This window comes from Metabacillus indicus (assembly GCF_046603695.1).
Taxonomy (GTDB): Bacteria; Bacillota; Bacilli; order Bacillales; family Bacillaceae; genus Bacillus_P; species Bacillus_P indicus.
In genome coordinates, this window is record NZ_CP176757.1 from 227108 (window position 1) to 342450 (window position 115343).

97 protein-coding genes, 14 tRNA genes, 9 rRNA genes, 1 pseudogene and 3 riboswitches (2 of these 124 running past the window's edge) are annotated in these 115343 nt (G+C 45.6%); of the genes and pseudogenes, 100 read left to right on the plus strand and 21 right to left on the minus strand.

Going from position 1 to position 115343, the window contains the following annotated elements; all coding sequences use genetic code 11:
• The 6 genes from ACK1LH_RS01305 to ACK1LH_RS01330 form a co-directional block, all read left to right on the plus strand.
• Positions 1-896, plus strand: the 3' portion of a protein-coding gene (locus ACK1LH_RS01305) for a PP2C family protein-serine/threonine phosphatase (protein ID WP_203289363.1). 112 nt of this gene lie to the left of the window's left edge; the window shows 896 of its 1008 coding nt (coding positions 113-1008); the start codon falls outside the window, past its left edge; it ends in the stop codon at positions 894-896.
• A 63-nt stretch (positions 897-959) separates the two neighbouring features.
• Positions 960-1289 carry an anti-sigma factor antagonist gene (locus ACK1LH_RS01310; RefSeq protein ID WP_029286366.1) on the plus strand — a complete coding sequence of 110 codons (330 nt, stop codon included), beginning with the start codon at positions 960-962 and terminating at the stop codon, positions 1287-1289.
• Entirely contained in the window at positions 1286-1768 is a 483-nt protein-coding gene (gene rsbW, locus ACK1LH_RS01315; RefSeq protein ID WP_029286364.1) for an anti-sigma B factor RsbW, read from the plus strand. The genes ACK1LH_RS01310 and rsbW overlap by 4 nt, the downstream gene beginning before the upstream one ends.
• The gene (sigB, locus tag ACK1LH_RS01320) at positions 1734-2522 is read left to right on the plus strand and encodes an RNA polymerase sigma factor SigB (protein ID WP_029286362.1); all 789 of its coding nucleotides are present in this window, start codon (positions 1734-1736) and stop codon (positions 2520-2522) included. The genes rsbW and sigB overlap by 35 nt, the downstream gene beginning before the upstream one ends.
• Entirely contained in the window at positions 2522-3121 is a 600-nt protein-coding gene (locus tag ACK1LH_RS01325; protein ID WP_029566340.1) for a PP2C family serine/threonine-protein phosphatase, read from the plus strand. The genes sigB and ACK1LH_RS01325 overlap by 1 nt, the downstream gene beginning before the upstream one ends.
• 144 nt (positions 3122-3265) lie before the next feature.
• Positions 3266-5428, plus strand: a complete 2163-nt coding sequence (locus ACK1LH_RS01330) for a Tex family protein (protein ID WP_029566341.1) — start codon at positions 3266-3268, stop codon at positions 5426-5428.
• Between the two features lie 13 nt (positions 5429-5441).
• On the opposite strand, the gene cmpA is transcribed toward ACK1LH_RS01330, so the two are convergent.
• Positions 5442-5555, minus strand: a complete 114-nt coding sequence (gene cmpA, locus ACK1LH_RS01335) for a cortex morphogenetic protein CmpA (protein ID WP_087946367.1) — start codon at positions 5553-5555, stop codon at positions 5442-5444.
• Between the two features lie 104 nt (positions 5556-5659).
• Between cmpA and ACK1LH_RS01340 the strand changes: the two genes are divergently transcribed.
• From ACK1LH_RS01340 to tsaD, 23 genes are all read left to right on the plus strand, one after another.
• Positions 5660-6106 (plus strand): SprT family protein, encoded by a 447-nt coding sequence (locus ACK1LH_RS01340; RefSeq protein WP_029566342.1) that lies wholly within the window; start codon positions 5660-5662, stop codon positions 6104-6106.
• 147 nt (positions 6107-6253) lie between these two features.
• Positions 6254-6328, plus strand: a tRNA-Asn gene (locus tag ACK1LH_RS01345).
• Between the two features lie 6 nt (positions 6329-6334).
• Positions 6335-6425 (plus strand) — tRNA-Ser (locus ACK1LH_RS01350).
• Positions 6426-6443: 18 nt separating this feature from the next.
• Positions 6444-6515: transfer RNA gene (locus ACK1LH_RS01355), tRNA-Glu, on the plus strand.
• A 20-nt stretch (positions 6516-6535) separates the two neighbouring features.
• Positions 6536-6611, plus strand: a tRNA-Val gene (locus ACK1LH_RS01360).
• Positions 6612-6614: 3 nt separating this feature from the next.
• A tRNA-Asp gene (locus ACK1LH_RS01365) sits at positions 6615-6690 on the plus strand.
• Positions 6691-6697: 7 nt separating this feature from the next.
• Positions 6698-6772 (plus strand) — tRNA-Gln (locus ACK1LH_RS01370).
• 27 nt (positions 6773-6799) lie between these two features.
• Positions 6800-6875, plus strand: a tRNA-Lys gene (locus ACK1LH_RS01375).
• 10 nt (positions 6876-6885) lie between these two features.
• Positions 6886-6969 (plus strand) — tRNA-Leu (locus ACK1LH_RS01380).
• Positions 6970-6984: 15 nt separating this feature from the next.
• Positions 6985-7070 (plus strand) — tRNA-Leu (locus ACK1LH_RS01385).
• Positions 7071-7157: 87 nt separating this feature from the next.
• Positions 7158-7234: transfer RNA gene (locus ACK1LH_RS01390), tRNA-Arg, on the plus strand.
• A gap of 5 nt (positions 7235-7239) precedes the next feature.
• Positions 7240-7316 (plus strand) — tRNA-Pro (locus ACK1LH_RS01395).
• A 22-nt stretch (positions 7317-7338) separates the two neighbouring features.
• Positions 7339-7412: transfer RNA gene (locus ACK1LH_RS01400), tRNA-Gly, on the plus strand.
• A 95-nt stretch (positions 7413-7507) separates the two neighbouring features.
• Positions 7508-9045 (plus strand): 16S ribosomal RNA (locus tag ACK1LH_RS01405).
• A 203-nt stretch (positions 9046-9248) separates the two neighbouring features.
• A 23S ribosomal RNA gene (locus ACK1LH_RS01410) occupies positions 9249-12179 on the plus strand.
• 90 nt (positions 12180-12269) lie between these two features.
• Positions 12270-12385: ribosomal RNA gene (rrf, locus tag ACK1LH_RS01415) — 5S ribosomal RNA — on the plus strand.
• Together the 16S, 23S and 5S rRNA genes with 14 tRNA genes alongside form the textbook arrangement of a ribosomal RNA operon.
• A 39-nt stretch (positions 12386-12424) precedes the next feature.
• A tRNA-Met gene (locus tag ACK1LH_RS01420) sits at positions 12425-12501 on the plus strand.
• 4 nt (positions 12502-12505) lie between these two features.
• Positions 12506-12581: transfer RNA gene (locus tag ACK1LH_RS01425), tRNA-Asp, on the plus strand.
• Positions 12582-12765: 184 nt separating this feature from the next.
• Positions 12766-13746 (plus strand): thiamine-phosphate kinase, encoded by a 981-nt coding sequence (gene thiL, locus ACK1LH_RS01430; RefSeq protein WP_411334296.1) that lies wholly within the window; start codon positions 12766-12768, stop codon positions 13744-13746.
• Positions 13747-13755: 9 nt separating this feature from the next.
• Positions 13756-14217 (plus strand): tRNA (adenosine(37)-N6)-threonylcarbamoyltransferase complex ATPase subunit type 1 TsaE, encoded by a 462-nt coding sequence (gene tsaE, locus ACK1LH_RS01435; protein WP_029286220.1) that lies wholly within the window; start codon positions 13756-13758, stop codon positions 14215-14217.
• Entirely contained in the window at positions 14214-14903 is a 690-nt protein-coding gene (tsaB, locus tag ACK1LH_RS01440; RefSeq protein ID WP_203289367.1) for a tRNA (adenosine(37)-N6)-threonylcarbamoyltransferase complex dimerization subunit type 1 TsaB, read from the plus strand. Before tsaE ends, tsaB begins: the two co-directional genes overlap by 4 nt.
• 13 nt (positions 14904-14916) lie before the next feature.
• Positions 14917-15372, plus strand: a complete 456-nt coding sequence (gene rimI, locus ACK1LH_RS01445) for a ribosomal protein S18-alanine N-acetyltransferase (protein ID WP_234703432.1) — start codon at positions 14917-14919, stop codon at positions 15370-15372.
• Positions 15369-16388, plus strand: a complete 1020-nt coding sequence (gene tsaD / locus ACK1LH_RS01450) for a tRNA (adenosine(37)-N6)-threonylcarbamoyltransferase complex transferase subunit TsaD (protein ID WP_029566289.1) — start codon at positions 15369-15371, stop codon at positions 16386-16388. Before rimI ends, tsaD begins: the two co-directional genes overlap by 4 nt.
• Positions 16389-16617: 229 nt before the next feature.
• Here the strand turns inward: tsaD and ACK1LH_RS01455 are convergent, their stop codons facing one another.
• Complete coding sequence (locus ACK1LH_RS01455; RefSeq protein WP_282035161.1) at positions 16618-18534, minus strand: ABC-F family ATP-binding cassette domain-containing protein; 1917 nt, start codon at positions 18532-18534, stop codon at positions 16618-16620.
• 153 nt (positions 18535-18687) lie between these two features.
• On the opposite strand from ACK1LH_RS01455, the gene moaC reads away from it, so the two are divergent.
• From moaC to tatC (ACK1LH_RS01475), 4 genes are read left to right on the plus strand one after another with little or no spacing between them, the layout of a single operon-like run.
• Positions 18688-19203, plus strand: a complete 516-nt coding sequence (gene moaC / locus ACK1LH_RS01460; protein WP_029286210.1) for a cyclic pyranopterin monophosphate synthase MoaC — start codon at positions 18688-18690, stop codon at positions 19201-19203.
• Positions 19200-19841: a redox-sensing transcriptional repressor Rex gene (locus ACK1LH_RS01465; RefSeq protein WP_282035160.1), complete on the plus strand. Its 642-nt coding sequence runs from the start codon at positions 19200-19202 to the stop codon at positions 19839-19841. Before moaC ends, ACK1LH_RS01465 begins: the two co-directional genes overlap by 4 nt.
• A gap of 17 nt (positions 19842-19858) precedes the next feature.
• A complete protein-coding gene (locus ACK1LH_RS01470) occupies positions 19859-20038 on the plus strand; it encodes a twin-arginine translocase TatA/TatE family subunit (RefSeq protein WP_029286206.1) in 180 nt (59 codons plus the stop codon).
• An 18-nt stretch (positions 20039-20056) separates the two neighbouring features.
• Positions 20057-20806 (plus strand): twin-arginine translocase subunit TatC, encoded by a 750-nt coding sequence (tatC, locus tag ACK1LH_RS01475; protein ID WP_029286204.1) that lies wholly within the window; start codon positions 20057-20059, stop codon positions 20804-20806.
• A gap of 12 nt (positions 20807-20818) precedes the next feature.
• Here the strand turns inward: tatC (ACK1LH_RS01475) and ACK1LH_RS01480 are convergent, their stop codons facing one another.
• Both ACK1LH_RS01480 and ACK1LH_RS01485 read right to left on the minus strand, forming a co-directional pair.
• Complete coding sequence (locus ACK1LH_RS01480; protein ID WP_029286202.1) at positions 20819-21019, minus strand: YdiK family protein; 201 nt, start codon at positions 21017-21019, stop codon at positions 20819-20821.
• Between the two features lie 2 nt (positions 21020-21021).
• Positions 21022-21756, minus strand: coding sequence for a CPBP family intramembrane glutamic endopeptidase (locus ACK1LH_RS01485; protein ID WP_029286200.1), 735 nt, complete (start codon positions 21754-21756; stop codon positions 21022-21024).
• A 279-nt stretch (positions 21757-22035) separates the two neighbouring features.
• Between ACK1LH_RS01485 and groES the strand changes: the two genes are divergently transcribed.
• The 3 genes from groES to ACK1LH_RS01500 all read left to right on the plus strand — a co-directional run bounded on the left by groES (position 22036) and on the right by ACK1LH_RS01500 (position 26272).
• The gene (gene groES / locus ACK1LH_RS01490) at positions 22036-22320 is read left to right on the plus strand and encodes a co-chaperone GroES (protein ID WP_029286198.1); all 285 of its coding nucleotides are present in this window, start codon (positions 22036-22038) and stop codon (positions 22318-22320) included.
• 42 nt (positions 22321-22362) lie between these two features.
• Positions 22363-23991: a chaperonin GroEL gene (groL, locus tag ACK1LH_RS01495; protein WP_029286195.1), complete on the plus strand. Its 1629-nt coding sequence runs from the start codon at positions 22363-22365 to the stop codon at positions 23989-23991.
• A 784-nt stretch (positions 23992-24775) separates the two neighbouring features.
• Positions 24776-26272: a competence protein CoiA gene (locus tag ACK1LH_RS01500; RefSeq protein ID WP_411334297.1), complete on the plus strand. Its 1497-nt coding sequence runs from the start codon at positions 24776-24778 to the stop codon at positions 26270-26272.
• Between the two features lie 121 nt (positions 26273-26393).
• On the opposite strand, the pseudogene ACK1LH_RS01505 reads toward ACK1LH_RS01500, so the two are convergent.
• Both ACK1LH_RS01505 and ACK1LH_RS01510 read right to left on the minus strand, forming a co-directional pair.
• Positions 26394-26711: pseudogene (locus ACK1LH_RS01505) on the minus strand (recombinase family protein); the annotation flags it as partial.
• A gap of 144 nt (positions 26712-26855) precedes the next feature.
• Complete coding sequence (locus ACK1LH_RS01510) at positions 26856-26999, minus strand: hypothetical protein (RefSeq protein ID WP_411334298.1); 144 nt, start codon at positions 26997-26999, stop codon at positions 26856-26858.
• A gap of 582 nt (positions 27000-27581) precedes the next feature.
• Here ACK1LH_RS01510 and ACK1LH_RS01515 point away from each other — a divergent pair.
• The 3 genes from ACK1LH_RS01515 to ACK1LH_RS01525 are packed head-to-tail and all read left to right on the plus strand — an operon-like array spanning position 27582 to position 29517.
• Entirely contained in the window at positions 27582-28190 is a 609-nt protein-coding gene (locus tag ACK1LH_RS01515; protein ID WP_411334299.1) for an SLATT domain-containing protein, read from the plus strand.
• Positions 28187-28669, plus strand: a complete 483-nt coding sequence (locus ACK1LH_RS01520) for a reverse transcriptase domain-containing protein (protein WP_411334300.1) — start codon at positions 28187-28189, stop codon at positions 28667-28669. Before ACK1LH_RS01515 ends, ACK1LH_RS01520 begins: the two co-directional genes overlap by 4 nt.
• Before the next feature lie 20 nt (positions 28670-28689).
• Positions 28690-29517 carry an RNA-directed DNA polymerase gene (locus tag ACK1LH_RS01525; protein ID WP_411335053.1) on the plus strand — a complete coding sequence of 276 codons (828 nt, stop codon included), beginning with the start codon at positions 28690-28692 and terminating at the stop codon, positions 29515-29517.
• 906 nt (positions 29518-30423) lie between these two features.
• On the opposite strand, the gene ACK1LH_RS01530 is transcribed toward ACK1LH_RS01525, so the two are convergent.
• Complete coding sequence (locus ACK1LH_RS01530; protein WP_411334301.1) at positions 30424-31020, minus strand: hypothetical protein; 597 nt, start codon at positions 31018-31020, stop codon at positions 30424-30426.
• 719 nt (positions 31021-31739) lie between these two features.
• Between ACK1LH_RS01530 and ACK1LH_RS01535 the strand changes: the two genes are divergently transcribed.
• The 9 genes from ACK1LH_RS01535 (at position 31740) to ACK1LH_RS01575 (ending at position 39195) form a co-directional block, all read left to right on the plus strand.
• Positions 31740-32780: an NAD(P)-dependent alcohol dehydrogenase gene (locus ACK1LH_RS01535; protein WP_411334302.1), complete on the plus strand. Its 1041-nt coding sequence runs from the start codon at positions 31740-31742 to the stop codon at positions 32778-32780.
• A 261-nt stretch (positions 32781-33041) separates the two neighbouring features.
• Positions 33042-34928 (plus strand): alkaline phosphatase D family protein, encoded by a 1887-nt coding sequence (locus ACK1LH_RS01540; protein WP_411334303.1) that lies wholly within the window; start codon positions 33042-33044, stop codon positions 34926-34928.
• 19 nt (positions 34929-34947) lie between these two features.
• On the plus strand, positions 34948-35154 hold the full coding sequence (locus ACK1LH_RS01545; protein ID WP_029566281.1) for a twin-arginine translocase TatA/TatE family subunit: 207 nt from the start codon (positions 34948-34950) through the stop codon (positions 35152-35154).
• A gap of 68 nt (positions 35155-35222) precedes the next feature.
• Positions 35223-35948 (plus strand): twin-arginine translocase subunit TatC, encoded by a 726-nt coding sequence (tatC, locus tag ACK1LH_RS01550; RefSeq protein WP_411334304.1) that lies wholly within the window; start codon positions 35223-35225, stop codon positions 35946-35948.
• 248 nt (positions 35949-36196) lie between these two features.
• A complete protein-coding gene (locus tag ACK1LH_RS01555; RefSeq protein ID WP_411335054.1) occupies positions 36197-36517 on the plus strand; it encodes a PadR family transcriptional regulator in 321 nt (106 codons plus the stop codon).
• A 39-nt stretch (positions 36518-36556) separates the two neighbouring features.
• Positions 36557-36904 (plus strand): DUF1048 domain-containing protein, encoded by a 348-nt coding sequence (locus ACK1LH_RS01560; protein ID WP_029566278.1) that lies wholly within the window; start codon positions 36557-36559, stop codon positions 36902-36904.
• A 138-nt stretch (positions 36905-37042) separates the two neighbouring features.
• Positions 37043-37798: an ABC transporter ATP-binding protein gene (locus ACK1LH_RS01565; RefSeq protein WP_411334305.1), complete on the plus strand. Its 756-nt coding sequence runs from the start codon at positions 37043-37045 to the stop codon at positions 37796-37798.
• Complete coding sequence (locus tag ACK1LH_RS01570; protein WP_411334306.1) at positions 37799-38548, plus strand: ABC transporter permease; 750 nt, start codon at positions 37799-37801, stop codon at positions 38546-38548.
• A gap of 320 nt (positions 38549-38868) precedes the next feature.
• Complete coding sequence (locus ACK1LH_RS01575; protein WP_411334307.1) at positions 38869-39195, plus strand: hypothetical protein; 327 nt, start codon at positions 38869-38871, stop codon at positions 39193-39195.
• Positions 39196-39325: 130 nt separating this feature from the next.
• Here ACK1LH_RS01575 and ACK1LH_RS01580 read toward each other — a convergent pair whose 3' ends face one another.
• On the minus strand, positions 39326-39811 hold the full coding sequence (locus ACK1LH_RS01580) for a hypothetical protein (protein WP_411334308.1): 486 nt from the start codon (positions 39809-39811) through the stop codon (positions 39326-39328).
• Between the two features lie 201 nt (positions 39812-40012).
• Between ACK1LH_RS01580 and ACK1LH_RS01585 the strand changes: the two genes are divergently transcribed.
• From ACK1LH_RS01585 to ACK1LH_RS01615, 7 genes are all read left to right on the plus strand, one after another.
• Positions 40013-40726, plus strand: coding sequence for a GntR family transcriptional regulator (locus tag ACK1LH_RS01585; protein ID WP_411334309.1), 714 nt, complete (start codon positions 40013-40015; stop codon positions 40724-40726).
• A gap of 135 nt (positions 40727-40861) precedes the next feature.
• On the plus strand, positions 40862-41203 hold the full coding sequence (locus ACK1LH_RS01590; protein ID WP_029286157.1) for a PTS lactose/cellobiose transporter subunit IIA: 342 nt from the start codon (positions 40862-40864) through the stop codon (positions 41201-41203).
• Between the two features lies 1 nt (position 41204).
• Positions 41205-41513 carry a PTS sugar transporter subunit IIB gene (locus tag ACK1LH_RS01595; RefSeq protein WP_203289403.1) on the plus strand — a complete coding sequence of 103 codons (309 nt, stop codon included), beginning with the start codon at positions 41205-41207 and terminating at the stop codon, positions 41511-41513.
• Positions 41514-41527: 14 nt separating this feature from the next.
• Positions 41528-42934: a GH1 family beta-glucosidase gene (locus tag ACK1LH_RS01600; protein WP_029286153.1), complete on the plus strand. Its 1407-nt coding sequence runs from the start codon at positions 41528-41530 to the stop codon at positions 42932-42934.
• A gap of 12 nt (positions 42935-42946) precedes the next feature.
• The gene (locus ACK1LH_RS01605; RefSeq protein WP_411334310.1) at positions 42947-44275 is read left to right on the plus strand and encodes a PTS sugar transporter subunit IIC; all 1329 of its coding nucleotides are present in this window, start codon (positions 42947-42949) and stop codon (positions 44273-44275) included.
• Positions 44276-44374: 99 nt separating this feature from the next.
• Positions 44375-45259: an ROK family protein gene (locus tag ACK1LH_RS01610; protein ID WP_411334311.1), complete on the plus strand. Its 885-nt coding sequence runs from the start codon at positions 44375-44377 to the stop codon at positions 45257-45259.
• Between the two features lie 218 nt (positions 45260-45477).
• Positions 45478-46185 (plus strand): hypothetical protein, encoded by a 708-nt coding sequence (locus tag ACK1LH_RS01615; protein ID WP_029286148.1) that lies wholly within the window; start codon positions 45478-45480, stop codon positions 46183-46185.
• Positions 46186-46357: 172 nt separating this feature from the next.
• Here ACK1LH_RS01615 and ACK1LH_RS01620 read toward each other — a convergent pair whose 3' ends face one another.
• The 5 genes from ACK1LH_RS01620 to ACK1LH_RS01640 form a co-directional block, all read right to left on the minus strand.
• Entirely contained in the window at positions 46358-47473 is a 1116-nt protein-coding gene (locus ACK1LH_RS01620; protein WP_411334312.1) for a mandelate racemase/muconate lactonizing enzyme family protein, read from the minus strand.
• A gap of 32 nt (positions 47474-47505) precedes the next feature.
• Entirely contained in the window at positions 47506-48366 is an 861-nt protein-coding gene (locus ACK1LH_RS01625; protein WP_029286144.1) for a helix-turn-helix domain-containing protein, read from the minus strand.
• The gene (locus ACK1LH_RS01630) at positions 48363-49151 is read right to left on the minus strand and encodes a phytanoyl-CoA dioxygenase family protein (protein WP_029286142.1); all 789 of its coding nucleotides are present in this window, start codon (positions 49149-49151) and stop codon (positions 48363-48365) included. Before ACK1LH_RS01630 ends, ACK1LH_RS01625 begins: the two co-directional genes overlap by 4 nt.
• A 123-nt stretch (positions 49152-49274) precedes the next feature.
• Positions 49275-50849 (minus strand): glycoside hydrolase family 32 protein, encoded by a 1575-nt coding sequence (locus ACK1LH_RS01635; RefSeq protein ID WP_411334313.1) that lies wholly within the window; start codon positions 50847-50849, stop codon positions 49275-49277.
• 71 nt (positions 50850-50920) lie between these two features.
• Positions 50921-52387, minus strand: coding sequence for a glycoside hydrolase family 68 protein (locus tag ACK1LH_RS01640; RefSeq protein WP_411334314.1), 1467 nt, complete (start codon positions 52385-52387; stop codon positions 50921-50923).
• A 171-nt stretch (positions 52388-52558) separates the two neighbouring features.
• Between ACK1LH_RS01640 and ACK1LH_RS01645 the strand changes: the two genes are divergently transcribed.
• Entirely contained in the window at positions 52559-53119 is a 561-nt protein-coding gene (locus ACK1LH_RS01645; protein WP_203289408.1) for a GNAT family N-acetyltransferase, read from the plus strand.
• A 44-nt stretch (positions 53120-53163) separates the two neighbouring features.
• Here ACK1LH_RS01645 and ACK1LH_RS01650 read toward each other — a convergent pair whose 3' ends face one another.
• From ACK1LH_RS01650 to ACK1LH_RS01660, 3 genes are read right to left on the minus strand one after another with little or no spacing between them, the layout of a single operon-like run.
• Entirely contained in the window at positions 53164-54426 is a 1263-nt protein-coding gene (locus ACK1LH_RS01650) for an ABC transporter substrate-binding protein (protein WP_203289409.1), read from the minus strand.
• Positions 54423-55568 carry a response regulator gene (locus ACK1LH_RS01655; RefSeq protein ID WP_411334315.1) on the minus strand — a complete coding sequence of 382 codons (1146 nt, stop codon included), beginning with the start codon at positions 55566-55568 and terminating at the stop codon, positions 54423-54425. The genes ACK1LH_RS01650 and ACK1LH_RS01655 overlap by 4 nt, the downstream gene beginning before the upstream one ends.
• A gap of 5 nt (positions 55569-55573) precedes the next feature.
• Positions 55574-57328, minus strand: a complete 1755-nt coding sequence (locus ACK1LH_RS01660) for a sensor histidine kinase (RefSeq protein ID WP_203289411.1) — start codon at positions 57326-57328, stop codon at positions 55574-55576.
• 328 nt (positions 57329-57656) lie between these two features.
• Between ACK1LH_RS01660 and ACK1LH_RS01665 the strand changes: the two genes are divergently transcribed.
• Entirely contained in the window at positions 57657-58706 is a 1050-nt protein-coding gene (locus ACK1LH_RS01665) for an NAD(P)/FAD-dependent oxidoreductase (protein WP_411334316.1), read from the plus strand.
• A 139-nt stretch (positions 58707-58845) separates the two neighbouring features.
• Here the strand turns inward: ACK1LH_RS01665 and ACK1LH_RS01670 are convergent, their stop codons facing one another.
• The gene (locus ACK1LH_RS01670; RefSeq protein WP_029286139.1) at positions 58846-59424 is read right to left on the minus strand and encodes a LysE family translocator; all 579 of its coding nucleotides are present in this window, start codon (positions 59422-59424) and stop codon (positions 58846-58848) included.
• A 132-nt stretch (positions 59425-59556) separates the two neighbouring features.
• On the opposite strand from ACK1LH_RS01670, the gene ACK1LH_RS01675 reads away from it, so the two are divergent.
• The 28 genes from ACK1LH_RS01675 (at position 59557) to purD (ending at position 94036) form a co-directional block, all read left to right on the plus strand.
• The gene (locus tag ACK1LH_RS01675) at positions 59557-60477 is read left to right on the plus strand and encodes a LysR family transcriptional regulator (protein WP_203289413.1); all 921 of its coding nucleotides are present in this window, start codon (positions 59557-59559) and stop codon (positions 60475-60477) included.
• Between the two features lie 39 nt (positions 60478-60516).
• Complete coding sequence (locus tag ACK1LH_RS01680; RefSeq protein WP_203290410.1) at positions 60517-60678, plus strand: hypothetical protein; 162 nt, start codon at positions 60517-60519, stop codon at positions 60676-60678.
• A gap of 234 nt (positions 60679-60912) precedes the next feature.
• Positions 60913-61875, plus strand: coding sequence for an AAA family ATPase (locus tag ACK1LH_RS01685; RefSeq protein WP_411334317.1), 963 nt, complete (start codon positions 60913-60915; stop codon positions 61873-61875).
• Entirely contained in the window at positions 61875-63095 is a 1221-nt protein-coding gene (locus ACK1LH_RS01690; protein WP_411334318.1) for a DUF58 domain-containing protein, read from the plus strand. The genes ACK1LH_RS01685 and ACK1LH_RS01690 overlap by 1 nt, the downstream gene beginning before the upstream one ends.
• Complete coding sequence (locus tag ACK1LH_RS01695) at positions 63092-65275, plus strand: DUF3488 and DUF4129 domain-containing transglutaminase family protein (protein ID WP_411334319.1); 2184 nt, start codon at positions 63092-63094, stop codon at positions 65273-65275. The genes ACK1LH_RS01690 and ACK1LH_RS01695 overlap by 4 nt, the downstream gene beginning before the upstream one ends.
• Positions 65276-65305: 30 nt before the next feature.
• Positions 65306-65407: riboswitch (purine riboswitch) on the plus strand.
• A gap of 140 nt (positions 65408-65547) precedes the next feature.
• Positions 65548-67068, plus strand: coding sequence for a glutamine-hydrolyzing GMP synthase (gene guaA, locus ACK1LH_RS01700; protein ID WP_411335055.1), 1521 nt, complete (start codon positions 65548-65550; stop codon positions 67066-67068).
• An 81-nt stretch (positions 67069-67149) separates the two neighbouring features.
• A riboswitch (purine riboswitch) is annotated at positions 67150-67251 on the plus strand.
• 146 nt (positions 67252-67397) lie between these two features.
• Positions 67398-68723 (plus strand): NCS2 family permease, encoded by a 1326-nt coding sequence (locus tag ACK1LH_RS01705; RefSeq protein WP_029286127.1) that lies wholly within the window; start codon positions 67398-67400, stop codon positions 68721-68723.
• A 348-nt stretch (positions 68724-69071) separates the two neighbouring features.
• Positions 69072-70609, plus strand: a 16S ribosomal RNA gene (locus ACK1LH_RS01710).
• Between the two features lie 203 nt (positions 70610-70812).
• A 23S ribosomal RNA gene (locus ACK1LH_RS01715) occupies positions 70813-73743 on the plus strand.
• 91 nt (positions 73744-73834) lie between these two features.
• A 5S ribosomal RNA gene (gene rrf, locus ACK1LH_RS01720) occupies positions 73835-73950 on the plus strand.
• Between the two features lie 219 nt (positions 73951-74169).
• A 16S ribosomal RNA gene (locus tag ACK1LH_RS01725) occupies positions 74170-75707 on the plus strand.
• 203 nt (positions 75708-75910) lie between these two features.
• Positions 75911-78841 (plus strand): 23S ribosomal RNA (locus tag ACK1LH_RS01730).
• A 91-nt stretch (positions 78842-78932) separates the two neighbouring features.
• Positions 78933-79048 (plus strand): 5S ribosomal RNA (gene rrf, locus ACK1LH_RS01735).
• Between the two features lie 293 nt (positions 79049-79341).
• Positions 79342-79464, plus strand: coding sequence for a hypothetical protein (locus tag ACK1LH_RS01740; protein WP_277987845.1), 123 nt, complete (start codon positions 79342-79344; stop codon positions 79462-79464).
• Positions 79465-79996: 532 nt separating this feature from the next.
• Positions 79997-80539, plus strand: coding sequence for a DUF2179 domain-containing protein (locus tag ACK1LH_RS01745; protein ID WP_029285459.1), 543 nt, complete (start codon positions 79997-79999; stop codon positions 80537-80539).
• A complete protein-coding gene (locus ACK1LH_RS01750; protein WP_029566477.1) occupies positions 80536-80736 on the plus strand; it encodes an NETI motif-containing protein in 201 nt (66 codons plus the stop codon). Before ACK1LH_RS01745 ends, ACK1LH_RS01750 begins: the two co-directional genes overlap by 4 nt.
• A gap of 85 nt (positions 80737-80821) precedes the next feature.
• Positions 80822-80923, plus strand: a riboswitch (purine riboswitch).
• Positions 80924-81068: 145 nt separating this feature from the next.
• Entirely contained in the window at positions 81069-81557 is a 489-nt protein-coding gene (purE, locus tag ACK1LH_RS01755) for a 5-(carboxyamino)imidazole ribonucleotide mutase (RefSeq protein ID WP_029566476.1), read from the plus strand.
• Positions 81550-82674, plus strand: coding sequence for a 5-(carboxyamino)imidazole ribonucleotide synthase (gene purK / locus ACK1LH_RS01760; protein ID WP_029566475.1), 1125 nt, complete (start codon positions 81550-81552; stop codon positions 82672-82674). The genes purE and purK overlap by 8 nt, the downstream gene beginning before the upstream one ends.
• 16 nt (positions 82675-82690) lie before the next feature.
• Positions 82691-83983, plus strand: a complete 1293-nt coding sequence (gene purB / locus ACK1LH_RS01765) for an adenylosuccinate lyase (protein WP_411334320.1) — start codon at positions 82691-82693, stop codon at positions 83981-83983.
• Positions 83984-84268: 285 nt separating this feature from the next.
• Positions 84269-85000, plus strand: a complete 732-nt coding sequence (gene purC, locus ACK1LH_RS01770) for a phosphoribosylaminoimidazolesuccinocarboxamide synthase (RefSeq protein ID WP_029285468.1) — start codon at positions 84269-84271, stop codon at positions 84998-85000.
• Positions 84988-85242 carry a phosphoribosylformylglycinamidine synthase subunit PurS gene (purS, locus tag ACK1LH_RS01775; protein ID WP_029285470.1) on the plus strand — a complete coding sequence of 85 codons (255 nt, stop codon included), beginning with the start codon at positions 84988-84990 and terminating at the stop codon, positions 85240-85242. The genes purC and purS overlap by 13 nt, the downstream gene beginning before the upstream one ends.
• Entirely contained in the window at positions 85239-85922 is a 684-nt protein-coding gene (gene purQ, locus ACK1LH_RS01780; protein WP_029285473.1) for a phosphoribosylformylglycinamidine synthase subunit PurQ, read from the plus strand. The genes purS and purQ overlap by 4 nt, the downstream gene beginning before the upstream one ends.
• A complete protein-coding gene (purL, locus tag ACK1LH_RS01785) occupies positions 85906-88134 on the plus strand; it encodes a phosphoribosylformylglycinamidine synthase subunit PurL (RefSeq protein ID WP_411334321.1) in 2229 nt (742 codons plus the stop codon). The genes purQ and purL overlap by 17 nt, the downstream gene beginning before the upstream one ends.
• On the plus strand, positions 88110-89537 hold the full coding sequence (gene purF / locus ACK1LH_RS01790; RefSeq protein ID WP_029285477.1) for an amidophosphoribosyltransferase: 1428 nt from the start codon (positions 88110-88112) through the stop codon (positions 89535-89537). Before purL ends, purF begins: the two co-directional genes overlap by 25 nt.
• Before the next feature lie 18 nt (positions 89538-89555).
• The gene (gene purM / locus ACK1LH_RS01795) at positions 89556-90596 is read left to right on the plus strand and encodes a phosphoribosylformylglycinamidine cyclo-ligase (RefSeq protein WP_029285479.1); all 1041 of its coding nucleotides are present in this window, start codon (positions 89556-89558) and stop codon (positions 90594-90596) included.
• Positions 90593-91174: a phosphoribosylglycinamide formyltransferase gene (gene purN / locus ACK1LH_RS01800; RefSeq protein ID WP_029285482.1), complete on the plus strand. Its 582-nt coding sequence runs from the start codon at positions 90593-90595 to the stop codon at positions 91172-91174. The genes purM and purN overlap by 4 nt, the downstream gene beginning before the upstream one ends.
• A gap of 2 nt (positions 91175-91176) precedes the next feature.
• Positions 91177-92715: a bifunctional phosphoribosylaminoimidazolecarboxamide formyltransferase/IMP cyclohydrolase gene (gene purH / locus ACK1LH_RS01805; RefSeq protein WP_411334322.1), complete on the plus strand. Its 1539-nt coding sequence runs from the start codon at positions 91177-91179 to the stop codon at positions 92713-92715.
• Positions 92716-92767: 52 nt separating this feature from the next.
• Positions 92768-94036 carry a phosphoribosylamine--glycine ligase gene (gene purD / locus ACK1LH_RS01810; protein ID WP_411334324.1) on the plus strand — a complete coding sequence of 423 codons (1269 nt, stop codon included), beginning with the start codon at positions 92768-92770 and terminating at the stop codon, positions 94034-94036.
• On the opposite strand, the gene ACK1LH_RS01815 is transcribed toward purD, so the two are convergent.
• Both ACK1LH_RS01815 and ACK1LH_RS01820 read right to left on the minus strand, forming a co-directional pair.
• Entirely contained in the window at positions 94017-94118 is a 102-nt protein-coding gene (locus ACK1LH_RS01815) for an EYxxD motif small membrane protein (RefSeq protein WP_342825766.1), read from the minus strand. The genes purD and ACK1LH_RS01815 overlap by 20 nt on opposite strands.
• Before the next feature lie 71 nt (positions 94119-94189).
• Positions 94190-94432 (minus strand): DUF2892 domain-containing protein, encoded by a 243-nt coding sequence (locus tag ACK1LH_RS01820; protein ID WP_029285488.1) that lies wholly within the window; start codon positions 94430-94432, stop codon positions 94190-94192.
• Between the two features lie 91 nt (positions 94433-94523).
• Here ACK1LH_RS01820 and ACK1LH_RS01825 point away from each other — a divergent pair, with 91 nt between their 5' ends.
• From ACK1LH_RS01825 to ACK1LH_RS01835, 3 genes are read left to right on the plus strand one after another with little or no spacing between them, the layout of a single operon-like run.
• Positions 94524-96257, plus strand: coding sequence for an adenine deaminase C-terminal domain-containing protein (locus tag ACK1LH_RS01825; protein ID WP_411334325.1), 1734 nt, complete (start codon positions 94524-94526; stop codon positions 96255-96257).
• Positions 96258-96290: 33 nt separating this feature from the next.
• Positions 96291-97316 carry a DUF3048 domain-containing protein gene (locus tag ACK1LH_RS01830; protein ID WP_411334326.1) on the plus strand — a complete coding sequence of 342 codons (1026 nt, stop codon included), beginning with the start codon at positions 96291-96293 and terminating at the stop codon, positions 97314-97316.
• A gap of 23 nt (positions 97317-97339) precedes the next feature.
• Entirely contained in the window at positions 97340-97648 is a 309-nt protein-coding gene (locus ACK1LH_RS01835; protein ID WP_029285494.1) for a YerC/YecD family TrpR-related protein, read from the plus strand.
• A 65-nt stretch (positions 97649-97713) separates the two neighbouring features.
• Here the strand turns inward: ACK1LH_RS01835 and ACK1LH_RS01840 are convergent, their stop codons facing one another.
• On the minus strand, positions 97714-98688 hold the full coding sequence (locus ACK1LH_RS01840) for a DUF3231 family protein (RefSeq protein WP_411334327.1): 975 nt from the start codon (positions 98686-98688) through the stop codon (positions 97714-97716).
• Between the two features lie 167 nt (positions 98689-98855).
• Between ACK1LH_RS01840 and ACK1LH_RS01845 the strand changes: the two genes are divergently transcribed.
• The 5 genes from ACK1LH_RS01845 (at position 98856) to ACK1LH_RS01865 (ending at position 105384) form a co-directional block, all read left to right on the plus strand.
• Positions 98856-99542 carry a heptaprenylglyceryl phosphate synthase gene (locus tag ACK1LH_RS01845; protein WP_411334328.1) on the plus strand — a complete coding sequence of 229 codons (687 nt, stop codon included), beginning with the start codon at positions 98856-98858 and terminating at the stop codon, positions 99540-99542.
• Positions 99543-99650: 108 nt separating this feature from the next.
• Entirely contained in the window at positions 99651-101822 is a 2172-nt protein-coding gene (gene pcrA / locus ACK1LH_RS01850; protein ID WP_411335056.1) for a DNA helicase PcrA, read from the plus strand.
• Between the two features lie 20 nt (positions 101823-101842).
• Complete coding sequence (ligA, locus tag ACK1LH_RS01855) at positions 101843-103852, plus strand: NAD-dependent DNA ligase LigA (RefSeq protein WP_029566462.1); 2010 nt, start codon at positions 101843-101845, stop codon at positions 103850-103852.
• Between the two features lie 52 nt (positions 103853-103904).
• Positions 103905-105068, plus strand: coding sequence for a CamS family sex pheromone protein (locus ACK1LH_RS01860; RefSeq protein ID WP_234703394.1), 1164 nt, complete (start codon positions 103905-103907; stop codon positions 105066-105068).
• Positions 105069-105198: 130 nt separating this feature from the next.
• Positions 105199-105384 (plus strand): hypothetical protein, encoded by a 186-nt coding sequence (locus tag ACK1LH_RS01865; protein ID WP_411334329.1) that lies wholly within the window; start codon positions 105199-105201, stop codon positions 105382-105384.
• Positions 105385-105411: 27 nt separating this feature from the next.
• On the opposite strand, the gene putP is transcribed toward ACK1LH_RS01865, so the two are convergent.
• Positions 105412-106893, minus strand: coding sequence for a sodium/proline symporter PutP (gene putP, locus ACK1LH_RS01870; RefSeq protein ID WP_411334330.1), 1482 nt, complete (start codon positions 106891-106893; stop codon positions 105412-105414).
• Between the two features lie 350 nt (positions 106894-107243).
• On the opposite strand from putP, the gene ACK1LH_RS01875 reads away from it, so the two are divergent.
• From ACK1LH_RS01875 to ACK1LH_RS01905, 7 genes are all read left to right on the plus strand, one after another.
• Entirely contained in the window at positions 107244-107618 is a 375-nt protein-coding gene (locus ACK1LH_RS01875; RefSeq protein WP_411334331.1) for an Hsp20/alpha crystallin family protein, read from the plus strand.
• 258 nt (positions 107619-107876) lie between these two features.
• Positions 107877-109148 (plus strand): ABC transporter substrate-binding protein, encoded by a 1272-nt coding sequence (locus tag ACK1LH_RS01880; RefSeq protein WP_411334332.1) that lies wholly within the window; start codon positions 107877-107879, stop codon positions 109146-109148.
• A 71-nt stretch (positions 109149-109219) separates the two neighbouring features.
• On the plus strand, positions 109220-110071 hold the full coding sequence (locus tag ACK1LH_RS01885) for a carbohydrate ABC transporter permease (RefSeq protein ID WP_029285514.1): 852 nt from the start codon (positions 109220-109222) through the stop codon (positions 110069-110071).
• A gap of 89 nt (positions 110072-110160) precedes the next feature.
• Positions 110161-110952, plus strand: a complete 792-nt coding sequence (locus tag ACK1LH_RS01890) for a carbohydrate ABC transporter permease (RefSeq protein ID WP_029285516.1) — start codon at positions 110161-110163, stop codon at positions 110950-110952.
• 12 nt (positions 110953-110964) lie between these two features.
• Positions 110965-112686 carry a beta-galactosidase gene (locus ACK1LH_RS01895; protein WP_411334333.1) on the plus strand — a complete coding sequence of 574 codons (1722 nt, stop codon included), beginning with the start codon at positions 110965-110967 and terminating at the stop codon, positions 112684-112686.
• 14 nt (positions 112687-112700) lie between these two features.
• The gene (locus tag ACK1LH_RS01900; RefSeq protein WP_411334334.1) at positions 112701-114926 is read left to right on the plus strand and encodes an alpha-galactosidase; all 2226 of its coding nucleotides are present in this window, start codon (positions 112701-112703) and stop codon (positions 114924-114926) included.
• Positions 114927-114929: 3 nt separating this feature from the next.
• Positions 114930-115343, plus strand: the 5' end (the start) of a protein-coding gene (locus ACK1LH_RS01905; protein WP_029566458.1) for a beta-galactosidase. 1539 nt of this gene lie beyond the right edge of the window; the window shows 414 of its 1953 coding nt (coding positions 1-414); the start codon lies at positions 114930-114932; its stop codon lies beyond the right edge, outside the window.

The window sequence follows — 115343 nt, forward strand, 5'->3', positions numbered from 1 at the left end:
TTGCTGAGCAAATCCCCCCTGAGGAGATTATCAGTCTTCACCGGAAGGTTCTTCAGGATCTTTTTCCTGATGTTGACCAGGAGGTGCTGAACTCGCTTGATTTTCTGCTTGAGGTCATGATGGGATACGGTCTTGCCTATCAGGAGCATCAAAGCCTCAGGGACAAGCAGCAGGAGATCAAGTCAGAAATTCAGGTCGCTGTAAACGTGCAGCAGATGCTTCTTGAAACATCTGTGCCGAGTGTTCCAGGTCTTGATATAGGCGCAATAAGCGTTCCGGCAAAGCATATGAACGGAGATTACTATCACTTTGTCTATGACGAGGAAACGGTCAGCATCGCAATAGCAGATGTTATTGGCAAAGGAATTCCGGCTGCGCTTTGCATGTCGATGATCAAATATGCGATGGACAGTCTGCCTGAATCGCGGAAATCCCCAAGCCGGGTGCTTGAAAATTTAAACAGGGTTGTCGAGCATAACGTGGACCCAAGCATGTTCATCACGATGTTTTACGGAATGTTTGATACAAAAACGAACGAATTTGTCTACGGTTCTGCAGGTCATGAGCCTGGATTTTACTACAGTGCATCAGAAGATTCTTTTTCAGACATGCAGACTAAAGGGCTTGTCCTTGGAATTGATTCATCCGTTAAATATAAGGAGTACAGGAAAGTGATCGAAAAGGGCGACATGGTTGTGCTTCTTTCCGACGGAGTGACTGAATCAAAATCAGGGGATGAATTTGTAGAACGCTGCTTTATTACAGATCTTATAAAAAAATACAGTCATTTAAAGGCTCAGGAGATTGTGGATCATATCTACAGAGATTTTCTTCAGATGCAGGATTTTGAGCTGCACGATGATTTTACTCTCCTCATTTTAAAGCGTGAGGTTTAATCCTTTTTTACAAAGGGTAAATAACTCATTAGGACAAAAGGAATAATATTAGGGGGACTACACATGAACCTTTCAATAAATGCAAATCAAACAGATGAACTTGTTCAAATAGATCTGGCTGGAGAAATTGATGCCTATACTGCACCTAAACTGAGAGAGCAGCTTATGCCGCTTGCTGAAGAAGGGAAATCGATGACGGTCAGCCTGAAGGATGTTTCCTACATGGACAGTACCGGACTCGGTGCATTTGTCGGCCTGCTGAAGGCTGTCAGAAAAAACGGCGGAGATATGAAGCTTGTGAATTTATCTTCACGTCTTGAAAGACTTTTTAATATCACTGGTCTGAGTGAAATTATTGACATTTCTTCTAAATCAGAAGGTGGGGTTCGATGAGACAGTTAGTGGATTACATCGAAGTGAAGATTCCTGCAAAGCCGGAATATGTGGGAATCGTCCGTTTGACTCTTTCCGGGATAGCGAGCAGAATGGGCTATTCGTATGATGAAATTGAAGATCTGAAAATAGCTGTCAGCGAAGCATGCACGAATGCCGTGCAGCATGCGTACGAAAGCGCGGAAGGCGGAGAGGTAAACTTAGGGTTTGGCCTTTATGACGACCGCCTTGAAGTGATGGTTTCAGACAGCGGCCAGAGCTTTAACTTTGAACAAAAGAAAAATGAGCTGGGGCCATATTCTGCCGCAAACCCTGTAGACCAGCTTCCTGAGGGAGGGTTGGGGCTCTACTTGATGGAAACGCTCATGGATGAAGTTCGTGTGCAAATCGATTCCGGCGTTACCGTCTTCATGACAAAGTATTTAAACGGGGAGCGAGTAGAACATGACACAACCATCCAAAACTACGAAGCGAACTAAAGAAGAAATAAACGAACTGATTTTTGATTTTCAGCACAATCAAAATGAAGATGCCCAGCTTTTTCTAGTTGAGTACTACAGCGGACTTGTTGAAACGCTCGCCAAGAAATATTCAAGAGGCAAAAGCTTTCATGAAGACCTTAAACAGGTCGGCATGATCGGCCTGCTCGGTGCCATCCGCCGCTATGATCCTGAATTCGGCAAAACGTTTGAAGCCTTTGCCATTCCGACAATCATCGGTGAAATAAAGAGATTTCTCCGCGACAAAACATGGAGCGTCCATGTTCCGCGAAGAATTAAAGAGCTTGGCCCGAAGATTAAGATGGCCGTTGATGAACTGACGAATTCTCTTCAGCGTTCACCTCAGGTCCATGAAATCGCTGATTATCTGGAGGTTTCAGAGGAGGAAGTGCTCGAAACGATGGAGATGGGAAAAAGCTATCAGGCTCTTTCTGTTGATCATTCCATCGAAGCGGACTCCGACGGCAGCACAGTGACCATATTAGATATTGTCGGTTCAAAAGAAGAAGGATATGAGCAGGTTAACCAGAAGCTCATGCTTGAAAGTGTTCTCCACGTTTTGTCTGACCGTGAAAAAGAGATTATCCACCACACATATATTCTGAATAAAAGCCAGAAGGAAGCGGGAGAGATCCTCGGCATTTCTCAAATGCACGTCTCAAGGCTTCAGAGAAGAGCTATTACAAAGCTCAAAGAAGCACTTTCTGCTGATATGTCACTGGGGATGCAGTAATGTATCAAACGGAACAAAACAGCCATGTCTACGCATACGCCTACCAGATTCAAAAGGAAGGGAAAACTCTATGCGGGGACAGTTTTTTAATAAAAGCAACTGAGGAATATTTCATTTGCGCCGTCGCCGATGGTCTCGGGAGCGGCGAGCGTGCGTATGAATCCTCATCTGCCATTAAGGAAGTCATTGAGGAATATCATGCAGAGGATGTTGAACTGCTGATTGCCAAATCAAATGAGGTGCTGAAAAACAAGCGCGGAGCAACCGTCGCTATTTTCAAGGCGTACTTTGGACAGAATACGTTCACATTCAGTTCGGTAGGGAATATCCGGTTCGTCCTTTATTCTCCTTCAGGGAAGTATATCTATCCTCTGCCTGTTCTTGGCTATATGTCAGGCAAGCCTCAGAAGTTCAGCGTTCATACGTACTCTTATGAGCCAGGAGCAAAATTCATTTTGCATTCAGACGGACTCAACATTCCGGCAGTAAAATCTCTTTTGAAGGACCATCAGACAATTGAAGATATCTCAAATCATCTGGAGCCTTACACGAAATCGCGTCAGGATGATTTAACCTACGTAGTCGGTCAGCTGTTTTAGCTGGCGGGCTTTTTTGTTTGGCTGAAAAAGTGATTGAAAACGGATCAGGAACACGATTTTTCCTATAAAGAGCCATTCGTCATTTTTGAAATAGCCCGGCTTTTGGTAAACTGTTTCTAAGTCGATGTAAGGGGAGGCAACAGAATGGCAGACAAAACAGAACGCATCATGCAGACAATCAGCAAAGAGCTGTCTATTACATATAAGCAAATACAGAACGTGATTGAATTGCTCGAAGGCGGAAATACCGTTCCTTTCATAGCGAGGTACCGGAAAGAACAGACAGGTGCCCTTGATGAAGTGCAGATCCGCGACATCTCAGAAAAATGGCAGTACATCCAAAATCTTGAGGCCAGAAAAGAAGAGGTTATCCGCCTGATTGAGGAACAGGGCAAACTCACTCCTGAACTGAAAAAAGAAATTAGTGAAGCCCTCAAACTGCAGAAAGTGGAGGATCTCTACCGGCCTTACAAACAAAAACGCAGAACGAAGGCGACAGTCGCGAAGGAAAAAGGTCTTGAACCTCTTGCAGCCTGGATGAAAGAACAGCCTTCGAATGGCACGCTTGAAGAAAAAGCGGCCGCGTTTATAAATGAAGAAAAAGAAGTGCTGACAGCCCAGGATGCCATTGACGGAGCGAAAGACATTCTTGCCGAATGGATTTCAGACGAGCCGTCCCATCGCCAGTGGATCCGCGATCTTACGTTCAGAAAAGGAAAAATCGCGGCATCAGCCAAGGATGAAGAGAAAGACGAAAAGAACGTGTATGAAATGTATTACACGTACGAGGAGCCTATCCTGAAAATTGTGCCCCACCGTGTTCTTGCTCTGAACCGCGGGGAAAAGGAAGGGGTTTTGAGAGTAACGGTTGAAGCGCCGGCGGAAGAAATTCTGATGCAGCTTCAAAAACGGGAACTTAAAAACCCGCGCACAGCTGTAAAAGATACGTATATAGAAGCGATAGAAGATGCTTATAAGAGATTGATTGAGCCTTCCATCGAGAGGGAGATCCGGAAAGAACTGTCTGAAAAGGCAGATGACCGGGCCATCCATATTTTCTCTGAAAATTTGAGGAATCTTCTGCTTCAGCCGCCTCTTAAGGGGAGAATCGTCCTTGGAGTCGATCCTGCCTACCGGACAGGCTGCAAGCTTGCTGCAGTAGATGAAACAGGGAAGGTCCTTGAAATCGGGGTGATCTATCCCCACCCGCCTGTAAATAAATCAAGAGAAGCAAAACAAAAGCTTTCGGATATCATCAAACGATTTAAAGTTGAATTAATTGCCATTGGAAACGGAACGGCATCAAGGGAAACCGAACAATTCGTGGCAGACTTGATTGAAGAACTGAAGGCAGACCTCTCGTACATTATTGTAAACGAAGCGGGTGCAAGTGTTTACTCTGCATCTGATCTGGCACGGGAAGAGTTTCCTGACTTTCAGGTTGAAGAACGGAGTGCCGTCTCCATAGCGAGAAGGCTTCAGGATCCGCTCGCCGAACTGGTTAAAATCGACCCTAAGTCGGTTGGAGTCGGGCAGTATCAGCATGACGTTGCACAAAAAAAATTGAATGAATCTCTGACATTTGTTGTTGAAACCGTGGTAAACCAAGTTGGAGTTAACGTGAACACAGCTTCATCTTCTTTGCTTCAGTACGTGGCGGGTCTAAGCAAGTCCGTGGCGCAGAACATTGTCAAACAGCGTGATGAAATCGGGAAGTTTGATGACCGGAAGCAATTGAAAAAGATCCCTCGTCTTGGAGCTAAAACATATGAGCAGTGCATAGGGTTCTTGAGAATTTCCGGGGGCAAACATCCTCTTGATTCTACCGGAATCCATCCTGAAAGCTACAAAGAAACAGAAGAGCTGCTCCGTATGCTTGGCTTGAGCCTGAAAGACCTTGGGTCAGACAAGCTTAGAGAAGGGATAAGCAGTCTCAACCTAAAGGAAGCTGCAGAGAAAATCGGCATGGGAGAACTGACCTTAAAAGATATTTGCGATTCTCTTGTGCGCCCGGGGCGCGATCCGCGGGATGAAGTGGCTAAACCGCTGCTTAAAAAAGGCGTTCTGAAACTGGAAGACCTTGAAACAGGCATGGAGCTTCAGGGAACGGTCCGAAACGTAGTAGACTTCGGAGCGTTCGTTGATATAGGAGTGAAACAGGATGGGCTTGTCCATATCTCCAAGCTGAAAAATTCTTACGTTAAGCATCCGCTTGATGTTGTCTCAGTCGGAGATGTTGTAACTGTATGGGTAGACTCAGTCGACAGGCAAAAAGGCCGGGTTGCACTCACGATGGTTGGAAACTGATGAAAAACACTGCTTACGAGCAGTGTTTTTTTCTATAAAAATACCAGCACTGGTTCAGCATTTTGATTTGATAACGGTCCTTTTCATAAAACGCACGCTGCATTTGGTTTTTTAACCATGATGGCATTGCTCGTTCCTCCTTATTGTTTATAATGGAGTATGTGTATGACTTACTTTATGCGGGCTCGGGATGTCCTGTTCGGAGAAACAAACTATGCGGGGTGCTTTGGAATGAATGAACGCAAACTTCAGGAACTGACAGAATCGCTTTCTGCAGAATACTTCAGAAAACCATTCAAACATAAAGCGGTTTTCAACAGCAGGCTGCGGACGACGGGAGGAAGGTATCTGCTAAAAAGCCACAATATCGAAGTGAACCCAAAATATCTTTCTCAGGGACTCGATGAAGTGATCGGGATTATCAAGCATGAGCTGTGCCATTACCACCTTCATATAGAAGGGAGAGGGTATAAGCACCGTGATCCTGAATTCAGGGCGCTGCTTTCACAAGTAGGTGCACCAAGGTTCTGCACGCCGATCGAGCCTCCTGCAAGAACAAGGAAAATCGTTCAGTATCAATGTACAGAGTGCCGGTTTATCTACAATCGCCGCAGGAAGATGGATACATCAAAATACGTGTGCGGCAAATGCGGAGGGAAAATCAAACTTGTTTCATAGAATTTTATAAAAAGGGTTGACGCTCTGCGTGGAGCTGTGTTAAATTATAAAAGCCGTCGTAAGAGACGCAAAACAAGACTAAAAAGAAGGCTTGACAGTTTGTCCAAACCTTCATATAATTAAGAAAGTCTGTCAGCAATATCTTATTCCGCAGTAGCTCAGTGGTAGAGCTATCGGCTGTTAACCGATCGGTCGTAGGTTCGAGTCCTACCTGCGGAGCCATAATATGGGGAAGTACTCAAGTGGCTGAAGAGGCGCCCCTGCTAAGGGTGTAGGTCGCGTAAGCGGCGCGAGGGTTCAAATCCCTCCTTCTCCGCCATTATTTTTTATTGTCTCTGGCCCGTTGGTCAAGCGGTTAAGACACCGCCCTTTCACGGCGGTAACACGGGTTCGAATCCCGTACGGGTCATCATTTTCACAAATGAATACGGAGGATTAGCTCAGCTGGGAGAGCATCTGCCTTACAAGCAGAGGGTCGGCGGTTCGAGCCCGTCATCCTCCACCATCTGGTCCCGTGGTGTAGCGGTTAACATGCCTGCCTGTCACGCAGGAGATCGCCGGTTCGATCCCGGTCGGGACCGCCATTTTTATTGGGCTATAGCCAAGCGGTAAGGCAACGGACTTTGACTCCGTCATGCGCTGGTTCGAATCCAGCTAGCCCAGCCATTTTCATTTTGAAAAATGAATATATTTGTGCCATTAGCTCAGTCGGTAGAGCATCTGACTTTTAATCAGAGGGTCGAAGGTTCGAGTCCTTCATGGCACACCATCTAATGTATGCGGGTGTGGCGGAATTGGCAGACGCGCTAGACTTAGGATCTAGTGTCTTTGACGTGGGGGTTCGAGTCCCTTCACCCGCACCATACATTATTCTTTTCGCGGTCGTGGCGGAATGGCAGACGCGCTAGGTTGAGGGCCTAGTGGGGGTAACCCCGTGGAAGTTCGACTCTTCTCGGCCGCACCAAAAGAGCTTTAAAAAAACTTAAAAAAGTTGTTGACATAAACATCACATCTTGGTATTATATTTAAGTCGCTTCACAAATTATCATGTGCGCCCGTAGCTCAATTGGATAGAGCGTTTGACTACGGATCAAAAGGTTATGGGTTCGACTCCTGTCGGGCGCGCCATATTACGGGAAGTAGCTCAGCTTGGTAGAGCACTTGGTTTGGGACCAAGGGGTCGCAGGTTCGAATCCTGTCTTCCCGACCAGGTAATTTTCATAACTTTATATGCGGGTGTAGTTTAATGGTAAAACTCTAGCCTTCCAAGCTAATGTCGTGGGTTCGATTCCCATCACCCGCTCCAATCTTTAAAAAATGATCTTTGAAAACTAAACAAAACCAAAAGCGTACCAAACGTTTTAAATTTTTAAGTCAGCAACATTTATGAGTCACAAATTTTCTTCGGAGAGTTTGATCCTGGCTCAGGACGAACGCTGGCGGCGTGCCTAATACATGCAAGTCGAGCGGACCTCTTCGGAGGTCAGCGGCGGACGGGTGAGTAACACGTGGGCAACCTGCCTGTAAGACTGGGATAACTCCGGGAAACCGGAGCTAATACCGGATACTATGTCAAACCGCATGGTTTGACATTCAAAGACGGTTTCGGCTGTCACTTACAGATGGGCCCGCGGCGCATTAGCTAGTTGGTGAGGTAATGGCTCACCAAGGCGACGATGCGTAGCCGACCTGAGAGGGTGATCGGCCACACTGGGACTGAGACACGGCCCAGACTCCTACGGGAGGCAGCAGTAGGGAATCTTCCGCAATGGACGAAAGTCTGACGGAGCAACGCCGCGTGAGTGATGAAGGTTTTCGGATCGTAAAACTCTGTTGTCAGGGAAGAACAAGTGCCGGAGTAACTGCCGGCACCTTGACGGTACCTGACCAGAAAGCCACGGCTAACTACGTGCCAGCAGCCGCGGTAATACGTAGGTGGCAAGCGTTGTCCGGAATTATTGGGCGTAAAGCGCGCGCAGGCGGTTTCTTAAGTCTGATGTGAAAGCCCCCGGCTCAACCGGGGAGGGTCATTGGAAACTGGGAAACTTGAGTGCAGAAGAGGAGAGTGGAATTCCACGTGTAGCGGTGAAATGCGTAGAGATGTGGAGGAACACCAGTGGCGAAGGCGACTCTCTGGTCTGTAACTGACGCTGAGGCGCGAAAGCGTGGGGAGCGAACAGGATTAGATACCCTGGTAGTCCACGCCGTAAACGATGAGTGCTAAGTGTTAGAGGGTTTCCGCCCTTTAGTGCTGCAGCTAACGCATTAAGCACTCCGCCTGGGGAGTACGGTCGCAAGACTGAAACTCAAAGGAATTGACGGGGGCCCGCACAAGCGGTGGAGCATGTGGTTTAATTCGAAGCAACGCGAAGAACCTTACCAGGTCTTGACATCCTTTGCCACTTCTAGAGATAGAAGGTTCCCCTTCGGGGGACAAAGTGACAGGTGGTGCATGGTTGTCGTCAGCTCGTGTCGTGAGATGTTGGGTTAAGTCCCGCAACGAGCGCAACCCTTGATCTTAGTTGCCAGCATTCAGTTGGGCACTCTAAGGTGACTGCCGGTGACAAACCGGAGGAAGGTGGGGATGACGTCAAATCATCATGCCCCTTATGACCTGGGCTACACACGTGCTACAATGGATGGTACAAAGGGCTGCGAGACCGCGAGGTTTAGCCAATCCCATAAAACCATTCTCAGTTCGGATTGCAGGCTGCAACTCGCCTGCATGAAGCTGGAATCGCTAGTAATCGCGGATCAGCATGCCGCGGTGAATACGTTCCCGGGCCTTGTACACACCGCCCGTCACACCACGAGAGTTTGCAACACCCGAAGTCGGTGGGGTAACCGCAAGGAGCCAGCCGCCTAAGGTGGGGTAGATGATTGGGGTGAAGTCGTAACAAGGTAGCCGTATCGGAAGGTGCGGCTGGATCACCTCCTTTCTAAGGATATGAGGTCGCTTTTGGTTTTTGTTTAGTTTTGAGAGATCATTCTCTCTATATGAAAGAAGGCGGTCATTTCTGATTTGCCGGTTGTTCTTTGAAAACTGGATAACGTAATTGATAACAAGTAATTCACTGAGATTTACGCTTACCATAGTGATTTTCTTAGACTTTACAGTCTAAACAAACGATTGACCAATTTTGGTTAAGTTATGAAGGGCGCACGGTGGATGCCTTGGCACTAGGAGCCGATGAAGGACGGGACTAACACCGATATGCTTTGGGGAGCTGTAAGTAAGCTTTGATCCAGAGATTTCCGAATGGGGAAACCCACTGTTCGTAATGGAACAGTATCTTTACCTGAATACATAGGGTACTGAAGGCAGACCCGGGGAACTGAAACATCTAAGTACCCGGAGGAAGAGAAAGCAAATGCGATTTCCCAAGTAGCGGCGAGCGAAACGGAATCAGCCCAAACCAAGAGGCTTGCCTCTTGGGGTTGTAGGACACTCTATACGGAGTTACAAAGGAACGGGGTAGATGAAGCGGCCTGGAAAGGCCTGTCATAGAAGGTAAAAACCCTGTAGTCGAAACTTCGTTCCCTCCAGAGTGGATCCTGAGTACGGCGGGACACGTGAAATCCCGTCGGAATCCGGGAGGACCATCTCCCAAGGCTAAATACTACCTAGTGACCGATAGTGAACCAGTACCGTGAGGGAAAGGTGAAAAGCACCCCGGAAGGGGAGTGAAAAGATCCTGAAACCGTGTGCTTACAAGTAGTCAGAGCCCGTTAACGGGTGATGGCGTGCCTTTTGTAGAATGAACCGGCGAGTTACGATCCCGTGCAAGGTTAAGTTGATGAGACGGAGCCGCAGCGAAAGCGAGTCTGAATAGGGCGAATTAGTACGTGGTCGTAGACCCGAAACCAGGTGATCTACCCATGTCCAGGGTGAAGTTCAGGTAACACTGAATGGAGGCCCGAACCCACGCACGTTGAAAAGTGCGGGGATGAGGTGTGGGTAGCGGAGAAATTCCAATCGAACTTGGAGATAGCTGGTTCTCTCCGAAATAGCTTTAGGGCTAGCCTCGAGTATGAGAGTCTTGGAGGTAGAGCACTGATTGGACTAGGGGCCCTCATCGGGTTACCGAATTCAGTCAAACTCCGAATGCCAAAGACTTGCTCCTCGGGAGTCAGACTGCGAGTGATAAGATCCGTAGTCAAGAGGGAAACAGCCCAGACCGCCAGCTAAGGTCCCAAAGTATACGTTAAGTGGAAAAGGATGTGGAGTTGCTTAGACAACCAGGATGTTGGCTTAGAAGCAGCCACCATTTAAAGAGTGCGTAATAGCTCACTGGTCGAGTGACTCTGCGCCGAAAATGTACCGGGGCTAAACGTATCACCGAAGCTGCGGACTGTTCTTACGAACAGTGGTAGGAGAGCGTTCTAAGGGCGTCGAAGCCAGACCGGAAGGACTGGTGGAGCGCTTAGAAGTGAGAATGCCGGTATGAGTAGCGAAAGAGGGGTGAGAATCCCCTCCACCGAATGCCTAAGGTTTCCTGAGGAAGGCTCGTCCGCTCAGGGTTAGTCGGGACCTAAGCCGAGGCCGAAAGGCGTAGGCGATGGACAACAGGTTGATATTCCTGTACCACCTCCTCACCATTTGAGCAATGGGGGGACGCAGGAGGATAGGGCAAGCGCGCTGTTGGATATGCGCGTCCAAGCAGTTAGGCCGGGAAGTAGGCAAATCCGCTTCCCATATAAGGCTGAGCTGTGATGGCGAGGGAAATTTAGTACCGAAGTTCCTGATTCCACACTGCCAAGAAAAGCCTCTAGCGAGGTGAGAGGTGCCCGTACCGCAAACCGACACAGGTAGGCGAGGAGAGAATCCTAAGGTGAGCGAGAGAACTCTCGTTAAGGAACTCGGCAAAATGACCCCGTAACTTCGGGAGAAGGGGTGCTTTTTAGGGTGAATAGCCCTGAAAAGCCGCAGTGAATAGGCCCAGGCGACTGTTTAGCAAAAACACAGGTCTCTGCGAAGCCGCAAGGCGAAGTATAGGGGCTGACGCCTGCCCGGTGCTGGAAGGTTAAGGGGAGAGGTTAGCGCAAGCGAAGCTTTGAACCGAAGCCCCAGTAAACGGCGGCCGTAACTATAACGGTCCTAAGGTAGCGAAATTCCTTGTCGGGTAAGTTCCGACCCGCACGAAAGGCGTAACGATCTGGGCACTGTCTCAACGAGAGACTCGGTGAAATTATAGTACCTGTGAAGATGCAGGTTACCCGCGACAGGACGGAAAGACCCCGTGGAGCTTTACTGCAGCCTGATATTGAATTTTGGTACAGCTTGTACAGGATAGGTAGGAGCCTTGGAAGCCGGAGCGCAAGCTTCGGTGGAGGCATTGGTGGGATACTACCCTTGCTGTATTGAAATTCTAACCCGCAGCCCTTACCGGGCTGGGAGACAGTGTCAGGCGGGCAGTTTGACTGGGGCGGTCGCCTCCTAAAATGTAACGGAGGCGCCCAAAGGTTCCCTCAGAATGGTTGGAAATCATTCGCAGAGTGTAAAGGCACAAGGGAGCTTGACTGCGAGACCTACAAGTCGAGCAGGGACGAAAGTCGGGCTTAGTGATCCGGTGGTTCCGCATGGAAGGGCCATCGCTCAACGGATAAAAGCTACCCCGGGGATAACAGGCTTATCTCCCCCAAGAGTCCACATCGACGGGGAGGTTTGGCACCTCGATGTCGGCTCATCGCATCCTGGGGCTGTAGTCGGTCCCAAGGGTTGGGCTGTTCGCCCATTAAAGCGGTACGCGAGCTGGGTTCAGAACGTCGTGAGACAGTTCGGTCCCTATCCGTCGTGGGCGCAGGAAATTTGAGAGGAGCTGTCCTTAGTACGAGAGGACCGGGATGGACGCACCGCTGGTGTACCAGTTGTCTTGCCAAAGGCATCGCTGGGTAGCTATGTGCGGAAGGGATAAGTGCTGAAAGCATCTAAGCATGAAGCCCCCCTCAAGATGAGATTTCCCATCACATTTGTGAGTAAGAACCCTGAAAGATGATCAGGTTGATAGGTCTGAGGTGGAAGCGCGGTGACGTGTGGAGCTGACAGATACTAATCGTTCGAGGACTTAACCACAGTCTAACTAAGCGTAAGTTGCACGTGAATCTTGTTATCAAACGTTACTCAGTTTTGAAAGAATAACTTCTTTCAACCAATTGCATATTGTCTGGTGATGATGGCAAAGAGGTCACACCCGTTCCCATGCCGAACACGGAAGTTAAGCTCTTTAGCGCCGATGGTAGTTGGGGGTTTCCCCCTGTGAGAGTAGGACGTTGCCAGGCAATGCAATTATACATAATGAATGCATTACTTATTATTGTCGCGGGGTGGAGCAGTCTGGTAGCTCGTCGGGCTCATAACCCGAAGGTCGCAGGTTCAAATCCTGTCCCCGCAACCAAAATGGTCCCGTGGTGTAGCGGTTAACATGCCTGCCTGTCACGCAGGAGATCGCCGGTTCGATCCCGGTCGGGACCGCCATTTATGTAAACAACAACGAAACGATTAGGTTTCGTTTTTTTTATGCTTTTTTTGAGGTAGACACTTGGTGAAACTTGGACAAACTAGATAGATAAGATACACTGAATATCAGGGAACTTTCCTTAGAACTGCTGAGTTCTAAGGTTTTTTAGAATAGATTGAAGATGAGAGGCTGGTCTTTGCAATGACGATAAAGGACGAATTTCAGTTTATCAGCCGAATCCGTCAAGATGAGGTCCGACAGTCCGGTTTAGTCGAAGGGATTGGCGATGATGCTGCCCTTTATGGAACGAAATCCGATTATCTTGAGGTTGTCTGTACGGATACAATGGTTGAAGGGGTTCATTTTTTAAAAGAATTATCTTCTCCTAAGGATATAGGCTATAAGGAGCTTGCCGTAAATGTAAGCGATGTGGCTGCTATGGGCGGCGTGCCCAAATATTATCTTGTGGCCATTGCGGTACCAAGAACATGGTCTGAACAGGAGCTTGCCGAATTGTATGCAGGAATGGACGAGCTGGCGAAACCGCTTCGCATCGATTTGATTGGAGGAGACACGGTTTCAACCTCGGATAAGCTCGTTCTAACCGTGACGGTGATCGGTGAGGTGAAAAAGGGCAAGCAAAGGCTGCGGAAGGATGCACGTCCGGGAGATGTTGTATTTGTAACAGGTACGATCGGCGATTCGGCTGCAGGGCTTCAAGCTTTGCTTGGAAATCTTCAGCCAGACCGGGATGCAGCGTCTTTTCTGATCAACAGGCATAAACGCCCTGTCCCTCAGGTGAAAGCAGGGCAGATTATGGGCTCTGTCGACCGCGTATCGCTGAATGATATCAGTGACGGACTGGCGAGCGAACTAAATGAAATAAGCGAGTCCAGCTGTGTTAAAATAGTGATAGATAAAACAAGGCTTCCAATGAGTGACTCAATGAAGTCACTGAACCATGAGGATGCAGAAAAATGGATGCTGTTTGGTGGAGAAGACTTTGAATTAACGGGTACTGCTTCACGGGCTGAATTCACTGATCTGCAAAAGAGATGCCTGGCAGAAGGAATCCTTCTTACGGAAATTGGACGTGTTGAAGAAGGGCCGGCAGGTGTATTTTTTACTGAGGACGGAAAGCAGACGAAGCTTGAGAAGTCCGGATATAATCATTTTAAGTAAGGTGAAGTTATGATAAAGCATGTAGTGAAATCAACTCATACAGACGAAACGACGCGTCTTGCCATAAGACTCGGAGAGCTTTTGAAGCCGGGGGCTGTCATTACACTTGAAGGTGATCTTGGGGCCGGAAAGACGACATTTACTAAGGGACTGGCAAAAGGTCTTGGCATTCGCAAAAATGTCAACAGTCCTACGTTTACGATTATGAAAGAATACCGGGATGGCCGGATTCCTTTGTATCATATGGATGTGTACCGCATGGAAGACAGCGGAGAGGATCTCGGATTTGATGAATATTTTGAAGGCGATGGCGTGACCGTCGTTGAGTGGGCAAGCATGATCGAAGAACAGCTTCCAAAGGAGCGGCTGGACATCAGAATTCACCGCTCAGGAGACGATGAGCGTGAAATCATTCTCATCCCTCTCGGTGAGGACTATATTGGTTTATGTGAGGAGCTTGTAACCGGATGAAAGCATTAGCAATTGATACATCAAACCTGACACTTGGAGTGGCCCTTGTGGGGGAAGAAACGGTGATGGGTGAGTATGTCTCGCACGTCAAACAGAATCATTCGGTACGTGCGATGCCTGCTGTCGAGTGGGTGCTGCAGGAGTGCGGCGTGAAGCCTGCCGAGCTTGACCGTGTAATCGTAGCAGAGGGCCCGGGTTCCTACACCGGGCTTAGAATCGGCGTCAGCATCGCAAAGACACTTGCGTGGACCCTGAACATTCCGCTTGTCAGTGTTTCAAGTCTTGAAGTGCTTGCAGCAGGAGGCACTTACTTTGACGGAATGATCTGCCCGCTGTTTGATGCCCGCAGGGGACAAGTGTATACAGGACTTTATGAATATGAAGACGGCGTACTTTTAAATAGAAGAAAAGATTGCAATCTTCTTCTTGCAGACTGGCTTGAAGAGCTGAAGACAGAAGATAAGCAGATTTTGTTTATTGGCAATGACGTCAGTCTTCACAGGGAACTTATCACACAGATTCTTGGCGAACAGGCCATGTTTGCAGAAATGACAGAGAACAATCCCAGACCATCCATGCTAGGGAAAATCGGGCTTAAAAAAGACCCTGTTGATCTCCATTCATTTGTCCCGAACTACATTCGCATGGCTGAAGCAGAAGTCAAGTGGCTGGAACAACAGAAATAAGCAGGTGAAAGAGATGAAGCAGGATACAATGGTCATCCGGCCAATGAATGTAACGGATATAGATGCTGTCTATGAAATTGAAACACAGTCCTTTGCCACTCCATGGCTGAAGGAGTCTTTTCATAATGAACTGACGCAGAACCATTTTGCTAAATACTTGGTTGTGGAATTTGACCGGCAGATTATCGGCTATTGCGGACTTTGGATTATTATGGATGAGGCGCAGGTAACGAATATTGCCGTTCTTCCTGCTTTTCGGGGCAATAAAATCGGCGAAACACTGCTTCGTCAGGCGATTGGCGTTGCAAAGGAGTATGGGGCCGGAAAAATCTCGCTTGAGGTAAGGGTGTCAAACCATGTGGCACAGTCCCTGTACAAAAAACTCGGGTTTCAGCCGGGCGGAATCAGAAAGCGGTATTATACCGATAACGGAGAAGATGCTTTAGTAATGTGGGTGGGTTTAAAATGACGAAAAAAGATCTGTACGTACTTGGTATTGAGACAAGCTGTGATGAGACAGCTGTATCAATCGTAAAAAATGGACGGGAAATCATCTCAAATGTAGTGGCTTCTCAAATTGAAAGCCATAAACGTTTCGGCGGAGTTGTTCCCGAAATAGCTTCAAGGCATCATGTGGAGCAGCTGACGATTGTTCTGGAAGAAGCGCTGAAGCAGGCGGACATGGGCTTTAAAGATCTCGATGCGATTGCTGTAACAGAGGGGCCGGGACTGGTCGGAGCCCTTTTGATTGGTGTCAATGCGGCAAAGGCTCTTGCATTTGCCCATGGGCTGCCGCTTGTTGGCGTTCACCATATTGCGGGGCATATATATGCCAACCAGCTTATTTCTGAGCTGAAATTTCCGCTGCTGTCGCTTGTCGTTTCAGGCGGACATACGGAACTTGTCTATATGAAGGAACACGCATCTTTTGAGGTCATTGGAGAGACGCTGGATGATGCTGCCGGAGAAGCATATGACAAAGTGGCAAGAACGTTAAAGCTTCCATATCCCGGTGGCCCTCACATCGACCGTTTGGCTGCAGAAGGAACGCCATCCATTGATCTGCCGCGGGCATGGCTTGAGCCGGATTCCTTTAACTTCAGCTTCAGCGGCCTGAAATCAGCGGTTATCAACACTCTCCACAATGCTGAACAGCGCGGAGAAGTGATTGAGCCCAAAGACCTTGCCGCAAGCTTCCAGGCAAGCGTCATTGATGTACTTGTCACAAAGACCGCTGCAGCTGCCGAAAAGTATGGAGTGAATCAAGTTCTTCTTGCCGGCGGTGTTGCTGCAAACAGGGGATTGCGTGCAGCCCTTACAGAAACGTTCAGCGGGCTTCAGGATGTTGAGCTTATTATCCCGCCGCTGTCTCTCTGCACGGACAACGCAGCAATGATTGCAGCAGCAGGAAGCGTCTTTTATGAAAAAGGATATAGAGGGTCGATGAGAATGAACGCAAATCCAGGCCTTGAGCTTCCGAATTAAAGGTTATCAACAAGTTATTCACACTCCATTCAATAACTCATGCAAGAATTTATGAAAGCTTGTGGAATATGGACGGGGATAACCTGTGGGTAATGTGGATAAAAAACGGTTAGAATGTGGATAATGTGTATAATTCACATGAAACCTTGTAAAACTTGAACTTTAGATTGTGGATAACAAAAAACTCAGCACCGGTTATGGCGCTGAGTTTTTTTATCCACAATTTTTTTTAATCTTCCTGCAGCTGCTCCCAGTCATTCATCAGCTGTTCAAGCTCTTCCTGCAGGACTTCGTTTTCCTGATTAATCTCCTGAACCCTTGTGTGGTCCTGATAAATCTCAGGATCGCAGAGGAGCTGTTCATTTTCTTCTACTTTTTCCTCAATAGCTGAAATGCGCTCTTCCACTTCCTGAAGCTTGCGCTGCTTTTGCCGCACTTGTTTTTTCAGTTCTTTTTCCTGTTCATAGGAGAGCTTATTTCCGTTTTCTTTCTCTTTCACTTCAGGGGCAGCATCCAAAGCAGCAAGCTCGAGCTGCTCTGCTTTTTTATGTTGATAGTAATCGTAATCTCCGAGGTATTCAGTTACACCGCCCGGCGAAAGCTCGTATACCTTTGTCGCGATTCTGTTGATGAAATACCGGTCATGGGAAACAAACAGAATCGTCCCCGGGTAATCAATCAGTGCATTTTCAAGCACTTCCTTGCTGTCCAGATCAAGATGGTTTGTCGGCTCATCCAGAATGAGCAGATTGGCTTTTTGCAGCATCAGCTTTGCAAGGGCAAGCCGTGCCTTTTGTCCGCCGCTTAAGGTTGATACATTTTTCAGGACATCGTCACCGGAAAAAAGGAAGTTTCCGAGTACAGTGCGGATTTCCTTTTCGGTAAGCATCGGGTAGTCATCCCATAATTCATCAAGCACCCGTTTATTGGACGTCAAATTCGCCTGCTCCTGATCGTAATAGCCAATCTTGACGCCGGACCCAAGCTGAAATGAACCCTTTAGTGGAGAGAGTCTTTCAATGATCGTTTTCAAAAGTGTCGACTTCCCGACTCCGTTCGGTCCGACGAGCGCGATGCTGTCACCTCGTGAAACGGAAAAAGAGACATTTGAAATAATCGGATTCGTTCCATCATAGGAAACGGCGATATCATTCGCTTTTAAAACATCATTTCCGCTCTGACGCTCGATATCAAATTTAAAGTGGGCAGACTTCTCATCCCCAAGGGGCCTGTCCATCAGATCCATGCGCTGCAGTTTTTTCTGACGGCTTTGCGCGCGCTTGGTGGTTGACGCTCTAGCCATGTTCCGCTGGATAAAATCCTTCAGCTTCGCCACTTCATCCTGCTGTTTTTCAAATAATTTCAGCTCGCGTTCATAGTTTTCAGCGGCCTGCTCGAGGTAGCGGCTGTAGTTGCCGATGTACTTTCTGCTTGCGTGTCTTGAAATCTCGTACACCTGGTTAACTACCTTATCAAGGAAATACCGGTCATGGGAGACGATCAAAAGAGCACCGCTGTATCCCTGCAGGTATTGCTCAAGCCAGGAAAGTGTAGCGATATCCAGGTGGTTTGTCGGTTCATCCAGCACGAGCAGATCAGGACTTGTCAAAAGAAGCTTACCGAGGGCAAGCCGTGTTTTCTGGCCTCCGCTCAAACGCTGAATCGGTGTTGAGATGTCAAAGTCAGCGAACCCGAGTCCGTGAAGAACAGAACGGATGTCTGCTTCATACTGATAGCCGCCTTTTTCTTTAAATTCAACCTGCAGACGGTCGTATTCATTCAGCAGCTGCTGAAATTCCCGTTCTGAAGGGTCTGTTTCGGCCATTTTCATCTCCAGGCTGCGCATCGTTTTTTCCATGTCCTTCAGCGACTGGAAAACGGAGTTCATTTCATCCCAGATGGAAAGCTCGGATTCGAGGCCGGTGTCCTGTGCAAGGTAGCCGATCCTCATATCTTTCGGCTTGATGATCTCTCCTGATTCATAGGAAAGCTGTCCTGCGATAATCTTCAGGAGCGTTGATTTTCCGGCACCGTTTCGGCCCACGAGTGCAATCTTGTCCCGCGTTTGTACTTCAAGTTTAATGTTCGATAATATAAGATCAGCAGCAAAATATTTTGTCAGCTGGTTAATTTGCAGCAAAATCATGTCTTTTCACCTCAGGCTATGATAGTTTAAGTGTAGCTTATCCGAGGGGCACCCGCAATGATTGGGACTTCTGGAAGCGTGTATTTGTCACAATAAGTAAAAAGACAGATTTATAAAAATAGTGTATAGTCTAGGTATGAGGGGCGTAAAAAGATGTCAAATTTTACTCATTTTAACCAGCAGGGCAGAGCCAGGATGGTTGATATATCAGAAAAAAATGATTCAGTCCGCACAGCCGAAGCCATTTCAAGCGTCATCATGAGCCCGGACGTGCATGATAAAATCGTGCATCAGCAGCTTGAAAAAGGCGACGTTCTTGCTGTTGCGCAGGTAGCAGGCATCATGGCTGCCAAAAACACATGGAACATCATTCCGATGTGCCACCCGATTCCGCTTAAAGGGATTGATATCTCATTTGACTGGGAAAAAGACGATGGACAAGTCCGCCTGGTCATACACGCTGCAGTCAAAACAAAAGGAAGTACAGGTGTTGAAATGGAAGCGCTAACTTCCGCTTCCGTCTGTGCACTGACGGTTTATGATATGTGCAAGGCTTTAGACAAGGGCCTTGTTATTGGTCCAACGTACTTATCTCAAAAGACCGGCGGGAAAAATGGGGATTACAAGAGAGATAAATCTGCATCTTTGAATGTGGGGGTTAGAACGTGAACAACATCGAGCAATCAAAAATTCCGCAGGCGACTGCTAAACGCCTGCCTTTATACTACCGTTTTTTAAAAAACCTGCATGCTTCAGGGAAGCAGCGGGTGTCATCGGCTGAGCTGAGCGATGCCGTGAAGGTCGATTCCGCAACAATCCGCAGAGACTTCTCCTACTTTGGGGCTCTCGGGAAAAAAGGATACGGCTATAACGTCAATTACCTGCTGTCCTTTTTCAGGAAGACGCTTGACCAGGACGAGGTCACAAAGGTTACGCTGATTGGAGTGGGAAACCTCGGTACAGCTTTCCTTCATTATAACTTCACGAAAAACAACAATACGCTGATCTCACTTGCATTTGATGTGGATGAGAACAAAATCGGCACCGAAATCGGCGATGTGCCGATCTATCATCTTGATAACATGGAAGAGCACCTGCCTGAGGATGTGACCGTTGCGATTCTGACCGTCCCTGCCCAGGCTGCCCAGGCGATTACAGACAGACTGATTGCAAAGGGCATTAAAGGTATCTTGAACTTCACGCCGGCAAGGCTGAATGTGCCGGAGGAAATCAGAATCCACCATATCGATCTTGCTGTCGAGCTGCAGTCGCTCGTCTACTTTTTGAAACATTACCCGAACGCATAAAGAAAGAGGTGAAAACTATGCCAAACCTTGGATTTGGAAGTCTGCTGCTGATCGTTTTTGCTGCTTTATTGATCTTCGGCCCAAAAAAGCTCCCTGAACTCGGAAAAGCGGTAGGAAATTCTCTGCGCGAGTTCAAGTCAGCCACAAAAGGCCTTGCTGATGACGATGATGAAGATAAAAAGAAGGAAGAGAAGTAAGATAGGATGAAAGCAGTTATGAAACAAAACGACATGTCGGTCGTCGATCACATTGCAGAGCTCAGAAAACGGATCATCATCACCGTCTTTTTCCTGTTTCTCGCTGTGATTGCCGGCTTCTTACTCGCAAAGCCGATTATTATATATCTGCAGCATACGACAGAAGCAGAGAATCTGACGCTAAATTCATTCCGCATGACAGACCCGATCATGGTCTATATGCAGTTTACCTTTATCATTGCCTTTATCCTGACGTCGCCGGTCATTCTCTATCAGCTTTGGGCCTTTGTCAGCCCGGGGCTCTATGAAAAAGAACGCCGCGTTACGCTCAGCTATATCCCGATCAGCATCGGGCTGTTTTTGGCCGGACTGAGCTTCTCGTATTTCCTGCTGTTTCCGTTCGTAGTGGATTTTATGGAGCGGCTCTCAAATGACCTTGATATTAACCAGGTCATCGGGATCAATGAATATTTTCAGTTTCTCATACAGCTGACCATTCCGTTTGGGCTGCTGTTTCAGCTGCCGGTTGTCATCATGTTTTTGACAAGGCTCGGGATTGTCACGCCGATGTTCCTGTCAAAGGTGAGGAAATACGCATACTTTGTTCTGCTTGTGATCGCAGCGCTCATCACACCTCCGGAGATTGTCTCGCATCTCATGGTGTCTGTGCCGCTTTTCATTTTGTATGAAGTCAGTATTTTCGTCTCAAGATTTGCCTACCGGAAAGCACAAAAAACACAGTTTGAGGAAGAAAATAAAGAAGGGTAATCCGCTGCCGGATTACCCTTTTTTCTTCGTTTTCACTTTATACGAAAGAGTGAACATTCGGAATGCCACTCCAAGGTCAAACGTTGCAATCAGCATCAGCAGGATGGTCGGAAAAGACCAGAGCCCGTTTTCCGAGCTGTTCACCGCAAGATAGGTAAACAGGATGCCCATTGCCAAGTAGAAAATTCCCATCGATACCGGGCTTGTTCTCATTCTTACATGCCTCCAAAGATAAATTGCATTTGTTCCGCCTTTTTCATCATTTCTTCAAGCTGTTCGCGGTTCGACTGCAGCAGCACGACCAGTGTATTCATCGCGACATGCGCAAAAATCGGAACGAGCAGGCGCTTTGTCCGGATATACAGGAAGGCAAACACAAAACCCATCGATCCGTACAGCAGCAGATGCTGCGGCTCACCGTGCACAAGCGCAAAAACGATTGAACTGATCAAAGCCGACAGAAAGAAATTCATGCGCTGATAGAGAGCGCCAAACAGAATCTTTCTGAAAATGATTTCCTCAAGGATCGGTCCAATAATGGATGTCACTAGTATTAGAAGAGGCGTAACCTTTAATACTTCCATGATAATCTGTGTATTTTCTGATTCTCCCTGAATTCCGAGCACTCTTGTTTCAATGCTCGCTGCGAGAACCTGCACAGTCAGCGCCAAGAATACCCCGGCCACTGCCCAGAGGATGGACACACTTACCGGAGCCGCGTCACCTCTTAATTCCTTGTTGTCTCTGAAGTGGGTGCGCATGAAAAACAGGACGAGGACAAATGCAGCCGCAAAGCTGAAAACGGTCCAGTATCCGGATGCCATAATCTGAGCCATTCTCATGGATTCGCCTTCGCCTACACCAAGCTTAAGGAGCAGCGGGATGCCAAGAATGCCTGAAAACTGCATGACGATGTATGTCAAAATGATTAGCCAGTATTCTTTCTTCAATCGAATGACTCCTTTTTTCGCCGATTATCGGTCATATGTTTATGTGTCAACTAGGCATTATTGTACCATAAACAGGGCAGCATGTAGGAGGATAACGCCTTTATGGTATGCCTCAGAGCGGTGAAACATGTAATTGATGACGATTTCAATTTTTTTTGACTTATCACTTGAATTTGAGTGAGAGATTCTATAATATAATACTTGTGTTAGCACTCAAGACATCTGAGTGCTAATAAATAAGAAAATTTAAATCAATGAAATTTGAGGAGGTTGTTTCACTTGTTAAAGCCATTAGGTGATCGTGTCGTAATTGAGCTTGTACAATCTGAAGAAAAGACTGCCAGCGGAATCGTATTGCCGGACAGCGCGAAAGAAAAGCCGCAAGAGGGCAAAGTTGTAGCAGTAGGTACTGGTCGTGTGCTTGACAACGGTGAGCGTGTTGCTCTTGAAGTTGCAGAAGGCGATCGTATTATCTTCTCAAAATACTCTGGTACTGAAGTGAAGTATGAGGGTGCTGAATACTTAATCTTACGCGAAAGCGACATTTTAGCAGTTATCGGCTAATTTTATAAATATCATAAAAAACTTTTCAGGAGGTAAGAAATTATGGCTAAAGACATTAAATTCAGTGAAGACGCTCGCCGTGCAATGCTGCGCGGAGTTGACGCACTTGCAAATGCTGTAAAAGTAACACTTGGACCAAAAGGACGCAACGTGGTTCTTGAGAAAAAATTCGGATCTCCGCTAATCACAAATGACGGTGTAACCATCGCAAAAGAAATCGAGCTTGAAGATGCATTCGAAAACATGGGTGCAAAGCTTGTTGCTGAAGTTGCAAGCAAAACAAACGACGTAGCAGGAGACGGTACAACAACTGCAACGGTTCTTGCTCAGGCAATGATCCGCGAAGGTCTTAAAAACGTAACTGCAGGCGCTAACCCAATGGGTATCCGCAAAGGAATTGAAAAAGCGGTTGTTGTTGCAACAGAAGAGCTTAAAGCGATCTCTAAACCAATCGAAAGCAAAGAATCCATTGCTCAAGTAGCTGCGATTTCTGCTGCTGACGACGAAGTAGGACAATTGATTGCTGAAGCAATGGAGCGCGTTGGCAACGACGGCGTTATCACAATCGAAGAATCAAAAGGCTTCACAACGGAGCTTGAAGTGGTTGAAGGTATGCAGTTCGACCGCGGATATGCATCTCCATACATGGTTACTGATTCAGACAAAATGGAAGCTGTCCTAGACAACCCATACATCTTAATCACTGACAAAAAAATCACAAACATTCAGGAGATCCTTCCTGTACTTGAGCAGGTTGTACAGCAAGGCAAGCCTCTACTATTGATTGCTGAGGATGTTGAAGGTGAAGCTCTTGCTACTCTAGTAGTAAACAAACTTCGCGGAACATTCAATGCAGTAGCTGTTAAAGCTCCTGGATTCGGCGACCGCCGCAAAGCAATGCTTGAGGACATCTCTGTTCTTACAGGCGGAGAAGTGATCACTGAAGACTTAGGCCTTGACCTTAAATCAGCGAACATTTCCCAGCTTGGACGCGCTTCTAAAGTTGTTGTGACAAAAGAAAACACAACAATCGTTGAAGGCGCCGGCGAGTCTGACAAAATTGCAGGCCGCGTAAAACAAATCCGTGCTCAATTAGAAGAAACAACTTCTGAGTTCGACAAAGAAAAATTACAAGAACGCCTTGCTAAACTTGCTGGCGGTGTAGCAGTCATCAAAGTTGGTGCTGCAACTGAAACAGAACTTAAAGAGCGCAAACTTCGCATTGAAGATGCCCTTAACTCTACTCGCGCTGCAGTAGAAGAAGGTATCGTATCAGGCGGTGGTACTGCCCTTGTGAATGTATACAACAAAGTAGCATCTGTTGAAGGAGAAGGCGACTTCGCTACAGGCGTAAACATCGTTCTTCGCGCACTTGAAGAGCCAGTACGCCAAATCGCTCACAACGCAGGCCTTGAAGGCTCCGTTATCGTTGAGCGCCTGAAGCATGCTGAAGTAGGCACTGGATTCAACGCTGCAACTGGCGCATGGGTAAACATGATCGAAGCCGGTATCGTTGACCCGACAAAAGTAACTCGTTCAGCGCTTCAAAACGCTGCATCTGTAGCGGCTATGTTCTTAACTACTGAAGCAGTAGTTGCTGACAAGCCAGAAGAAAACGCTCCTGCAATGCCTGATATGGGCGGCATGGGTGGAATGGGCGGAATGATGTAATAGTTCATAGAATCTCTTGTGTTATAGGGGTTTTGCGAGCTAAATACTCAACTAACATTTGAAATGAATTATTAATTATGAAGGTCTTCCATTGGTTTATTTAACTGATGGGAGGCCTTTTTTCCACGTTGTCAGTCATATGAGCATAAACATTCATAGCTGTTTGAATATCCGTATAATCTAATCGTTGTTGAACTATTTCCTTCAGTTCAACTCTGTCTTCAATTAATAACAAGTGTGTGTACCTTAATGAAGCAGCGTATTCTATTATAGACTTGAGATAGCTTCTTATAGAAAAAGTGGTAAGCTTTTTTAACTAGATACTTTAGAAACTTGGACATTGTCCGAGTTTCTTTTTTTTAGTTAAGTAGAGTAGAATTTGGAAAAAGATCAATAATAAATTTGTGTTCAATATATTCAAAAATCGAGCAGGTATGTTAATATTTGATATAAATGTATAATAATTGAATTATTAATGGGTTACATTAGAAATCTGCTGTTCTATGTACAACCTCAAATAGAGGTTACAAAGCCAGGGAAAAGTTATCTGAGCCTTTCGGTAAAGTACATTGACAGAAATTCAAAAAATACTAGAAAAGTCAGAAATGATAAATAAGAGAATCAATCTACAATACAAATTAGTCAGTGATTCTTAACACGAACGGTGAAAGCCTACCTCGTAAAGTAACTGGAAGTAGGCTTTTTATTTTAAATTCTTAACTTATTTTTTATCTTATAGTTTAAAATTAATTAACAAAAATTTCTAATAAGGAAGGTGATTAACTTGCTAAGATGCATTACATCCGATGAGCAAACCTTAATATCATCAAATTGTAACGTTGCTACTACTAGAAAACTCTCTACTAAAAAGGAACTACTTTGCCCGAATTGTAAAACCACTGTAATTTTTAAGGCAGGAAAGGTCAAAAGACCACATTTTGCTCATCATAATTCTGAATGTGTTGCAGCATATCATGAGCCAGAAACTGACTCTCATGTAAAAGGTAAGGAAATTCTGTTTAATTGGCTAAAAAATAAATACCCTACATCTGAAATTCAATATGAAGTATATATACCTGAAACAAAACAAATAGCAGATGTTTTTGTAAAACATACAGAAGAAGGAATGGAAGGTTTACGATGGGCGTTTGAGTTCCAACACAGTCCTCTTTCATCCACGGAATGGAATAAGAGACATGAACTTTATCAATCTGAGGATATTCAAGATTTTTGGATTTTGGATAAAGCTAAATACATGAAATTTTCAACTGCTAAAGATGTTACGAATGCTCGTCTAAGAAAAGATTTAGAAACAACAATTTTTAGTGAAACAGGTCTTTGTTATTTTTTAGATTTGGGAACAACTGAGTTGACCATTGACTTCCATTTCTATACGTCCTACGAAAAAAGAATTATTAAAAGAATGGAAATAAAGACTCCTTATACTTATCACAGGCCTATTCACCATTCTTGCCACATAGATCAAGTTAGAATAAGAATGAACGATAAATTTAAATATGGTGTATTTGTATACGAAGAAATTGAAAGTCAGATGGAGCCAAGATTATCTTTGATCATAAATAGGTTTATAAGAAATCAGAAGTTACAATTAGAACAAGAATTCAAGGAACAAGCTATAAAAAAGAAGACATTTGCAAAAAGCAAATACGGAGAAGACGCAGCTAATGTAATAGTGCAATTTATAGAAAAAAATAAAGAAGAACTAGATATACGAATTATACAAGAAGTTGATATCAGAGATAGTTTAATTCAACTAATTGAAGATGTACGAATTATGCAAGAACATGATTTTTTTGAGAAATATAATGAACTAATTGAGAAACTTCTGCTTAATTTACAGGAATTTAAAAAAGTAAAAGATAGTAATGATTTAATAAAAAAATTAATGTGGAAAATAAATTATTCAACTGACATATATAAATTGTCTTTCTTAATTGATCAAGACACTCAGTCTCTACAAGATTATTTAATTAGTAAAGACCAAGATAAGATTTCTTTAGTAGAATATGTATATACAGAATATAAAGAAGTTTTAGAAAAACTAGCTTCAATGAACCCTAAATATATATATAAAGAGCTAGGAAAAATAAAATCTTCCTTAACTGTATGGGGAGATAACCCAACTGCTTTAGATTATGCTATAGAATATCATTGGCTTAAATCTAAAGATGAAATAGACGAATACATCGAACAAATTAAAGAGAAGATAATTAAGCATAAACCTTTTAATAAATTCATAGAGGAAAATGAATGGAACTGAATTTAAGAGCATGTTTCTGAAATCTGAAATTCGCGCTTTATTTTAAGTGTTATATTTCACATCCAACATTTAAAAACCCAGCTACCTTCACGTGAAGATTACCTGGGTTTCTTCATTTTTACTATTTTTCTAAATAGCGATATATCGTCGTTCGAGACACGATCCATTTTTCCGTAACATCGACGTACCACTTTTAATGAGCGCTTTCATCATCTCAAGTATCTTTCGGTCCAAATTTCTCAGGAAGACCACCAAGACGATCACGCGCTCTTGTAGCTGCTCGTCCAGCAGTCGAACGTTCCTCGATCAGATTCCGTTCAAATTCTGCAAAGGCTGCGAACACGTAGAACATCAATTGTCCCGTTGCATTGCTTTTGTCCATGGTCAGGTTTTCTTGTAAACTGTGAAAGCCCACGCCTCGTTCGTTCAAAGTATTTACAGGTGGTTTAGAAGTCGTTACAGGGAAGTGTTGGGATGCCAAAGACTTAGATATTCAAGTACCTGGTGATGAAAGAGGATTGAAAATCATGAATTCAATGGGATATAGCCTAATTGATTTGGATGAGCATGAGTTTTTTTAAAATCAGTTCTCTAATTCCTCCAAATAATCAACAAGGCAGTCAAGGCCCTCGATAGTATGAGATACACTGAAACTCTTGCGGTGTGGCTTTCCTTCTTCTAAAATGCTTTCGCCTTTTGATGAATCCAGACCCACGACTGGATTCATTTTAACATCTCCTCCTCTGAACTTAATTGCCGGCAACCCCTAAGTCTCCTTGCAGTGTTATATCATCGCTTGTTATACGAGAACATTGTCTCAATCAGCCTCAATCAAATTTCTACAAGTAGGGGCGAACAGTTTTGCGGACGGGATCAAGTCTCACGGGGGCTTCTATTCTATCACGGCTACCGTAATCCATATATCGATATAAAAAATGGTCAACCAGAAAGATCTTGCTGACCTTATAATACAATCGGGGACTTTAATTGAACGTAGACTTGATTGATAATTATTATTCGAATGGGCATTTGGATGTGCAATTTGCAGGTGCTTTTATTTCAATAATGGTATCTACAAGATAAAATATAGAAGACTCTTAAATGGGTAAATCCAGAAAAATAATTCAAATGTTTACATAAAGTAACAAAAGTGGTAATTTTGTATTGAGACCCCTATTCTGGTTTCTTTAACAGAAGGTTCCTAATTGGAATGTGGCTAATTAACGAGGATGTACATATCCTTTAAAAGTTTTTGTGTACTTTGGTCTTTTTTAAAGATGATAATGTAAATGAGTTAGGGGTCTCAATTATGCTAGTTATGGAAGTGAACATTGTGAATGAAAAAATGATTGAAAATTTATCTAACAAAGTATGGATAACTCGAAAATGCAGAATTAATTCGTCTGAGAGACTTATTGTGACAAATCTATTATCTCAAATTTTAATAAATTATTTTACTTTAGTAATTTTAAGTATTTCAATATGGACATTATTTTCTAGTAATGAAAGTGATTACTTTTCTTTTATAACAATAATTGCATCTTTGTTTTTATTTGCGGGAACAATTGGGGTTAATTCATTAAATTATAAAGAACGAATTTCAAATTTGAAATCTTGTTACATAGAATTAGACGAATTATTAGGTGACTTGGAAATTCTGAAAAATGATATATTAACTTTAGAAAAAGAAAATGCTAGAACTAGATTTGATAATATAAGAACTAGCTATAAAAAAATTCTTGATGATGTTGAAAATCATAACTCGTATGATTATCTTAAATTCCAGGTTAATACCAAAGAATACAGACATTGGACTCATTTTGTGAAATATTATTTATTTAATATAGGTTTTATTTTAGTAATTCTGTCTTTGGTTTTAATACCATTAATACCCTTTATTGGGGTAGTAACAAAATGAGTGCATTTAAAGTATTTAATCAATTATATAAACTAAAAAATATTAAGGCTTATTATGAAGAGAAAAATAAACTAAAGCCGTCTACAGGAATTGATGGTGTGAATGACGCATCCTTTAAAAAAAATATAGATTTGTATTCTGATATCATACATAGAAAAGTGAATAATAACACATACAGTTTTATCCCTTATAAGGAGAAGTTAATAAATAAAGGAAAAGATAAATATCCAAGAATAATTTCAATACCAACGCTAAGAGATAAATTAACAATGTCCATTCTTCATTCTTTGTTATCAGAAGTTTACAGTCAAGAAATTAAGAATGAAATTGTACAAACAGTTATTGCTAATATTAAAGCTTCATTAAATAATACGAATTATAACTATTTTATTAAAATAGATATTGAGAAATTTTATGATAATATTTCGCATGAATTACTACTGAAAAAACTCAGAAAAAAATCAGAAAAAAAGAAATAATTAATCTTGTTACCAAAGCTATCCAAACACCCACTATTAGTTCGAATACAAAAAAACCTTACGATCAGAATTTTCTTGGTGTCCCACAAGGTTTGTCTGTATCTAACATTTTAGCGAATATATATATGAACCAATTAGATTATGAATATTCACAGCAAAAAAAATGTGGATATTTTAGGTATGTGGATGACATTTTAATTATTTGTAATGTCAAAGACAAAGAAGAAATAGAGAAGAAGTTAATATTTGAGATACAAGAATTACAATTAAATATTAATACTGAGAAAAATATTTACGGTTATTTAACTGATGAATTTTCTTTTTTGGGATATAGATTTAATAACAAAAAAATAGGTGTAAGAAAAGAGAATATTTATAAGTTAGAGAAATCCTTAATTGAAGTATTTACAAAATATAAATACTCCGACTTCACAAGATCGAGTGAGTTTGTCTGGAGCTTAAACTTAAAGATAACAGGTGGAATAATAGACGGTAAGAAGTATGGATGGGTTTTTTTCTATTCTCAAATTGATGATATAGAAGTTTTATATAAATTAGACAGATTTATTGAAAAACAATTTAAACGGTTTAATATAAATCATATTAGTCCCAAAACAATTAAAAAATTTGTAAAGGCTTATCATGAAATAATTTATAAAAGATCAACAAGTAAATATATACCAAATTTTGATGAATATACAATTAATCAAAAAAAAGAGTTTTTGTTTAATGTAGTAAATATAAAAAACATAAGTAAATTAGATGATGAAGCGATTGAAAAAAAATTCAAGGGTTATATCTTTAAAACAATAAAAAAATTAGACAAGGATATACAACATATTTCATAAATTATATAGTTTGTTAAAACGTTCTTTCATGTATGAGAACGTTTTTTTGTGGATTCTTGTCAATGAAACTTCATGTTAGTAGTAAGTATTTACGGTTTAGTAAATTTTTTTAAAAGGTATATCAATTAATTCTATAAGATCTCTAATTTTCCCGTTTGATTTATATCATAAAGTGATATTCCACTAAAAGTTGTTGGGAAATTATATGATTATTTTAGGCGATATCCTTCTCTCGGGTTTAAAACAACGTTAATCATGCAGCTTTAGTTAAAGCGTTAATTAAGAACATGATGAAGTTGTAAATGTAAAGATATTACCTATAGTCAAGTACGGTAACAACTTCTTGAATGCCAAAATCGACGGGTACAAAAGAATGGTTCCTCGAACCCCTAAATATTAGATAGCCCAAATACGAATTTATAATGTATAACCTGTCATTAACAAACATCATATTCCCTATACCTTAAACATCTTCAATAGCATACTTCAGAAAAAAGATCAAATGGCTCTTCAAAATCGCTAAATTGCCCCTTTGTGGTCGCTGAATTAGTCCCGAGTGTCACCTTTGCGGTTCAATCTATAGAATCGTAGAAAGACTGTTCGGAACGATGATGTTATATGTAATATCTGCCTACTCTTATTGAATTTATAGGCTATAGAGTGAGAAAGAGCATAAGGAAAAACTAATTAAAGAAAAAAATTAAAAGAGAAAAACAACTAGAGATATAATGATCGCAAGGACTGGTGGAACTATTGGTAAAACATATATCGTAGATTCATTAGAGGATAGAGCAGTCTGCGCTTCATATTTAATAAGAGTTGTTCCAGCGCAACATTATTTAATAAAATTTTTGGGGTTGTATTTGATTTGAAAGTATTCTTTATAAACTAATCTAAATATTTCTATTAGCAAAGTAAAAAATCTGCTTTTACTTCATTATCTGTTTTACCAGTATTTTTTATAATAAATTGACATAACTCCTCGGTATCTGATTTTGATATTAAATTTCTGAATTTTTTTACAATAATGTCGAAACCTTCGAAGTATTCGCTTTTATAATCAGGATTGTTATAAATTAATAAATACTCTTGATAGTCTTTAGACTTTATTTTATCAATAATTTGGATGAGTATTTTATTCCAATTGCTTGATCTCTTTGAATGAACAATTTTTTTAGCTTTAAACTCTTCTTGTTCTTCTTTATAGATTTGCTGAATAAACTGCTCAATTTCAAGTTTTGCATTCACAAGTTCTTTCCGTTTCATGTTGTTTAATTTTGGCAATATGTCTACTTTGTATTTTACGTATTGCTTCTTCCGGTGATGTAATTTAATCTCTCTCTTGTCAGATTTCCCCTTGCTGTTGTTAAATTTATTTATTTCATTTAGTACAGAAGGTACACCTATAGCTGCTTCTTTCCAGTTGTTTTTAACAAAATTTGCTACTGGTGGTGCTGCTTTTTTTAGGAAATCTAAAGCCGGCTTTACTGGAATTATTGCCATTTCATTTCCTCCTATACTTTTATGTATTCTAATTATACTGTACATTACTAACATTTAACATATACTCTACTAATTTATCGGAATTTTTAAAATATTTATAGGCGGATAAATATAGAGTGCATAGCAATATAGGCTATTGAATAGAGCAACTGATTAGTGTTAGTAGACTGTATAGGGGGAAATTTCTACTCATAAACAGGCCGTTCTATATTATTCTTTGTATCCAAAGGAAATTATCTTTCAACGATTATGTATGAAAAGTACAGGAGCTATTAATCGTTAGAATTTAAATTAGGTTAAATTTAAAAAACTTATAAAAGGACTTAAAATCATAAAATCCTAAGATTATAATACTTAAGGTTATTGGTTGAAAGAGAGCTTGCCAAAGCCTCCACTCCGCCTTTCAGAAGAATATTATCCATTGTTGCCGCATGATTTTTCCATGAGTAACTGTATAAATCTATCCTAAATGTATCTCGACATATAATATACTTACAGGTCTAGGAAAACACCTCAATATTCATGCTTTGAAGGCTATTAATATTAGCACGGATGCATAGCAACCTATTAATTAAATAAACCCCTCCACTTGACCTACAGCCAACTCTAACAGTTACCATGGTTTCACAAGAGCAAAAAGAGGTATAGAAACATAGAGAGTATTGTGTTCTATACTTTGCTTTCTCTTAATCTGAAACTATCATTCTGGAGGTTTTTCTATGATTACTGCTAAAGCAAGAGCTGTTGACGGGCCGGACAAGCCTTTTAAAGAGGCTGAAATTACGCGGCGCGATCTGGATTCAAAGGATGTATTAATTGAAATTAAATTTGCGGGGATCTGCCATTCTGACATTCATACAGCGCACGGGGAATGGGGCGAGGTGAATTATCCGCTTGTACCTGGGCACGAGATTGCAGGAATAGTTACGGATGTAGGGCCCGAGGTTACGAAATATAAGGTCGGTGACCGGGTAGGGGTTGGCTGTATGGTAGACTCCTGCGGTGATTGTGAGAACTGCCAGCAAGGGGAGGAACAATACTGCCTGAAAGGAAATGTTCCTACCTATGCCGGTGTCGATAAATACGGCGAGCCGACGCAGGGCGGTTATTCTACTCATATTGTTGTGGTTGAGGACTTTGTGCTGAGCATTCCGGATGAGATTGAGCTTGATCAGGCTGCGCCGCTTCTTTGTGCGGGCATTACGACCTTTTCTCCGCTGCATCACTGGAAGGCAGGTCCGGGCAAAAAGGTAGCGGTTGTCGGTCTCGGTGGTCTTGGCCATATGGCTGTTAAGATTGCACACGCTATGGGAGCGGAAGTGACGGTGCTTTCCCAATCCCTTAAGAAAAAAGAAGACGGCATGCGGTTTGGAGCCGCTGATTACTATGCCACAAGTGATCCGGAGACGTTTGAAAAGCTTGCCGGTACGTTTGATCTGATTATTAACACGGTAAGTGCCAAACTGAAGCTGGATGATTATCTTTCCCTTCTTGCACTTGACGGCAGCCTGGTAAACGTAGGTGCACCGGCAGAACCGCTCTCGTTAAACGTGTTCTCTCTGATTGGTCATCGCCGTTCGTTTGCTGGATCATTAATTGGCGGGATTCGTGAGACGCAGGAGATGCTGAATTTCTGCGCTGAACATAAGATTGGTCCTGAGATTGAAGTCATCTCAGCCGATCAAATTGACGAAGCATACGAACGTGTATTGAATTCAGATGTAAAGTACCGTTTTGTCATTGATATTAGTACAATGTGATGGAAATCAATAACGTTTAAGTTTCAGGGTCACCAAACAGGTGGCCTTTTTTATGTGCAATTTATGTTTGATTTCCAAAGACAAGGTATCAATCACCTTCTTATTCCCACTACTACCTCTCTTTTCCAACCCACCCAATTCCTTCACCGCTTTTTACCTCTCCTTTACATTCTTATAAACGCCTTGTAATAAGTCCTTATTACTGCCTTTAAATTGAGCCGGTAGAATCATGGGTGAAGACATCTTGAAGGAGGAATTACCTTGGACAAGAATCATGATCAGCATCAATCAGGCAGCAATTACGATAAATCACGCAGGACGTTCCTGAAGTATTTTCTGGCAGGATCTGCGGTTATGGCTTTGGAGACGTCCGGAATTTCCCGCTTGACGTCGATGGTTTCCCGGGCGGAAGCGGCAACGGCCGTTCAGCCATATGCTGCATCACAAGCTATTGGGAAAGGCTTCCCGCAGTCTGTTGCGTCAGGTGATCCGACGCCGACGGGTGCGATGCTTTGGACAAGGGTTGATCCTTCTTTGGAGACTGGTTTAACGAATAAGGAGTTCTCCAGTGAAGTTATTTACTGGCTTGAAAATGAAGCTGCAAACGATGCTTCTTTAGAAGATGGCATTAATCAAGGTAAATTCATTATGTTTGAGATAAGTAAAAAAGAAGATTTTTCTGAAGTTGAAATGAGAGGCTTTTCTCCGATCTGGAAGGACCATGACCATGTTGTGCGTGTCGACTTGGATGGTGAGCTTGCTTCCAGTCAGACGTATTATTACCGGTTCATTACGAAAAGCGGACTTGTCAGTAAGACGGCCCGTTTCAAGACACTGCCGGCAGAAGGAGCGGATGTTCAGTCAGCATCCATCGGGTATGTGTCGTGCCAGGATTACACTAATGGCTACTTTAATGCGCTAGGCTACATGGCGGATGAGGAAATGGACTTTTTCCTGCATCTCGGAGACTACATTTATGAGTCGGTCGGCGACGCTGCCTACCAGGGGAATATTGACGGCCGTCAAATTAAACTGCCGAGCGGACAGAGCAAGGCGTTCACGATTAGGGACTACCGCAAGCTGTACCAGACGTACCGTTCGGACAAGGACTTGCAAAAGCTGCATGAAAAGCATGCCATGATTGGCATCTGGGATGATCATGAGTTTGCAAACGACACGCACTATCCGGCCGTCGCACCGGATGATAATCCGGACTCCGACCCGGCCCGCCGCCTCGTTGCGAATCAGGTCTGGTTTGAATACATTCCGGCCCGTGTCCCTTACAATCCAAATGGAACGTTTGAGGATTCCGTTAAAATCTACCGCACCATTACGTTCGGAAATCTTGCATCGATTATCATGACGGATGAGCGGCTATACAGAAGTGCACACCCTTGCGGACAAGGCACGCTGGACCGCTACCTGGCAGGCGGGTGCGAGGATATTAACCTTTCCAGCCGTACGATGCTCGGGAAAACCCAGAAAGAGTGGTTCTTAAATGAGCTGAAAAATGCCAAGGGAACGTGGAAGATCTGGGGCAATGAAGTGCAGGTAACACAATTGAAAGCGCTGGGGAGATATCTGAACCTTGATGCATGGGATGGCTATGCATATGAAAGACAGCAGATCGCTCAAACGGTGCTGGACAATGGAATCAAAAACTTCCTTGCGCTGACCGGTGATTTTCACACGTTTGAAGCATCTTACATGCAAAATGAGTACAAGCGCGGCGGTGAAAAGTACGGGGTGGAGCTGATGGTTGGTTCGGTCACATCCAGTAACTTGAGAGAATCCCTTCGCAACTCCATGAACTCAATACCTGATGTTTCAAGTCCCATTCCAATGGACGCAGCTGATGAGCTGGTGAAACAGTTAAAAGGGAAATTCAGCAGCGTTACAACTTTTACGGCTGAGCTGCTTTTTAAAGAGCTTCAAAATATCGTGAAAATCGAAAATCCATGGATTGATTTATTCGACAGCACAACTCACGGATATGCCGTGCTGCAGCTCAGCAAGACAAAAGCAACATGGACTGCTTACTCGGTCGATAATATTGAAAAGCCGGAAGCGACTAAAAAGCTGCTGTGGCAATGTGAAGTTCCAAACGGCGAAGTGAAAATAAACGTTTTAAAAGGAAGCATACTTTAAAAAAACAGGAGGCGTTACTATGCTGCAAAATATCGGAGTTCCAGGGCTGATCTTAATTGTCATCATTGCATTGATTGTATTCGGGCCTTCAAAACTGCCGGAAATCGGACGTTCTTTTGGGGTAACCCTGCGTGAGTTCAAGAAAGGCACAAAAGACCTGATGTCAGAAGAAGAGCCGAAGAAAGCGAAGACAGAAGAAACCGCTGCTGTTCAAAGAGAATCTTAAGAGCAGAAAAGGAAGGGACTTGGCTGGTCGAACGGCAGGTCCCTTTTTTCTAAGATGGAGGGGTGAAGATGACACAACAGGAATTTATCCAGAATCATTTGATGGAGTTGCGGAAGCGTATTATCACAGTGGCTTTGTCTTATGCGGTTCTATTGATAGCCGGTTTTTTAAGTGTAGAGCACATTTACCGCTGGATTCTTAATGACGCAGAACTTGAGCTGACGGTGCTTGGACCTTCTGATATTCTTTGGATTTATTTTACGCTCGCAAGTATTTGTGCGTTTGCATGCTGCATTCCGCTGATCACTTATCAGGTGTGGGCTTTCATCAAACCCGCATTAAAACCGGTGGAACGGACGGCAACTTTGATGTTCATTCCATTGTTGTTCTTTTTATTTGTAAGCGGGGTTGCGTTTGGCTACTTTTTAGTTTTTCCGATGGTGTTTGAGTTTATTGTGTCCCTATCGGACGGGATGTTTGAAACGATGTTCACGGCTGAGAAATACTTCCGGTTTTTATTCCAGATCATCCTGCCGCTGGGGCTGCTCTTTGAATTGCCGGCTGTCGTTTTATTCCTGACGGAGCTTGGGCTGTTAACTCCTGATTTTATGAGAAAATACCGGAAATACGTCTATTTTGGACTCGTTGTCCTGTCGGCTCTCATTACGCCGCCAGATTTCGTATCCCAGCTGTTCGTGCTCATTCCGATGTTCTTGCTGTATGAAATCAGCATTTTGCTGTGTGCTTGGCGCTCGCAGAAGAAGAATGTGACTGCTTTATCGCATAATGTGTGAATCTGGAACTTTGGACCGTGTCAATGCTATTCGGAGTTTAGGCACCTTTTCTGGACAGAAGAGACAGGAGGCTTCCCATGAGTTGATGAGACTTGTGAGAGGCTTCTTTTTTTTGCTCTCCGATACTATCCAAGAGAAAATGTTAAAAATTAGTTGACACCTTTACTACTAAGTAATACTATATATAAGTAATAAGCAATACTGAATAGTGTTTAAATACGTCACATAAACTAAAGGAGGTTCTCAACATAGAAAACTTAACAGAAATGCTTAAAGGATCGCTTGAGGGATGCGTGCTGGAAATCATCAGCCGGAATGAAACGTATGGCTATGAGATTACCCGGCGCCTGAATGAACTTGGGTTTACAGAAGTAGTGGAAGGGACAGTCTACACCATTCTTGTTCGTTTAGAAAAAAAACAGCTGGTGAACATTGAAAAAAAACCGTCGGATATGGGCCCCCCTCGCAAATTTTATACACTAAATGAAGCAGGCAGAAAGGAACTTGATCTTTTTTGGAGAAAGTGGGAATTTGTATCTGCGAAAATTAACGTTTTGAAGTCCAATTAGCAGGCTGAATTCTCACCAATAAAAAGGAGGAAAAACACCATGATGGAATGGTTTAGAAAAATGATTGGCGATAAAAAAGAGTACAGAACGATGATGGCTAGGGTGGAAGCCCTGCCTGAGGATTATCAGTTTGTCTTTAAGAAAATTCAGCATTATATGTGGGGGTTCTCTTCAGGCAGCGGAATGGATATGCTGCATATCCAGTATGAGCTGATCGAACTGTTCGAAAGCGGAGCAGCGGAGGGCCGACGAATACTTGAAATCACAGGGGAAGACGTGGCGGCTTTTGCAGATGAACTGATAGCTTCAGCGAGAACGTATACTGCTAAACACCGTGAAGATTTGAATCAGAGTATTATGAAACGATTAGGAAAAAGTGATAAATAATCTTGACTGAATAGCCGGCTGTGTCAGCCACCTTCGCTGTTCAGTTATTTTTTCACACGGTAATAAGTGATACTTGTTACCTGTGGTACTGATTAGTCAGCTGTATTATTCACCAAATTACAAATGGGAGGAATTGGAATGAACGTGATATCAGTAAAAGGATTAAAAAAATCCTTTGCAGATAAGGAAGTGTTAAAAGGAGTGGACTTCGAAGTTCAACGCGGAGAAATTTTTGCTTTGCTCGGTTCAAATGGTGCGGGTAAGACAACGATTGTCAACATTCTGTCTACATTGATAAAGGCCGATGGCGGTAAAGCAGCGATTTGCGGGTATGATGTCAGGCGGCAGACAGATCATGTCCGGCAGCACATCAGTTTGACGGGGCAGTTCGCAGCTTTAGATGGAATGCTGACCGGACGTGAGAACCTCAGGATGATTGCCAGGCTGCGGGGAGTTTCCAGTCCCGCACGTGCGGCAGACAATCTTCTGGAAACATTCAGTCTGACAGATGCAGCTGACCGGCGTGCGGATACCTATTCAGGGGGAATGAAGCGCCGGCTCGACATTGCCATGAGCCTGATCGGGAATCCGTCCGTTATTTTTCTCGATGAACCCACAACGGGACTGGACCCTGAAGCGCGAATGGAAGTGTGGAATACCGTAAGAGAGCTCGCCCGCAGAGGCACGACAATTCTGCTGACAACACAGTATCTGGAGGAAGCGGAACAGCTGGCTGATCGTATCGCCATTTTGCATGGAGGAAAAATGATTACGACCGGTACCCTTGCCGAACTTAAAAAAATGTTCCCCCAGGCGAAAGTAGAATATATCGAAAAGCAGCCGACTTTGGAAGAAATATTCCTCGCAATTATCGACAAAAAGGAGGAGATGTAAATGAGAAGCCATACTGGAGTATTACTGGGGAGATTAATGCTCAATATTATGCGGAGCCCGGATACGATTATTACGGTGGCTGTTACGCCGGTCATGATGCTGCTCCTGTTCGTCTATGTATTCGGAGGGGCCATAAACTCGGGAACAGAACCCTATGTCAATTACCTATTGCCGGGAATTCTGCTGATCACTGTTGCATCCGGCGTCGCCTATACTTCTTTGCGGCTGTACAACGATGTAAAGAGCGGTTTGCTTTCACGTTTCATGACTATGCCCATTAAGCGATCATCTGTATTGTGGGCACACGTTCTCACTTCGCTTGTTTCGAACGCACTGACAATTGCTGTTGTCATCCTTGTCGCTGTCCTGATGGGCTTCCGTTCTGAGGCAGGGCTCCTGGATGTTCTTGCTGCAGCCGGAATACTCGGTCTGTTTACACTGGCGCTCACATGGCTTTCTGTCATTCCCGGCTTAAAAGCATCATCTATGGAAGGGGCGACTGCCTATTCGTATCCGCTGATCTTCCTTCCATTCATCAGTTCAGCTTTTGTACCAACGGAGACAATGCCTAAAATCATCCGGATTTTCGCTGAAAACCAGCCTGTCACAGCAATCGTAAATACTCTTCGCGCTCTCTTGAATGAAGGCTCCGCTGGAGGAGACATCTGGACCGCACTAGCCTGGTGCCTCTGCATCATGGTCGTCGCTTACTATTTTGCAGGTAAAGAATTTAAACGCAAGCTGGGGTAAGGCTCGTCATATAGAGGGCTGCTCAAATGAATGAGCAGTCTTTTTGTTTGTAAAAATTCGGTAAATGTTCCGTCTATATATTGACTGAAACCGAGGAAAGTGTGATGATTGAAAAAGGAAAATGAGTCTTTTATCCTATAAAATCCATCTGTTCACCTGCGGGAAATTCCTCACTCTTTTATCATCTGCGTATTCTATTCCAGCGTTGATCCCAAAAAACCAACTCCATTTAAAGGAGGTGAATCTATTTGTAAACAAATGTTTATAATTCTTCAGGAATCGTATTCTTATCACTATTTAATCTTAAAGGAGGACAATTAATGGGTCACGATATTTGCGGTTATAATCAGGCAGGAGAAGAGATGGCCTACCTTCGTTTCAGCATGGGCAATGGACACGCGTCCATCGTTTATGGTGTACTGGATGCTGACGAATATAACGGAGGAGTCAGCGGAACAGGCAGCAGCTCGTCCTTTTCCATGCAGCAGATGGAGAAAGCTTTGAATGAATATCAGAAGTTCTGGAGAATGAATAAAATACCGGAGAGCGAATTCGTTAAGTGGGAGATCAAACAAATACAGGACTTTTTATCTATTTGTATGTCAGCAGCACAAAAAGAAGGAAATGTAAGGGTTAGTTTTAGTTAGGCCTCATGCTATCCTCACTCAGAAATCCTCTTAACACCCCTGACTAAAATTCTGCCTCAAACATCCCTGATAAAGAATCAAAAAAGCTCATTCTCTGCTGAAGCAAAGAATGGGCCTTTTTCCATTGAAATCAGCAAAGCACAATCACCCTGTAAGGCACAGTCTGGGCAGGAATGCTTTTCGTGGAAGCCCCGTAAATCACAGCAAGATCCCGGTTAGCGGGGTTGCCCGTAAAAGCCTGGTCGTTTGTCAGCAAAACTTGCGTAAAAGGTGACAGATTCAGCTTAAGCTGTCCATCGCTGCTCACCAGCTGGCTGTTGAAATAGGATACTTTCACACTTTGATTCTGGCTTTCTTTTACCATCACCAGCGCCTGGTATTGGGGCGGATAGATGAGGGGGACCGGTGCATTTCCGTCATAGTATCCCGTCACAAAATCTCCTGTTGATACCATGGCATGGTCGACAAAATAAGTGGCAGGTGACACAATGAAGTTTACAGTCGAGCCCGATTGATTTTCTACAGTGAATACTTTGAAGCAGCCTTCGCCGCTTTGTCCTGTGTTAAAATCACTGATAGCTGTGACGATTCCCTGAAACGCATAAAAATTTTTCATGGATAAGCCTCCATCCTTCGTACGCTTATGTACGTTATGCGGGCAGATACCTAAATGAGTGTGCGGATGCCCAGCCTGGGGCAAAACATCATGATTGATTCACTTTAAAAATTTAGTATGATATTTTTATGAATTCGTTTACACTATTTTCAGCTATAATCATTTCTAGTTTTTAGTATATATAGAGAGGTGTCGAACAGAATGGCTCCAAAGTATCTTCAAGTGGCCGGCCAGATAGAGTCAGATATTATCCATCATGTTTATCAGAAAACGAATAAATTGCTGACGGAAGATGAATATGCCGTAAAATATCAGGTCAGCCGCAACACCGTCCGTAAAGCAATTGATATTCTTGTTAATAAAGGATATGTGTATCAAGTTCAAGGCAGTGGCGTGTTTATCCGCAACCATCACAACAGAGGGCACGTTAACCTTGAAAGACTGCAGGGGGTAACGAACGATTTCAGTGACCGCCTTGTAGAAAATAAACTTCTTGATTTTAAATTGATAGAGGCAGATGAGGACCTTGCAGTCAATATGGGCTGCAAAGCCGGAACATCTGTTTATTACGTGAAAAGGCTGAGATTTGTTGATGGAGACCCTTTTTCGATTGAAACCTCTTATTTCAACAAAGACCTTGTGAAATATCTTGATGAAAATATCGTGAAGAAATCCATTTATAATTATTTGAGGAATGACCAGAAACTTGCGATCGGCTTTGCAGACAGAATAATCGGTGCAGACTATCTTACGTCTGAGCAGGCTGAATTACTCGGGTTAAAAGCCAATGATCCGGCACTGGTTGTGGATAATACGGTTTGTTTAACAAACGGCGCAATCTTTGATTATTCACAGTCCGTGCATCATTTCAAACATGTGAAATTGCTGAAAGTATCGAATATGAAAGGGAGTTAAGTGTGAAGAGGGCTGAGAGCTCTCTTTTTTTTGTGAATTAAAAAAGGGTTTACATTTGAAATCTAGTAAGTTATTATAAGTTTATAAAATTTGTACCTATGAATTTAAATCATACTTATGAAAGGGTGTACATAGATGGTTGAACAAGCAATTGAAATAAGCCCTGAAGATATTTTTGGATTGATCGCATTTTCAGGAGATGCGAAAGCAAGTTATCATGCAGCCTTGCATCTGCTCAGAGAAAACAAAATCGAAGAGGCAGAAGCTGAAGTAGCGAAAGGTGATTCCGTATTAAAGGAAGCACACGCGATTCAGACAAAGTTTGTCACACTTGAGGCTCAGGGGAAATCAGCAAAAGTCGGCGTCCTGATGGTTCACGCCCAGGATCACTTAATGAATACGATTCTAGTAAAAGAATTATTGGATCATATGATGGCCATGCAAAAAGAAATTAACAATTTGAAAGGGATGAATTGATATGGTAAAGATCGGACTATTTTGTGCAGCAGGCATGTCAACTAGTATGTTAGTGGAGAAAATGAAAGCGGTTGCCTCTGAGCGCGGCGTAGAGGCTCAAATTGCAGCTTACCCTGAGTCAGAGATGGAGAAGTATTCAGATGAAATCGATGTCGCTTTGCTTGGTCCTCAGGTGAAGTACTTACTGAATAAAGGAAAATCAATCTGTGAACCAAAAGGTGTCGCGATTGATGTTGTCAACACAGTTGACTACGGAATGATGAACGGCGCAAAAGTATTTGATCAAGCATTGAAACTAGCAAATAAATAAACGGGGTGAATGATTTGAAAATGCCAAAGGATTTCCTTTTCGGTGCAGCATCGGCTTCATACCAAGTAGAGGGTGCATGGAACGAGGATGGTAAAGGAGTTTCAAACTGGGATGTCTTTTCAAAGATTCCCGGTAAAACATTTGAAGGAACGAACGGTGATGTGGCCATTGACCACTATCACAGATATAAAGAAGATATCGCGCTCATGGCAGAAATGGGCCTTGAATCATACCGCTTCTCAATTGCCTGGACACGCATTATCCCGGACGGTACTGGAGAGGTAAACCAAAAGGGACTTGATTTCTATAACAATGTCATTGATGAATGTCTGAAATATGGCATTATCCCTTTCGTGACACTGTATCACTGGGATCTGCCGCAGCCTCTTGAAGAAGACGGAGGATGGCGGAACACGAAAACATCTGATGCATTTGTCAGATTTGCTGAAGTTTGCTATAAAGCTTTCGGCGACCGTGTACGAAACTGGATTACGTTTAACGAGACTGTTATCTTCTGTTCGTTAGGCTACTTAACAGGCGCACATCCGCCGGGAATCGAAGGGGATGCCAAAGCCTACTTCCAGGCAACACATAATGTATTTGTTGCTCATGCACGTGCAGTGGAAAGCTTCAAGAAGTCAGGCTATGAAGGCGAAATCGGCATCACTCACGTATTCAACCCTGCGTTCAGCATTGATAACGACGAAGAAAATAAATTTGCTGAAAGACATGCGAATGCCTATTCGACACACTGGTATTATGATCCAATCTTAAAAGGATCTTACCCTGAATACGTAACGGATGCGCTTGAAGCTCAAGGGCTGCTTCCGGAAATGACAGAGGAAGAGCTTGATTTGCTTCGCCGGACGGCTCCTATGAATGATTTCATCGGACTGAACTATTACTGTCCGCAGCGGGTCATGAAAAACGATTCAGCACTCGTTATGTCAGGCGGCCGCGAGAATTCAACAGGCAAGCCTGGAAATCCGTCATTCGACGGCGTATACAAAACAGTCATGATGGATGATAAAGAGTATACGAAATGGGGATGGGAAATCGCTCCTGACGCATTCCTTGATGGTATGCGCATGCTTAAAGAGCGTTACGGAAACATCAAGATCTACATCACTGAAAATGGTCTGGGAGATGAAGACCCGATCGCAGGCGAAGAGATTCTTGATCAGCCCCGCATCGACTACATTGAAAGCCATCTAAGAGCTGTAAAGAATGCCGTAAGCGAAGGAATTAATGTTTCAGGATACTTTGCCTGGTCTGTCATTGATTTGCTGAGCTGGCTGAATGGATATAAAAAACAATACGGATTTATCTACGTTGACCACAAAAATGGTCTTGCACGAAAACGGAAGCAGTCGTTCTTTTGGTACAAGGACATCATCGCCACTCGCGCAGAAGAACTTTAAGGAGGCAATCTGATGGGCCGCTTAGAAAGTATATTTGAAAAGTTCATGCCTTTCTTCCTTCGATTTGCAAATGCGAAACCAACACTTGCAATTAAGGATGGTTTTATTTTAACAATGCCGATGACCATTATCGGCTCCCTTTTCCTGCTCATTCTTGCTGCCCCGATTCCTGGCTGGGCAGAAACTATGGTAAAATTGTTCGGTGAACAGTGGAGCCTTCCGCTTACTCAGGTCGTAGGCTCTACATTTGATATTCTGGCGCTGATCGGCGTCTTTGGAATAGCATACTCATACGTTAAGAATGAAAAAATAGAAGGTACGCCGGCTGGTATTTTAGGAATCATCGCATTCCTGATCATTACCCAGGCTTCTGTCCTGACAAAAGACGGCGAAACAGTCACAGGTGTTATTCCAAAAGTCTGGACTGGCGGCCAGGGTGTCCTTGCAGCCATTGTCGTCGGACTGTTTGTCGGATTCGTTTACGCACAATTTATTAAACGCGACATCCGCATTAAGATGCCGGATGGTGTTCCTCCTGGTGTAGCGAACTCGTTCTCTGCCTTAATTCCGGGATTTGCCGTTATCACAGCTGCAGTCATTGTATTTGCACTGTGTCAGGCTTTTGCCGATAAGACATTTACTGAAGTTGTTTATACACTGCTTCAGGTGCCAGTGCAAAACTTGACGGACACGCTTACTGGAGCAGTTCTGATCATGGTCTTGATGTCCCTTTTATGGTGGTGCGGAATTCATGGTGCTGCCATCATCATGGGGGTTATGGGACCGCTTCTTACAGCCAATGCCCTGCAAAACCAGGCAATTATTGATTCTGGTGAAGCACTGGTTGTCGGAGAAAATGCTAAAATTGTAACCATTCAATTCCTGGATGTGTTTACAAAACTCGGGGGATCAGGGATTACGATTGGTTTCATTATCGCGGCTCTTATGGTGGCAAGGTCGTCACACTTAAAGCAGCTCGGCCGATTATCTCTTGGTCCAGGACTATTTAACATCAACGAACCAATCATTTTCGGTATGCCGATTGTGTTCAACCCAATCATGTTTGTTCCATTTATCGTGGTTCCTGCACTTGCATCGTTCATGGTTTACTTCTCAATCATTTGGGGATGGGTAGAACCGTTCAATGCCCTTCAGGTTCCTTGGACGACACCGCCGATTGTTTCCGGCTTTTTGATTGGCGGCTGGAGAGCTGCCCTGCTGCAGCTTGCAACGATTGCGATGTCTGTGGCGATCTATCTTCCATTCGTCAGAATGCAGGACCGCTTATCTTACAGCGAAGAGCTTAAAGCAAAGGAACAGTCAGAAAGTGCGATTGCTTGAAAGAACTAAATAAAAAATTACCCCCCGCACACAGATGCAGGGGGTAATTCTTTATTTTCATGAGAGTGAGCATATTAAATAAGAAAGAAGGCGTTACAGATGAAGCATCTATTAGCTTTTGATATCGGCGGCACAGATTTGAAAATCGGCAAATTTTCTCTTGCAGGTGACCTTATAGAGTCCGGGAAACGATCTTTGGAGAACAGAAAAGGCGAGACGATTCTATCTCAAATTGAAAGGCAGATCGATTCAGATACAGCAGGTTTAGCTCTCAGTATTCCGGGATATATTGATCCGTCGACGGGTTTCATTGAAATGGGCGGTGCGATTGTCGATTTTAATGGCTTTAACATTTTTGACTACTTTAAAGAGAGATATCCCGGCCTGACTATTAGTGCAGAAAATGATGCGAATTGTGCAGCGCTTGCGGAAAAATGGAAAGGCAGTGCAAAGGAAGAGCGGGACTTTCTTTTCCTTACGATTGGAACGGGTATTGGCGGTGCCATTTACCTGAACGACGCTCTTTACCGCGGTGTGCGCAACCGTTCGGGTGAGTTTGGTCACATGTTCAGCGAACACGTTACAAGTGACGTTGCAGAAAGTCATAAGTTTAACAAATCAGCGACGCTTGCAATCCTCCGTCAGAAATACGCAGAGTGCAAGAACATCCCTTTTCAAGATATATCCGGCGAGCAAATCTTTGAAGCCTATGACAACGGGGAAGAAGCAGCCTCGCGTCTTGTCGGTGACTTATACACCGGACTCGCAATGAACATATTGAATTTATATTATGTATTTGCACCTCCTGTTTTTTATATCGGTGGAGGCATTATTTCAAGAAAAACATTCATGCATGAATTAGAGCAGCGGATCCTGGAAATTGAACCGGCATTCTCGGCTGCAATGAAGCCGGCAAGTTTCGGAAACCAATCAGGCATAATCGGTGCAGTCTATCATCATATCGCTTCAAAAAACATGGAGTAACGCAGAAAAAATAAGAACCACAGACTAAATTGGGGTGCACAGGTTCGAATACTATAAGTGAATACCAGTAAATGAAGCCTGATTCAAGTATGAATGAGGCTTTTTCTTCAGCTTTTCACCTTCATGCTGACTTTATCTGATTCATCCTCGTATCGCCCGGCGATACAGCTTGCAAAAAGGAAGGAAAGCCTTCATAGTTAAAGGAAAGGGGGGCCGATATGAGACGCGATATACAACCGAATGAACGGGCATTTTCTTCAAAGGAAGCCGCGGAAGAAGTGGGGATTGCAACGCCCACCGTCCGTAAATATGGCCAGATCTTAGAACGGAACGGATATGAATTCTTAAAAGATGGAGACAGGCGAATTTTCGTTCAGACTGATCTGAATGCGCTTATAGCGCTCCGCGATACGGACAAGCCGCTGGACGAAACGGCAAAGGATCTAGTGGAACGGCAAAAGGAGCGTTTAACAGAATCCGATACGTCAGAGATTGCTGTATCAGGTACATACAATCAGCTGCCGAATGATCCGGCTCAGCTGAAAGAAGCTCTGATGTATGTGGTAAATGAGCTTGCAGCCGCGCGGGAGATGAATCTGGAGCTGAAAAACGATATGTCTCACCTGAAAACAGCTGTCTCCAGACTTCAGCAGGACCACCACGTCATCAGCTCCACAATCGGAAATTCAGCTCACAAGACGAACGTGAAAATGGAAAAGCTGATTCAGCAGCAGAGTGCCCACTATGAAGCGCTTCTTGAAGAGGAAAAAGAAAAGAGCGAGCTGCTTCAAAAGCAAATTCAGGCCATGCGTGATGAGCAGAAGCAGGAATGGAATTCGCAGAATGACTTTAACAGACGCCTTGAAGAAAGAATGCAGGGGCCTAAAGAGAGCTGGAATTGGCTGTTTTCTTTATTCAAAAAATAACAAAGCAGGAGTCAACCCCATCATAAGCGGATTGACTCTTTTTTTATTGTATCGCCCGGCGATATGTCCAAAATAGACACGATATGATAGAAATCTGTCTGTATCGGCAAAAGGTGATCTCATTCCCGGGGAAATATCTGCATGTTTCAACGTTATTCAATCAATTATTCTCTCACACTCTAAATCTCGCTTCCGCATCAGGATCAATCTCTATGCCGAGTCCGGGCCTGTCAGGAAGATGTACGTATCCATCTTTAAAAAGCACCGGGTTTTGGACAAGTGTTCTGGCAAGAGGCGAATCGGAAACTGTATATTCCATTAGAAAACCATTAGAAATACTGGCGGCAAAATGAGTGCTTGCAGCGACCAATATGCCTGTTTTAAATGCGTGGGGGACGATCATTTTATGCTCGGCATAAGCAAGATCAGCGATTTTCTTTCCTTCCGTTAACCCTCCGCACCTGCCCAAATCAGGCTGGATAATATCCACCCGGCCTTCTTTAATAAGTCTTTCAAACGCTTTTCTTCCGCTCTCATTTTCCCCTGCCGCGATATGAATGTCGGTTGCTGCCGAAAGCATGGCATAGCCCTCCAGATCATCCGGAGCAAGCGGTTCTTCGATCCAGTGCACACCATACTCTTCAAACCGCCTGGCCATTTTAATGGCATGCTTGGCATCCCATCGCTGTCCGATATCGATCATAAGCTCTGTCCGTTCTCCGATAACAGACCGAATGGCCTTCACAGCCTCAACATCAAAATAGTCGTCTGCGCCAAATGGACCCCAGCCAAATTTAATGGCTTTATACCCCATGTCCATAAACTTTTCTGCCAGCAGGCAGGCGTCTTTAATCGTTTCAGGCATAACGAGGCTTGCGTAAGCTTTTACGCGGTTTCTGTATACGCCGCCCAGCATTTGAGCGGTTGTCCGTTCTGCGGTCTTGCCGACAATATCCCATAAAGCCATATCAATTCCGCTGATGGCGTGGATGGCTGCCCCCTGCCTTCCATAGTAGGAGGAACCATGAAACATTTTGTTCCAAAGCTTCTCACGATCAAAAGGATCTTCTCCAATGATGATATCCTTTAATCCGTTGCTGATTAAATGTGAAGCGGACGCTTCGATAATTGCCTTTGCCACTTCAGGCGAAGAATCAACCTCTCCTATCCCTGTTATGCCTTCATCGGTATGAATCCGGACCAGAAGTGTATCTTGTGTCCCGTCACAGCGGAGGGCATCGATTTCCGGCAGTCGCAAGTATATGGCTTCTACGTCAGTAATTTTCACGAGTCTTTCACCTATTTCGTATGGAATATGAGTTATGAATGATACCTGGACAAACGCCATGTCTTCCTGAAATGAGTAGGAGAGACACCTTCATGCTGAAGAAATGTTGTCAAAAAAGCATTGTAGCTGCTGAAGCCTGATGCCTCTGCAACTTCGCTCACTTGATTGTCGGAATAGATCAGGATCTTTTTCGCATGGCCAATCTTCAGCTTGGTTAAGTATTCTTTAGGAGAAATGCCATAATAGCGCTTGAACTGGCGGATGAAGTGATAATAGCTTAAGCCTGCCGCTTTGGCAGCATCCTGGATGTCTGCTGCTTGAGAGAAATGCTCTTCCATGTACATTCTGCCATGTTCAAGCGACTCTGGCTTTGCTCTGTTCAGGTCTTTAGGTTCGGTTCGGCTGTACTTCAGCAGCTGTGTCAGCATTTGATAGATGAGAATGTTGGTTTCGGTTTCTGCTTTGTCATCAGCCGATTCGCCCGTTTTTAAAATCCGGATCAGCGTTGTCTCATACTCCTCTTTTCCTGCCGTGCCTCTGATTAAAGTGGAGGGGGATGGAAACCATTTTTCCATGAGATGCTTCATTTCATCGCCATTAAAGACGAGGTACATCATTTCGTACGGATCTTCAGGGTCTGCTTTATATTTGTGTGGGAGTCTCATGTCGTACAGGAGCCCATCACCAGGTTCGAGTTTCATCCATTGATCATTTATAGCAAACCAGCCTTTGCCGGAGGTAACATATAGAAATTCCCATGCAGGGTAATAGTCACGTTCGAAATAAAACTCGGGCGACATCTTGTTGAATCCGCCGATTAAAGGAAAAAACAAATGCGAGCGGGCAAACCCGCTCGGCGAATAAACATGTTCAAAGTATTTTTTTTCGCTCATCGACTCACAGCTTCTTCTTCAAACGCCTTTGCATCTGAACACCACGGCGTCATGCCGAGAAGCATTTTTCGCAGGTTTGTATCCGCTTTTGCTTTTAAAGCCTCTGAGGGTTCATATCCCGGCCATGTGCGGACGAAGGAAGGAGCGTAATTGAAAATGAGGGAGCGTCTTGTTTCCTCAGATAAATTGTTTAAAGCTGAGTGATAGGCAGAGCCGTGAAAAACAACGGCTGTTCCCTTTTTCACGTTCATTCGGACATGCCCAGGCATATCTTCCTGATTCTCAACCTTTGGCAGCTCATCGTTGCTCATGTGAACACTTCCCGGAAGGAAAGCAAGACATCCTCCGTCATAGCTTACGTCAGACAGGAAGTAGAACACTTTAATCATGAAGGGAACCGGTTTTTCATCGACAAACAGCATTGTGCCCGTGTCACGGTGCCAGTTTGTATGAGCTGCTTTTTTCGGAGGCTTGATTAAGCCGTCGTTATCGATCATCACGAACTGGTCTCCAAGGAGGTCCCGCATCACATTCATCATTTTTGGATTTTCCATTAGCTCAAGAAAGGCCTCTTCATGCTCAATGATTCCGCAGATCTGATCGACATGATCAAGGACTCCGGTTTCAGGATTTTTACGGTTTTCCTCGCGAAACACTGTCATCGCCTGATCCAGCTTCTCATTATAGTAAGCGGTTTCTTTTTGCGGCAGAAAATCTTCAAAAACCAAGTACCCATCACGTTCCCACATCATTTTTTGTTCTATTGTTAAACCGTGTAAATTCATTCCGTCTCCCCCTTAATCCCTTTGATAACCTCATTATAGAAGAAAGTTTATTGATAGGCTATATAGGTTTATGCTCAATATACACAAAAAATTGCTGTTATTACTAACAGCAATTTTTTGTCTTCATTTTGTCTGAATGGTTTTCAAATGCTTAATTTTCACATTCTCAAACACGGCTTTTCCTCCGTCGGAAAAAAGGGTGATTCCTTTGTCGCCGGGGTTTGGATAAACAAGATTGGAATGAACAGTCTTCCCGTCATCAATGAACACTTCTACACTTGTTTTATCTACAAGAATTTTCATGTGTACCTTTTTTTGGGCGGAATCAAACGGAGCTTTGCTTTCTGTAAGCTGATTGCTTTCGTCCGGATGTCCGGTGAGCCCGCGGTTCATAAAGGAATATCCTCCGGCAGAAGAGATTCCTGCGTCTGCGTGCCGTGTGCCATCCTCTGATTCAAGCAGCCGGAATCCGGCATTTTTCAGATCTGACCAGGAGATGTCCGCCTCAAGCATATAGGTGTCATCGCGAACATCCAAGGTTTTGGCGCCGTCTACTTCGATTCTCTTGTAGGCTTTCGTGATTGTGTTCAGCTTATCCAGCTTTTCGCTGGGCTTTGAAGAAAGGTAATAATGATTGTTTGCTTCGTGTCTAAGCTTGATCTCACGGATGACAGAGTCCTGACCGTTAAATCCTTCTTCCATCGTTGGCGTGTTATCGGCATAAGCCCAGTTGTTCATCCATGCCAGGGCAAAGCGTTTTTCCAGGGGATCACCTTCCGCCTGTTCAAATGTCACCCCGCCGTACCAATCGAAACCGTAGTCAAGCCATTCCGGTTCCTTATGATCGGGCTTAAATTCCTTACCGTCAAAAGATCCAATCCAATACGCATAGGTGTTGGGCTTGCCCGTCTCTTTCCCGTTTGCGCTCATGCCGAGCACCCATTTTTCGGTGCCGTCATCTGCGCGCATGCGGAAAAGGTCAGGGCATTCAAGCACACCGAGGTTATCAATTTGAAAGCTGCTTGTGTAGCGCCAGTCTTTCAGGTTGTCTGATTCATAGAAGCCGATTTTATTTCCTTCTGCCATCGTCATCACCCATTTGCCGCGGAGGTCATCGCGGATGATTTTAGGGTCCCTGAAGTCCTTTGTATCCGGATTTTTCATGACGGGTTTTTCGCTGTAGGACTTAAAGGTCTTGCCTTTATCTGTACTGTACCAGAGGAACTGCTCCTGCTTTTGGCCGTCTTTTGACGGCTGGGTGACAACGGCTATAAAGGCATCTTTACCGAAGCCAGCCGTGTTTTCTTTATCAATAACGACAGATCCTGACCATGGATCCCCGTTTGCATTCGTATATTTCGGAATAGCGACGCCTTCGTCCTTCCAGTGAACGAGGTCTTTTGAAACCGCATGGCGCCACTCTGTGCCGTTGCCGTCTGGATAGTCGCCGTTGTAAAGGTAGTAGTAATGGTAGGTTCCTTCGTAGTAAACAGGCTTTTGCGGATCATTTTTCCAGTGATCAGGGGCTGTAAAATGATAGGCAGCCCGGTATGAATGCTCATCTTTTTCTGCTGGCGGAACATCTTTTGTTTTTAAAAAAGCGTGGATTAATATGCCGGTTGAGACGGCCATCCAGATTCCGATCAAGATGATGCCCGCCGTTTTATATCCTTTTTTGAGAACTCGCTTTTTACTCATGATTATCACCACTTTTAAATAGAAAAAAGAAAATGCCCCGTGACATTTTCTTTCTCTTTTTTCTTTGATTCTTACTCGTCGTCTGTAATTTGTCCCTGTTCAAGGATGCTGTCTTTAACAACTGACGTTTTGCTGCCTTTGATGTTCAGCTTAAAGCTCGGAGCAAAGGTTGACTTGTTGTCTTCAAAGAAACCTCTGTTTGTCATATAGCTTGTGACAACGGCATCATCGCTGCCTTCCTGAGGGATGGCATAGTGAGCATAGTTCCATGTAATATCATTTGGATCAAGGTCATGATGAAGCACGATGCCTGTTTTGTTAAGCGGCTTGAACTTGCCTGTCAGTGAGTCGGCTACATAGCCAAGAAGGTAGATATCCTGATTATCGATGCCGTCGATCGTCATTTTTGAACCGCGTGAGCTTGTGAACAGGTACCATTTGCCGTCCTTTTTGAAGATGTTCGGACGTTCCACTTCGTCAGTGACCGTATTTGAAACGATCAGCGGCTTCATTTCTTTTTTAAGGGTATAATCATCGTTGATTTCAATGATTCCGATTGCGCCGTTGGCGACTTCAGCCAGCTGCTTTTTGTCGCTGTTCAAAAGAGCATTCTTTTCCTGCTGGAAGAATTTATTGCTGTTGCCGTAGTAGGCTTGATTGTAAAGTGATTCTTCTCCTTGATAGCCGTACTCAGTTCCTGTGTTTGCTTCGAACACAAGATATTTCTTGCCGTCTTCTTCGATATAGTGAGGATCTCTGAATGTATGGTTGTCATTCGGAGCTCCGTCTTTAGCAAACTTGTCTACTGTCTGATAGTATTTGCTGTCTTTGCCTTCGTAGATGGATTTATAATCAGAAACGCCATCAATTTTAAGTGATTTTGAGTCAGGCTGAGAGACATTGACTTGTGCCGTTGTTAAGGTTTGTTTTCCATAATAACCTGCATCAGCATTGAAAGCTTCGCGGTTTGTGTAGAACAAGCGGACCTCTCCGTCTTCTGTGAATGTAGCTGATCCTGACCATTCTTCAGACTGGCGGCTTAAGTAAGGATCATTTGGAACATTTTTATCATTGCTGTCAAAAACGCGTCCGGCATTTTTCCAGGCGTCAAGAGAATTGTCGCCGGCTTTTTTATAGAACATGTAAATAAATGTGTCATTGGCATTTTTAGGATCGCCGGCTAAACCGAAAACGATATGGTAGCCTTTGTATTCCGCCACTGTGCCGTCAGCATTTTGAAGCGGCCATGTATCCCACACATCAAGGTCCATTGTTTCCCCTGATTCTGTTGTTTTCTTGGCAGAAGGGATGTTTTCAATTTTTGAAGCGTCAAATTTTGGTACGGTGTATCTTGCATCACCGTGCTGGTTAATCATGTCTTTCATTGCGGAACGAGTGATTTGCGAAGTACCGTACGTTTCTTTGTAATCTGCCGGATCCTTTGGAGCTGCAGATGTTTGGGTTACCGCGCCGCTTAAAAGAATGCCTGTGCTGAGTGTTACTGCTGTTGCCTGTTTGGCAAGCCTGCTAAAGTTCATAAGTCTTCCTCCTCGTTTTTTGTATGATTGCTAGTACAACTTGAATTATAGGGCAGCCCTGCGAGAACAGGTATGGCACATATTGACCTGAATTTAGTCGTATATTGATATGGGATTTGAGAGGGAGAGAGTTGAGTTTGTCGAATTGATAAAGAAAGGGGAGGAGTAAGAATGAATTTGGCTGTTAAACCAGTCCTTAATGGAGAATTCGTACAATTGAGGCCGTTTCTTGTGGAAGAAGATATGCCTTACATAGAAGAGTGCTTAAAAGATCCTGTGGTACTGAAATACACCGGGAGCGAAGATTCCTATGACAAAGAGAGTGTATATAAATGGTATGCCTCAAGAAATGAGCAGTCCGGCCGCCTTGATCTTGCCATCGTGGACAAGGCACGGCAAGTGCTTGTGGGGGAAGCGGTTGTTAATCTGTATAATTCCGAAGACCGCAGCATGAATTTCAGAATCCTGATCGGTCCGGGAGGAAGGGACCGCGGGCTCGGAACTGAAGCAACCCGGCTGCTCATTGATTACATGTTTGAAAAAACAGATGTAAACAGTCTGACTCTGAGTGTTTTCGCTTTTAACCCTCGTGCAGTAAGAGTGTATGAAAAGGCGGGGTTTGAAACAGTAAGCATTGATAAAGGTGAATTGGAGCACGACGGGAAATGGATTGATTCGATCAATATGAAGCTGACGAGAGAAAACTGGGAGAAAAGAAGAGAACAAGTTTAGCTGCTCAGGTAAAAAGGCATACCGCCTCTCCTTGAGCGGTATGCCTATTCCTCTGAAAACCTTTCCCACGATTTCTGGTATTCGTTCAGCAGCTGTTTTCTGTTCAGCTGTCTGCCAACGTAAAGCTGGGTGGCTTCACCGAATTCCTCTCGGATCCCAACCGGGAAATGAAACCAGTTGGATGGAAGCGCTCTTCCTTGTTTATAGGTTTGCAGGGTTTCTTCTGCAAGAGGGCCGAGGTTTTCTGCTTTAATATGATGGAAGGCGGGAATAAATTTAAACTCATCGGTCATGTACCTCTTGCCTACTTCTGATGAGACCATCCAGTTCAAAAACTTTTTAGCTTCTTTTTTCTTTTCGGGACTGGACTGTTTGCTGACGGCCCAATAGTTTGGAACACTGACAACGAGAGATTCCTTCACTGGTCTGTCGTTAATCGGAATGGGCATAAAGCCGATGTCCATGTCCGGTGCAGCCTGATCAATCATCGGCTGAATCCAGTTTCCCTGCTGAATGATAGCTGCTTTGCCTGACGTGAAAAGGTCGACTTCCATTGCATAATCTGTTGTAAGCGGGTTGTCATTTCCGTACTGAAGAGTGAGGTCGAGCAGGTTCAGCAAGTCCTCGAAGTTTTGATTTGTGCTGATTTTTTCTTTTCCGCTGTTCAGGTTATGAATAAATGCTTCGGTGTTTTCCTGCTGGGCAAAAGCGATATTCATGAGGTGATCACCGAGCTTCCAGTCCTCATAATAGCCGGTTGCAAATGGAGTAATCCCAGCTTTTTTCAGTTTTTCCGCTGCAGCTCTCAGTTCAGATAATGTTTCAGGAAGTCCCGCAATCCCTGCTTTTTTGAAAAGGTCCTTGTTATAGATAAACCCATATCCCTCAAGGTTGACGGGCATGCCGTACACCTTTCCATTCCGTTTCATTGGAACGAGAGCCTCGGGGTAGACGTTATTCACCCAAGGTTCGTTGGATAAATCCTCAAGATAGTCCTGCCACAGCCTGGCATTTTCATAGCCGGTGTTAGTGAAAATATCCGGTCCGCTGCCGGCTGCCATTTCCGCTTTTAAATCTGAAAGATCATCCATGGCGCCCCCAACCGTATGCACGCGAATCTCAACATGAGGATTCTCGCGCTCATAAGCCCGCGTCATTTGTTCGAACTGGGTGGAAACCTCTATTTTTGGATTCCGCAGATCAAGTGTAATCTTTTCCTCTTTCACGTTCTGTTTATCCGGCGCAGCATCGTTCGTGCATGCAGTAAGCAGCAGAATGATTCCAATAAAACCAATAACCTTTTTCATTCCACCGCTTCCTTTCTGAATTCAAACGGTGTCACTCCCACCACTTTTTTAAACAGCTTGGAAAAATAGATTTCATCCTGAAACCCTAGCATAGTAGAGATGGAGTAGATGGTTTTATCTGTTTCCCGCAGCCAGGTTTTTGCCTGTTTGATCCTCAGATCCGTCATATACTTTGAAAGGGTCATTCCGGTTTCCTGTTTGAATTTCCGAGAGATATGCTCCCGGCTTAAAAAGAAAACATTCGACAGCTTTTCAAGGCTTAAATCCTCCATATAATAGGTATCCACATAGGACACGATATCTTCCATACGGCGAGCAGCATCCAGTTCATCAAGCCGGTGAATCGATCTGAATTCCTGATTCTCAAGTTTTGTCAGAAGCTCCTGAAAAGAGGATCTGATGTGTGCAAGGGATATGGCTGACTCACCCTCGACAAGTCTTACAGGGATGTCAAACTCTGAGCTGATCCATTCTTCCGCTGACAGCCACTGGTTCCGGACGGTGATCACCAGACAGAGATTTAGGTCTGTCTGCAGGTAAAAGGCATTTCCCATTCTGCGGTTCATAAGTTCCTCTGACAGCTTTTGAACATAGGGCTCCGGATGATGCATCTGATAAAAAGAAAGCAGAGTCAGCTCATAGTCATCTGCTTCAGGAAGAAACTCGGCCAGACTTTCTGCGTCAGACCTGTCGCCGTGACAGATGGATGTTGCAACCTGATTTCTTCGAAGTTTTTTCGCATCTTCCAGCACTTCGGCATGCTGAAAATCATCTTTCCAGGCCTGAACGGATTTTTCAAGCGTATGATTAAACGCATCATACTCAATGGGCTTCAGCAGATAATCGAAGCTGCTGTGCTGGATGGCCTTGCGCATATAGGAATAGTCATTATAGCCGGTAATAAAAACGACCTTCCCCGGATATGAAATGGAATGGAGCCATTCTATCAGTTCCATGCCAGACATCCCTGGCATTTTGATATCAGTAAAAATCAGCTCGGGTTTTTCTTTTTCAATCCACTTTTTGGCTTCCTTGCCGTTGCCTGCCTCAAGCAGTTCTGTAATTCCGTGCTTTTCCCATTCGCCCAGATGACGAATGACATCCCGCACATTAAACTCATCGTCAACAATCAGTGCCTTCACCTTGTTCAGCTCCCTTCTCCTGAGACCGGTATTTTCATCCGGACCGAAAATCCTTTTCCGTCAATTGAATCAACATGCAGCTGTGCACCTGGTCCATACCTGAGCAGGAGCCTGTCACGAATGTTTTTCAATCCGATATGTTCGTTTGAATAAGTTCCTTCAAACGGCGGCGTATAAATGTTGTCCTGCAATGTCTTAAGCTGGCCTGCTGTCAGTCCGGGTCCGTCATTTTCAACCAGAAAATCAAGATGTCCATCCTGAATGGAACCTTTGATGAGCAAATGGGCACTGCTGAACCCTTCTTCATACGTGTGTTTAAAAAAGTTCTCGGCAAGAGGCTGCAGAATCATGCTCGGAATCGTCATGTCCAAGATGGACTCCTCCATCTCAATTGTATAGCTCACTGAATCACCGAACCGTTCGGACTGCAGCGCCAGGTATGCTTTTGTATAATCCACCTCGTCCCGCACCAGCACCCACTGGTCTGCCTGAAGGGAGTAGCGCATCATTCTCGACAGTGAGGTGATCAGCTGATATACCTTAGGAGCCTTGGACCTAAGGGCAACCGCTCCAATTGACTGCAGGGCATTAAACAGGAAATGGGGGTTAATCTGTGATTTCAGCGCCATGAACTGATTCTTTCTGTTCTCAATCTCGAGCTTATATTCCCGGTCAATATGCGTGTTGATCCTGTTCATCATATCTTTCATGTGAGACTCCAAGTGGCCAATCTCATCATCTCTGCTGTCATCAAACGGAACATTTTCGTTTCCGCCTTCAATAGAGCGGACCTTTTGGCTCAGGCTTGCAATCGGGCGGGTAATCCGGTTTGAAATAACCGCAATCATTAAAAGACCGAGCAGCCCCACACCGATCCCGACGATAATATTTGTATAGGCTGTTTTCCTGACATCTTCATATAAAGCCTGACTGGAAGATTTTTTAATCAGCTGCCAGCCTTTTAAAGATCCAGACAGCTCCTTAGAGAGAATAATATCCTGGTTGTTCCCTTTAGAACGTTCTCCATTTGAGAGAACTTCGCCAATCAGGGATTTGTCATTTGAATACATGACCCGGTTCTTTGAATCAAGCAGCAAAACAGAAGACTCATTGCCCTGTACAAGGTTATTGCAAATGCGCGCGTACTCTCCCATGTCGATATCAATCGTGATAACTCCGAGAAATTTCTTGGAGAGGACATCCGTTATTTTGTGATGAAACGTCAGCACCACTGTTTTATCAGATTCTGGGACAATTGCAGCGTTGTTGTAATTCAAAAGCGGGCGGGGCGGATCAATGATGTAATTCAGATCAGATGCATACAGTTCTTTCACCGGACTCTGCTCGAGAAAATCCGGCTGGTATCTGCGCGTGCTGATCATGGCGTTATAAAGCGTAAACGATTCTTTATTTTTATCAATATAGAAACGCATTTGTCTGATTTCCTTTCTCATCAGATAAAAGGTTTCGAGACTTTTTTCCATTGTTTTCGGGCTGAAGTAGATAGAATCTTCAAATCCATTGTTGAAGATCCTGAACAGGTCAGGATTACGGTAAAGGAGTGAAGGGAAGTCGATCATCTCCTCAAAATACTGTTCGAGGTCCTCCGCATTTTTTTGAAGCTGCTCCCGGCTGTTTTCAAGCTCGTACTGTTCAACACTGCTTTTTGTGTATGTATAGATGAAAAAAACAGATAGAAAATACGGCAGTACAATGAATACCAGCAGCATCAGCAGCAGGCGGTTTTGTATGCTTTTCACACGGGACGCTCCTTTCACTGGACGTTCTTTTCTGCATCCTAAAATCATATCAGACCCTCACTTTGGGTCAATCATGCCAAAGGATGATATGAAAAAGGCGTTATATCCTCCTATTTTCTGCAGGAAGGTTCAGGATTATGTTCCCGTTTCCTCACGCAAGGCAAACAAAAAAGGCTGAATATGAGTTCAGTTTTATGTATGGAGACCTCAAATTTTTTAACAGACGTCAGCTTGTCAAAAGAAAGAATTCAGAGTATATTTAATTGAGAATGATAATCAATCGTAATTACATAATTACTAATAGATGATTAATAAAGGGGATGGCGTCGTGAAGAAACACGAACTGTTTGATGTAACAGTCATCGGAGGAGGTCCGGCGGGGCTGTATTCCGCTTTTTACAGCGGGCTCAGGGAAATGAAAACGAAAATTATTGAATTTCAGCCGATGCTTGGCGGAAAGGTTCACGTATATCCGGAAAAGATGATCTGGGATATAGGCGGAATGACTCCCATTACAGGTGCAAAATTAATTGAACAGCTTGTTAAGCAGGGGCTGACGTTTCAGCCTGAGGTCGTGCTGAGTGAGAAAATCGTGTCCATTTCAAAGAATGAAGAGGGAATCTTCGTATTGAAAGCAGCATCAGGCCGCACACATTTCTCCAAAACGGTTATCGCGGCAGTTGGAGGAGGCATATTGAATCCTCAGAAACTCGAAATTGAAGGGGCAGAGAGATTTGAAGTATCAAACCTGAATTACACGATTAAATCGTTAAAGCGCTTTAAAGACAAGACGGTCATTATTTCAGGGGGCGGGAATTCAGCGATAGACTGGGCGCTTGAACTGGAGCCGGTAGCAAAGAGCGTCTATGTTGTGTACCGAAAGGATGCGCTAAAAGGCCATGAAGCACAAGTATCCCAGCTGATGAACAGCAGAGCGGAGTGCCTTTTCCATACATCGATTACAAAACTCCTCGCTTCTGATGATCACGAACGAATCGAGAAGGTAGAACTGACGAATCATCAAACAGGAGATACCTTCTTCCTCGAAGTAGATGAAGTTGTCATTAACCATGGATACGAAAGGGATGCGGCCCTGTTGCAAAACAGCAGCCTGAACATAGCCCTTGCTGAGGAATTTTATATTGCCGGGAACCAATCAAGCGAATCATCTGTAGAAGGTCTTTATGCAGCGGGAGATATTCTCATGCATGAAGGCAAACTGCATCTGATTGCGGGAGCTTTTCAGGATGCAGCAAACGCCGTGAACAAGGCAAAGCAGTACATACAGCCGGGAGCGCAAAAAGCAGCAATGGTTTCTTCTCATAATGAGGTGTTTAAAGAGCGGAACAGAGAATTAGTTAAAGAGATGATGAGATAGCTGAATAATAGAGAGGGCTCATCTCTCTTGATTTATGAAACAGTAATATATATAAAGCAATGCGTTTTATGGGGGGGGGATTGCATTGCTTTATGTATTTTCAAGAACGATTGTATATTTTTTTTGAATATGGAACGTTTCAAGTAAAAATACTTGCCGCCGAATATACCAACAATAAACTCATGATCACTCGAAAGAACTTGTCATATTCAGAAAAGAATTTTTTGAACATTGAACCGAACCCAGACCACAATAAAAGTGCTGTCCACCCTAGAAGAATAGACAGAGATAAGTAAAAACCTATTGCTTCATATGATGAATAGTACGGTAATACAAAAATACTCATAACGGTTAAAAAGAACAAAATGCTTTTGATATTTATTAGCTGGAAGATAAACCCTGATAAAAAAGAAGATCTCTCGATGCTGGAATCTTCCCCCGAGCCTTTTCGGAAGCCCACCCTCCATGCCAAGTAGAGTAAATATGCCGCACCAGCTGCTTTAAAATACGGCTCTACTAAAGGTATCGAATCGTATAAGCTTGTAGTAAATACTCCGCTTAAAAGACCTAATAATGCAAATCCTGCCAATATTCCGCTGTTGAATTTCCATGATTTTATAAAACCGAATTTCCGTCCTTCATTCATCATTAAAATATTGCTTGGACCTGGTGTAACTGAAGTAATAATTACATAGGAAAGAAACGCTGCTATATTCATAAATCCACCCTCGTTTTCTAATTTACTATTGAACAGTCTTTATTGTAAGATGACATTGATGATAAATAAAATCGAAATTGTTATTTTCATTATCATTTTTTTCGATAATATTTTCAGGTAAGGAGAAACGTTATGGAAATCAGACACCTAGTAACATTTATGACGATTGTGGAAATAGGAAGTTATACAGCCGCTGCTTCTAAGCTAGGCTATACGCAATCCACAATTACTGCACATATACAATCGCTTGAACAAGAAATTGGAGGAGAGTTATTTACTTATGTAAAAAGGAAACTGCAGCTTACTCATACAGGCAGGGAACTGATCCCCCTAGCCGAAGATCTACTGGCTACTCATGAACAAATAAAAAATATGCGGGGTGCCAATGAATTTGGGGGAGTTTTAAAAGTGGCTGCTCCGGAATCACTGACTATTTCAAGGCTGTCCCCAATTATTAGAGAGTTCACTTTAAAATATCCTCATGTCAGACTTATACTTAGCAACGGTACATGCGGGCAAAACCAAATTGACTTGATGACAGGACGGGCAGATGTCGCCTTTATGGTCTATCCGGAATTCAAACCGGAGAAATGCTATCATTATCCATTGCTTGAGGAGAAAATTGTCCTTGTGGGCAGCAATAATAGCCTGGACCATTTTGACCAGTACAAAAGAAACCAAACCAACCATTTTTTTATCACAAATGAAGAAGGCTGCAGTTACAGGTCGATGTTTGAAAAATATCTCTTGAAACGTGATCTATACAACTTTCAAATAATGGAATTATGGAGTATAGAAGCTATTAAAAAGATTGTTATGAGTGGGATTGGCTTTTCTGTATTGCCTTACATTACTGTTAAAGAAGAAATAGAAAGGGGAGAATTGAAAATCATTCATCACAATGAAAAGTTTGATCAAATTTATTCTCATATGCTGATAAAAAGGAAAAAATGGCTGTCTCCAGCAGTAAAAGCATTTGTTGAGCTTGTTTTAAATTCAACCAATGAAACGGATAAAGGTGTTCAAAATAAAATCGTGGAATTAACCAATTGATTATAAAACTGACAAATAATTAATAGAGTGCTGAATACAGTGCGATATCAGTTGGAAATGGAAATGACATTCTTAGATGTGGTCACACAGCTCGGACAAAACAAAGCAAATGCCATAGAGGCTCTTTGCGGCGTTTCCCAGAAAGTGACGTCTAATATGGGAATCCTGGGAGAGCAGGTTGATCGCGGGACTGTAAACTAAAAGCATAATACGAAAGTCGCCTCCATCCTGTGAAGCGGCTTTTTTAAATTATGGATAAAATCATAGCTCACATGAATCTGCTGTGAATGTGCTCACTTTTGATTTGAGGAAAAGGTTTCGTGATATTGTTAAGAAAAGATTAAATGTGTAAAAAGAAACAGGAATTTGTCGTTTTATTTCGAATGTGTATAGAGTTAAGCAGCATGCCCGATAAATGGTCCTAGGAGGATGAGAATGGCTCAAAATGATATGATGCATCCGAAATTAAGCAAAGTGATTGAAAATATAGAGCGTGTCATGGTCGGGAAGCGCGATGTCGCTGTACTCAGCCTTGTGGCAATTCTTGCGGAAGGACATGTTCTGCTTGAAGATGTGCCGGGAGTCGGAAAAACGATGATGGTCAGATCCCTTGCAAGATCTGTGGGAGCGGATTTTAAGAGAATCCAGTTCACGCCTGACTTGCTTCCTTCTGATGTCACAGGTGTTTCCATTTACAACCCGAAAACCCTGGAATTCGAATACCGTCCGGGTCCGATCATGGGCAACATTGTCCTTGGGGATGAAATCAACCGGACATCCCCTAAAACGCAGTCTGCTCTCCTGGAAGGAATGGAGGAGGCCAATGTAACGGTTGACGGGGTGACGAAATCACTCGGCAAGCCGTTTTTCGTAATGGCTACACAGAACCCTATTGAGTATGAAGGCACGTACCCTCTGCCTGAAGCACAGCTGGACCGGTTCCTTTTCAAAATCAGGATGGGATACCCATCTGCAGGTGAAGAGCTTGAGATCCTGAACCTTGCGGAGAAAGAACGTCCGATTCACACTCTTGAACCTGTCATCACAAAAGAAGAACTTGTTAAGTTGCAGGGTGAAATTCAAACCGTGTATGTGGACGAAACGGTTAAACGGTATATTATTGACCTCGTCACAAAAACACGCAAACATCCGTCCGTTTATTTAGGAGCAAGTCCCCGCGGGTCCATCGCCCTCATGAAAGCCGCGCAGGCATATGCCTTTTTATACGGCCGTGATTATGTGATTCCGGATGATATCCAGTTCCTTGCTCCTTACACCCTTCCTCACCGGATGATCCTCAAGTCCGAAGCGAAATACGAAGGAAAGTCTGCCGGACAGCTGCTGACTGAAATCATTTCCAGGACGCCAGTTCCTGTGCAAAGGTCGATGAGCCGTTAATGAAAAGTTTTTTTCTGAAAATCCGGTATGTCTGGAAGCTTGTCAGTCTGTTGTTTTTCACGGCGGTTACCTTTGCATATGCGATGTTTCAGGGGGGATTTGTCAGCTGGTTTCTTTTTTACAGCTTTCTCCCCATTTCCCTGTATTCACTGCTCGTTGCCCTCTACCCGCTGCGGACGTTTGAGGTCACAAGGGCCATTAATCAGGAGCAGTTTTCAGTGGGGGAAAAGCTGATCGGGACAATAACAATTGAGCGTGCCTTCCCGTTTCCCTTGTTTTACTTGGTGGTGGAGGATGTACTGCCGGAAAAACTCTCAAAACTTATGGAGATGCAGGAGCCGAAAAAGCTGCTGTATCCATGGTTTAAAAAGAAAATCATCATGAGCTACGAATTAAGCCGGATGCCAAGGGGAGAACACCGGTTTACACAGGTCCGGGTAAGAACCGGCGACTTGTTCGGACTGATTGATAAAGAAGTGACATTTGATGCCGAAAACTACTTTCTCGTCTATCCGCATTCTGTTGATTTATCCTACAGACAGAATGAAAAACAGTTTGAGCAGGGGGCAGCGAGCTCAAAAGCGAAGTTCTGGCAGGACACGACTATGGCTATCGGCATAAGGGATTACCAGCCGGGAGACAGGTTCTCCTGGATTGACTGGAAATCAACTGCAAGACGCGACCGCATTATGACAAAGGAATTTGAACAGATGCAGAGTCACGATGTTGTAGTGATGATGGACCGCACGCCATCAGATGTATTTGAGGAAATCGTCACGTTCTCGGCATCCCTTGCTAAATCAATCATCAAAAGCGGTGCCAAACTCGGATTTGTTTCCATCGGCAGCGAAAAGTCCATTTTTTCCATTGGGGAGACGGAACAGCATTTGCAGCAGATCTACTACCACCTTGCAAAAACGGACTGCGACAGCGGGACATCGTTTGCGGAAATTGCAGAAACGGAGCTTCCTGTCTGGCAATCTAAAAATGCGACCCCTCTGCTTGTTACATCCGCCTTATCTCTTGATTTGGTCAGAAAGCTTGAACGCCTGGGATCGCGCAGCCATGCGACGCTCGTCTTTCTTGTGAAAAAAGAGGGTGAACGGATAACAAGTGAAGAAAAAGTGATGATGGACCGGCTGATCAAACGGAAAATCATAACAAAAGCCGTCGGAGCGGGACGGTTTGAAGAAGCCTTTAAAGAGGTGAGCATGCTGTGAGTGAACAATTTGAAAGACAGACAGCGATTTTCATCTACTATGCCTTTGCCTTTCTTTTATTATGGGAGTGGCTAAGACCCCTTCAGGACTTTACCGAAACAGGAAACACCCTTGTGTTTGTACTCTTTATAGGCATCAGCTTCTTTTTCATTTCAATTGGAGCCAAATGGTACACCGCTGCTGCTGTAAAAATCGTCTATATTCTGTTTGTGCAGCATCTTTTGTTTTTTGAAGGCTCTCTTTTGAATCCTTCATGGATAGGGACGTTTATAAATGACATACGAGATAATATTGCTCTTATGATGAATGCGTCCTGGATGGACATAACCTCTCCGTTCAGGACCCTGCTGTTTTTTGTCCTGCTGTGGCTGCTGGTGTACCTGATCAATTATTGGATCGTTGTCCAGAAGCGCATCATGTTCTTTTTTATCATAACTCTTGTGTATGTCACCGTTCTTGATACGTTCACGGAGTACGATGCAAGCATCGCCATTGTAAGAATTGTCGTGGTCGGCTTTGTGCTGATTGGACTTTTATATCTGGAGAGACTGCGCATTCTTGAGCGGATTAAGAGGGAGCGCTATATGACAGTCAAGTGGGTTCTGCCGCTTAGTGCCTTGATCGGTTCTGCCGTTTTTGTCGGAATCCTTGCCCCGAAAGCGGAGCCGCAGTGGCCGGACCCGGTTCCTTATCTGACGGCTTACGGCAGTCAGGATGAAGGACCGAACGGCGGTGTCAATAAAATTGGATACGGCCCGAATGATGAACAGCTCGGCGGTTCTTTTGTAGCTGACAATACCCCTGTTTTCACCGCAGTTGCTGAAGACCGTCACTACTGGAAAGTGGAGACAAAAGATGTTTATACGGGAAAGGGATGGGAACTGTCAGATCCTGAAGCGGATAATGTGCAGATGGATCCAGATGAAATCACGGTCCTTTCTACAGAAGAAGGGACAGAGACCGTTCCGATGACAGCCAGTGTGGAAATTGACCGAAGGTACAGATATGATCACATCATTTACCCTGCAGGCGTGCAGTCTGTCAGTCTCCCTGAGAATGCCATTCTCGATGTGAACCCGGTTTCTGAACAGATGAGACCGCGCATTTCAGAAGACAGAGGCTACTTTCCGCCCGGCTCCTACGAAACAGCATACAATTTTCCTAATTTTAAAATTGACGAACTGCGGAAAGTCACGTCAAATGAAGGACTCTCAGAAGAGGAGATTGCCCGGTATACACAGCTGCCTGAAGAGCTTCCGCAGCGTGTTCGCGATCTTGCACTCAGTCTGACTGAGAGCAACGGCAATTACTACGATAAGGCAAAATCAATCGAGACGTATTTGGGCGGTTCACAGTTTTCCTATGAAACAACAGACGTAGCAGTTCCAAGAGGGGAAGAGGATTACGTTGACCAGTTCCTTTTTGAGACGTTTAAAGGCTACTGTGATAACTTCTCCACTTCCATGATCGTTCTGCTTCGTGCTGCGGATATTCCTGCACGCTGGGTGAAGGGCTATTCAGACGGTTCCTTCGTCCAGAGCCTTGGAGGCAGCAAAAAAGAGTATACAGTGACAAACAATAATGCCCACTCCTGGGTGGAAGTTTATTTCAGCGGCATCGGCTGGGTGCCGTTTGAGCCTACGAAAAGCTTTACAAACCCATATGATTTTACGTTTAATCTGAATCCTTCCGAAACGCCTGAAGCAGAAACGCCTGAACAGAGAGAACTAGAGCGGGAGCCTGTTCCTGAAGAAAACCAGACGGAGAATTCAGGCAGCACATCAAAAAATCCACTTCCGTTTAACATTCAGATTGGCAGTACTGCTTTTTACATCATACTGGCAGCAGCTGCGGTCATTGCGTTCGTTCTATATAAAACAAGATTAAGATGGATGCCGTACGTGATCCTGTTCAGGTATAAGCACCGTAAGGACGAAAAGGTCTACGGCGAGGCCTACAATGCCCTTCTTAAACAGCTTGAACGATACGGTCTGAAGCGTCAGGACGGACAGACCCTGCGTGATTATGCCCGCTATATCGACTCGTTTTTCGATATGCGGGATATGACTCAGCTGACGGCCAGCTATGAGAAATCGCTGTACAGGGGAGACAGTTCGAAAGAAGAATGGATAAAATCGATAAAGTTGTGGGAAAATTTAATTAAAAAGATAGCATCTTGACCGAATTGCGGGAGATTGTTAGAATAGGGAAAATTAATAGTACTTACCCTTCATATATCCTCGATAATATGGTTCGAGAGTCTCTACCGGATTGCCGCAAATAATCTGACTATGAAGGCAGAATATACACCTGTAAAAGCTGGAATTCTGCCTTCTTTTCTTTTTGAATTGGAAGGTGTAGTTCCAGCTTTTTTTATGCTCAATTTCTGAATCCTATTTTTTAGGGTATCTTTTAAATGAGGTGAACATCCGTGAACAACTTGCATGATGAAATGGTAGTCGTTTTGGATTTCGGAAGTCAGTACAACCAGCTGATTACCCGCAGAATCCGTGAGCTTGGCGTATACAGTGAGCTTCATCCTCACACGCTGACAGCAGAAGAGATCAAGGAAATGAACCCTAAAGGAATTATCCTTTCAGGCGGACCAAACAGTGTATACGGCGAAAATGCCTTCCGCTGCGATGAGCGGATTTTTGACCTGGGCATCCCGGTTTTCGGGATTTGCTACGGTATGCAGCTGATGACTCACTACCTTGGCGGGAAAGTAGAAGCTGCCAATCACCGTGAGTATGGAAAAGCGACATTGAACGTTCAAACAGAAACTGCTCTTTTCGCAGATCTTCCTAAACAGCAGATTGTGTGGATGAGCCACGGCGATCTTGTAGCTGATATCCCGAATGACTTTATCGTAGATGCAACTAGCCCATCATGCCCTTTTGCTGCAATTAGCAATGAGGAAAGACGTCTTTACGGCGTTCAGTTCCATCCAGAAGTGCGCCATTCAGAATTCGGAAACGATATTCTCCGCAATTTCGTATTCGGCGTGTGCGGATGCAGCGGTGAATGGTCCATCGAAAGCTTTATCGAGCTTGAGCTTCAAAAGATCCGTGATGAAGTCGGCGACAAAAAAGTGCTTTGTGCACTGAGCGGCGGCGTAGATTCTTCCGTTGTGGCCGTACTTATTCACAAGGCGATCGGCGATCAGCTGACTTGTATCTTCGTTGACCACGGACTTCTCCGCAAAGATGAAGCTGAAGGTGTAATGAAGACATTCAGCGAAGGCTTTAACATGAACGTCATTAAAGTGGATGCAAAAGACCGCTTCATGGACAAACTCCGTGGTGTATCCGATCCTGAGCAAAAACGTAAAATCATCGGCAATGAGTTCATTTATGTATTCGATGATGAGGCAACGAAGCTAGAAGGAATTGAATTCCTTGCGCAGGGTACGCTTTACACAGATATTATCGAGAGTGGAACGGCAACAGCTCAAACGATTAAATCTCATCATAACGTAGGTGGACTTCCTGAGGATATGCAGTTCAAACTCATTGAGCCGCTTAACACTCTCTTCAAGGATGAAGTGCGCGCGCTTGGTTCTGAGCTTGGCATTCCTGATGCCATCGTTTGGCGCCAGCCTTTCCCGGGACCTGGACTTGGTATTCGCGTATTGGGTGAGATCTCAGAAGAAAAACTTGAGATTGTTCGTGAATCAGATGCAATCCTTCGTGAAGAAATCGCAAAAGCGGGTCTTGAGCGCGATGTATGGCAGTACTTCACCGTTCTCCCTGATATCCGCAGTGTAGGTGTTATGGGGGATGCAAGAACGTATGACTACACAATCGGCATCCGTGCCGTAACGTCAATTGACGGCATGACCTCTGACTGGGCACGTATTCCCTGGGAGGTCCTCGAGATCATCTCTACTCGCATTGTAAATGAAGTAAAACACATAAACCGCGTAGTTTATGACATCACGAGCAAGCCGCCAGCTACAATTGAATGGGAATAAACGAACGAAAACGAACATTTTATATAAAATGTTCGTTTTTTGTTGACGACTTTGTGCCTATGCTGATAAGATAGACCTATCAAAAATATTGTCTAAATACGTCGTATAAAGTTGGGGATATGGCCCAAAAGTTTCTACCAAGCTGCCGTAAAGAGCTTGACTACGAGGTGTTATATAGTTCGGTGCATTCGGATAACTCTAACATGTGCCAATCTGTCTAATATCCATGTCGTCAAGCGCTCCTCTGCAGCAGGGAGCGCTTTTTTGCACTTATCTGTTTGTTTATACAAGGGCCCCCGGCACGGCGTTAAGATACAGGAGGATTTAACATGAAAAAGTATTTTCAGTTTGAAGAGCTTGGCACGAACTATCGCCGCGAGTTTATCGGCGGACTGACAACGTTCCTATCAATGGCTTACATCCTGTTCGTTAATCCGCTGACACTTTCACTGGCGTCAGTGCCTGATTTTCCGAATGAATTAAGAATGGATCAGGGGGCTGTGTTCACGGCAACTGCTCTTGCTGCAGCAATTGGATCCCTTTTAATGGGGCTCATAGCCAGGTATCCGATAGCACTTGCTCCAGGAATGGGGCTGAACGCATTCTTCGCCTTTACAGTTGTTCTTACAATGGGCATCCCTTGGCAGACAGCATTATCCGGCGTTCTTGTTTCGGGTCTGATCTTTATCGTTTTGACAACTTCAGGTCTCCGCGAAAAAATCATTAACTCAATCCCGGAGGAACTTAAGTATGCTGTTGGAGCCGGTATTGGATTGTTTATTACTTTTGTAGGTTTTCAGAATGCTGGAATCATAACAAACAATGACGCTGTGCTTGTAGGTCTAGGCAATCTAAAAGACGGAAACGCATTGCTTGCGATTTTCGGAGTGTTTGTGACTGTTATCTTTATGGTTAAACGGATCAACGGCGGCATTTTTTACGGAATGATCCTTACGGCGATTGTGGGGATGATCTTTCAGTTAATTGACGTACCGACACAGGTGGTTGGAGCTGTTCCGAGTCTTGAGCCGACATTCGGTGCTGCTTTTGCAAATCTGGATCAATTGTTTACTATCCAAATGCTTGTAGTTATTCTGACTTTCCTTTTTGCGGATTTCTTTGATACAGCAGGAACACTTGTAGCCGTAGCTAACCAGGCTGGCCTTATTAAAGAAAACAAACTGCCAAGAGCAAGCAAGGCGCTTTTCGCGGACTCTGCTGCAACGGTTATTGGTTCAATCTTGGGTACTTCAACAACGACTTCCTACATTGAATCATCTGCAGGAGTTGCTGCAGGTGCGAGAACGGGATTTGCATCCGTCGTAACGGCCGGACTGTTCCTGCTCGCCTTGTTCTTCTCGCCGCTGCTCGGTGTCATCACAGCGCCGGTAACAGCACCTGCACTTATTATAGTAGGAATTCTCATGGTTTCATCTCTCGGAAAAATAGACTGGAACAAGTTTGAGATTGCTGTACCTGCATTTCTGACCATCATCGCAATGCCGCTCACGTACAGCATCGCAACAGGAATTGCGATTGGATTTATCTTTTATCCGGTAACAATGATTGTGAAAGGGAAGGCGAAAGAGATTCATCCGATCATGTATGGATTGTTCATCATCTTCATCCTCTACTTTGTCTTTTTGGCAGGATAATAGAATAGAAGGAAAAAAGAGATGCTGCGGCATCTCTTTTTTTGTTGACTTTACCTTCTGGTGTTGGTATATTAACTCTTGTGCTTTTTAAGAGAAGCGCACGGAGCTGAAAAATACCATTAAAAAAACGTTGACGCATCAAAGTTATCGTGGTATATTAATATCTGTTGTCGCGAACGAATGACAACACAGCTTCTGAAAAAAAGATGTTGACTTTATGAATCTAGTATAGTATGATTTAAAAGTTGCTCTTGAAGCAAAAAAATGATCTTTGAAAACTAAACAAAACCAAAAGCGTACCAAACGTTTTAAATTTTTAAGTCAGCAACATTTATGAGTCACAAATTTTCTTCGGAGAGTTTGATCCTGGCTCAGGACGAACGCTGGCGGCGTGCCTAATACATGCAAGTCGAGCGGACCTCTTCGGAGGTCAGCGGCGGACGGGTGAGTAACACGTGGGCAACCTGCCTGTAAGACTGGGATAACTCCGGGAAACCGGAGCTAATACCGGATACTATGTCAAACCGCATGGTTTGACATTCAAAGACGGTTTCGGCTGTCACTTACAGATGGGCCCGCGGCGCATTAGCTAGTTGGTGAGGTAATGGCTCACCAAGGCGACGATGCGTAGCCGACCTGAGAGGGTGATCGGCCACACTGGGACTGAGACACGGCCCAGACTCCTACGGGAGGCAGCAGTAGGGAATCTTCCGCAATGGACGAAAGTCTGACGGAGCAACGCCGCGTGAGTGATGAAGGTTTTCGGATCGTAAAACTCTGTTGTCAGGGAAGAACAAGTGCCGGAGTAACTGCCGGCGCCTTGACGGTACCTGACCAGAAAGCCACGGCTAACTACGTGCCAGCAGCCGCGGTAATACGTAGGTGGCAAGCGTTGTCCGGAATTATTGGGCGTAAAGCGCGCGCAGGCGGTTTCTTAAGTCTGATGTGAAAGCCCCCGGCTCAACCGGGGAGGGTCATTGGAAACTGGGAAACTTGAGTGCAGAAGAGGAGAGTGGAATTCCACGTGTAGCGGTGAAATGCGTAGAGATGTGGAGGAACACCAGTGGCGAAGGCGACTCTCTGGTCTGTAACTGACGCTGAGGCGCGAAAGCGTGGGGAGCGAACAGGATTAGATACCCTGGTAGTCCACGCCGTAAACGATGAGTGCTAAGTGTTAGAGGGTTTCCGCCCTTTAGTGCTGCAGCTAACGCATTAAGCACTCCGCCTGGGGAGTACGGTCGCAAGACTGAAACTCAAAGGAATTGACGGGGGCCCGCACAAGCGGTGGAGCATGTGGTTTAATTCGAAGCAACGCGAAGAACCTTACCAGGTCTTGACATCCTTTGCCACTTCTAGAGATAGAAGGTTCCCCTTCGGGGGACAAAGTGACAGGTGGTGCATGGTTGTCGTCAGCTCGTGTCGTGAGATGTTGGGTTAAGTCCCGCAACGAGCGCAACCCTTGATCTTAGTTGCCAGCATTCAGTTGGGCACTCTAAGGTGACTGCCGGTGACAAACCGGAGGAAGGTGGGGATGACGTCAAATCATCATGCCCCTTATGACCTGGGCTACACACGTGCTACAATGGATGGTACAAAGGGCTGCGAGACCGCGAGGTTTAGCCAATCCCATAAAACCATTCTCAGTTCGGATTGCAGGCTGCAACTCGCCTGCATGAAGCTGGAATCGCTAGTAATCGCGGATCAGCATGCCGCGGTGAATACGTTCCCGGGCCTTGTACACACCGCCCGTCACACCACGAGAGTTTGCAACACCCGAAGTCGGTGGGGTAACCGCAAGGAGCCAGCCGCCTAAGGTGGGGTAGATGATTGGGGTGAAGTCGTAACAAGGTAGCCGTATCGGAAGGTGCGGCTGGATCACCTCCTTTCTAAGGATATGAGGTCGCTTTTGGTTTTTGTTTAGTTTTGAGAGATCATTCTCTCTATATGAAAGAAGGCGGTCATTTCTGATTTGCCGGTTGTTCTTTGAAAACTGGATAACGTAATTGATAACAAGTAATTCACTGAGATTTACGCTTACCATAGTGATTTTCTTAGACTTTACAGTCTAAACAAACGATTGACCAATTTTGGTTAAGTTATGAAGGGCGCACGGTGGATGCCTTGGCACTAGGAGCCGATGAAGGACGGGACTAACACCGATATGCTTTGGGGAGCTGTAAGTAAGCTTTGATCCAGAGATTTCCGAATGGGGAAACCCACTGTTCGTAATGGAACAGTATCTTTACCTGAATACATAGGGTACTGAAGGCAGACCCGGGGAACTGAAACATCTAAGTACCCGGAGGAAGAGAAAGCAAATGCGATTTCCCAAGTAGCGGCGAGCGAAACGGAATCAGCCCAAACCAAGAGGCTTGCCTCTTGGGGTTGTAGGACACTCTATACGGAGTTACAAAGGAACGGGGTAGATGAAGCGGCCTGGAAAGGCCTGTCATAGAAGGTAAAAACCCTGTAGTCGAAACTTCGTTCCCTCCAGAGTGGATCCTGAGTACGGCGGGACACGTGAAATCCCGTCGGAATCCGGGAGGACCATCTCCCAAGGCTAAATACTACCTAGTGACCGATAGTGAACCAGTACCGTGAGGGAAAGGTGAAAAGCACCCCGGAAGGGGAGTGAAAAGATCCTGAAACCGTGTGCTTACAAGTAGTCAGAGCCCGTTAACGGGTGATGGCGTGCCTTTTGTAGAATGAACCGGCGAGTTACGATCCCGTGCAAGGTTAAGTTGATGAGACGGAGCCGCAGCGAAAGCGAGTCTGAATAGGGCGAATTAGTACGTGGTCGTAGACCCGAAACCAGGTGATCTACCCATGTCCAGGGTGAAGTTCAGGTAACACTGAATGGAGGCCCGAACCCACGCACGTTGAAAAGTGCGGGGATGAGGTGTGGGTAGCGGAGAAATTCCAATCGAACTTGGAGATAGCTGGTTCTCTCCGAAATAGCTTTAGGGCTAGCCTCGAGTATGAGAGTCTTGGAGGTAGAGCACTGATTGGACTAGGGGCCCTCATCGGGTTACCGAATTCAGTCAAACTCCGAATGCCAAAGACTTGCTCCTCGGGAGTCAGACTGCGAGTGATAAGATCCGTAGTCAAGAGGGAAACAGCCCAGACCGCCAGCTAAGGTCCCAAAGTATACGTTAAGTGGAAAAGGATGTGGAGTTGCTTAGACAACCAGGATGTTGGCTTAGAAGCAGCCACCATTTAAAGAGTGCGTAATAGCTCACTGGTCGAGTGACTCTGCGCCGAAAATGTACCGGGGCTAAACGTATCACCGAAGCTGCGGACTGTTCTTACGAACAGTGGTAGGAGAGCGTTCTAAGGGCGTCGAAGCCAGACCGGAAGGACTGGTGGAGCGCTTAGAAGTGAGAATGCCGGTATGAGTAGCGAAAGAGGGGTGAGAATCCCCTCCACCGAATGCCTAAGGTTTCCTGAGGAAGGCTCGTCCGCTCAGGGTTAGTCGGGACCTAAGCCGAGGCCGAAAGGCGTAGGCGATGGACAACAGGTTGATATTCCTGTACCACCTCCTCACCATTTGAGCAATGGGGGGACGCAGGAGGATAGGGCAAGCGCGCTGTTGGATATGCGCGTCCAAGCAGTTAGGCCGGGAAGTAGGCAAATCCGCTTCCCATATAAGGCTGAGCTGTGATGGCGAGGGAAATTTAGTACCGAAGTTCCTGATTCCACACTGCCAAGAAAAGCCTCTAGCGAGGTGAGAGGTGCCCGTACCGCAAACCGACACAGGTAGGCGAGGAGAGAATCCTAAGGTGAGCGAGAGAACTCTCGTTAAGGAACTCGGCAAAATGACCCCGTAACTTCGGGAGAAGGGGTGCTTTTTAGGGTGAATAGCCCTGAAAAGCCGCAGTGAATAGGCCCAGGCGACTGTTTAGCAAAAACACAGGTCTCTGCGAAGCCGCAAGGCGAAGTATAGGGGCTGACGCCTGCCCGGTGCTGGAAGGTTAAGGGGAGAGGTTAGCGCAAGCGAAGCTTTGAACCGAAGCCCCAGTAAACGGCGGCCGTAACTATAACGGTCCTAAGGTAGCGAAATTCCTTGTCGGGTAAGTTCCGACCCGCACGAAAGGCGTAACGATCTGGGCACTGTCTCAACGAGAGACTCGGTGAAATTATAGTACCTGTGAAGATGCAGGTTACCCGCGACAGGACGGAAAGACCCCGTGGAGCTTTACTGCAGCCTGATATTGAATTTTGGTACAGCTTGTACAGGATAGGTAGGAGCCTTGGAAGCCGGAGCGCAAGCTTCGGTGGAGGCATTGGTGGGATACTACCCTTGCTGTATTGAAATTCTAACCCGCAGCCCTTACCGGGCTGGGAGACAGTGTCAGGCGGGCAGTTTGACTGGGGCGGTCGCCTCCTAAAATGTAACGGAGGCGCCCAAAGGTTCCCTCAGAATGGTTGGAAATCATTCGCAGAGTGTAAAGGCACAAGGGAGCTTGACTGCGAGACCTACAAGTCGAGCAGGGACGAAAGTCGGGCTTAGTGATCCGGTGGTTCCGCATGGAAGGGCCATCGCTCAACGGATAAAAGCTACCCCGGGGATAACAGGCTTATCTCCCCCAAGAGTCCACATCGACGGGGAGGTTTGGCACCTCGATGTCGGCTCATCGCATCCTGGGGCTGTAGTCGGTCCCAAGGGTTGGGCTGTTCGCCCATTAAAGCGGTACGCGAGCTGGGTTCAGAACGTCGTGAGACAGTTCGGTCCCTATCCGTCGTGGGCGCAGGAAATTTGAGAGGAGCTGTCCTTAGTACGAGAGGACCGGGATGGACGCACCGCTGGTGTACCAGTTGTCTTGCCAAAGGCATCGCTGGGTAGCTATGTGCGGAAGGGATAAGTGCTGAAAGCATCTAAGCATGAAGCCCCCCTCAAGATGAGATTTCCCATCACATTTGTGAGTAAGAACCCTGAAAGATGATCAGGTTGATAGGTCTGAGGTGGAAGCGCGGTGACGTGTGGAGCTGACAGATACTAATCGTTCGAGGACTTAACCACAGTCTAACTAAGCGTAAATTGCACGTGAATCTTGTTATCAAACGTTACTCAGTTTTGAAAGAATAACTTCTTTCAACAAAAATGCATATTGTCTGGTGATGATGGCAAAGAGGTCACACCCGTTCCCATGCCGAACACGGAAGTTAAGCTCTTTAGCGCCGATGGTAGTTGGGGGTTTCCCCCTGTGAGAGTAGGACGTTGCCAGGCTGTAGCAATGATTCTGATCAGCTTATGCTGTGAAGCATCAGCGGTTTTATCCGCAAGCTATAAAACTTCAAAAAAGATGTTGACTTTATGAATCTAGTATAGTATGATTTAAAAGTTGCTCTTGAAGCAAAAAAATGATCTTTGAAAACTAAACAAAACCAAAAGCGTACCAAACGTTTTAAATTTTTTAAGTCAGCAACATTTATGAGTCACAAATTTTCTTCGGAGAGTTTGATCCTGGCTCAGGACGAACGCTGGCGGCGTGCCTAATACATGCAAGTCGAGCGGACCTCTTCGGAGGTCAGCGGCGGACGGGTGAGTAACACGTGGGCAACCTGCCTGTAAGACTGGGATAACTCCGGGAAACCGGAGCTAATACCGGATACTATGTCAAACCGCATGGTTTGACATTCAAAGACGGTTTCGGCTGTCACTTACAGATGGGCCCGCGGCGCATTAGCTAGTTGGTGAGGTAATGGCTCACCAAGGCGACGATGCGTAGCCGACCTGAGAGGGTGATCGGCCACACTGGGACTGAGACACGGCCCAGACTCCTACGGGAGGCAGCAGTAGGGAATCTTCCGCAATGGACGAAAGTCTGACGGAGCAACGCCGCGTGAGTGATGAAGGTTTTCGGATCGTAAAACTCTGTTGTCAGGGAAGAACAAGTGCCGGAGTAACTGCCGGCACCTTGACGGTACCTGACCAGAAAGCCACGGCTAACTACGTGCCAGCAGCCGCGGTAATACGTAGGTGGCAAGCGTTGTCCGGAATTATTGGGCGTAAAGCGCGCGCAGGCGGTTTCTTAAGTCTGATGTGAAAGCCCCCGGCTCAACCGGGGAGGGTCATTGGAAACTGGGAAACTTGAGTGCAGAAGAGGAGAGTGGAATTCCACGTGTAGCGGTGAAATGCGTAGAGATGTGGAGGAACACCAGTGGCGAAGGCGACTCTCTGGTCTGTAACTGACGCTGAGGCGCGAAAGCGTGGGGAGCGAACAGGATTAGATACCCTGGTAGTCCACGCCGTAAACGATGAGTGCTAAGTGTTAGAGGGTTTCCGCCCTTTAGTGCTGCAGCTAACGCATTAAGCACTCCGCCTGGGGAGTACGGTCGCAAGACTGAAACTCAAAGGAATTGACGGGGGCCCGCACAAGCGGTGGAGCATGTGGTTTAATTCGAAGCAACGCGAAGAACCTTACCAGGTCTTGACATCCTTTGCCACTTCTAGAGATAGAAGGTTCCCCTTCGGGGGACAAAGTGACAGGTGGTGCATGGTTGTCGTCAGCTCGTGTCGTGAGATGTTGGGTTAAGTCCCGCAACGAGCGCAACCCTTGATCTTAGTTGCCAGCATTCAGTTGGGCACTCTAAGGTGACTGCCGGTGACAAACCGGAGGAAGGTGGGGATGACGTCAAATCATCATGCCCCTTATGACCTGGGCTACACACGTGCTACAATGGATGGTACAAAGGGCTGCGAGACCGCGAGGTTTAGCCAATCCCATAAAACCATTCTCAGTTCGGATTGCAGGCTGCAACTCGCCTGCATGAAGCTGGAATCGCTAGTAATCGCGGATCAGCATGCCGCGGTGAATACGTTCCCGGGCCTTGTACACACCGCCCGTCACACCACGAGAGTTTGCAACACCCGAAGTCGGTGGGGTAACCGCAAGGAGCCAGCCGCCTAAGGTGGGGTAGATGATTGGGGTGAAGTCGTAACAAGGTAGCCGTATCGGAAGGTGCGGCTGGATCACCTCCTTTCTAAGGATATGAGGTCGCTTTTGGTTTTTGTTTAGTTTTGAGAGATCATTCTCTCTATATGAAAGAAGGCGGTCATTTCTGATTTGCCGGTTGTTCTTTGAAAACTGGATAACGTAATTGATAACAAGTAATTCACTGAGATTTACGCTTACCATAGTGATTTTCTTAGACTTTACAGTCTAAACAAACGATTGACCAATTTTGGTTAAGTTATGAAGGGCGCACGGTGGATGCCTTGGCACTAGGAGCCGATGAAGGACGGGACTAACACCGATATGCTTTGGGGAGCTGTAAGTAAGCTTTGATCCAGAGATTTCCGAATGGGGAAACCCACTGTTCGTAATGGAACAGTATCTTTACCTGAATACATAGGGTACTGAAGGCAGACCCGGGGAACTGAAACATCTAAGTACCCGGAGGAAGAGAAAGCAAATGCGATTTCCCAAGTAGCGGCGAGCGAAACGGAATCAGCCCAAACCAAGAGGCTTGCCTCTTGGGGTTGTAGGACACTCTATACGGAGTTACAAAGGAACGGGGTAGATGAAGCGGCCTGGAAAGGCCTGTCATAGAAGGTAAAAACCCTGTAGTCGAAACTTCGTTCCCTCCAGAGTGGATCCTGAGTACGGCGGGACACGTGAAATCCCGTCGGAATCCGGGAGGACCATCTCCCAAGGCTAAATACTACCTAGTGACCGATAGTGAACCAGTACCGTGAGGGAAAGGTGAAAAGCACCCCGGAAGGGGAGTGAAAAGATCCTGAAACCGTGTGCTTACAAGTAGTCAGAGCCCGTTAACGGGTGATGGCGTGCCTTTTGTAGAATGAACCGGCGAGTTACGATCCCGTGCAAGGTTAAGTTGATGAGACGGAGCCGCAGCGAAAGCGAGTCTGAATAGGGCGAATTAGTACGTGGTCGTAGACCCGAAACCAGGTGATCTACCCATGTCCAGGGTGAAGTTCAGGTAACACTGAATGGAGGCCCGAACCCACGCACGTTGAAAAGTGCGGGGATGAGGTGTGGGTAGCGGAGAAATTCCAATCGAACTTGGAGATAGCTGGTTCTCTCCGAAATAGCTTTAGGGCTAGCCTCGAGTATGAGAGTCTTGGAGGTAGAGCACTGATTGGACTAGGGGCCCTCATCGGGTTACCGAATTCAGTCAAACTCCGAATGCCAAAGACTTGCTCCTCGGGAGTCAGACTGCGAGTGATAAGATCCGTAGTCAAGAGGGAAACAGCCCAGACCGCCAGCTAAGGTCCCAAAGTATACGTTAAGTGGAAAAGGATGTGGAGTTGCTTAGACAACCAGGATGTTGGCTTAGAAGCAGCCACCATTTAAAGAGTGCGTAATAGCTCACTGGTCGAGTGACTCTGCGCCGAAAATGTACCGGGGCTAAACGTATCACCGAAGCTGCGGACTGTTCTTACGAACAGTGGTAGGAGAGCGTTCTAAGGGCGTCGAAGCCAGACCGGAAGGACTGGTGGAGCGCTTAGAAGTGAGAATGCCGGTATGAGTAGCGAAAGAGGGGTGAGAATCCCCTCCACCGAATGCCTAAGGTTTCCTGAGGAAGGCTCGTCCGCTCAGGGTTAGTCGGGACCTAAGCCGAGGCCGAAAGGCGTAGGCGATGGACAACAGGTTGATATTCCTGTACCACCTCCTCACCATTTGAGCAATGGGGGGACGCAGGAGGATAGGGCAAGCGCGCTGTTGGATATGCGCGTCCAAGCAGTTAGGCCGGGAAGTAGGCAAATCCGCTTCCCATATAAGGCTGAGCTGTGATGGCGAGGGAAATTTAGTACCGAAGTTCCTGATTCCACACTGCCAAGAAAAGCCTCTAGCGAGGTGAGAGGTGCCCGTACCGCAAACCGACACAGGTAGGCGAGGAGAGAATCCTAAGGTGAGCGAGAGAACTCTCGTTAAGGAACTCGGCAAAATGACCCCGTAACTTCGGGAGAAGGGGTGCTTTTTAGGGTGAATAGCCCTGAAAAGCCGCAGTGAATAGGCCCAGGCGACTGTTTAGCAAAAACACAGGTCTCTGCGAAGCCGCAAGGCGAAGTATAGGGGCTGACGCCTGCCCGGTGCTGGAAGGTTAAGGGGAGAGGTTAGCGCAAGCGAAGCTTTGAACCGAAGCCCCAGTAAACGGCGGCCGTAACTATAACGGTCCTAAGGTAGCGAAATTCCTTGTCGGGTAAGTTCCGACCCGCACGAAAGGCGTAACGATCTGGGCACTGTCTCAACGAGAGACTCGGTGAAATTATAGTACCTGTGAAGATGCAGGTTACCCGCGACAGGACGGAAAGACCCCGTGGAGCTTTACTGCAGCCTGATATTGAATTTTGGTACAGCTTGTACAGGATAGGTAGGAGCCTTGGAAGCCGGAGCGCAAGCTTCGGTGGAGGCATTGGTGGGATACTACCCTTGCTGTATTGAAATTCTAACCCGCAGCCCTTACCGGGCTGGGAGACAGTGTCAGGCGGGCAGTTTGACTGGGGCGGTCGCCTCCTAAAATGTAACGGAGGCGCCCAAAGGTTCCCTCAGAATGGTTGGAAATCATTCGCAGAGTGTAAAGGCACAAGGGAGCTTGACTGCGAGACCTACAAGTCGAGCAGGGACGAAAGTCGGGCTTAGTGATCCGGTGGTTCCGCATGGAAGGGCCATCGCTCAACGGATAAAAGCTACCCCGGGGATAACAGGCTTATCTCCCCCAAGAGTCCACATCGACGGGGAGGTTTGGCACCTCGATGTCGGCTCATCGCATCCTGGGGCTGTAGTCGGTCCCAAGGGTTGGGCTGTTCGCCCATTAAAGCGGTACGCGAGCTGGGTTCAGAACGTCGTGAGACAGTTCGGTCCCTATCCGTCGTGGGCGCAGGAAATTTGAGAGGAGCTGTCCTTAGTACGAGAGGACCGGGATGGACGCACCGCTGGTGTACCAGTTGTCTTGCCAAAGGCATCGCTGGGTAGCTATGTGCGGAAGGGATAAGTGCTGAAAGCATCTAAGCATGAAGCCCCCCTCAAGATGAGATTTCCCATCACATTTGTGAGTAAGAACCCTGAAAGATGATCAGGTTGATAGGTCTGAGGTGGAAGCGCGGTGACGTGTGGAGCTGACAGATACTAATCGTTCGAGGACTTAACCACAGTCTAACTAAGCGTAAATTGCACGTGAATCTTGTTATCAAACGTTACTCAGTTTTGAAAGAATAACTTCTTTCAACAAAAATGCATATTGTCTGGTGATGATGGCAAAGAGGTCACACCCGTTCCCATGCCGAACACGGAAGTTAAGCTCTTTAGCGCCGATGGTAGTTGGGGGTTTCCCCCTGTGAGAGTAGGACGTTGCCAGGCACGCAGAAAAGAGGACAGCAGAGATGCTGTTCTTTTTTGTTTTCTTAAAAAGAGACGAGTCAAACCCAGGAGGGTTTGGGCAGGATGAACAGGAATGATATTCGCCTTCCATCCGGAGGGTTGGGAGGAGCGAGCAGGTCGAGGAAGCGAGGGAGAGAAGACCGGAGCGTACGAATGTACGTGAGGATCTGAACGAGTGAAGCTGACGAAGAGATGCGAAGCTCATCGCAGGCCGGATGCCGAAGCAAGGAAGTTAAGCTCTCAGCGCCGATGGTAGTTGGGGGTTTCCCCCTGTGAGAGTAGGACGTTGCCAGGCACGCAGAAAAAAGGACAGCAGAGATGCTGTCTTTTTTGTTGTTAAGCAAGAAATCGGCGGGGTACATAGTGCAAACAAATGGCTCAATCGTACCCTGTAAAACTGTCATTTCGATTTGGCAGGGTAAGTAAATGTCCGAATCGTACCCTCGTAAACTGTAAAACGATATCGGAGGGTAAGCAAACGCCTGAATCGTACCCTCGTAAACCGAGAAACGATATCGGAGGGTAAGCAAACGCCTGAATCGTACCCTCGTAAACCGAGAAACGATATCGGAGGGTAAGCAAACGCTTGAATCGTACCCTCGTAAACCGAGAAACGATATCAGAGGGTAAGCAAACACCCGAATCGTACCCACCAAACCCGTAAAACGATATCGCAGGGTAAGCAGACAACTGAAACCCTCTAAGCTGCCCAACCACTTTGGACCAAAGCCCTCTCACTTTTATTCTTCTTTGCTGAATCGTCCGACCGCTATCCCGCCACCTTCATAGCAGCAAAACAAAACACCCGTTATCTGCCCCTCTTCCATTGTTTCTTTCCCAAAACTTTAGTAAGATATGACCTGTTACCTTTAATATGAGCAGTTTGCAGCTTAAAGTATAAGGGTCATCATGTTAGGAGGAAATTCATTGCTTTCCAATAGTTTAATGATGATTTTAATCATCTTGGTAATTAATATTGTTTATGTATCTTTTTTTACGATACGGATGATCTTGACGCTTAAGGGCCAGCGGTATCTTGCGGCTTTTATCAGTACGATAGAAGTTGTGATTTATGTCATCGGCCTTGGTCTTGTGCTTGATAATTTAAATGAGATTCAGAATTTGATTGCGTATGCGGTCGGGTACGGAATTGGCGTTATTGTAGGGATGAAGATTGAGGAAAAGCTTGCTCTCGGGTATATTACAGTTAACGTAATTTCGACTGAAAGCGAGAAGGACCTGCCGGGTATTCTGAGAGACAAAGGATATGGGGTAACGGACTGGATGGCAAATGGCCGTGAGGGTGACCGGCTCGCGATGCAGATCCTCACTCCGAGAAAGTATGAATTGAATCTATATGCAGCAATAAAAGAGCTTGATCCTAGGGCATTTATTATTGCGTTTGAGCCGAAGACAATCCACGGAGGCTTCTGGGTGAAAGCGGTAAGAAGGGGTAAGATTGAGGTATGACGGACAAGCCGAAAAAGCGAAAGTTTGAGGTTGGAGAAGGCGAAAGCATCGACAGCTGCCTTTCCCGCATGCAGAGTGAGGGCTACATGCCTGTCAGAAGAATGGAAGAGCCAATTTTTAAAGAAGAAAAGATAAATGGTTCAATTGAAGTGGTACCTTATGGGAAAAAGATTGTTTTTGAAGGAAAGTTAATCTAAATACGAACGTTTTATACAGAAGTTATTACATTGTTCGATTTTTCGTTGACAACTTCTGAATCAGGCTGTTATGATTATGTTGGATATGAAAACGAATGAATGACCTCATATAAAGTCGGGAATATGGCCCGAAAGTTTCTACCCGATAACCGTAAATTATTGGACTATGAGGGAAAGTGATCGTTGACCAGACATGGAACAGCTTTTTTATGAATGTTCTTATGACCGGTTTGCAGTGCTTTCTCTTGTAGAGAAGGTTTGCAAACCGGTTTTTTCGTGGAAAAAAAGAATTTGAAAAACGTAAAACAGATGGATAGAGGCGGGGGATATAGATGGAACCATTGGTTGGAATTATAATGGGCAGCACGTCAGACTGGGAGACGATGAAGCACGCCTGCGAAGTTCTTGATGAGCTTCAGGTGCCTTATGAGAAAAAAGTGGTTTCCGCACATCGCACTCCTGATTATATGTTTGCTTATGCAGAAGATGCAAGAAATAGAGGGCTGAAAGTGATTGTGGCCGGCGCAGGAGGAGCTGCTCATCTGCCTGGCATGGTTGCCGCCAAAACGACACTCCCTGTAATTGGAGTGCCTGTTCAATCAAAAGCGCTTAACGGCATGGATTCGCTGCTGTCTATCGTGCAGATGCCTGGCGGTGTTCCGGTTGCAACGGTTGCAATCGGCAAGGCCGGGGCAGTCAATGCAGGCCTGCTGGCAGCCCAGATTCTCTCAATCTCAGATACGCTCCTTGCTGAAAGGCTTGATGCAAAACGGGAAAAAACACGGAACACCGTGCTGGAAAGCAGTGATGACCTTGTCTAAACAAATGATTATGCCCGGTTCAACAATCGGAATCATCGGCGGCGGTCAGCTTGGCCGGATGATGACAGTGGCTGCAAAAAGCATGGGGTATGACGTTGCTGTGCTGGACCCTACTCCTAATTCACCGTGCGGTCAGCTTGCAGACTATGAAATAACGGCCTCCTACAACGATTTGGAAGCTATTAAGAAACTTGCAGAACTTAGCGATGTGATTACGTATGAGTTTGAAAACATAGATTACGAGGCTTTAAAGTGGATTGAAGCGAATGCCTATTTGCCTCAGGGTTCGGCACTTCTGTCATTGACTCAGGATCGCGGCACAGAGAAACAAGCGATCACAGATGCAGGATGCACAGTTGCAGACTACCGGATTGTCGAAACAGAAACGGAGCTTGCATCAGCAGCCGGGGAACTTGAGCTGCCTTGTGTATTGAAAACGTGCCGCGGTGGCTACGATGGTAAGGGGCAGGCGGTAATCAGACATAACGAAGACCTTAAAACAGCTGCAGAGCTTTTGAAAAACGGAACCTGCATTCTTGAAAAGTGGGTGCCGTTTGTAAAAGAAATTTCGGTGATTGTCGCAAGAAATTCAGATGGAGAAATCCGTTCTTTCCCGATTGCGGAGAACGTTCATGTCAACAACATTCTTCACCAGAGCATTGTACCTGCAAGAATTGGGGAAGGCACAGCCCGTGAAGCAGAGAAACAGGCTGGTCAGCTCGCTGCTGCCTTTAACCTTGTCGGTACGCTTGCGGTCGAAATGTTTGTCACCGAAGAGGGAAGCATTTTAATTAACGAGCTTGCTCCAAGACCTCATAATTCAGGTCATTACACCATTGACCTCTGCGAAACAGATCAGTTTGAGCAGCATATCCGTGCTGTATGCAATCTGCCGCTCGGGAAGCCTGTTTTGCTGCATCCAGGCATCATGGTGAACGTTTTAGGCGAACATATGCCTCTGATTTTAAATAATCTTTCGTTATTCAGTGAAGGTAAGATATACTTGTACGGTAAAAAAGAGGCAAAGCACAGACGGAAGATGGGGCATGTCACTTTTTTAACAGAGAGCATTGACCAAAAAGAAAAAGAAATCAATAACTTATGGGGTCAACAATAGAACGGAGGATTTATCAATGATTGAACGATACACAAGACCTGAAATGGGTGCGATCTGGACGGAGGAAAACCGTTTCCAGGCATGGCTGGAAGTAGAGATACTTGCTTGCGAGGCATGGGCTGAGCTTGGACATATTCCAAAAGAAGATGTAAAACTGCTCCGCCAGAATGCATCTTTTGATATGAACCGCATTAAGGAAATTGAAGAAGAGACACGCCACGATGTGGTTGCCTTCACAAGAGCCGTTTCTGAAACGCTTGGCGAGGAGCGAAAGTGGGTTCATTACGGATTAACATCTACAGACGTAGTGGATACAGCGTTGTCTTATCTTCTGAAACAGGCAAATGCGATTCTCTTAAAAGACATCGAAAACTTTGTTGAGATTTTGAAAAACAAAGCAATCGAGCACAAATATACAGTCATGATGGGGCGCACACACGGGGTGCACGCTGAGCCGACTACTTTCGGACTGAAGCTTGGCTTATGGTATGAGGAAATGAAGCGGAACCTTGAGCGCTTCAAGCGTGCAGCAGAAGGCATTGAGTTCGGCAAAATGTCAGGTGCTGTAGGTACATATGCAAACATTGATCCTTTTGTTGAAGCATATGTGTGTGAAAAATTAGGGCTTCAGGCTGCGCCAATCTCGACTCAGACTCTTCAGCGTGACCGCCATGCTGATTATATGAGCACACTTGCTCTGATTGCGACATCCATTGAAAAGTTTGCAACGGAAGTGCGTGGTCTGCAAAAGAGTGAAACGCGTGAAGTAGAAGAGTTTTTCGCAAAAGGCCAAAAAGGTTCTTCGGCTATGCCGCATAAACGCAACCCGATCGGCTCTGAGAACATGACAGGTCTTGCGAGAGTCATCCGCGGACATATGCTGACAGCCTATGAGAACGTTCCGCTGTGGCATGAGCGTGATATTTCACATTCATCTGCAGAGCGCATTATTCTTCCTGATGCGACGATTGCCCTTAACTACATGCTGAACCGTTTCGGCAATATTGTGAAGAACCTGACGGTGTTCCCGGAAAACATGAAGCGCAATATGGACCGCACACTTGGGCTGATTTACTCTCAGCGCGTTCTTCTTGCTTTGATTGATTCAGGTATGACACGCGAGCTGGCATATGATCTTGTTCAGCCGAAGGCAATGGAGGCATGGGAAAGACAAGTGCCGTTCCGCGAGCTTGTAGAAGCAGACGGAACGATCACAGACCGTCTGTCAGCTGAAATGATTGCTGACTGCTTCGACTACAACTATCACTTAAAAGGTGTCGATACGATTTTTGAACGCTTAGGTCTGTAAGCGGACATTTTTACAGAAGAGGTAAATAGAGATATTTGCCTCTTTTTTAAAAAGCGGAGTACGTGCTGTCTGGCTCCATTGGCAGTTCCCGGAGGTAACCTGGCAATAGACTCAGCACATTGAATGTTGTCCGGCTCCATCGCCCAGCTCCTCTGCCAGAACAGCTCCGCCAGTAAAGGCAAAAAGCGCCTTTTCTGGCGGATCCTTATCTGGCTCCCGGAGCTAACCGGGCGATTCCGCACTTCGAAAGTTCCCAATATTCAGTCGTTATAAGGAGGATAAGGCATGACAACCGAAAAATTGAACCTGCTTTATGAAGGAAAGGCAAAGAGAATTTACCGCACGAATGAAGAATCCGTTTTGCTTGTTTCATATAAGAATTCCGCAACCGCGTTTAATGGCGGGAAGAAGGCAGAGATTGAAGGGAAAGGCCGCCTGAACAATGAGATTTCATCGCTGCTTTTTGAGAAGCTTGCTGAGAAGGGGATTGAGAGTCATTTTATTAAAAAGCTTTCAGAAACAGAGCAGCTTGTCAAAGAGGTAACCATTGTTCCCCTTGAGGTTGTTGTGCGCAACATTATGGCAGGAAGCCTCTCTAAGCGGCTGGGGATTGAGGAAGGAACACCGCTTCAAAAGCCGATTGTTGAATTTTACTACAAAGATGATGCTCTTGGGGATCCCCTCATAACTGAAGATCATATCGACGTGCTTGAAGCGGCGACGAAAGAGCAGGTACAGGAGCTGAAAACAGCTGCGTTAAAAGTTAATGATGTCCTCATTTCCCACTTTAAGCAGTGCGGAATCCGTTTAGTAGATTTCAAACTGGAATTTGGATTGACGAGTGAAGGAAAACTTCTTCTCGCAGATGAGATTTCACCGGATACTTGCCGTCTGTGGGATGAAGAAACGAATGAGAAGTTTGACAAAGATGTATTCCGCCGGGATATTGGCAGTTTAACAGATGCATATTCAGTGATTTTAAACCGTTTAGGAGGAGAAGCAGCATGTACAAAGTAAAGGTATTCGTTACACTCAGAGAGAGCGTTTTAGATCCGCAGGGAAGCGCGGTGCAGCACGCATTGCACAGCATGAACTACAAAGAGGTCAGCGATGTCCGGATCGGAAAGTACATGGAGCTTGCGATTGAAAAAACGGAGCGTGACCTGGATGCGACGGTCCGCGAAATGTGTGAAAAGCTTCTGGCCAACACTGTGATTGAAGACTACCGCTATGAGGTGGAGGAGGTTGTGGCACAGTGAAATTCGCCGTTATCGTTTTTCCGGGGTCAAACTGTGACATCGATATGTTTCACGCCATCAAGGATGAACTTGGAGAAGAAGCTGAATACGTATGGCATGATCAGACCGATTTAAGCCGTTTTGACGGCATTCTGCTTCCCGGAGGATTCTCTTATGGGGATTACCTTCGTTCCGGGGCGATTGCCCGTTTTGCAAACGTTATGAAGGAAGTTGTGAAAGCAGCCGAAGCTGGCAAACCGGTGCTCGGCGTATGCAACGGTTTTCAGATTCTGCTTGAAGCGGGTCTTCTGCCTGGTGCGATGAAACGCAATGAGAACCTGAAGTTCATTTGCCGCCCGACAAATCTTGTCGTTCAAAATAACAAGACAATGTTTACTTCTGCTTATGAAAAAGAACAGGTTATTTCAGTGCCGATTGCACACGGAGAAGGAAACTACTACTGTGATGAACTCACATTAGCGAGATTAAAAGAAAACAATCAAATCGTCTTCATCTATGAAAATAATCCGAATGGAAGTTTAGTAGATATCGCCGGGATTGTGAATGAAAAGGGCAATGTTCTTGGCATGATGCCGCATCCTGAGCGTGCAGTTGATGAGCTGCTCGGCAGCGCTGACGGACTGAAGCTGTTTAAATCGATCGTGAAAAACTGGAGGGAATCTCATGTCACTACTGCTTGAACCAACTCAGCAAATGATCAAAGAAGAGAAAATCTACCGCCAATTCGGCGTCAGTGATGATGAGTTCAGCATGATTGAAGGCATCATGGGCCGTTTGCCGAACTATACAGAGCTTGGCATTTTCTCTGTTATGTGGTCAGAGCACTGCAGCTATAAAAACTCAAAGCCGGTGCTTAAGAAGTTCCCGACTTCAGGGGAGCATGTTCTTCAGGGGCCGGGAGAAGGCGCAGGAATTGTTGATATCGGAGACGGCCAGGCTGTTGTGTTTAAGATCGAGAGCCACAATCACCCTTCTGCGATTGAACCCTATCAGGGTGCGGCGACAGGCGTAGGCGGCATCATCCGTGACGTCTTTTCAATGGGAGCACGTCCTATTGCTCTATTAAACTCTTTGCGCTTTGGGGAATTGACGTCACCGCGTGTGCGCTACTTGTTTGAAGAGGTTGTAGCAGGAATCGCAGGCTACGGAAACTGCATCGGGATCCCGACAGTAGGAGGCGAAATCCAGTTCGATCCTTCCTATGACGGCAATCCGCTTGTAAACGCCATGTGTGTTGGTCTAATCAACCATGAGGATATTAAAAAAGGCGTGGCAAAAGGAATCGGAAACACCGTTATGTATGTTGGAGCGAAAACAGGACGCGACGGCATTCACGGCGCTACTTTTGCCTCAGAGGAACTGACGGATTCATCTGATGAAAACCGTCCGGCCGTACAAGTCGGAGATCCTTTCATGGAAAAGCTTTTGCTTGAAGCTTGTCTAGAGGTTATTAAATGTGATGCCCTTGTCGGCATTCAGGATATGGGAGCAGCGGGACTGACGAGCTCGACAGCTGAAATGGCGAGTAAAGCGGGATCCGGCATTGAGCTCAACTTAGATTTAGTGCCTCAGCGCGAAGCGGGCATGACACCTTATGAAATGATGCTCTCCGAATCACAGGAGCGGATGGTTCTCGTTGTAGAACGCGGACGCGAGCAGGAGATCACCGACATTTTTGACAAATATGAGCTTGAAGCAAAAGCAATTGGCACTGTAACAGACGATAAAATGCTCCGTCTTCTTCATAAAGGAGAAGTTGTGGCGGAAATTCCAGTTGATGCGCTTGCGGAAGAAGCGCCGGTTTACCACAAGCCTTCAGCTGAGCCTGCCTACTATAAAGAATTTCAGGCTATGGAACAAACCGCACCTGAAACGGGCGACTTAAAAGAAACGCTGATCAGTCTTTTAAAGCAGCCGACGATTGCAAGCAAAGAATGGGTGTACGATCAATACGACTATATGGTCCGCACAAATACGGTTGTGGCACCGGGATCAGACGCTGCTGTTCTCCGCATACGCGATACGAACAAAGCACTTGCCATGACGACAGACTGCAATTCAAGATATCTTTACCTCGATCCTGAAACAGGCGGCATGATTGCTGTTGCAGAAGCAGCGCGCAACATTGTCTGCTCAGGAGGAAAACCGCTTGCTGTGACAGACTGCCTGAACTTCGGCAATCCGGAAAAGCCGGAGATTTTCTGGCAGATCGAAAAAGCAGCTGACGGCATGAGTGAAGCGTGCCGCGTGCTGAATTCACCGGTTATCGGCGGAAATGTTTCTCTGTACAATGAAACGAACGGCACGGCTGTTTATCCGACACCGGTCATCGGCATGGTCGGTCTGATAGAAGATACGAAGTACATTACGACTCAATCATTCAAAGCAGCGGGAGACCTGATTTATGTACTTGGCGAAACGAAGAATGAGTTCGGAGGAAGCGAGCTTCAAAAGCTGACATACGGCAGAATCTTCGGCAAAGCACCTGAGCTTGATCTTGCAGTGGAAGCAGACCGCCAGGCAAAAGTAGCAGCAGCTATCCGTGCAGGACTTGTTTCATCAGCGCATGACGTTGCAGAGGGCGGCCTTGCAGTAGCTGCAGCTGAAAGCACATTCGGCACAAACGGACTTGGCGCAGATTTGACAATTGACGGTGAAGCTGTTGCTGCCCTGTTCAGCGAAACACAATCCCGTTTCATCCTGACAATAAAACCTGAACACAAGACGTCTTTTGAAGAATTGACAGGTGCTGCACTGATCGGGCGTGTCACAGGAGATGGCATCTTCACGGTGAAAAACGGAGCAGGCGACCTTCTTGTTCAGGCTGAAGCAGCTGAGCTTGAAGCGGCCTGGAGAGGAGCGATTCCATGCTTGCTGAGATCAGAGGACTAAATGAAGAGTGCGGAGTGTTTGGTATTTGGGGACACTCTGAAGCTCCCCAAATTACGTATTACGGCCTGCACAGTCTTCAGCACCGCGGCCAGGAGGGCGCCGGCATTGTGTCAACAGACGGCAGCAAGCTGACATGCGTCAAAGGCCAGGGCCTGATTACGGAAGTATTCAGCGGCGGGCGCCTGAATGACATCAAGGGAAAAGGCGCAATCGGCCACGTCCGCTATGCGACAGCGGGCGGCGGAGGATTTGAAAATGTTCAGCCCCTCCTGTTCCGCTCAGAAAGCGGCGGCCTTGCCCTTGCCCATAATGGAAACCTTGTAAATGCGAACGGACTGAAGCATCAGCTTGAGCACCAGGGGAGTATCTTCCAGTCCACTTCCGACACAGAAGTGCTTGCCCACCTTATCAAACGAAGCGGCTACAGTTCGCTTAAGGATAAAATTAAAAATGCCCTGACCATGATTAAAGGTGCCTACGCATTCCTGATCATGACAGAAACAGAAATGATGGTTGCCCTTGATCCGAACGGACTGCGCCCTCTTTCAATCGGCATGCTCGGAGACGCTTATGTTGTGGCTTCTGAAACATGTGCTTTTGATATTATCGGCGCTGAATACCTCCGCGAGGTTCAGCCGGGTGAACTGCTTATCATCAATGATGACGGGCTGCAGTCAGAACGCTTTTCCGTTAACGTTAACCGCGCCATCTGCAGCATGGAATACATCTATTTTTCAAGACCTGACAGCAACATCGACGGCATCAACGTGCACACTGCCCGGAAAAATCTCGGCAAGCGCATGGCCATTGAAGCGCCTTTTGAAGCAGATGTTGTAACAGGCGTTCCGGACTCAAGCATTTCAGCTGCCATTGGCTATGCGGAGGCCTCAGGGATACCGTATGAGCTTGGCCTGATCAAAAACCGCTACGTTGGCAGAACGTTCATTCAGCCGTCCCAGTCACTCAGGGAGCAGGGCGTGAAGATGAAACTGTCGGCTGTCCGCGGAGTAGTTGAAGGCAAGCGCGTTGTCATGGTTGACGATTCCATCGTCCGCGGTACGACGAGCCGCAGAATCGTGAACATGCTTAGAGAAGCGGGAGCAACGGAAGTGCACGTCTGCATTACGTCTCCGCCCATCAGCAACCCGTGCTTTTACGGAATTGATACATCCTCTACAGAAGAGCTGATTGCAGCGACGCACTCAGTGGAAGAAATCAGGGAAATCATCGGAGCGGACACACTGACATTCCTCAGTGTCGAAGGGCTGCTCGAAGGCATTGGACGAAAGTATGAAGGCGAGCGCCGCGGACAGTGTCTGGCTTGTTTTACAGGAAAATATCCGACAGAGATTTATCCGGATACAGAATTGCCTCATGAAAAGGAAGAAGTGCTGACGAAATAAGAGCGGGAGGAATAAAGGATGTCAAACGCATATAAGCAGGCAGGCGTAGATATCGAAGCAGGGTATGAAGCTGTTTCGCGAATGAAAAAGCATGTCGCAAAAACAATGAGAAAAGGCGTCATGGGAAGCCTCGGCGGCTTCGGCGGCATGTTCGACCTTTCTGAGCTGAAACTCAAACAGCCTGTCCTTGTTTCAGGAACAGACGGGGTCGGCACAAAGCTCAAGCTTGCTTTTCAGATGAATCAGCATGATACCATCGGGGTGGATGCGGTTGCCATGTGTGTGAACGATATTCTTGCACAGGGTGCAGAGCCCCTATTTTTCCTGGACTATCTTGCTCTTGGAAAAGCGGAGCCTGCTAAAATTGAACAGATCGTCAAAGGCGTTGCAGACGGATGCGAGCAGGCAGGCTGTGCGCTGGTCGGCGGTGAAACGGCTGAGATGCCGGGACTTTATGACGGTGAAGAGTATGATATCGCAGGCTTTTCAGTTGGCGCAGCGGAAAAGGAAGACATTGTAACCGGTGAGAATATCCGTGCCGGCCATGTGCTGATCGGCCTTGCTTCAAGCGGCCTTCACAGCAATGGGTTTTCTCTTGTGCGCAAGATTTTGCTTGAAGACGGCGGTTTATCTCTTGATGAGAACGTTCAGCCGCTTGAGAAACCGCTTGGCGAAGAGCTTCTCACTCCAACAAAAATCTATGTGAAGCCGGTCCTAAACGTGCTGAAAAAATATAAAGTGGACGGTATGGCCCATATTACGGGCGGCGGTTTTATTGAAAATATCCCAAGAATGCTTCCTGAGGGCCTCAGCGCTGAAATCGACTTTGGTTCATGGCCGATACCTGCTGTATTTGATCTTCTTCAGGAAAAAGGGTCACTAAGCCAAGAAGAAATGTTCAACATCTTCAATATGGGCATCGGCTTTGTGCTTGCAGTGGATTACAGCCAAATGCATGCAGTCATCAGCGAGCTTGAAAAGAACGGCGAAAAAGCCTTTATCATCGGCCGTGTAAAAGAAGGCAGTGGGGTCACATTCGGCGGAGGCGCTCTCTCATGATGAAAATCGCCGTATTTGCTTCAGGATCCGGCTCGAATTTCCAGGCCATCCTGAATGAAATCAAGAGGGGAAAGCTTGAGGCAGAGGTTGTCCTTTTGGTTTGCGACAGACCGGGAGCAAGGGTTGTTGAACGTGCGCAAAAGGAAAACATTCCGGTGTTTGAGTTTTCACCGAAGGAATTCAGCAGCAAAGCAGCTTTTGAGACGCTGATTCTTCGCCAGCTGGAACAGTATGGTGTAAACTATGTGGTACTTGCAGGCTATATGAGACTGATTGGTGAGACGCTTCTTACTGCCTGCCCTGAACGCATCATAAATCTGCATCCGTCGCTTCTGCCTGCTTTTCCAGGCAAGGACGCCATCGGCCAGGCTTTTCGCGCAGGCGTAAAAGTCACCGGCATTACGATACACTTTGTAGATGCGGGCATGGACACAGGGCCGATTATTGCTCAGCAGGCACTTGAGGTGGAGGACACAGATACGCCTGAAACCTTGGCAGAAAAAATCCATCAGCTTGAGCATGCCTATTATCCGCATGTTCTGCAGTCTCTCTTTCAAAAACGAAAACTAGAGGTGTAACTATGACAATCAAACGGGCACTTGTCAGTGTTTCAGATAAAGAAGGCATTATTCCGTTCGCTGCCGGACTTGTTAGGCAGGGCATTGAAGTCATTTCAACCGGCGGGACGAAAAAATTGCTTCAGGAGAACAACGTGAAGGTGACGGGAATTTCCGAAGTGACCGGATTTCCTGAAATCATGGATGGCCGCGTCAAAACGCTTCATCCGAACATTCACGGCGGATTGCTTGCCGTCCGCAGCAATCCGGATCATATGAAGCAGCTTGAAGAAAACAGCATTCTTCCAATCGATCTTGTTGTCGTGAACCTTTATCCTTTTAAAGAAACCATCTCCAAAAAGGATGTAACGTTCGATGACGCGATTGAAAACATTGATATCGGCGGACCGACGATGCTGCGCTCGGCTGCGAAAAATCATCAGGACGTAACAGTTGTTGTCGATCCTGCAGATTATGCAGACGTTCTTGAGCAAATCAAAGCGGAGAAGGCAGTCTCTCTTGCAGCAAAGCAAAAGCTTGCCGCGAAAGTCTTCCGCCACACAGCTTCTTATGATGCGCTGATTGCTGAGTTTTTAACAAACGCAGTAGGCGAAGAAGATCCTGAAACGGTCACGTACACATACGAGAAAAAACAGTCGCTCCGCTACGGCGAAAATCCGCATCAAAAAGCGACGTTCTATAAAAAGCCGCTGGCAGGCACCGTCTCGATTGCAGAAGCGGTTCAGCTTCACGGCAAAGAGCTCTCTTACAACAACATTAAAGATGCGGATGCCGCTCTTCAAATCGTAAGAGAATTTACGCAGCCTGCAGCTGTTGCTGTTAAGCATATGAACCCTTGCGGTGTAGGTACAGGAGGAACTATCTTTGAAGCGTTCACGCGCGCATACGAAGCAGATCCGACATCGATTTTCGGAGGCATCATTGCTCTGAATCATGAGGTCGATGCGGATACGGCGCACAAGCTTCATGAGATTTTCCTTGAAATCGTTATAGCACCATCCTTCAGCGAGGAAGCTCTTGAGATTTTAACATCCAAGAAAAACCTGCGCCTTCTGACTTTGGATGTTCTCGGTGCAGAAGCGCAGGATCAGCAGGTTACCTCTATTCATGGCGGACTTCTTGTACAGGATGAGGACACGCTGTCGTTTGATGACGCCAAAATCACCATTCCTACAAGACGCGAGCCGTCTGAGCAGGAGTGGGAAGACCTCAAGCTTGCCTGGAAGGTCGTTAAGCATGTGAAATCGAACGCGATCGTTCTTGCTAAAAATCAGATGACAATTGGTGTTGGCGCTGGCCAGATGAACCGCGTCGGCGCAGCAAACATCGCGATTGAGCAGGCGGGCAGGCTTGCAAAAGGCAGCGCGATGGGATCTGATGCGTTCTTCCCTATGAGCGACACAGTGGAAGCGGCAGCCAAAGCGGGTGTGACGGCCATCATTCAGCCGGGCGGATCCATTAAAGATGAGGATTCAATTAAAAAAGCAGATGAATACGGCATTGCCATGGTCTTTACTGGGGTAAGACATTTTAAACATTAATCTTTGGGCGTGCGGCATATGGCCCGCACGCTTACTTTAGCGAGGTGGAACAATGAACATTCTGATCATTGGCCGCGGAGGCCGTGAACATGCAATCGCCTGGAAGGCATCTCAAAGCAAGCTTGCAGACAAAGTGTTCGCTGCACCTGGAAACGACGGGATGAGTACGGTTGCCGAGCTTGTTGCAATTGATGAATCGAATACACAGGAGCTTGTTGCATTTGCTCTTGGAAATCAAGTCGGCCTCACCATTGTCGGTCCGGAAGTACCGCTTTTAAACGGCGTAGTCGATGCTTTTCAAGAAGCGGGATTGAAGGTTTTCGGCCCGACAAAAGCGGCTGCGCTTATCGAAGGCAGCAAGAAATTTGCCAAAGAACTCATGCTTGCAAACAGCATACCTACAGCATCGTATGATTCTTTTACCTCGTTTGAGGAAGCAAAGCAGTATGTTCTTGAAAAAGGAGCTCCAATCGTTATTAAAGCAGATGGTCTCGCGGCAGGAAAAGGCGTGACCGTTGCTCTGACAGTGGAGGAAGCAGTCAATTGTCTCAGGGAATTTCTTGAGGATGCTAAATTCGGAGAAGCGAGCAGCTCGGTCGTCATTGAGGAATTCCTTGAAGGTGAAGAGTTTTCATTAATGGCGTTTGTTAACGGTGAGGACGTTTATCCAATGGTCATCGCCCAGGATCATAAGCGTGCATATGACCATGATGAAGGTCCAAACACAGGCGGCATGGGGGCATATTCACCTGTTCCCCAAATACCGGATGCATCTGTTTTGGAGGCTGTTGAAACCGTGCTGAAGCCGGCTGCCCGCGGAATGATTGCGAATGGCATACCATTTACAGGGATATTGTATGCCGGTCTGATCTTAACGGCTGAAGGTCCCAAGGTGATTGAATTCAACGCACGCTTCGGCGACCCTGAAACACAGGTTGTCCTTCCGCGTCTTGAATCCGATTTGATTGAAGTGCTGCTTGATATTCTCGACGGAAAAAAAGCAGAACTGAAATGGCGCGATGAAGCGGTGATGGGAGTCGTTCTTGCATCAAAAGGCTATCCGGATGCGTACATGAAGGGCGAAGCGATCGGTTCGCTTTTGCAGGGTTTTGAGCAGGGAGCCCTGTTCCATGCAGGCACAAAAAAAGAAGGCCAGCAGTATGTAACTGACGGCGGAAGGGTCCTTGCAGTCGTCGCATACGGAAGCGATCTGCTTGAAGCGCAGACACAAGTATATGAATACGTGGCAGAAGTTGCGTCAGATGCCCTGTTCTACCGAAAGGACATTGGAGCAAAAGCGACTAAGCACGTCTTTTCTTAACATACACAAACAAGAGCGCCACAATGCTGCCGATCAGAAGGGCAAGCACAAACGACATATCAGTCAGGTATTCCATGATCATAACGTTCACCTCTTTTAATGGATGCTCTAGTTAAGCAAACCCCCAAATGATGATTTGGGGGTTATTTGTTCTTAAGATGGATTATAAGTCTTATCCTCAAACTCCAAATCCTCTTTTTTATACTCCTGATACATAAATGTAAGCGGGCAGAAACGCAGGATTCCTTCTCCGACTTTCATGGCGCCGAGCAGCATGACAAGCAGGGCAGATTCTTTCCATGGCTTCTTTGAATATTTGGCAGATGCCCATGAGAGCAGGAAAAGTCCGATTGTGATGCGGACCAGGCCGTTTACAATGCCGATGTTTGGTTTCATAAAGATCAGACTCCTTTTTCGAGAAATTCTTTAGTGCGTTAATAAATTGAATATGTTACCATATTGAAAAGACCTTCAGGGAGGTGCTGTCATGCCAAAGCCAAATGCTCCGTGGAAAATCCGGGAGATCAGAGGCCATATTGACGCAGCATCCGGACAAGAGCCGCCGGATCTTTTGCTGAAAAATGGTACCTATCTGAACTCTTATTTAAAGAGATGGGTAAAGGCCCATATTTGGATTAAAGATGACCGGATTGTTTATATAGGAGAAAATCTCCCGGCCTCCGCAAAAGAAACAGCGGATTGCGAAGGGCAGTTTATTGTACCCGGCTATATTGAGCCGCACGCCCACCCGTTTCAACTTTATAATCCCCTTTCTTTCGGAGAGTATGTGTCGCAGTTCGGCACAACAAGCATAATCTGTGATAATTTATTTCTGCTTTTTCAGTCCGATAAAAAGAAAGCGTTTTCTTTTTTGGAGGAAATCAATCGCAGCCAAGTTCAGTATTACTGGTGGGCACGGTTTGACCTGCAAACGGAAGTACCGGATGAAACAGGTATTTTATCTCTGGATTTTATGAAAAAATGGATGGATTCTGAATATGTTATTCAAGGCGGTGAATTAACCGGCTGGCCAAAGCTATTGCAGGATGATGATCTCATGCTGTCGTGGATGAAGGAGATAAAAGGCAAGGGGAAGCGGATAGAGGGGCATTTTCCGGGTGCTTCTGCCGGTACGCTTACCAAAATGAAGCTTTTCGGTGCAGATTGCGACCACGAGGCGATGACAGGCGGGGATGTAGTCGAAAGGCTTTCTCTAGGCTATACGGTAGCCCTGCGCCATTCATCCATCAGGCCGGATCTGCCAGAGCTGCTAAAAGGCATCCGGGAGAAAGAAATCACTTCGTATGATCACTTCTTTTTTACAACAGACGGATCAACGCCGCATTTTTATAAGGACGGCATGATAGACAGTCTGATAAAAATGGCGATGGAAAGCGGTATTCCTGCAGTCGATGCCTACCATATGGCAAGCTTCAATGCGGCCCGCTATTACCGGATGGAAGAAGTGACGGGGGCGGTGGCACCTGGAAGAATGGCCAATCTGAATATCCTTTCAGCGATTGACCAGCCGCTTCCTGTCAGTGTGCTCGCTAAAGGAAAGTGGCTTAAAAAAGCTGGAGTCGCAGCTGAGTTTCCTTCTTTTGACTGGAAACAGACAGGACTTGAACCTCTGCAGCTGAATTGGTCACTCTCCCTTAATGATCTGCAATTTTCCATGGCTATGGGCCTGAAGATGAAAAATGACGTGATCATCGAACCATACAGGATCACCGTTGATCATTCCTTTGATGAGCTCAGTGACAGTCACGATGAATGCTTTCTCGCTCTCATTGATAAAAGAGGAAAATGGAGAATCAACACCATGCTGAAAGGTTTTGCCTCAAGTCTCGGCGGACTTGCAAGCTCGTACTCAACAACAGGTGACATTATTCTAATCGGAAAAAGCAAGCACGATATGATCACTGCTTTTCAGAGGATGAAGGAGCTTGGCGGGGGTATCGTTTTAGCAGAAAAAGGAGAAGTTCTGCACGAGATTCCGCTTGGAATTGGCGGCGGAGCATCTTTGCAGCCGTTTCAGGAAGTGGTAAATCAGGAGGAGACATTCAGAAGTCTTTTGGCGGAAAGAGGCTATCTGTTCGGGGACCCTGTTTACTCTCTGTTTTTCCTCTTATCGACTCATTTGCCTTATATCAGAATAACGCCAGCGGGGATCTATGATGTGCTCAAAAAAATAATACTCTTTCCGCCGATAATGCGTTAAAATATAAAAGGAAGCAAAAGGAGTCAAACTCACGTGAAAACCATCAAGAAGAACTTACAGCGGCTGTTGGCGGCAGTTATGCTGCTTGCATTGTGCACAGCATGCGTCAAAGAAGAGAGCAGCGTGCCAAAACCAAGCGTGATAAAGCAGGAACCATCAGCTCCTGCTGAAGAAATAAGCATCTATCCTCTTACTGGTCTGCCTTCAGAGAACCTGGGAAACCGTGCTTTTGCGGTGATGATCAATAATCACCCTGCAGCCCGGCCGCAGTCGGGACTCCACAAAGCGGACATTGTCTATGAAGTGCTTGCAGAAGGCAGCATCACAAGGTTTTTAGCCATCTATCAAAGCGAGCTTCCGGACATGATTGGCCCAGTCCGGAGTGCAAGAGAATACTATGTTGATCTTTCAGACGGCTACAATGCTTTTTTTGTAAGTCACGGATGGAGCCCTCAGGCGCGCGAACGGCTTGAAGATGGAAACCATGACTTCTTAAATGGAATGTTTTACGACGGCACGCTTTTTCAAAGGGCAGATTTCAGGAAAGCCCCGCACAATTCTTATATCTCATCCGAACATATAAAAAAAGGTGCAGAGCTGAATAAAGCGGATTTTTCGCAGAGGCCGGACCCGCTGCCGTTCATGAAAGCGGTGGAAGTAAATAAACTTCAGGGGAAATCCGGAGCAGAAGCCATCATCCGCTACGATAAATCTGACACTTTTGAATCGCAGTTTATTTATGACAAACAATCACAGACCTATTTCAGATATAGCACCGAACAGACTAAAGATCTCGAGTCAGATGAAGCTGTAGCACCCAGTAATGTCCTTATTGCTGAAATGACTCACGAAATTATGGATAAACAAGGCAGAAGGTCCATTAACCTTACGGAGGGCGGCAAAGCAATCCTCCTTCAGCATGGTGTCAGCCGCGAGGTCGAATGGCGCAATGCGGACGGACGGATCCTGCCGTATCTGAACGGAGAGCAGGTAAAGCTTGTTCCGGGAAAAACATGGATCAGCATCGTGCCCCATCTCAATCAAGTGACCATCCACTAAATCTTTTAAAAAGGAGAATCAACATGCAAATCGAAAAATTACGGGGAAAAGAACTTGACCAATTATTTGAATCTGTCCTCTCACTTAAAAATCTGGATGAATGCTATCGATTTTTCGATGATCTCTGTACAGTAAACGAAATTCAGTCACTTGCACAGCGCCTCGAAGTGGCACGCATGCTGCGCGAAGGGTTTACTTATCATAAAATCGAAACAGAGACAGGCGCAAGCACAGCGACGATCTCGCGTGTGAAACGCTGCCTGAACTACGGCAACGACGCCTATACGATGGCTCTTGAGCGCATCGGCGCGCAGGAGCCGAAAGAATCTTAATAGCAAAAAGGCTGAAGAATTCTTCAGCCTTTTTATTTTGGACTTTTTCGCATGCATCGCCAGCTTCACTCAGGCGGTTCCTCGAACCACCCATTTTCAATCATCAGCTTAATTCCTTCAGTTGCATAAAAGAAAATATCTTTTCCAATCAAAGCGGTTTTCAGCGATAAGTCGCTGCGCAGGCTGAAGATCGTCCCGAAGCTGCTGCCGACGAGGCCAAAGCCGTTCAGCAAGTATACGCAGAACATCATCAGTTTTTCCGAAAACGGTGCAGCGGCAGAGGAGGTCACGGTGCCGCCTGCTCCTGCTGAGAACTGCACATTGCTATCCAAAAGCAGTTTTTCAAAGGTTTCTATTTGTTTTTTCGCAAGCTTTTTTCCTTTTAAAAAGTAGTCCTTAATCTCAGGAGTTGCTGAGCACTGCGCAAATCCTGTCACCAGCAGCATGCCGATATTGTTCGTTTCGATGCCGTGATGAAGATTTCCGATTTCAATGTCGTTCAGTGCGCGGCTGTCTTTAAAAAACGGAAAGCCGTCAAGATAGGATTCATCTTTAATAAACTCGGCCGTTTTTGGCTTTTCCACCAAGGGAGGAAGGGTTAAAATCCCTTTCTCCAAAAGATAATGTGTGGAAAGCTTATACACTTTTTGCGTCGTTGACGTGAGTCCTTCATAAATAGACATTACATCATCGCGGTAGGCCATATTCATATTGAGTGTGTACATCCCCATGCTCACTTCTTTTAAAATACGGAGAAACATGATGTCAAATCCGTTGTCATAAAGCTTTGGAGCCTGCAGATTCACATCATTCTCAGTAAACCCCTTAGGAATCGCAACGCCCTCCTGCTCAAAAATGCCTTCCATTTTTGTGACGAAGTGATTGAGTTCCTGCCAAAGACCGCCCATAATATTTTTCGCCTGCTGGTCATCTGATTTTTCCATGAAGTATTCCAATACGCGTAAAATCATTGTTTTTTCCTGATATGTAAGCCACAGTGTCCCAATTTCAGACGAACTGAGCGGATATTTATTATTCAAGGTCCATCCCTCCATAGAGCTAGTTTCTTCATTGAAAAGCAGAATTATGAACAGTTGCGCCAAAACGTAATCAGATTGTCAAAACCTTCATAGCATGTGTGCGTTTTTTGCAGGGCATTAATTTGATATAATGTTTGAATGGAACCTGATTGTTAGGAGGAACGGCTATGTATGATGTGAGCGAGTGGAAGCATGTATTCAAACTCGATCCCGATAAAGAAATAAGCGACGCTGCACTCGAGAAAATATGTGAGTCAGGAACAGATGCCATCATTGTCGGGGGAAGCGACAATGTAACGATGGATAATGTGTTAAACTTAATGTCCCGAATCAGAAGATACCTTGTGCCGTGTGTGCTTGAGGTATCAGAGATTGAGTCGATCATGCCCGGTTTTGATTTGTATTTCATCCCGTCTGTGATGAACAGCAGGGATGCAAAATGGGTAATGGGGCTGCATCATGAGGCGGTAAAAGAATATGGAGATCTTATGAACTGGGATGAACTCCTCGTGGAAGGCTACTGCATTCTGAACGGGGACTGCAAAGCAGCCAGGCTCACAGATGCAAGGACTGAATTGACTGCTGATGACGTGGTCTCATACGCAAGACTGGCTGAAAACATGTTTCACATGCCGATTTTCTATCTGGAGTACAGCGGAACTTATGGCGATGTGAATGTTGTGGAGGCGGCAGGCAAAGTGCTTTCTGAGACAAAACTGTTTTACGGAGGCGGCATTCAGACGCCTGAACAGGCAGCCGAAATGGCCGAGCATGCCGATGCCGTTGTTGTCGGCAACATTATTTACGAGGACCTGGAAGCCGCATTGAAAACGGTAAAAGCGGTAAAACCATAATTGCATAACACTCAGGTGATGAGATAAAATAAGAACATACGTTTGATATAAGGTGGTGTCCGGAACGTGCAATTTTTAACAGATCAATTATTAAATGGCTTGAATGACATGCAAAAGGAAGCGGTCAAGGCAACGGATGGACCGCTCTTGATCATGGCAGGCGCGGGGAGCGGAAAGACAAGCGTTCTCACAAGAAGAATCGCGTACCTGATGGTTGAAAAGGGCGTCGCTCCGTGGAATATCCTTGCCATTACATTTACAAATAAAGCGGCAAGGGAAATGAAGGAGCGTATCGGAAAGCTGCTTGGACCAGGAGCAGATGATATCTGGATTTCTACATTCCACTCGATGTGTGTAAGAATTTTAAGACGTGACATCGACCGGATCGGCATCAGCAGAAATTTCTCGATTCTGGATACGACAGATCAGCTGTCCGTTATTAAGCAGATCTTGAAAGACCGGAATATTGATCCGAAGAAATTTGATCCCCGCAGCATGCTGGGAAGCATCAGCAATGCGAAGAACGAACTGATCACTCCCGAGGAATTCGAAAAAACAGCGGGCGGCATGTACGAGCAGGTTGCAAGCGACGTATATAAGGATTATCAGAAAAAACTGCTCAAAAACCAGTCTCTTGATTTTGATGACTTGATCATGACGACGATTCAGCTGTTTCAGCGTGTGCCTGAAGTGCTTGAATTCTACCAGCGCAAATTTCAGTACATTCACGTGGATGAGTACCAGGATACGAACAGAGCGCAGTATCTGCTCGTGAAAATGCTTGCATCGCGTTTTCAGAATCTGTGCGTAGTCGGAGACTCGGATCAGTCGATTTACCGCTGGCGCGGAGCTGATATTGCGAATATCCTCTCTTTTGAAAAAGATTATCCGTCTGCCAGTGTGATTCTGCTTGAGCAGAACTACCGCTCGACACAGCGCATTCTTGAAGCGGCAAACGGCGTCATAAAAAATAATATGAACCGCAAGGCGAAAAATCTCTGGACTGAAAATGATGAAGGACAGAAAATCAGCTACTACCGTGCGGACAGCGAATCGGCCGAAGGGCAGTTTGTGGCGGGCAAAATCAATCAGCTCGTCTCCACACAGGGCAGAAAGCTTTCAGATTTTGCGATTCTTTACAGAACGAACGCCCAGTCCCGTGTCATCGAGGAAATTCTGCTGAAGTCGAACATCAATTATACGATTGTCGGCGGCATCAAGTTCTATGACAGAAAAGAGATTAAGGATATCCTCGCTTATATGAGACTGATTGCAAACCCTGATGATGACATCAGTCTGGCACGCGTCATAAACGTGCCAAAACGCGGTGTTGGAGCGACTTCTGTTGACCGGATTGCCCAGTATGCGGCAGATAATGATCTGTCCCTCTTCGGGGCGATTGAACAGATTGAGTTTGCCGGTGTCAGTGCACGTGTAGTCAGTGCGATGGTAGATTTCCGCGAACTGATCCGGAACATGGCCAACATGCAGGATTATCTGTCTGTCACGGAGCTAGCAGAAGAAGTGATTGAGAAAACAGGCTACCGCGACATGCTGAAAACGGAGAAAACGATCGAAGCGCAAAGCCGCCTCGAGAATATCGACGAGTTCCTGTCTGTTACCCAGAACTTTGAAAAGAACAGCGAGGATAAGAGTCTTGTTGCATTCCTGACTGATCTTGCTTTAGTGGCGGACATTGATAAATTAGACGATGATGAGGAAGCCTCTAAAGAAGCGGTCGTGTTAATGACGCTTCATTCTGCAAAGGGCCTTGAGTTCCCGGTAGTCTTTTTGATGGGCGTTGAAGAAGGCGTCTTCCCACACAGCCGCTCTCTTATGGAAGAAGAGGAAATGGAAGAGGAGCGCCGCCTTGCCTATGTCGGCATTACCCGTGCAGAAAAAGAGCTGTTTATCACAAATGCGAAAATGAGAACTCTCTTCGGGCGGACGAGCATGAACCCTGAATCAAGATTCATATCTGAAATTCCATCCGCTCTGATTGAAAATCTGAATGAAGTGAAAAAGAGCTCTTCGCCATTCGGTGCAAAAGCACGGCCTGAACGGAGACCTGCCGTTACAAGACCGATTGCAGCCTCTACAGGCGGAGATGAAATTGCCTGGAGCGTCGGCAGCAAGGCAGAACATAAAAAATGGGGCATCGGCACCGTTGTCAGCGTTAAAGGCGAGGGAGAGGGCAAGGAGCTTGATATTGCATTCCCAAGCCCTGTCGGCATCAAACGGCTGCTTGCTAAATTTGCTCCGATTAAAAAAGTACAGTAGTGAAAGGAATGGACCAAGGGATGGATATGAATACAGCCAAACAGCGTGCAGAAACCCTGCATGACTTATTAAACAAGTACAACTATGAATATCACGTGCTGGATAAACCGACTGTTCCGGATTCTGAATACGATCAGCTGCTGCATGAGCTGATTGACATTGAAGAACAATTCCCTGAACTCAAGACTCCGGATTCGCCGACTCAGCGGGTTGGCGGCGAAATTCTTGAAGGCTTTAAAAAGGTTCAGCATCAAACACCTATGCTCAGTCTCGGAAATGCATTCGGCGAGCAGGATCTCCGGGATTTTGACCGCCGTGTGAGGCAGGCTGTCGGTGATGATGTTCAGTATATGGTTGAGCTTAAAATTGACGGCCTGGCTGTTTCCCTTACTTATGAAAACGGGGCATTCGTGCGCGGGGCGACCCGGGGTGACGGTACAACCGGCGAAGATATTACTGAAAACCTGAAAACCATCCGGTCCATTCCGCTGAAGCTTAAGAAAAACCTTTCCATCGAGGTGCGCGGCGAAGCCTATATGCCGAAGTCCTCGTTTGAAAAATTAAATGAAGTGAAAATACAGCTTGAGGAAGAGCCGTTTGCCAACCCGCGAAATGCCGCGGCAGGTTCCCTCCGCCAGCTCGATCCGAAAATTGCAGCGAAACGAAATCTCAATATTTTCGTCTATAGTATTGCAGACCTCGGGGAAGAGACAGGTGCCAAAACCCAAAGCGCGGGTCTTGATGCACTCGAGGAACTTGGATTCAAAACCAATACCGAACGCAGGAGATGCGAATCAATCGATGAAGTCATCGAGCTGATTGCAGCCCATCAGGAAAAGCGGACAAGTCTTCCGTATGAGATTGACGGAATCGTTGTAAAAGTCGATTCCATTGAACAGCAGAAAGCATTGGGATTTACGGCAAAGAGTCCTCGCTGGGCGATTGCGTACAAGTTTCCTGCAGAGGAAGTCATGACAAAGCTCCTTGAAATTGAGCTCAATGTCGGACGAACGGGCGTTGTGACGCCGACTGCGATCCTTGAGCCGGTCCGTGTTGCCGGCACGACAGTCAAACGTGCATCCCTGCACAATGAAGACCTGATCCGCGAAAAAGACATTCGCCTTGGCGACTATGTCATTGTAAAAAAAGCGGGGGATATTATTCCGGAGGTAGTAAACGTCCTGCCTGAACACAGAACAGGCGACGAAAAAGAGTTCGCGATGCCGACCCATTGCCCTGAATGCGAAAGTGAGCTTGTGCGGATTGAAGGGGAGGTTGCCCTCAGGTGCATCAATCCAAAATGTCCGGCTCAAATCCGCGAAGGTCTTATTCACTTCGTCTCCCGTAACGCAATGAACATCGATGGTCTAGGAGAACGTGTCATTGCCCAGCTTTTTTCGGAAAACCTGATTGAGGATGTAGCCGATCTGTACCGCCTTCAGCGGGATGAGCTTCTGAAGCTTGAACGGATGGGCGAAAAATCAGCTGACAACCTTCTGCAGGCGATTGAAAACTCCAAGCAGAATTCCCTTGAGAGACTTCTGTTCGGGCTTGGCATCCGTTTTATCGGTTCGAAGGCGGCAAAGACGCTTGCGCAGCATTTTGAGACGATGGAACGATTGCAATCTGCTTCTCGGGATGAGATTATTGCAGTTGATGAAATTGGAGATAAAATGGCGGACGCTGTTGTTACTTATTTTGAGCAGGAAGAGATGAATGAACTTATCTCAGAGCTGAAAGCCTGCGGTGTGAATATGTCCTATCTCGGTCCGAAGCTTGTGAGACCTGAAGAATCCGACTCATTTTTTGCCGGAAAAACCGTCGTGCTAACAGGGAAGCTTGAGCAAATGTCCCGCAATGAAGCAAAGGAAAAAATCGAAGCGCTCGGCGGAAAAGCAGCGGGAAGCGTAAGCAAGAAAACGGATTTGGTCATTGCCGGGGAAGATGCAGGAAGCAAGCTTGCAAAAGCTCAGGAGCTGGGCATTGAGATTTGGGATGAAGAACGCTTGATTGAAGAGCTGAAAAAATAGATTTCTTTTTGAGGAGAAACTAAAAGAGGTGTGTTCCAACTTGAAAAAAGGTATGGTAATACTGCTTGCAGGCTGCCTGTTTTTGTCAGCCTGCGCACCGAGCTTTGGTGAAGAGGAGGAGCTTGTACAGGAAACGGAAGATGATTCAACAGAAAAAGCGATCATTCCGAAGTACAACATTTCAGACTCCTACTATAAAATGATTTTGCCTTTTAAAGAGGGCAAAGCAAGAGGCCTTGTCGCAGAAAACATCAATACCCGTCTTGATATTGACGAGTTTGAAACGGGCCTGATGAGAATGGCTCAGGAAGAATTCCCGCCTGATAACCATCTGTATCAGGAAGGGCAATATCTCGACGAGAAGACAATCCGTTCATGGCTTGGAAGAAAGCTTGAAGGAAAAGATCTTGAAGAGAAGAAATCAGATAAAAGTTTCAAAAACGAAGGACTTAATCCGCCGAAATCATCAGAAGGCGATTATATCCAGCAGAACGAAAAAAGCCCGATTTATTTGGCTCATATGCTTGAGCATAACTACTTGGTCCGAAAAGGCGAAAATACGGTCGAGCTTGGCGGAGTTGTCATCGGACTTGCGATGAACTCAGTCCATTACTACCGTGAAGCCGTAGGAGAGCCTCAGCGGGAATATAAGATTCCTGACAGCCAATTAGAGGCAGAAGGCAAAAAAATGGCCGCAGAGGTCATCAAGCGCGTCAGAAGCCAAAAAGGGCTTGAAAAAGTACCAGTAGTCATTGCCCTTTACAAACAGGCGCCAAAATCCTCTATCGTGCCAGGCAGCTTCATTGCAAGCACTGTCGTTGACGGAGGAAGCAGTTCAATCGGCAAGTGGGACAGCGTAGATGAAGAATACGTCTTCTTCCCGTCGCCAGAAGGAACGGAAAACTACCGCGAAGATGCCAACTTGTTCGAACGCTTCAAACAGGACATTGACGACTTCTTCCCGAACTACACAGGTGTTATCGGCAAAGCCTTCTACAAAGGCGAAGAGATGCAGGAACTGAAAATCGATATTCCGATGCAGTTTTACGGGAAATCAGAAGTGATTGCATTTACACAGTTTGCTACCGGCAAAGTCGTGGACTACTTCCCGGACTACGTTTCGGTCGAAGTTAACATCAGCTCCACAAGCGGCCAGGAAGCCCTGATCGTCCGCAAACCGGGCCAGGAAAAACCGACTGTGCATATTTATCAATAAATAAGAGGAAACCATCCCGTTAACTGGGATGGTTTTTTTATGTATGCCTTCTAGCAATCCAAACTCTTCTAGGCTGAGCAGCAGCCGGTTATAATAGACTTAAACAAACGTTTAATTAAGAGGTGATCCTATGCCGCATAAGGAAAAACGAACAATGGTGTTTCTAGTTTTAACCGGCATTCTTTTTCTCTTCAGCATGCTGACATTCATCATCCCAATCCCAGGTCTTCTAAAGGATGCCGTCTTCCTCGTTGGATTTATCACTGCCTGCATTATCCACTTCTACTTTAAAAGAAAACAAAAAGAAACCGCCTGACCACAGGCGGTTTCTGCATGCAAAGCATTATTTCGTTTCTTCTTCCAGCGTTTCTTCCATTTCCGTAAACACGTTCTGTACGCGTTTTGATGGTCTGCTTGTGATCAAGCTGACGACATAGACAGCAATTAAGCTCAGGAAGAATCCAGGGATCATTTCGTATACTGTTTCTTTCAATACCGGTACGTTTACCCAGATCAATACGGTTACGGCACCGACAATCATTCCGGCCAGTGCGCCCCACTTGGTCATGCGTTTCCAGTACAAGCTCAGGAGAACGGCTGGTCCAAATGCAGAACCGAATCCGGCCCATGCATATCCGACGAGTGAAAGAATCGTGTCACTTGGTGTGAGTGACAGAAGCACACCGATGATGGCAACGAGCAGAACAGACAACCGTCCAATCAGGACAAGCTCTTTGTCACCTGCGCTTCGTCTGAAGAAGGTGCGGTAAAAGTCCTCTGTCAGTGCACTTGATGTAACAAGCAGCTGAGATGAGATTGTACTCATAATCGCCGCGAGAATGGCTGCAAGCAGGAATCCTGTAATTAACGGATGGAACAATACTTGCGCGAATTTAATAAAAATCGTCTCAGGATCAGCAAGCGTTGTTGCTGTCTGATTTACATAGGCAATACCGACAAGACCCGTCAGCATCGCACCAAATACTGAGATAATCATCCAGCCCATTCCGATTCTGCGGGCAGGCTTTAATTCTTTAATCGATGAAATAGCCATAAAGCGGACAATGATATGCGGCTGGCCGAAGTAGCCAAGTCCCCATGCAAGGAATCCGAGTAATCCTAGAACAGTCGTGCCTCTGAACACATCAAGGTATTTAGGGTCGATGTCTCTGATGACATCAAATGTCGGTCCGACACCGCCCAGATCTGTAAAGGCAACAATCGGAACAAGAATGAGGGCAAGGAACATGATAACGCCCTGAACAAAGTCTGTCAGACTGACGGCAAGAAATCCTCCGAATAGTGTATAGGCTACAACGACACCTGCTGTAATAAGCATGCCTGTTGTGTAATCCAGTCCGAATGATGATTCAAATAGAAGTCCTCCGGATACTAATCCTGCTGAAGTGTAAAGCGTGAAGAAAATAAGGATGACAATCGCTGAAACGAAGCGAAGAATGCGCGTTTTGTCTTTAAAGCGATTTTCAAAATAATCCGGGATGGTAATGGAGTCGTCTGCAACCTCTGTATAGGTTCTAAGACGCGGAGCGACCAGAAGGTAGTTGGCATAAGCCCCAACAGTCAGTCCCACTGCTATCCACATACTTGATAATCCAGTTGTATACATAGCACCTGGAAGACCCATCAGCATCCATCCGCTCATGTCAGAAGCTCCGGCTGATAATGCCGTTACTGCAGGACCCAGTCCGCGTCCTCCGAGCATGTAACCAGACACATCGTCCGTAGACTTCTTGTAGGCATACAATCCGATGAGCAGCATGCCGACGAAGTAAATTCCAAGTGATATTAAAGTACCTGTTTCCACCAAATCTCTCCTTTGACTTTAGTGATTGTGTAATAAAAGAACCAAATATTTCTAACCGTTCAGCCCTACGGTTACTTAACCTAACAAACTATTTCCCGCGTTTCAAGGATTTGAAACAGATACGGCGCGGGTTTAAACCCTTCAGACGTACACAGCTTGTATAGGTAAGCGCTTTCCTCATTTTATCAAAGTAAAACTATTCAGAAAAATCAAACACAGTTACTTTTCGTTTCATACACAGATATTATGTGCATTCCGGCACTAAACAAATCACACTTTTCATCATAGGCAATTTGCTCTCTTCCTACATATGATATATAGACAAAACTGAGCGTATGAGAGGGATGAAAATGGAGAATAACCGAAAAGATCCAATGCGCATGATCAATGAATTTTTTGAGGCGCGGCCAAAACGGTCGCTGCTTGGAAATATAGACGAATACTTCAAGCAATCATTTTCAACAAAGGGTTTTCCGCTTTCAATGGAAGAAAAGGATGGGGCGTTTCTAGTAACAGCCGAGCTTCCGGGAACAGAGAGGGAAAACATCAAGCTGACGATCGAGGACGGGCATCTGGTCATTACAGTAAAAGGGGAAAAGGATGCAAAGGAATCCCTTCAAATTCCTCCGTCTGCCTTAGTTAAAAATCTAAAGGCCAATTACCGGAATGGTGTGCTGAAAGTCGTCATTCCCAAAAAACCATCTACTGAAGTAAAAATCGATTAGTTTTTTTACCTCAGTAAAAAAACTTTTAGTATAATTCAATTTTTACTTGCTTGAATTTGTAAAAACCTATTAGAACAAGGCAGAGAAGCTATTTTCTCTGTCATTTTTTTGTTTTTAGAATTATTTAAGTAAAATAAAAGGTAAAATAACTAAAACTTTTAGTTAAATTTTACTTGAAATGTTCAGTCAATTCATCTAAAATGAGTTTTGTAAACGATTTCATTTTGCGGTCAAAAAAGATGAATTAGGGGGTAAAGCATGAAAAAGGCAATAAGTTTGATCTGTATGGTTCTGATTATCGGCATGCTGTCAGCTTGTTCTGGAGGCAATTCCGAAAAGACAAGCAAAGATGACAACAAATTAACAGCATGGGCATGGAACATCAACGTCCCTGTTCTTGAAGCAGCGGCTGAGCGCTATAAAAAAGAAAACCCGGACTTCGAGCTCGAGATTGTAGAACTTGGGCGCGAAGATGTGTATCAGAAGTTAACAACAGGCCTGCAAGCAGGCGGTCAGGGTCTTCCTGACATCGTACTGGTAGAGGACGACCGTATTCAAGGGTATGCAGAAGCGTATCCGAAAGCATTTCTTGATCTGAAAAAATACGGTTTCGAGGAGCAAAAAGATAAGTTCCCGACAAGCAAAACCGATCTTCTGACTGTAAATGACAAAGTAGTCGGCTTCCCGTTTGACGGCGGCCCGACAGGTGTCTTCTACAGAACGGATATGTTTGAAGAAGCAGGCGTGAAAGCGGAGGACATTGAGACATGGGATCAGTTCATTGAAGCAGGTAAAACCATTAAAGAGAAGACAGGCAAAGCAATGCTTGGTCTTGATCTGAACGGTGACGACGGTCTTTACCGCATGATGATGAATCAGCAGGGTTCACTGTACTTTGACGATAAAGGCGAGCTTGTTCTGACATCTGAACAGTCTATGAATGCTGCAAAGGTCATCAAACAGCTTAAAGATGAAGGATTAGTTAAAAATACGGTTGGATGGGATGCATGGATCAGTGCAATGGTCAGCGGTGAGGTAGCAACTGCTCCATCAGGCGCATGGCTTTCAGGTTCGATTACCGGACAAGGAAAAGATACATCAGGCAAGTGGGGCGTGATTCCGCTTCCGGCATTTGAAGAAGGCGGCAACCGCGCTTCCAACCTTGGCGGAAGCAACTACGTCATCATGGAGAACACAAATATGAAACAAGAAGCCTATGACTTCCTTGAGTTCTTTTCAACAGATGAAGAAACACAGCTTGAAGCAATGAAGGGCGGACTGTTCCCGACTTTGAACACAATCTATGATGAGCCGGTTTTCACTGAAAAGCAGGAGTTCTTTACAAATCAGTCGATCTGGCAGACATTCACACAGCAAATGGACAGCATTCCGTCTGTTAACTATACAGGCAACTACTCTGTTGCAATGGATGAGTCCATTAAAGCACAGTCAGAAGCTGTCAGCGGAAAAGTATCCATTGAGGATGCCTACAAAGCGGCAGAAGACAGACTGAAGAACAGAGTCAAATAAGACATTGAAAATGAAAAAAGAAAGGGCCGAATCTAAATTCAGCCCTTTCGTAATTTAAGGTGGGATCTCGCATGAGTCAAACACGGTTATTTCCTTATATGTTTATTGCCCCTGCAGTTATACTCTTTCTCGTTTTTACCGTTTATCCGATCTTTGCTTCACTGTTGCTGAGCTTTCAGACGTTTGAAGCAGGGGAATATATTTTTACCGGCCTTGATAACTACATTACGCTTTTTAATGACACGATTTTCAGAAAAGCCCTGATGAACACATTCATTATCTTCATCGTGCAGGTGCCGATCATGCTGCTTCTTGCACTGATTTTATCCAGTGTGCTGAACAGCGGGCTCCTTCGCCTGAAAGGATTTTTCAGAGTATCGTTTTTCCTTCCGGCGGTAACATCTCTTGTTGCATATTCAATCCTTTTCTCCATCATGCTTCAGGAGGAAGGCATCATTAATACAGTCGTTGGTTTCTTCGGTCTGGAAGCGATTCCATGGCTGTCAGACAGTTTTTGGGCAAAAGCTTCCATCATCCTTGCGATGACATGGAGATGGACAGGATACAACATGGTCATTTTCCTTGCTGCTCTTCAAAACATTCCAAATGATATGTATGAAGCAGCTTCACTCGACGGCGCGGGGAAAATCAGACAGTTTTTCTATATTACAATCCCGCAGCTTAAGCCGGTTATTCTTTTCGCTGCAACCCTATCCACGATCGGTACGCTGCAGCTATTTGATGAACCGTTCAACTTAACAAAAGGCGGACCGGCCGATTCAACGATGACTCTCGGTCTGTATATTTACCAGAATGGATTTGAGTTCTTCCAGTTCGGCTACGCATCAGCAGTAGCTTATGTGGTAGTAATTCTAGTGGGTATTCTCACATTTATTCAATTTAAAGTGGCAGGTGATCGATGATGAATGCTGAAACAACCAACCAGATTCAATCAACGTTCGTAACAGGGACAAAGAAAAAGCGCAGTCGTTCGCTGCCGCAGAAAATCGGCATGTACGCCATTTTAATCCTGTTTATGATCATCTCGATTTTCCCGTTCTACTGGATGTTTATCGGGGCGACAAATGAATCAGGCAAAATGTTCACAAACCCGCCGACATTGACGCCGGGCGATCAGCTGATGACGAACTTCCAGAACCTGAATGCATCAATCAACATTCCGCAGGTAATGTTCAATTCGCTGTTTGTGTCTCTCTTGTATGTAGTGGCGGCACTTGCTGTTTGTTCGCTAGCTGCTTATGCACTGGCAAAATTCGAATTTAAAGGCAGAAACTTTATTTTCACCGCGTTTCTTTTATCGATGATGATTCCGTATCAGGCAACGCTGATTCCGCTTTTCCGGATGATGTCTGAGCTGAATCTTTTGAACACATATTTCGCGGTCATCGCGCCGCAGCTTTGCTATCCGTTTGCGATTTTCCTATTAAGACAGAACTTCCTTGCGTTCCCGACAGAGCTGATCGAAGCAGCGCGCCTTGACGGAGCAGGAGAACTCAAGATTTTCTTTAAAGTCGTTGCACCATCGATGCGTCCGGCACTTGCAGCCGCGTCCATCTTCCTGTTCATGACACAGTGGAACAACTTCATGTGGCCGCTTGTTGTATTGAATGATGCAGGCATGTACACGTTCCCGGTCGCACTCTCGACACTAATGGGTCTTTCTTATATTGACTACGGCCAGGTAATGATGGGCGTATCCATTGCAACCGTTCCGATTATCGTTTTCTTCTTAGTGCTGCAGAAGCAATTTATCTCAGGGATGCTTGGAAGCGCCGTGAAATAGGAGGAAAACAGGATGCTGACAACAAAGGGGAAGCAATTTTATTTAAACGGAGAACCGTTTCAGATTTTATCGGGGAGCATTCACTATTTCCGCGTTGTTCCAGAGTACTGGGAGGACCGGCTGCTGAAACTGAAGCAGCTCGGTCTGAATACAGTCGAAACGTATATACCATGGAATGTGCATGAACCGAAAAAAGGCCAGTACTGCTTTGAAGGCATGGCTGATCTTGAAGGCTTTATCAAAAAAGCAGAAGAGCTTGGGCTGTATGTCATTCTCAGACCGGCACCTTACATCTGTGCAGAATGGGAATTCGGAGGCTTTCCCGGCTGGCTCCTGAAAGAGCCCGGCATGGTGCTCCGAAGCTCAGATCCTGTGTTCTTTGATCATCTGACATCATACTTTGACGTTCTGCTGCCGAAAATGGTCCCGCATCTATCGTCAAACGGCGGTCCGGTCATTGCCGTACAGGTTGAAAATGAGTACGGCGCCTATGGAAATGACCTGGAGTATCTGAATGCATCAGCAGAGCTTTTTAAAAACGCAGGCATTGATGTTCTGCTCTTCACCTCGGACGGACCCGAATTCATTCAGCACGGATCCATGCAGGATGCTGTGACAACCTTGAATTTCGGCTCCCGCTCGGGGGAAGCCTTTGCTGCACTCGAAACGTTTCGACCAAACTCACCGGAAATGTGCGCAGAATTTTGGATCGGCTGGTTCGACCATTGGGGCGGTGAACATCACACGCGGGAAGCGGCTGATGTTGCCGCAGAGTATGAAAAAATGATTTCACAGGGTGCGTCCGTGAATTTCTACATGTTCCACGGGGGAACAAATTTTGGCTTCATGAACGGCGCAAATCATTACGAGTTCTACTCACCGACCATTACAAGCTATGACTATGATGCTCTTTTAACCGAATGGGGAGACCCTGGTGAAAAATACTTCACGGTAAAAAACGTTCTTTCTAAATACAGAGAGGTACCTGAAGAAAATCCGGCACCTTCTGTTAAGAAAAGCTACGGACAAGTGAGCATGAACGCTCAAATGAGCGTGTTTGATTATATCAGCACACTAAAACCGCAAAACGTTATCGCTCCGAAACCGATGGAGGAGCTCGACCAGAATTACGGCTACATTCTATATAAAACAGTGATTACAAAACAAGGCGCCCTTGAAATGGACACCGCGCCTATACGCGACAGAGCGTTTATCTATATCAACGGAAAGCTTGAGCGCACCATATACCGCAATGATCCTGAAAAAACGATTACCCTCTCCTTTCCGAATGAGGAAAACATTCTTGAGGTATTCGTGGAAAACATGGGCCGCGTCAACTACGGCAAGCATTTGAAGGACAAAAAAGGCATCACGGAAAATCTCTGGATCGGAAATCAGTACTGGTTCCACTGGGAGGTTTATCCGATTGAGATGGATGATGCGGACCTTGCTTTTATAAAAGGAGAAGACGAACGATATCCGCGCTTTTACAAAGGGGAACTGACGGCAGACGCGCCGGCAGATACCTTTATTGATCTTGAAGGATGGACAAAAGGCAATGTTTGGGTAAACGGGTTTAACCTCGGACGCTACTGGGTGACAGAAGGTCCGCAGCAGCGCTTGTACGTTCCGGGCCCGCTTTTGAAAGAAGGAAAGAATGACATTCTCGTGATGGAGCTTGAGGGAAATGAAACTTGCTCGATTACGTTTACGGACGAACCAAAACTCGGCTAAAGGAGCATACTGCGATGCCTATATTCATGAATGAAGAACGCAACCAATTCCACCTTGCAAACAAAACGGTCAGCTATATCTTTCATGTGATGAAAAACGGGGAGCTTGGCCAGCTGTATTATGGAAAACGGCTGAATCACCAGCCTGACTTTTCCCATTTTGCCGCCTATCACATTCCGACAGCTGCGAGCTGTCATCCTTATAAGGATGATCCGGCTTTTTCCCTTGAGACAGTATGCCAGGAATATCCGGTGTACGGCACGAGCGATTTCAGAGAGCCTGCCATCTCCCTGAGGCATCCAGGCGGAAGTTCTGTCAGCAAGTTTGAATTTACATCTTTTGAAATAAAGGAAGGAAAAGAGCGGATTCCGGGTCTTCCTGCAACGTTTGCGAATGCAGGTGATGCAAGTACATTGATCATCTCGCTCACAGATAAACTGAGAAAGCTGACATTGAAGCTTTATTATACGATTTTCGAACACTCTGCATCTATTGCCCGTCACGCGAGTCTTGAAAACGAAGGGGAGCAGCCGGTCGATATTGAGCGAATGATGAGTCTCTCCCTTGATCTTTCAGACAGTGATTTTACGATGGTCCATCTTGCCGGAACATGGTCAAGAGAACGCCATTTAAAAGAACGAAAGCTTCAGACGGGTATCCAGTCCATCTCAAGCATTAGAGGCGCAAGCTCGCATCACCACAATCCGTATATGGCGTTTAAACGTGCAAATACAACAGAAACTTCCGGAGAAGCGTACAGCTTCCAGTTCGTATACAGCGGAAACTTTTTAGCGCAGGCGGAAGTGGATCACTACGATGCAGCACGCATCCAGATGGGAATTCATCCGTTTCAGTTCAGCTGGCATCTGGTCCCGGGCGAGGTGTTTCATACACCTGAAGCCGTTCTGACGTATTCTGATGAAGGGTTGAACGGGCTCACCCAGTCCACGCACGACCTGTTCAGGGATCACCTTATCGCGCCCGTCTGGCAGAAACGGGATCGTCCTGTTCTGATCAACAACTGGGAAGCTACGTATTTCGATTTTAACGCTGATAAGATTACAGCGATTGCAAAGCAGGCTAAAGAGCTCGGTGTTGAGCTGTTTGTCCTTGACGACGGCTGGTTTGGAAAACGCAATGATGATACAACTTCTCTCGGCGACTGGTTCGTCGATTTGAAGAAACTGCCTGAAGGCATCGATGCCCTGGCTGATGCGGTACGCAGCGAAGGGCTGAAATTCGGTCTTTGGTTTGAGCCGGAGATGATTTCTGAGGAGAGCGATCTTTTCAGCAGGCATCCTGAATGGGTGATTCATGATCCTGAGCGGCCGGTCACATACGGCCGGAATCAGTGGGTGCTCGATTATACGCGCGGCGAAGTCGTTGATTATCTGTATGAGCGGATGTCCTCCATCATCGAGTCGGCAAAGCTCAGCTACATCAAATGGGATATGAACAGAAACATCACGGAGGCTTACTCCGCAGCGCTTGGACAGGACCGTCAGGGAGAATTTTTCCACCGCTATATCCTCGGAGTCTATGAGTTATATGAAAGATTGACAGAGAAGTACCCGGACGTCCTGTTTGAATCTTGTGCAGGAGGCGGGGGCCGGTTTGATGCCGGGATGCTCTACTATGCACCGCAGGCATGGGCAAGTGATGACACGGATGCCGTTGAGCGCCTTAAGATCCAGTACGGCTCATCTTTTGTTTATCCGATCTACAGCATCGGCTCCCACGTATCAGACGTGCCGAACCATCAGACGCTGCGCAAAACCTCGCTGAAAATGCGCGGGGATGCCGCCTACTTCGGCACGTTCGGCTATGAGCTTGATCCGAACAAAATGACAGAGGAAGAGAAGGAAGAAGTAAAAAAACAAATCGAGACATACAAGTCACACCGCACACTGGTCAGAAACGGCGATTTCCACCGGCTGATCAGCCCGTTTGAATCAAACGAAACCGCCTGGATGATTGTGTCCAAAGACCGTTCTGAAGCGCTTGTCGGCTGGTATCAGGTGCTTGCGGAAGCAACTCCGAAAAAAATCAGGACGCTGAAGCTTGCGGGGCTCGAAGCAGACAGCATGTACAAGGTGGACGGCGCCAAATACGGCGGGGATGAGCTGATGCAAAGAGGAATGGCGCTTCCGATCCAGTACAACGGCGTCAATAAGCAGCTTGCAGAACGCAGCGGAGATTTTCAGTCACACGTATTTTACCTTACGAAAAATGGGGGATGAGACATGTATTTAGGCGTTGATTACTATCCAGAGCATTGGGATCCATCCCTGTTCGGCGAAGATATTGAAAAAATGAAGGAAATGGGCGTAAACATGGTGCGCATCGGCGAGTTCGCCTGGCACTTGATGGAGCCTGAAGAAGGAAAGTACGACTTCTCTTTTTTTGACGGAGTCATCAAAAGGTTTAAAGAAGAGGGAATCGCCGTTATGTTCGGCACTCCGACGGCTACGTTTCCTGCCTGGCTTGTCAAAAAACACCCTGATATTCTTCTTGAAGATGAACACGGCCATCCGAAATCTTTCGGGGGCAGAAGACAGTACTGCTATAATTCAAAAACCTATCAGACTTACTCTCTTGCAATCGTAGAAAAACTGGTCACACACTATCAGGATGAGAGCGGCATTGTTTCCTGGCAG

Bases quoted from the DNA above. Each gene is read 5' to 3' on its own strand.
- pcrA (WP_411335056.1), top strand. From the start codon at position 99,651: ATGCAAAAGGAAGCGGTCAAGGCAACGGATGGACCGCTCTTGATCATG.
- ACK1LH_RS01545 (WP_029566281.1), top strand. From the start codon at position 34,948: ATGCTGCAAAATATCGGAGTTCCAGGGCTGATCTTAATTGTCATCATT.
- ACK1LH_RS01880 (WP_411334332.1), top strand. From the start codon at position 107,877: ATGAAAAAGGCAATAAGTTTGATCTGTATGGTTCTGATTATCGGCATG.
- ACK1LH_RS01605 (WP_411334310.1), top strand. From the start codon at position 42,947: ATGGGCCGCTTAGAAAGTATATTTGAAAAGTTCATGCCTTTCTTCCTT.
- purC (WP_029285468.1), top strand. From the start codon at position 84,269: ATGACAACCGAAAAATTGAACCTGCTTTATGAAGGAAAGGCAAAGAGA.
- ACK1LH_RS01515 (WP_411334299.1), top strand. From the start codon at position 27,582: ATGCTAGTTATGGAAGTGAACATTGTGAATGAAAAAATGATTGAAAAT.
- ACK1LH_RS01570 (WP_411334306.1), top strand. From the start codon at position 37,799: ATGAGAAGCCATACTGGAGTATTACTGGGGAGATTAATGCTCAATATT.
- ACK1LH_RS01885 (WP_029285514.1), top strand. From the start codon at position 109,220: ATGAGTCAAACACGGTTATTTCCTTATATGTTTATTGCCCCTGCAGTT.
- ACK1LH_RS01900 (WP_411334334.1), top strand. From the start codon at position 112,701: ATGCCTATATTCATGAATGAAGAACGCAACCAATTCCACCTTGCAAAC.
- ACK1LH_RS01645 (WP_203289408.1), top strand. From the start codon at position 52,559: ATGAATTTGGCTGTTAAACCAGTCCTTAATGGAGAATTCGTACAATTG.
- ACK1LH_RS01670 (WP_029286139.1), bottom strand. From the start codon at position 59,424: ATGAATATAGCAGCGTTTCTTTCCTATGTAATTATTACTTCAGTTACA.
- rimI (WP_234703432.1), top strand. From the start codon at position 14,917: ATGAAGCAGGATACAATGGTCATCCGGCCAATGAATGTAACGGATATA.
- rsbW (WP_029286364.1), top strand. From the start codon at position 1,286: ATGAGACAGTTAGTGGATTACATCGAAGTGAAGATTCCTGCAAAGCCG.
- sigB (WP_029286362.1), top strand. From the start codon at position 1,734: ATGACACAACCATCCAAAACTACGAAGCGAACTAAAGAAGAAATAAAC.
- ACK1LH_RS01325 (WP_029566340.1), top strand. From the start codon at position 2,522: ATGTATCAAACGGAACAAAACAGCCATGTCTACGCATACGCCTACCAG.
- ACK1LH_RS01585 (WP_411334309.1), top strand. From the start codon at position 40,013: ATGGCTCCAAAGTATCTTCAAGTGGCCGGCCAGATAGAGTCAGATATT.
- purM (WP_029285479.1), top strand. From the start codon at position 89,556: ATGTCAAACGCATATAAGCAGGCAGGCGTAGATATCGAAGCAGGGTAT.
- ACK1LH_RS01865 (WP_411334329.1), top strand. From the start codon at position 105,199: ATGCCGCATAAGGAAAAACGAACAATGGTGTTTCTAGTTTTAACCGGC.
- purS (WP_029285470.1), top strand. From the start codon at position 84,988: ATGTACAAAGTAAAGGTATTCGTTACACTCAGAGAGAGCGTTTTAGAT.
- ACK1LH_RS01860 (WP_234703394.1), top strand. From the start codon at position 103,905: ATGGTAATACTGCTTGCAGGCTGCCTGTTTTTGTCAGCCTGCGCACCG.
- ACK1LH_RS01685 (WP_411334317.1), top strand. From the start codon at position 60,913: ATGGCTCAAAATGATATGATGCATCCGAAATTAAGCAAAGTGATTGAA.
- ACK1LH_RS01535 (WP_411334302.1), top strand. From the start codon at position 31,740: ATGATTACTGCTAAAGCAAGAGCTGTTGACGGGCCGGACAAGCCTTTT.
- tsaD (WP_029566289.1), top strand. From the start codon at position 15,369: ATGACGAAAAAAGATCTGTACGTACTTGGTATTGAGACAAGCTGTGAT.
- ACK1LH_RS01480 (WP_029286202.1), bottom strand. From the start codon at position 21,019: ATGAGAACAAGCCCGGTATCGATGGGAATTTTCTACTTGGCAATGGGC.
- ACK1LH_RS01560 (WP_029566278.1), top strand. From the start codon at position 36,557: ATGATGGAATGGTTTAGAAAAATGATTGGCGATAAAAAAGAGTACAGA.
- ACK1LH_RS01625 (WP_029286144.1), bottom strand. From the start codon at position 48,366: ATGAGCGAAAAAAAATACTTTGAACATGTTTATTCGCCGAGCGGGTTT.
- ligA (WP_029566462.1), top strand. From the start codon at position 101,843: ATGGATATGAATACAGCCAAACAGCGTGCAGAAACCCTGCATGACTTA.
- ACK1LH_RS01330 (WP_029566341.1), top strand. From the start codon at position 3,266: ATGGCAGACAAAACAGAACGCATCATGCAGACAATCAGCAAAGAGCTG.
- ACK1LH_RS01340 (WP_029566342.1), top strand. From the start codon at position 5,660: ATGAATGAACGCAAACTTCAGGAACTGACAGAATCGCTTTCTGCAGAA.
- tsaE (WP_029286220.1), top strand. From the start codon at position 13,756: ATGATAAAGCATGTAGTGAAATCAACTCATACAGACGAAACGACGCGT.
- ACK1LH_RS01895 (WP_411334333.1), top strand. From the start codon at position 110,965: ATGCTGACAACAAAGGGGAAGCAATTTTATTTAAACGGAGAACCGTTT.
- ACK1LH_RS01650 (WP_203289409.1), bottom strand. From the start codon at position 54,426: ATGAAAAAGGTTATTGGTTTTATTGGAATCATTCTGCTGCTTACTGCA.
- purH (WP_411334322.1), top strand. From the start codon at position 91,177: ATGACAATCAAACGGGCACTTGTCAGTGTTTCAGATAAAGAAGGCATT.
- tatC (WP_411334304.1), top strand. From the start codon at position 35,223: ATGACACAACAGGAATTTATCCAGAATCATTTGATGGAGTTGCGGAAG.
- ACK1LH_RS01630 (WP_029286142.1), bottom strand. From the start codon at position 49,151: ATGAATTTACACGGTTTAACAATAGAACAAAAAATGATGTGGGAACGT.
- ACK1LH_RS01825 (WP_411334325.1), top strand. From the start codon at position 94,524: ATGCCAAAGCCAAATGCTCCGTGGAAAATCCGGGAGATCAGAGGCCAT.
- ACK1LH_RS01835 (WP_029285494.1), top strand. From the start codon at position 97,340: ATGCAAATCGAAAAATTACGGGGAAAAGAACTTGACCAATTATTTGAA.
- ACK1LH_RS01565 (WP_411334305.1), top strand. From the start codon at position 37,043: ATGAACGTGATATCAGTAAAAGGATTAAAAAAATCCTTTGCAGATAAG.
- ACK1LH_RS01590 (WP_029286157.1), top strand. From the start codon at position 40,862: ATGGTTGAACAAGCAATTGAAATAAGCCCTGAAGATATTTTTGGATTG.
- ACK1LH_RS01580 (WP_411334308.1), bottom strand. From the start codon at position 39,811: ATGAAAAATTTTTATGCGTTTCAGGGAATCGTCACAGCTATCAGTGAT.
- moaC (WP_029286210.1), top strand. From the start codon at position 18,688: ATGTCAAATTTTACTCATTTTAACCAGCAGGGCAGAGCCAGGATGGTT.
- ACK1LH_RS01875 (WP_411334331.1), top strand. From the start codon at position 107,244: ATGGAGAATAACCGAAAAGATCCAATGCGCATGATCAATGAATTTTTT.
- purF (WP_029285477.1), top strand. From the start codon at position 88,110: ATGCTTGCTGAGATCAGAGGACTAAATGAAGAGTGCGGAGTGTTTGGT.
- ACK1LH_RS01610 (WP_411334311.1), top strand. From the start codon at position 44,375: ATGAAGCATCTATTAGCTTTTGATATCGGCGGCACAGATTTGAAAATC.
- thiL (WP_411334296.1), top strand. From the start codon at position 12,766: ATGACGATAAAGGACGAATTTCAGTTTATCAGCCGAATCCGTCAAGAT.
- groL (WP_029286195.1), top strand. From the start codon at position 22,363: ATGGCTAAAGACATTAAATTCAGTGAAGACGCTCGCCGTGCAATGCTG.
- ACK1LH_RS01595 (WP_203289403.1), top strand. From the start codon at position 41,205: ATGGTAAAGATCGGACTATTTTGTGCAGCAGGCATGTCAACTAGTATG.
- purD (WP_411334324.1), top strand. From the start codon at position 92,768: ATGAACATTCTGATCATTGGCCGCGGAGGCCGTGAACATGCAATCGCC.
- purB (WP_411334320.1), top strand. From the start codon at position 82,691: ATGATTGAACGATACACAAGACCTGAAATGGGTGCGATCTGGACGGAG.
- ACK1LH_RS01690 (WP_411334318.1), top strand. From the start codon at position 61,875: ATGAAAAGTTTTTTTCTGAAAATCCGGTATGTCTGGAAGCTTGTCAGT.
- ACK1LH_RS01575 (WP_411334307.1), top strand. From the start codon at position 38,869: ATGGGTCACGATATTTGCGGTTATAATCAGGCAGGAGAAGAGATGGCC.
- ACK1LH_RS01890 (WP_029285516.1), top strand. From the start codon at position 110,161: ATGTACGCCATTTTAATCCTGTTTATGATCATCTCGATTTTCCCGTTC.
- ACK1LH_RS01640 (WP_411334314.1), bottom strand. From the start codon at position 52,387: ATGAACTTTAGCAGGCTTGCCAAACAGGCAACAGCAGTAACACTCAGC.
- ACK1LH_RS01750 (WP_029566477.1), top strand. From the start codon at position 80,536: ATGACGGACAAGCCGAAAAAGCGAAAGTTTGAGGTTGGAGAAGGCGAA.
- ACK1LH_RS01310 (WP_029286366.1), top strand. From the start codon at position 960: ATGAACCTTTCAATAAATGCAAATCAAACAGATGAACTTGTTCAAATA.
- ACK1LH_RS01845 (WP_411334328.1), top strand. From the start codon at position 98,856: ATGTATGATGTGAGCGAGTGGAAGCATGTATTCAAACTCGATCCCGAT.
- ACK1LH_RS01675 (WP_203289413.1), top strand. From the start codon at position 59,557: ATGGAAATCAGACACCTAGTAACATTTATGACGATTGTGGAAATAGGA.
- ACK1LH_RS01820 (WP_029285488.1), bottom strand. From the start codon at position 94,432: ATGAAACCAAACATCGGCATTGTAAACGGCCTGGTCCGCATCACAATC.
- ACK1LH_RS01705 (WP_029286127.1), top strand. From the start codon at position 67,398: ATGAAAAAGTATTTTCAGTTTGAAGAGCTTGGCACGAACTATCGCCGC.
- ACK1LH_RS01520 (WP_411334300.1), top strand. From the start codon at position 28,187: ATGAGTGCATTTAAAGTATTTAATCAATTATATAAACTAAAAAATATT.
- tsaB (WP_203289367.1), top strand. From the start codon at position 14,214: ATGAAAGCATTAGCAATTGATACATCAAACCTGACACTTGGAGTGGCC.
- purE (WP_029566476.1), top strand. From the start codon at position 81,069: ATGGAACCATTGGTTGGAATTATAATGGGCAGCACGTCAGACTGGGAG.
- ACK1LH_RS01455 (WP_282035161.1), bottom strand. From the start codon at position 18,534: ATGATTTTGCTGCAAATTAACCAGCTGACAAAATATTTTGCTGCTGAT.
- cmpA (WP_087946367.1), bottom strand. From the start codon at position 5,555: ATGCCATCATGGTTAAAAAACCAAATGCAGCGTGCGTTTTATGAAAAG.
- purL (WP_411334321.1), top strand. From the start codon at position 85,906: ATGTCACTACTGCTTGAACCAACTCAGCAAATGATCAAAGAAGAGAAA.
- ACK1LH_RS01530 (WP_411334301.1), bottom strand. From the start codon at position 31,020: ATGGCAATAATTCCAGTAAAGCCGGCTTTAGATTTCCTAAAAAAAGCA.
- ACK1LH_RS01510 (WP_411334298.1), bottom strand. From the start codon at position 26,999: ATGAATCCAGTCGTGGGTCTGGATTCATCAAAAGGCGAAAGCATTTTA.
- ACK1LH_RS01470 (WP_029286206.1), top strand. From the start codon at position 19,859: ATGCCAAACCTTGGATTTGGAAGTCTGCTGCTGATCGTTTTTGCTGCT.
- ACK1LH_RS01815 (WP_342825766.1), bottom strand. From the start codon at position 94,118: ATGATCATGGAATACCTGACTGATATGTCGTTTGTGCTTGCCCTTCTG.
- tatC (WP_029286204.1), top strand. From the start codon at position 20,057: ATGAAACAAAACGACATGTCGGTCGTCGATCACATTGCAGAGCTCAGA.
- purN (WP_029285482.1), top strand. From the start codon at position 90,593: ATGATGAAAATCGCCGTATTTGCTTCAGGATCCGGCTCGAATTTCCAG.
- ACK1LH_RS01615 (WP_029286148.1), top strand. From the start codon at position 45,478: ATGAGACGCGATATACAACCGAATGAACGGGCATTTTCTTCAAAGGAA.
- guaA (WP_411335055.1), top strand. From the start codon at position 65,548: ATGGTAGTCGTTTTGGATTTCGGAAGTCAGTACAACCAGCTGATTACC.
- ACK1LH_RS01635 (WP_411334313.1), bottom strand. From the start codon at position 50,849: ATGAGTAAAAAGCGAGTTCTCAAAAAAGGATATAAAACGGCGGGCATC.